Annotated in this window: 92 protein-coding genes and 6 tRNA genes (1 of these 98 cut by a window edge); 62 read left to right on the top strand and 36 right to left on the bottom strand. The window is 43.5% G+C overall.

Annotated elements, in window-relative coordinates; genetic code table 11:
- On the top strand, positions 1–4,235 hold the 3' portion of the coding sequence (locus tag FR741_RS20415; RefSeq protein ID WP_408646620.1) for a VCBS domain-containing protein. Its footprint begins 3,691 nt before the window's first position; the window shows 4,235 of its 7,926 coding nt (coding positions 3,692–7,926); its start codon lies off the left edge, out of view; it ends in the stop codon at positions 4,233–4,235.
- A gap of 156 nt (positions 4,236–4,391) precedes the next feature.
- On the opposite strand, the gene FR741_RS20410 is transcribed toward FR741_RS20415, so the two are convergent.
- Positions 4,392–6,053, bottom strand: coding sequence for an electron transfer flavoprotein-ubiquinone oxidoreductase (locus FR741_RS20410; protein ID WP_167427580.1), 1,662 nt, complete (start codon positions 6,051–6,053; stop codon positions 4,392–4,394).
- Between the two features lie 138 nt (positions 6,054–6,191).
- Here FR741_RS20410 and FR741_RS20405 point away from each other — a divergent pair, with 138 nt between their 5' ends.
- Complete coding sequence (locus FR741_RS20405) at positions 6,192–7,157, top strand: electron transfer flavoprotein subunit alpha/FixB family protein (protein WP_167427579.1); 966 nt, start codon at positions 6,192–6,194, stop codon at positions 7,155–7,157.
- Between the two features lie 66 nt (positions 7,158–7,223).
- Here the strand turns inward: FR741_RS20405 and FR741_RS20400 are convergent, their stop codons facing one another.
- The 3 genes from FR741_RS20400 to pdhA are packed head-to-tail and all read right to left on the bottom strand — an operon-like array spanning position 7,224 to position 10,439.
- Positions 7,224–8,372: a dihydrolipoamide acetyltransferase family protein gene (locus FR741_RS20400; protein ID WP_047009272.1), complete on the bottom strand. Its 1,149-nt coding sequence runs from the start codon at positions 8,370–8,372 to the stop codon at positions 7,224–7,226.
- Positions 8,369–9,352 carry an alpha-ketoacid dehydrogenase subunit beta gene (locus FR741_RS20395; protein WP_005395620.1) on the bottom strand — a complete coding sequence of 328 codons (984 nt, stop codon included), beginning with the start codon at positions 9,350–9,352 and terminating at the stop codon, positions 8,369–8,371. Before FR741_RS20395 ends, FR741_RS20400 begins: the two co-directional genes overlap by 4 nt.
- Positions 9,345–10,439, bottom strand: a complete 1,095-nt coding sequence (pdhA, locus tag FR741_RS20390; protein WP_167427578.1) for a pyruvate dehydrogenase (acetyl-transferring) E1 component subunit alpha — start codon at positions 10,437–10,439, stop codon at positions 9,345–9,347. The genes FR741_RS20395 and pdhA overlap by 8 nt, the downstream gene beginning before the upstream one ends.
- A gap of 657 nt (positions 10,440–11,096) precedes the next feature.
- On the opposite strand from pdhA, the gene FR741_RS20385 reads away from it, so the two are divergent.
- From FR741_RS20385 to yegD, 3 genes are all read left to right on the top strand, one after another.
- On the top strand, positions 11,097–11,417 hold the full coding sequence (locus FR741_RS20385; RefSeq protein ID WP_005375836.1) for a DOPA 4,5-dioxygenase family protein: 321 nt from the start codon (positions 11,097–11,099) through the stop codon (positions 11,415–11,417).
- Between the two features lie 325 nt (positions 11,418–11,742).
- Positions 11,743–12,360 (top strand): hypothetical protein, encoded by a 618-nt coding sequence (locus FR741_RS20380; protein WP_167427577.1) that lies wholly within the window; start codon positions 11,743–11,745, stop codon positions 12,358–12,360.
- Positions 12,361–12,479: 119 nt separating this feature from the next.
- Complete coding sequence (gene yegD, locus FR741_RS20375; RefSeq protein WP_167427576.1) at positions 12,480–13,832, top strand: molecular chaperone; 1,353 nt, start codon at positions 12,480–12,482, stop codon at positions 13,830–13,832.
- Positions 13,833–14,172: 340 nt separating this feature from the next.
- On the opposite strand, the gene FR741_RS20370 is transcribed toward yegD, so the two are convergent.
- Together FR741_RS20370 and FR741_RS20365 are read right to left on the bottom strand one after the other, a co-directional pair.
- Entirely contained in the window at positions 14,173–14,646 is a 474-nt protein-coding gene (locus FR741_RS20370) for a copper chaperone PCu(A)C (RefSeq protein ID WP_167427575.1), read from the bottom strand.
- A 93-nt stretch (positions 14,647–14,739) separates the two neighbouring features.
- The gene (locus FR741_RS20365; RefSeq protein WP_167427574.1) at positions 14,740–15,201 is read right to left on the bottom strand and encodes a hypothetical protein; all 462 of its coding nucleotides are present in this window, start codon (positions 15,199–15,201) and stop codon (positions 14,740–14,742) included.
- A gap of 485 nt (positions 15,202–15,686) precedes the next feature.
- On the opposite strand from FR741_RS20365, the gene FR741_RS20360 reads away from it, so the two are divergent.
- Positions 15,687–16,736: a hypothetical protein gene (locus FR741_RS20360; RefSeq protein WP_047009268.1), complete on the top strand. Its 1,050-nt coding sequence runs from the start codon at positions 15,687–15,689 to the stop codon at positions 16,734–16,736.
- A 157-nt stretch (positions 16,737–16,893) separates the two neighbouring features.
- Here the strand turns inward: FR741_RS20360 and FR741_RS20355 are convergent, their stop codons facing one another.
- Positions 16,894–18,093 (bottom strand): DUF5666 domain-containing protein, encoded by a 1,200-nt coding sequence (locus FR741_RS20355; protein ID WP_167427573.1) that lies wholly within the window; start codon positions 18,091–18,093, stop codon positions 16,894–16,896.
- Positions 18,094–18,183: 90 nt separating this feature from the next.
- Here FR741_RS20355 and FR741_RS20350 point away from each other — a divergent pair, with 90 nt between their 5' ends.
- The 3 genes from FR741_RS20350 to FR741_RS20340 all read left to right on the top strand — a co-directional run bounded on the left by FR741_RS20350 (position 18,184) and on the right by FR741_RS20340 (position 21,083).
- Complete coding sequence (locus FR741_RS20350) at positions 18,184–18,852, top strand: response regulator transcription factor (protein WP_005395631.1); 669 nt, start codon at positions 18,184–18,186, stop codon at positions 18,850–18,852.
- Positions 18,824–20,065: a sensor histidine kinase gene (locus FR741_RS20345; RefSeq protein ID WP_109169044.1), complete on the top strand. Its 1,242-nt coding sequence runs from the start codon at positions 18,824–18,826 to the stop codon at positions 20,063–20,065. Before FR741_RS20350 ends, FR741_RS20345 begins: the two co-directional genes overlap by 29 nt.
- An 88-nt stretch (positions 20,066–20,153) precedes the next feature.
- On the top strand, positions 20,154–21,083 hold the full coding sequence (locus tag FR741_RS20340) for an SRPBCC family protein (RefSeq protein WP_167427572.1): 930 nt from the start codon (positions 20,154–20,156) through the stop codon (positions 21,081–21,083).
- A gap of 147 nt (positions 21,084–21,230) precedes the next feature.
- On the opposite strand, the gene FR741_RS20335 is transcribed toward FR741_RS20340, so the two are convergent.
- From FR741_RS20335 to FR741_RS20315, 5 genes are all read right to left on the bottom strand, one after another.
- On the bottom strand, positions 21,231–21,686 hold the full coding sequence (locus FR741_RS20335) for a hypothetical protein (RefSeq protein ID WP_012842506.1): 456 nt from the start codon (positions 21,684–21,686) through the stop codon (positions 21,231–21,233).
- Positions 21,687–21,698: 12 nt separating this feature from the next.
- Positions 21,699–23,477 (bottom strand): S8 family peptidase, encoded by a 1,779-nt coding sequence (locus tag FR741_RS20330; protein ID WP_167427571.1) that lies wholly within the window; start codon positions 23,475–23,477, stop codon positions 21,699–21,701.
- A 249-nt stretch (positions 23,478–23,726) separates the two neighbouring features.
- Positions 23,727–24,068: a hypothetical protein gene (locus tag FR741_RS20325; RefSeq protein ID WP_012842508.1), complete on the bottom strand. Its 342-nt coding sequence runs from the start codon at positions 24,066–24,068 to the stop codon at positions 23,727–23,729.
- Between the two features lie 7 nt (positions 24,069–24,075).
- Positions 24,076–25,989 carry a tetratricopeptide repeat-containing diguanylate cyclase gene (locus tag FR741_RS20320; protein WP_084742268.1) on the bottom strand — a complete coding sequence of 638 codons (1,914 nt, stop codon included), beginning with the start codon at positions 25,987–25,989 and terminating at the stop codon, positions 24,076–24,078.
- Positions 25,990–26,605: 616 nt separating this feature from the next.
- Positions 26,606–27,862, bottom strand: coding sequence for an aromatic amino acid transport family protein (locus FR741_RS20315; protein ID WP_167427570.1), 1,257 nt, complete (start codon positions 27,860–27,862; stop codon positions 26,606–26,608).
- Positions 27,863–28,243: 381 nt separating this feature from the next.
- On the opposite strand from FR741_RS20315, the gene FR741_RS20310 reads away from it, so the two are divergent.
- From FR741_RS20310 to nirD, 11 genes are all read left to right on the top strand, one after another.
- Positions 28,244–28,678, top strand: a complete 435-nt coding sequence (locus FR741_RS20310) for a GNAT family N-acetyltransferase (protein WP_005395641.1) — start codon at positions 28,244–28,246, stop codon at positions 28,676–28,678.
- Between the two features lie 292 nt (positions 28,679–28,970).
- On the top strand, positions 28,971–31,616 hold the full coding sequence (locus tag FR741_RS20305) for a nitrate reductase (RefSeq protein ID WP_167427569.1): 2,646 nt from the start codon (positions 28,971–28,973) through the stop codon (positions 31,614–31,616).
- A 20-nt stretch (positions 31,617–31,636) separates the two neighbouring features.
- Positions 31,637–32,542, top strand: a complete 906-nt coding sequence (gene cobA / locus FR741_RS20300; protein ID WP_167427568.1) for a uroporphyrinogen-III C-methyltransferase — start codon at positions 31,637–31,639, stop codon at positions 32,540–32,542.
- A complete protein-coding gene (locus tag FR741_RS20295; RefSeq protein WP_161443086.1) occupies positions 32,539–33,492 on the top strand; it encodes a glycosyl transferase family protein in 954 nt (317 codons plus the stop codon). The genes cobA and FR741_RS20295 overlap by 4 nt, the downstream gene beginning before the upstream one ends.
- Before the next feature lie 170 nt (positions 33,493–33,662).
- Entirely contained in the window at positions 33,663–34,580 is a 918-nt protein-coding gene (locus FR741_RS20290) for a dienelactone hydrolase family protein (protein ID WP_167427567.1), read from the top strand.
- 73 nt (positions 34,581–34,653) lie between these two features.
- The gene (locus FR741_RS20285) at positions 34,654–35,235 is read left to right on the top strand and encodes an ANTAR domain-containing response regulator (RefSeq protein WP_164665686.1); all 582 of its coding nucleotides are present in this window, start codon (positions 34,654–34,656) and stop codon (positions 35,233–35,235) included.
- 265 nt (positions 35,236–35,500) lie between these two features.
- Complete coding sequence (locus FR741_RS20280; protein ID WP_124007997.1) at positions 35,501–36,865, top strand: CmpA/NrtA family ABC transporter substrate-binding protein; 1,365 nt, start codon at positions 35,501–35,503, stop codon at positions 36,863–36,865.
- A gap of 72 nt (positions 36,866–36,937) precedes the next feature.
- On the top strand, positions 36,938–37,903 hold the full coding sequence (locus tag FR741_RS20275) for an ABC transporter permease (protein WP_012842517.1): 966 nt from the start codon (positions 36,938–36,940) through the stop codon (positions 37,901–37,903).
- 11 nt (positions 37,904–37,914) lie between these two features.
- Positions 37,915–38,751: an ABC transporter ATP-binding protein gene (locus FR741_RS20270; protein ID WP_167427566.1), complete on the top strand. Its 837-nt coding sequence runs from the start codon at positions 37,915–37,917 to the stop codon at positions 38,749–38,751.
- Between the two features lie 10 nt (positions 38,752–38,761).
- A complete protein-coding gene (nirB, locus tag FR741_RS20265; RefSeq protein WP_167427565.1) occupies positions 38,762–41,281 on the top strand; it encodes a nitrite reductase large subunit NirB in 2,520 nt (839 codons plus the stop codon).
- A complete protein-coding gene (nirD, locus tag FR741_RS20260; protein ID WP_167427564.1) occupies positions 41,282–41,617 on the top strand; it encodes a nitrite reductase small subunit NirD in 336 nt (111 codons plus the stop codon).
- Positions 41,618–41,715: 98 nt separating this feature from the next.
- Here the strand turns inward: nirD and FR741_RS20255 are convergent, their stop codons facing one another.
- Positions 41,716–42,120, bottom strand: a complete 405-nt coding sequence (locus tag FR741_RS20255) for a PPC domain-containing DNA-binding protein (RefSeq protein ID WP_054868037.1) — start codon at positions 42,118–42,120, stop codon at positions 41,716–41,718.
- A 1-nt stretch (position 42,121) separates the two neighbouring features.
- Entirely contained in the window at positions 42,122–42,697 is a 576-nt protein-coding gene (locus tag FR741_RS20250) for a TetR/AcrR family transcriptional regulator (RefSeq protein WP_005395660.1), read from the bottom strand.
- Positions 42,698–42,841: 144 nt separating this feature from the next.
- On the opposite strand from FR741_RS20250, the gene FR741_RS20245 reads away from it, so the two are divergent.
- From FR741_RS20245 to FR741_RS20230, 4 genes are all read left to right on the top strand, one after another.
- Positions 42,842–43,456 carry a glutathione S-transferase gene (locus FR741_RS20245; protein ID WP_047009249.1) on the top strand — a complete coding sequence of 205 codons (615 nt, stop codon included), beginning with the start codon at positions 42,842–42,844 and terminating at the stop codon, positions 43,454–43,456.
- Between the two features lie 213 nt (positions 43,457–43,669).
- Positions 43,670–43,930, top strand: coding sequence for a hypothetical protein (locus FR741_RS20240; protein WP_005395662.1), 261 nt, complete (start codon positions 43,670–43,672; stop codon positions 43,928–43,930).
- Positions 43,931–43,959: 29 nt separating this feature from the next.
- On the top strand, positions 43,960–45,153 hold the full coding sequence (locus FR741_RS20235) for a PP2C family protein-serine/threonine phosphatase (protein WP_167427563.1): 1,194 nt from the start codon (positions 43,960–43,962) through the stop codon (positions 45,151–45,153).
- Between the two features lie 23 nt (positions 45,154–45,176).
- Positions 45,177–45,674, top strand: a complete 498-nt coding sequence (locus tag FR741_RS20230) for an ATP-binding protein (RefSeq protein ID WP_053808346.1) — start codon at positions 45,177–45,179, stop codon at positions 45,672–45,674.
- 32 nt (positions 45,675–45,706) lie between these two features.
- Here FR741_RS20230 and FR741_RS20225 read toward each other — a convergent pair whose 3' ends face one another.
- From FR741_RS20225 to FR741_RS20215, 3 genes are all read right to left on the bottom strand, one after another.
- On the bottom strand, positions 45,707–45,898 hold the full coding sequence (locus FR741_RS20225; RefSeq protein ID WP_054868056.1) for a hypothetical protein: 192 nt from the start codon (positions 45,896–45,898) through the stop codon (positions 45,707–45,709).
- A 34-nt stretch (positions 45,899–45,932) separates the two neighbouring features.
- On the bottom strand, positions 45,933–46,268 hold the full coding sequence (locus FR741_RS20220; protein ID WP_005395669.1) for an Hpt domain-containing protein: 336 nt from the start codon (positions 46,266–46,268) through the stop codon (positions 45,933–45,935).
- A gap of 429 nt (positions 46,269–46,697) precedes the next feature.
- Entirely contained in the window at positions 46,698–48,848 is a 2,151-nt protein-coding gene (locus tag FR741_RS20215) for a serine/threonine-protein kinase (protein WP_167427562.1), read from the bottom strand.
- Positions 48,849–49,160: 312 nt separating this feature from the next.
- On the opposite strand from FR741_RS20215, the gene tagH reads away from it, so the two are divergent.
- From tagH to FR741_RS20105, 22 genes are all read left to right on the top strand, one after another.
- Positions 49,161–50,354, top strand: a complete 1,194-nt coding sequence (gene tagH, locus FR741_RS20210) for a type VI secretion system-associated FHA domain protein TagH (RefSeq protein WP_005395675.1) — start codon at positions 49,161–49,163, stop codon at positions 50,352–50,354.
- 11 nt (positions 50,355–50,365) lie between these two features.
- Positions 50,366–50,821 (top strand): type VI secretion system lipoprotein TssJ, encoded by a 456-nt coding sequence (gene tssJ / locus FR741_RS20205; protein WP_005395676.1) that lies wholly within the window; start codon positions 50,366–50,368, stop codon positions 50,819–50,821.
- Between the two features lie 21 nt (positions 50,822–50,842).
- Complete coding sequence (tssK, locus tag FR741_RS20200; RefSeq protein WP_104972680.1) at positions 50,843–52,168, top strand: type VI secretion system baseplate subunit TssK; 1,326 nt, start codon at positions 50,843–50,845, stop codon at positions 52,166–52,168.
- Between the two features lie 11 nt (positions 52,169–52,179).
- Positions 52,180–53,472 (top strand): type VI secretion system protein TssL, long form, encoded by a 1,293-nt coding sequence (tssL, locus tag FR741_RS20195; RefSeq protein WP_046875354.1) that lies wholly within the window; start codon positions 52,180–52,182, stop codon positions 53,470–53,472.
- A 16-nt stretch (positions 53,473–53,488) separates the two neighbouring features.
- Positions 53,489–57,007 carry a type VI secretion system membrane subunit TssM gene (gene tssM / locus FR741_RS20190; protein WP_167427561.1) on the top strand — a complete coding sequence of 1,173 codons (3,519 nt, stop codon included), beginning with the start codon at positions 53,489–53,491 and terminating at the stop codon, positions 57,005–57,007.
- Positions 56,989–57,684, top strand: a complete 696-nt coding sequence (gene tagF, locus FR741_RS20185) for a type VI secretion system-associated protein TagF (RefSeq protein WP_167427560.1) — start codon at positions 56,989–56,991, stop codon at positions 57,682–57,684. Before tssM ends, tagF begins: the two co-directional genes overlap by 19 nt.
- A gap of 9 nt (positions 57,685–57,693) precedes the next feature.
- The gene (locus FR741_RS20180) at positions 57,694–58,488 is read left to right on the top strand and encodes a PP2C family protein-serine/threonine phosphatase (protein ID WP_005398381.1); all 795 of its coding nucleotides are present in this window, start codon (positions 57,694–57,696) and stop codon (positions 58,486–58,488) included.
- A complete protein-coding gene (gene tssA, locus FR741_RS20175) occupies positions 58,481–59,599 on the top strand; it encodes a type VI secretion system protein TssA (RefSeq protein ID WP_145535197.1) in 1,119 nt (372 codons plus the stop codon). The genes FR741_RS20180 and tssA overlap by 8 nt, the downstream gene beginning before the upstream one ends.
- Positions 59,600–59,614: 15 nt before the next feature.
- A complete protein-coding gene (tssB, locus tag FR741_RS20170; RefSeq protein WP_005396385.1) occupies positions 59,615–60,145 on the top strand; it encodes a type VI secretion system contractile sheath small subunit in 531 nt (176 codons plus the stop codon).
- Positions 60,145–61,638 carry a type VI secretion system contractile sheath large subunit gene (gene tssC, locus FR741_RS20165; protein ID WP_005396386.1) on the top strand — a complete coding sequence of 498 codons (1,494 nt, stop codon included), beginning with the start codon at positions 60,145–60,147 and terminating at the stop codon, positions 61,636–61,638. The genes tssB and tssC (FR741_RS20165) overlap by 1 nt, the downstream gene beginning before the upstream one ends.
- A gap of 52 nt (positions 61,639–61,690) precedes the next feature.
- Positions 61,691–63,202: a type VI secretion system contractile sheath large subunit gene (gene tssC / locus FR741_RS20160; RefSeq protein ID WP_167427559.1), complete on the top strand. Its 1,512-nt coding sequence runs from the start codon at positions 61,691–61,693 to the stop codon at positions 63,200–63,202.
- Between the two features lie 10 nt (positions 63,203–63,212).
- A complete protein-coding gene (locus FR741_RS20155) occupies positions 63,213–64,007 on the top strand; it encodes a type VI secretion system accessory protein TagJ (RefSeq protein WP_167427558.1) in 795 nt (264 codons plus the stop codon).
- Between the two features lie 7 nt (positions 64,008–64,014).
- A complete protein-coding gene (gene tssE / locus FR741_RS20150) occupies positions 64,015–64,479 on the top strand; it encodes a type VI secretion system baseplate subunit TssE (protein ID WP_012842186.1) in 465 nt (154 codons plus the stop codon).
- Positions 64,476–66,299: a type VI secretion system baseplate subunit TssF gene (gene tssF / locus FR741_RS20145; RefSeq protein WP_167427557.1), complete on the top strand. Its 1,824-nt coding sequence runs from the start codon at positions 64,476–64,478 to the stop codon at positions 66,297–66,299. Before tssE ends, tssF begins: the two co-directional genes overlap by 4 nt.
- Positions 66,296–67,261, top strand: coding sequence for a type VI secretion system baseplate subunit TssG (tssG, locus tag FR741_RS20140; protein ID WP_167427556.1), 966 nt, complete (start codon positions 66,296–66,298; stop codon positions 67,259–67,261). Before tssF ends, tssG begins: the two co-directional genes overlap by 4 nt.
- 10 nt (positions 67,262–67,271) lie before the next feature.
- Positions 67,272–69,839 (top strand): type VI secretion system ATPase TssH, encoded by a 2,568-nt coding sequence (gene tssH / locus FR741_RS20135; RefSeq protein ID WP_167427555.1) that lies wholly within the window; start codon positions 67,272–67,274, stop codon positions 69,837–69,839.
- Positions 69,840–70,047: 208 nt separating this feature from the next.
- Positions 70,048–70,527, top strand: coding sequence for an Hcp family type VI secretion system effector (locus FR741_RS20130; RefSeq protein ID WP_005375967.1), 480 nt, complete (start codon positions 70,048–70,050; stop codon positions 70,525–70,527).
- A 48-nt stretch (positions 70,528–70,575) separates the two neighbouring features.
- Complete coding sequence (gene tssI, locus FR741_RS20125) at positions 70,576–72,411, top strand: type VI secretion system tip protein TssI/VgrG (RefSeq protein ID WP_104970760.1); 1,836 nt, start codon at positions 70,576–70,578, stop codon at positions 72,409–72,411.
- Between the two features lie 11 nt (positions 72,412–72,422).
- Positions 72,423–72,713, top strand: coding sequence for a PAAR domain-containing protein (locus FR741_RS20120; protein ID WP_005375969.1), 291 nt, complete (start codon positions 72,423–72,425; stop codon positions 72,711–72,713).
- Positions 72,714–73,553: an NAD/NADP transhydrogenase subunit beta gene (locus FR741_RS20115; protein ID WP_167427554.1), complete on the top strand. Its 840-nt coding sequence runs from the start codon at positions 72,714–72,716 to the stop codon at positions 73,551–73,553.
- A 321-nt stretch (positions 73,554–73,874) separates the two neighbouring features.
- Positions 73,875–75,008 carry an exonuclease SbcCD subunit D gene (locus FR741_RS20110; RefSeq protein WP_167427553.1) on the top strand — a complete coding sequence of 378 codons (1,134 nt, stop codon included), beginning with the start codon at positions 73,875–73,877 and terminating at the stop codon, positions 75,006–75,008.
- 9 nt (positions 75,009–75,017) lie between these two features.
- Entirely contained in the window at positions 75,018–78,074 is a 3,057-nt protein-coding gene (locus FR741_RS20105; RefSeq protein WP_167427552.1) for an AAA family ATPase, read from the top strand.
- A 56-nt stretch (positions 78,075–78,130) separates the two neighbouring features.
- Here the strand turns inward: FR741_RS20105 and FR741_RS20100 are convergent, their stop codons facing one another.
- Entirely contained in the window at positions 78,131–78,511 is a 381-nt protein-coding gene (locus FR741_RS20100) for a cystatin family protein (protein WP_005396397.1), read from the bottom strand.
- Positions 78,512–78,825: 314 nt separating this feature from the next.
- Here FR741_RS20100 and FR741_RS20095 point away from each other — a divergent pair, with 314 nt between their 5' ends.
- Positions 78,826–79,359: a lipocalin family protein gene (locus tag FR741_RS20095; protein ID WP_167427551.1), complete on the top strand. Its 534-nt coding sequence runs from the start codon at positions 78,826–78,828 to the stop codon at positions 79,357–79,359.
- Positions 79,360–79,557: 198 nt separating this feature from the next.
- Here the strand turns inward: FR741_RS20095 and FR741_RS20090 are convergent, their stop codons facing one another.
- The 5 genes from FR741_RS20090 to FR741_RS20070 all read right to left on the bottom strand — a co-directional run bounded on the left by FR741_RS20090 (position 79,558) and on the right by FR741_RS20070 (position 84,340).
- Positions 79,558–80,553 carry a succinylglutamate desuccinylase/aspartoacylase family protein gene (locus FR741_RS20090; protein WP_124007977.1) on the bottom strand — a complete coding sequence of 332 codons (996 nt, stop codon included), beginning with the start codon at positions 80,551–80,553 and terminating at the stop codon, positions 79,558–79,560.
- A gap of 108 nt (positions 80,554–80,661) precedes the next feature.
- Positions 80,662–82,194 carry a putative basic amino acid antiporter YfcC gene (gene yfcC / locus FR741_RS20085; protein ID WP_152814349.1) on the bottom strand — a complete coding sequence of 511 codons (1,533 nt, stop codon included), beginning with the start codon at positions 82,192–82,194 and terminating at the stop codon, positions 80,662–80,664.
- A 203-nt stretch (positions 82,195–82,397) separates the two neighbouring features.
- Positions 82,398–82,718, bottom strand: coding sequence for a c-type cytochrome (locus FR741_RS20080; RefSeq protein ID WP_167427550.1), 321 nt, complete (start codon positions 82,716–82,718; stop codon positions 82,398–82,400).
- Between the two features lie 79 nt (positions 82,719–82,797).
- On the bottom strand, positions 82,798–83,802 hold the full coding sequence (gene ltaE / locus FR741_RS20075; RefSeq protein WP_167427549.1) for a low-specificity L-threonine aldolase: 1,005 nt from the start codon (positions 83,800–83,802) through the stop codon (positions 82,798–82,800).
- Between the two features lie 22 nt (positions 83,803–83,824).
- The gene (locus FR741_RS20070; RefSeq protein WP_047009230.1) at positions 83,825–84,340 is read right to left on the bottom strand and encodes an NUDIX hydrolase; all 516 of its coding nucleotides are present in this window, start codon (positions 84,338–84,340) and stop codon (positions 83,825–83,827) included.
- 268 nt (positions 84,341–84,608) lie between these two features.
- Between FR741_RS20070 and FR741_RS20065 the strand changes: the two genes are divergently transcribed.
- The 6 genes from FR741_RS20065 to dld all read left to right on the top strand — a co-directional run bounded on the left by FR741_RS20065 (position 84,609) and on the right by dld (position 91,355).
- Complete coding sequence (locus tag FR741_RS20065) at positions 84,609–86,270, top strand: ATPase RavA domain-containing protein (RefSeq protein WP_005396405.1); 1,662 nt, start codon at positions 84,609–84,611, stop codon at positions 86,268–86,270.
- A 9-nt stretch (positions 86,271–86,279) separates the two neighbouring features.
- On the top strand, positions 86,280–87,734 hold the full coding sequence (gene viaA, locus FR741_RS20060) for an ATPase RavA stimulator ViaA (RefSeq protein ID WP_012842207.1): 1,455 nt from the start codon (positions 86,280–86,282) through the stop codon (positions 87,732–87,734).
- 206 nt (positions 87,735–87,940) lie between these two features.
- Positions 87,941–88,014, top strand: a tRNA-Cys gene (locus FR741_RS20055).
- A gap of 36 nt (positions 88,015–88,050) precedes the next feature.
- A tRNA-Gly gene (locus tag FR741_RS20050) sits at positions 88,051–88,126 on the top strand.
- Between the two features lie 236 nt (positions 88,127–88,362).
- Positions 88,363–89,265 carry a LysR family transcriptional regulator gene (locus FR741_RS20045; protein ID WP_167427548.1) on the top strand — a complete coding sequence of 301 codons (903 nt, stop codon included), beginning with the start codon at positions 88,363–88,365 and terminating at the stop codon, positions 89,263–89,265.
- 383 nt (positions 89,266–89,648) lie between these two features.
- Positions 89,649–91,355 carry a D-lactate dehydrogenase gene (dld, locus tag FR741_RS20040; RefSeq protein WP_167427547.1) on the top strand — a complete coding sequence of 569 codons (1,707 nt, stop codon included), beginning with the start codon at positions 89,649–89,651 and terminating at the stop codon, positions 91,353–91,355.
- A gap of 60 nt (positions 91,356–91,415) precedes the next feature.
- Here dld and FR741_RS20035 read toward each other — a convergent pair whose 3' ends face one another.
- The 3 genes from FR741_RS20035 to FR741_RS20025 are packed head-to-tail and all read right to left on the bottom strand — an operon-like array spanning position 91,416 to position 93,959.
- Positions 91,416–91,889 (bottom strand): GNAT family N-acetyltransferase, encoded by a 474-nt coding sequence (locus FR741_RS20035; RefSeq protein ID WP_167427546.1) that lies wholly within the window; start codon positions 91,887–91,889, stop codon positions 91,416–91,418.
- Positions 91,882–92,805 carry an ornithine cyclodeaminase family protein gene (locus tag FR741_RS20030; RefSeq protein ID WP_167427545.1) on the bottom strand — a complete coding sequence of 308 codons (924 nt, stop codon included), beginning with the start codon at positions 92,803–92,805 and terminating at the stop codon, positions 91,882–91,884. Before FR741_RS20030 ends, FR741_RS20035 begins: the two co-directional genes overlap by 8 nt.
- A 2-nt stretch (positions 92,806–92,807) precedes the next feature.
- Positions 92,808–93,959, bottom strand: coding sequence for an alanine racemase (locus FR741_RS20025; RefSeq protein WP_167427544.1), 1,152 nt, complete (start codon positions 93,957–93,959; stop codon positions 92,808–92,810).
- A 112-nt stretch (positions 93,960–94,071) separates the two neighbouring features.
- On the opposite strand from FR741_RS20025, the gene FR741_RS20020 reads away from it, so the two are divergent.
- Positions 94,072–94,983, top strand: coding sequence for a LysR family transcriptional regulator (locus FR741_RS20020; RefSeq protein ID WP_167427543.1), 912 nt, complete (start codon positions 94,072–94,074; stop codon positions 94,981–94,983).
- 87 nt (positions 94,984–95,070) lie between these two features.
- Here the strand turns inward: FR741_RS20020 and FR741_RS20015 are convergent, their stop codons facing one another.
- From FR741_RS20015 to FR741_RS20000, 4 genes are all read right to left on the bottom strand, one after another.
- Positions 95,071–95,379: an AzlD family protein gene (locus tag FR741_RS20015; RefSeq protein ID WP_005396412.1), complete on the bottom strand. Its 309-nt coding sequence runs from the start codon at positions 95,377–95,379 to the stop codon at positions 95,071–95,073.
- Positions 95,376–96,107 (bottom strand): AzlC family ABC transporter permease, encoded by a 732-nt coding sequence (locus tag FR741_RS20010; RefSeq protein ID WP_167427542.1) that lies wholly within the window; start codon positions 96,105–96,107, stop codon positions 95,376–95,378. Before FR741_RS20010 ends, FR741_RS20015 begins: the two co-directional genes overlap by 4 nt.
- A 316-nt stretch (positions 96,108–96,423) precedes the next feature.
- Positions 96,424–97,653 (bottom strand): alanine racemase, encoded by a 1,230-nt coding sequence (gene alr / locus FR741_RS20005; RefSeq protein WP_167427541.1) that lies wholly within the window; start codon positions 97,651–97,653, stop codon positions 96,424–96,426.
- Between the two features lie 199 nt (positions 97,654–97,852).
- Positions 97,853–99,484: a methyl-accepting chemotaxis protein gene (locus tag FR741_RS20000; protein ID WP_167427540.1), complete on the bottom strand. Its 1,632-nt coding sequence runs from the start codon at positions 99,482–99,484 to the stop codon at positions 97,853–97,855.
- A 552-nt stretch (positions 99,485–100,036) separates the two neighbouring features.
- On the opposite strand from FR741_RS20000, the gene FR741_RS19995 reads away from it, so the two are divergent.
- The 4 genes from FR741_RS19995 to FR741_RS19980 all read left to right on the top strand — a co-directional run bounded on the left by FR741_RS19995 (position 100,037) and on the right by FR741_RS19980 (position 102,450).
- Positions 100,037–100,123, top strand: a tRNA-Leu gene (locus tag FR741_RS19995).
- Positions 100,124–100,159: 36 nt separating this feature from the next.
- Positions 100,160–100,233 (top strand) — tRNA-Cys (locus tag FR741_RS19990).
- 308 nt (positions 100,234–100,541) lie between these two features.
- On the top strand, positions 100,542–102,065 hold the full coding sequence (amyS, locus tag FR741_RS19985; RefSeq protein WP_053808368.1) for an alpha-amylase: 1,524 nt from the start codon (positions 100,542–100,544) through the stop codon (positions 102,063–102,065).
- A gap of 130 nt (positions 102,066–102,195) precedes the next feature.
- On the top strand, positions 102,196–102,450 hold the full coding sequence (locus FR741_RS19980) for a hypothetical protein (RefSeq protein WP_012842214.1): 255 nt from the start codon (positions 102,196–102,198) through the stop codon (positions 102,448–102,450).
- Between the two features lie 74 nt (positions 102,451–102,524).
- Here FR741_RS19980 and FR741_RS19975 read toward each other — a convergent pair whose 3' ends face one another.
- Both FR741_RS19975 and FR741_RS19970 read right to left on the bottom strand, forming a co-directional pair.
- Entirely contained in the window at positions 102,525–103,313 is a 789-nt protein-coding gene (locus FR741_RS19975) for a lipase family protein (protein WP_134645705.1), read from the bottom strand.
- Between the two features lie 68 nt (positions 103,314–103,381).
- Entirely contained in the window at positions 103,382–104,311 is a 930-nt protein-coding gene (locus FR741_RS19970) for a CHAD domain-containing protein (protein WP_167427539.1), read from the bottom strand.
- Between the two features lie 301 nt (positions 104,312–104,612).
- Between FR741_RS19970 and FR741_RS19965 the strand changes: the two genes are divergently transcribed.
- The 3 genes from FR741_RS19965 (at position 104,613) to FR741_RS19955 (ending at position 107,474) form a co-directional block, all read left to right on the top strand.
- A tRNA-Leu gene (locus tag FR741_RS19965) sits at positions 104,613–104,699 on the top strand.
- Positions 104,700–104,735: 36 nt separating this feature from the next.
- Positions 104,736–104,809: transfer RNA gene (locus tag FR741_RS19960), tRNA-Cys, on the top strand.
- A gap of 982 nt (positions 104,810–105,791) precedes the next feature.
- Positions 105,792–107,474: an Ig-like domain-containing protein gene (locus tag FR741_RS19955; protein ID WP_167427868.1), complete on the top strand. Its 1,683-nt coding sequence runs from the start codon at positions 105,792–105,794 to the stop codon at positions 107,472–107,474.
- Between the two features lie 72 nt (positions 107,475–107,546).
- On the opposite strand, the gene FR741_RS19950 is transcribed toward FR741_RS19955, so the two are convergent.
- On the bottom strand, positions 107,547–108,833 hold the full coding sequence (locus tag FR741_RS19950) for a DUF11 domain-containing protein (protein WP_225461124.1): 1,287 nt from the start codon (positions 108,831–108,833) through the stop codon (positions 107,547–107,549).
- 680 nt (positions 108,834–109,513) lie between these two features.
- Between FR741_RS19950 and FR741_RS19945 the strand changes: the two genes are divergently transcribed.
- Positions 109,514–111,109, top strand: coding sequence for a DUF11 domain-containing protein (locus FR741_RS19945; protein ID WP_167427538.1), 1,596 nt, complete (start codon positions 109,514–109,516; stop codon positions 111,107–111,109).
- 64 nt (positions 111,110–111,173) lie between these two features.
- On the opposite strand, the gene FR741_RS19940 is transcribed toward FR741_RS19945, so the two are convergent.
- From FR741_RS19940 to rnk, 3 genes are all read right to left on the bottom strand, one after another.
- Positions 111,174–112,958, bottom strand: coding sequence for an Ig-like domain-containing protein (locus FR741_RS19940; protein WP_167427537.1), 1,785 nt, complete (start codon positions 112,956–112,958; stop codon positions 111,174–111,176).
- Between the two features lie 479 nt (positions 112,959–113,437).
- A complete protein-coding gene (locus FR741_RS19935) occupies positions 113,438–114,391 on the bottom strand; it encodes a GGDEF domain-containing protein (RefSeq protein WP_046875474.1) in 954 nt (317 codons plus the stop codon).
- 238 nt (positions 114,392–114,629) lie between these two features.
- Complete coding sequence (gene rnk, locus FR741_RS19930; protein ID WP_005394604.1) at positions 114,630–115,037, bottom strand: nucleoside diphosphate kinase regulator; 408 nt, start codon at positions 115,035–115,037, stop codon at positions 114,630–114,632.
- Between the last annotated feature and the right edge of the window lie 306 nt (positions 115,038–115,343).

Genomic DNA, 115,343 nt, shown 5'->3' with positions numbered 1-115,343 from the left:
TTGGTGACGGCGACCACAAATATGGCGTTAGTTCTGCGCTAGACAGCGGCTCAGACCGGGTTCAAGATGGTCAGATTCGATATGATGATGCAACTGGACAAAGTGAAGCAATGCGCTTCTCCTTCGCTAATGGTCAGGTTGCCGATCATGCTGAAGTTGAAGTGAAAAACCTATGGACAGACACTTCGAACGGTAGCTGGGAGCCTGGTATTGAGCGCGGTGTTTGGAAGGCTTACTACAAAGGTGACTTGGTTGCGACAGGTGTGTTTGAAGGTACCCGTGGTGGTAATCAAGTAGTCAACATCAATGCAGATGGGCGTTTCTTCGATAGTATTGAAATGTCTACTACCAGCTATAAAGATGGTGTCATTGATCCTAAAGGCTCAGAGTACTTTATTACTCAGGTATCAGCGGACCTGACGACCTTTGATGACGCTTACCAGACCAACGGCTCAGGCACTTTAGAGCTGGATGTTCTAGCGAATGACAGCGACCCGGATGGTGACGCTCTGACTATTATCGACTATCCATCAGAAAGTTTCCTCAGTCTGCAAGATGGTAAATTGGTCTTTGATGCGGCCAAGTATCTAGAGTCACTGCCAGCTGATCAACAAACCCTGAAAACGGGTGAAGTGAAAGATTATACCTTCGAATATACCATCCGTGATGACGACGGTCTGACTGATAAAGCAGAAGTTACCGTTAGTGTGATGGGCGAGCCTATGTCGCTTAATGATACGCACGCAGCATTGGATGAATCTCAAGTTGGCACGGATACTGGCGTACATGCTGAAGGCAACTTTATCGCAAACCTCGGTTCTGCAACGGAGGCTGAATATCACTTCAACGCCGATCAAAACCTAGGTGGTTTCACCAGCGATGGTAAAGAGGTCGTGTTTGAAGTGAGTGCAGATCAGAGCACTCTAACTGGTTATACTGGAACAGGTGCCGACCGCATCAAAGTTGTTCAAGCCAACATAGATAGCAAAACGGGTCATTTCACAGTTGATCAACATATGCCTCTTGATCATGCGGAGCAGGGGGCGGACATGCTGGATATCCGCGCTAGCGTCGAGGTGGATGCCGGAGGTCAGTCTGAGAGTGCCACCTTGCATCTGAATGTAACGGATTCATTACCGTCATCGTCTTCAGCTCACTACGAAATAAATGATGTTGATTCACAAAGTAATAGTGTTGTGATTGCACTTGATGCGTCAGAATCAATGCTCGACTGGGTAACAGATGCAGACGGACAATATGTTACTCGCTGGCAACTTGCTCAAGACTCCATTAAGTCAATGTTTGAGCAATACCAAGATTTGGGTCCAGTAAGTTTTAGAATTGCAACTTACAGCGGACAACCATCTGGCCAGATTTCTGAGTGGCTAGATTCTGCCGAGGCCATTGATGCCTTTATCTCTGGTATACATCCCTATGCATCGACGCCATATAACCAGGCCGTTGACCAAATAAATGAAATACTTAGTGACCCAGAAGATGACGCATTGCTTAGTAATACCGATACCCAGCTTTACTTTATCTCAGATGGTCGACCTTCCGATTTTACCTATTGGACAAATCAAACGAACGTGGGAGAAATTCAAACCCGTGAAAACTTGATTAAGTGGTCAACATCAGATGATTTTGAAAGTGAACAGCGTTATCAGGACATAGTGAATGGTCGGGTTCAGCCTACTTCTGAAGAAGAGGGCATCATTCTGCAAAATGCGATGGAAAATGGCATCAGCAGCAGCGGTCAGGATGTTGAAAATATCTGGTCTGTCGGTATCGGTAATGGTGCGTCTCTGGAACATCTGGAGTCGATCGCTACAGATAAAGGCAGTGCTATTGTCGTTGTAGATGATTCTCAAATTGTGGATTTGCTTAGCAAAACGGTCTCAGGCCAGTTGCAAGGTAACCTTCTGGATGACAATGGCGGTGATTCTCAGTGGGTAGATCACATCACTATCGATGGCGAGATATATTACTACAACAAAATAAACGGTGATGTCACTACCAGCGATGGCACGAAAATATCGGATCATTCTCTGGCGCAAATTGATACCAACCACGGCAAGCTGACCATTAACTTTGAAAATGGTCACTACGACTATCAAGCGAGCAATGTTGTAGGTCATCAACAAGAGAGGCTTGACGTTACGGTTATCGATGCTGACGGTGATACTACAAATAGCGAAGTTACCATTGATATCCGAGATCGCGCACCAGAATTCATCAGTGTCGGTGATGCAGATCAAACCCACGGCACCGATGCTAACGGTATGCCAACAGAAGATACAGCAAGCTTTGACGTCGCTGAGCAAGAAGTTGGGGTATTAGTCGGCCAGGTGGAAGCGTTTGATCCGGATGGCAGTGACACCATAAAGTATGAATTGAGTGGTGGTGATGCTGATCTATTCCGTGTTGACTCGAATAGCGGTGAGATTTGGCTGAAAGATGGTGTAAAACTGGATCACTCGACTCAGCAAACGTATCAGTTGGAAGTGTCTGCAAGCGATGGTGTTGATACCGATACAACTCAGGTTATCCTGAATGTCACTGAGAACCATGCCCCAACCTCATCTCCAGTTCAGGGCTTTGCTCAGATGGAAGACTTACCGATCAATAAAGTGACGGTAGTGTTCGACCACTCGAACAGCATGACCCGTACCTTTGACGGTGAGAATACCGTGGGTCGTGATGCAACCGCACCGAAAACTGAATCGAGAGCTTACAAAGCAGCAGCAGCGTTACATTCCATGGTTGAAAACATGATTGCCGATGGAGGAGAATCAAACACCTATATCCGTCTGGTACGTTTCGACGGTGATACATCCACACATAGCTGGCTGACCTTGAGTGAAGTTGAGTTGATGACACGCCCACCAGAGATGAATGGCCGTGATCCAAACGATTTAAGTTTCCAAAATGAAGTTTCAGAATATGTGCGCAACTGGTGTGACGTAGAATACGGTACCAATACGGATTACGATAAAGCTTTAGAGGCTGTAATGGAGCCTGGTGAGGCAAGTAATGCCGTTTACCCTTGGCAGGATGGTTGGGACTATTTCGGTCCAGAAAAACCGTCAGAGAGTAAGGACACCATATTCTTTATCTCAGATGGCGAACCCAACCCTAGCGAGGGCGCTGTTACTTCTCCTGATCTAGACGAGCGCTGGGAGGATTACAAACAGACTCATGACGCCAAGGTATATGGGATTGGTATTGCTCTCTCTGATAATGTCAAAGCCGCAGAGGCTCTAGATGAGCTTAGCGACAAAGTGGTGTTTATCGACTCAGGTGAAGACTTGGGGCAGTACCTAAACCAGTTCTCTCCCGATCCAATTGCCGGTGAGTTACTGGCGGGAAGCCAGGACGCTGATGGTGATAGCATGACCGTTTCTTTGGCAGAAGGCGATTTCACTCTGTTGGGCGCAGATCTGCACGGTGTAACCGTAAATCAGCCGTTAGTTTCTTCAACCAGTGACGTAGATGGTCAGCTTCATATCCAGACAGCGTTCGGCACTTTGGAAGTGTCATCCAATGGCAGTTATAGCTTTACTCAAAGCGATGAGCTTACTCTACAGGGAGACCAGCAGGCGGATTTGCATTTCTTGTTTAAAGTGTCTGATGGTAAAGGTGGCATAAGTGAAAACGTCTTTACACTTACATTGAACGATTCTGGCACCGATATTGTGCAAACTGAGCGCCATGCGTCGGTGGGAGATGAGTTTGCGAATAGCATCACTGGTGGCGAAAGCATTGATATTTTGCTAGGTCAAGCAGGTGAAGATACGTTGAATGGTGGCGCAGGCGATGACATTCTGGTTGGTGGGCTTGGAAACGATATCCTGATGGGAGGCCTAGGCAGTGACATCTTGACAGGTGGAGAGGGTATTGACACCTTCACCTTTACTCAAGAATCACTGGACATGACGTCATCAAGAGATGTGATTAAAGACTTTAGGCTGGATGAAGACAAGTTGGATTTGAGTGACATTCTTGAGTTTGTCGGTGACGACACAACGGATATGGATAACTTGTTGGAACACGTAAGCGCAGACTACGATAGTGCCCAAGATACTCTGAACTTGACGATTACTGGAGAAGACAGCAACACAATGTCCGTGGCATTAGAGAACTTTGATTTATCAGGGTTGGAGCTAGGGTCGTCAGCGACATCTCATGAAATCGTTGATCAGCTGTTCCATCACCAAGTTTTTAGCGTGGATTAATATTACCTGAAGATAAAGTTATTTTAGTAAACAGCACCTGATTGAATCATCAGGTGCTGTTTTTCTTTTCTGTTGTTAGCTACCGACTTTTTGCTTAACCATTTTAAAAATTAGCAGTAGTAAATGCACTGCTTCGCACTTTAAGTGGTTCTTTGGTTACATGTTTTGATAGCTTGGTCCGCCGCCACCTTCTGGCGCTTTCCATGTGATGTTTTGTGAAGGATCTTTGATATCACAGGTTTTGCAATGCACGCAGTTGGCGGCATTTATCTGAAACTTCAACTTACTCTCAACTTCCACCACTTCGTAAACCCCTGCGGGGCAGTAGCGTTGACTCGGCTCGTCATACATACCCAAATTCACATCAATTGGAATGTGAGGATAAGTCAGAACAAGGTGGCAAGGTTGGTCCTCTTCGTGCTGTGTTCCCGATAAAAATACCGACGAAGGCTTATCAAAACTGATTTCACCATCTGGTTTTGGGTATGCAATTGGGTGGCACTCTTGTTTAGGTTTTAACTGCTCATGATCGTACGAATAGTCCTTGATAGACCAAGGTAACGGCTTCTTAACCAGTGGTTGCCATAGGTTATGCTCAAAGGTCGAAAGTGCACCGCCCAGTATGCTGCCAAACTTGTGGATGTTCGCGCCAAAGTTACGCGTTTCGGCGAGTTCGTCATACAACCATGATGATTCAAACAACGACTGGTAGTCTGGCTCAGAAGCTCTAGTTTGTCGGGCCGTATGTACCGCTTCTGCTGCAATGATTCCGGATTTCATCGCAGTATGGCTGCCTTTGATCTTAGCGACGTTCAAAGTCCCCGCATCACAACCAATCAATAAACCGCCGGGGAATTGCTGTTTCGGCAGAGAAGAAAGTCCACCTTTTGCAATGGCTCTTGCACCATATGCGATACGTTGGGCACCTTTTAGGTGTTGCTTGATAGCTGGATGATGCTTAAAGCGTTGAAACTCGTCAAACGGGCTTAAGTAAGGGTTGCTGTAGTTTAAATCTACGATCAAACCGACCGCGATTTGGTTGTTCTCCATGTGATAGAGAAAACCGCCGCCAGTGGTATTTGTCTCGCTCAAAGGCCAGCCAGCGGAGTGGATAACACTGCCAGATACATCCTTGCTGTCAGAGGGTAATTCCCATATCTCTTTTAAGCCAAGCGCGTAGTGCTGAGGTTGCTTGCCTGCGTCTAGGTCGAACCTTTGAATAAGTTCTTTACCCAGATGTCCGCGACAACCTTCAGCAAAAAGGGTGTATTTTGCCTTTAGCTCGATACCTGGCTCAAAGTTAGGTTTGGCTTGGCCGTTCTTATCTAGTCCCATATCGCTCGTATTAATGCCTGTCACGGCGCCACTCTGATCATAATTGATGTTTGCAGCGGCAAAGCCAGGAAAAACTTCCACCCCAAGACTTTCTGCTTGGTTAGCGAGCCAACGGCAAAGGTTGGCAAGGCTAATTACATAATTATTTTCGCCATTTATCATTGGACGTGGCGTAAGGAAATGAGGGACGCGAATATGGTTTTGCTCAGTAGTAAGATAAAGGAAATGGTCTTGCTGAACTGAGGCTGATAGCGGGGCATCCATTTCTTTCCAATCGGGGAAAAGTTCATCCAAGGCATTGGTTTCAAAAACAGCGCCAGATAAAATATGTGCGCCCACTTCTGAGCCTTTTTCTACAACGCAAATTGAAAGTGCGTCACCTTCACTATCTTGGTTGAGTTGAGCTAGGCGACAAGCGGCACTTAAGCCCGCAGGTCCGGCTCCCACGATCACGACATCAAACTCCATGCATTCTCGTTCCATCTATCTGCTTCCTTTCTATTATCGTCATCTGCGTGACAGGTTTTTGGTTTCTATACAGAAAACTATAGCTCAGTTGACGTTAACGTGAAGTGAACTAAGCTCAAGTAATGGATCTGACGTGTTATACGAGGCATGACCATGGACGACCGACCATTTGCAACACTTGTCATTGCGGAACATGACAACCAGTCGTTGGCTGTAGGGACGCTGTGTGCAATTAAAGCGGCATTTGATATCAAGGATGATGCTAAATCGCTTCCTATTTCTGTATTGCTTATTGGTTATCAGTGCCAATCGGTTTTGGATGAGTTGAAGTGCGTTAAGGGCGTTGCAGAAATTATCTGGGTTGACGCGAAGGAATACGAGCATGGGTTAGCGGAAAATATCGCGTCTTTGATCTCACAAGTAGCCAAAAATTACTCACACATTCTTTCTCCTGCTAGTACATTTGGTAAGAATGTGATGCCTCGCGTGGCGGCGTTACTCGATGTAGGGCAACTTTCGGACGTGATGACAATCGAGTCTATCGATACGGTGATTCGTCCCATTTATGCCGGGAATGCATTGGCGAGAGTCACGTCGAACGACCCCTTTAAAGTGATGACCATACGAAGTACGGCTTTTGATGCCGTAGAGCTGTCAGACACGCCAGTTGTCCCTAAGGTTACTCAAGTCGATACGGTGATTATCAACAAACTTAGTGAGTTTATTTCGCAGCAAACGCCAGAAAGTGAGCGACCAGAATTGCCAGCGGCTAGAGTGGTGGTATCGGGTGGTCGTGCATTCGGGAGTAAAGAGAAGTTTGCTTTAGTCGAACAATTGGCTGACAAGCTAGGTGGAGCGGTAGGAGCGTCCCGAGCGGCGGTTGATGCGGGGTATGTGTCTAATGACCATCAAGTCGGGCAAACTGGTAAAATTGTTGCACCTGAATTATACATTGCCGTCGGAATTTCTGGTGCTATTCAACATTTAGCGGGAATGAAAGACTCAAAGGTGATTGTCGCAATTAACAGCGATCCCGATGCGCCTATTTTTGACATCGCTGACTATGGGTTGGTCGGCGATTTATTTGAGGTGATGCCGGAGTTGCTAGAGAAGCTGTAGATATAATCAGCTTCCTCAAACAAAAGGCTTCCGAACTGGAAGCCTTTATCATTTGGTTTTTACCAGTTACTTTTCGCTCGGGCGTTGCAGGTGCTCTGCAAGTACTTTCGTAAACCTTGCAGCTTCACCACCAGTACAAGCGCGATGATCAAACGTTACTGATAGCGGCATTGCTTTCACCGAAATTGCTTGACCATTTCTTATCACCACTCGGTCGAGTATTCGACCAGCACCAACAATAGCGACTTGCGGAGGTGTGACGACAGGTGTCGCGTAAATGCCGGCAATCGCTCCAAAGTTGGAAAGCGTAATCGTCGCGTGCTGTAATTGCTCTCGACCGATTTTTCTCTCTCTGATCCCTTCAACGGTTTGATCGAGCCAACGACGAACATCTTGTGGCTCGTATTCATCTGCGTGGCGCAATACGGGTACGTACAAGCCATGACGGCTATCTACAGCAATACCAAGATTAACCGTATTGTGCACGCAACGCGTCATGGTTTCTGCATCAAACCAAGCATTTAAAGCGGGCTCTTCCTGACACGCATGAACAATCGCTTGAACCAGGCGGATACTGATGTCTTCGTTCGGCAGCCAGTCTTCCAGCAACGCTTCTTCTGTAATGGTCACGGCAGCAACGTGCTCGTGTGACTCAGTCATCGACGACACCATGGTGCGTCGAGCGCCTTTCAATACTTCGGTGCCCGGACGCTGTTTTCCGGCTTCGTCGTAAATATCGGCATCAACGATAAGACCGTTTGGACCACTGCCTGACACGAGATTAAGATCTACCCCAAGTTTTTGTGCCAATAGACGAGCCGAGGGTAGAGCAGTAACTAGATTACTCTCAGTCGTGTTGTGATTGCCTCCAATCCAGAAGTCATCGACGTTAACGTGATGTGCTTGATGAGAAACATTGCCGACAACGGTCGCGGCGTCAGCAGTCTCTTTTTTCTCTACCGTAGCCCCGCGCTCTGCGCCAGTTTCGTCAATTTCGAGTAGCAATGCGCCAATATTGACGATATCACCTTCTTCCCCATGGCGGCTGACTACACGGCCCGAGTAGGGGGCGGGAACGTCGACCGTCGCTTTTGCTGTCTCGACAGTTAAGATCACTTGATCCAACTTAACCATGTCACCGACATTAACGTGCCATTTTACAATTTCTGATTCAGCGAGGCCTTCGCCGAGATCGGGTAAGTTAAACGTCTTCATTTCCAATCCTCCACGAGTTCGCGCGCTGCGGTCACAATGTCTTCTTCCTGAACCATGAAATAATCTTCGTTACGGTAATAAGGCATAATGGTATCCATTCCAGTTACTCGTTTAGGTGGGGCTTTTAGTAAGCACATGGCGTGTTCGGCTGTTCGAGCTAAAAGCTCAGAGCCCACACCACAAGTTTTACTCGCTTCATGAACAACGAGTAAACGTCCGGTTTTTTCTAGTGAGCTGAAAATCGTTGCGGTATCAATTGGCTTAATGCTCGCCAAATCAATCACCTCGACTTCAATTCCTTGACTAGATAAGGTCTGTGCGGCTTGAAGTGACTCTACGACGCATGCGCCCCAAGTAACAAGCGTGATATCTCGCCCCTTACGTAAGGTGAAGCAGGTGTCGAGTGGAAGTGCTTCGCCATTATCAACGACTTCAGATTTTACGGTTCGATAAATGCGTTTCGGTTCGAAGAACATGACAGGATCATTACTTCGAATCGCGGCGAGAAGCAGGCCGTATGCGCGTTGAGGTGAAGAAGGAATCACTACTTTAAAGCCAGCAGTGTGCGCAAATAGCGCCTCTACACTTTCTGAGTGGTGCTCTGGAGCGTGAATACCGCCACCAAATGGCGCACGAAAAACCGCAGGGCAAGTGAGGCGACCGCGAGTTCGGTTACGCATGCGTGCCGCGTGGCACATTAAGTGCTCCATTGCCGGAAAAACAAAACCTTGAAATTGAAATTCGGCGACAGGTCGTAATCCTTGCGTTGCCATACCGACCGCAACACCGCCGATTAACGCTTCAGCGAGGGGCGTATCGATCACTCGTTTGAGACCAAACTCTTGTTTGAGCCCTACGGTGGCACGGAATACGCCACCATTATCACCTACGTCCTCACCTAACACGACAACATTTTGGTCTTGTTGCATTTCGTGGTGCAGAGCGAGATTTACTGCTTCAACTAACGTTAGCTCAGCCATGTTTGCCTCCCTGCATTCGCATTGCTTTGTTGATGAGTTCATCTCTTTGAGCGTGAAGCTCTTGGGGAAGCGATTCATACAAATAATCGAACCCAGTTTCAGGTGCTTGTGACGGTAAGCTGAGGTAGCGTTCAACTGCCAGTTCCACTTGTTCCTTGCAGTATTCTAGCCATTGTTGCTCTTGTTCATCGCTCCAAGCACCTTGATTAAGGAGATACGTTTTAAGACGTGCTATAGGTTCGTATTGCCATGCGGTTTGAACGTCGTCCTCTTTACGATAACGAGTCGCATCATCGGCCGTAGTGTGGTCACTTAATCGGTAACTGACCGCTTCGATGAGTGTTGCGCCTTTCCCTTTTCTCGCTCTCTCAAGTGCGGTCTTGGTTGCATCATAAACGGCGACGACATCGTTACCATCTACCGTAATGCCCGGTATACCAGCGCCTTGCGCTTTTTCTGATAAGAAATCGGCAGCACATTGAAGGCTACGCGGCACTGAAATTGCCCACTGGTTGTTATTCACAACGAAAACAAGTGGAATATTCCAAGCACCCGCACAGTTTATTGACTCTAGAAAATCCCCTTTGGATGTACCGCCATCGCCACACATGACTAGCGCAGCTTCATGGTTACCTTGAATTTTCAATGCGGAAGCCACCCCGACAGCGTGCGTACATTGCGTCGCAATGGGGACGCAGAATGGAAGATCTCGGCTAGGAACTGGGCTGCCCTCAGGAGCAAAATCACTACCGCGCTCATCACCGCCCCAGTATTGAAGATTCTTCTCCATGCCAATACCACGACACCACATTGCAGGCATATCGCGATAATAAGGGACAAATACATCATCGGCTTTCAGCGCTCTGCCGACCGCAATGCCGATGGCTTCAGCACCTAGGTGCGAAGGGTAGGTCCCTAACTTGCCGGTGCGTTGCAACGCAACGGCTTTGTTGTCGTAAGTGCGAGTTAATACCATGTCTCGGTAAAACCCGACCAAAGTTTCAGTGTCAGCCCAGTTGGGTAGTTGGCCGACTAGGTCCCCATGATGGTCGATAAACCGATGCATGGGTAATGCCTGAACGTTCATCTCAAGCTCCTTTTGACGCTGCGTGTCTTTTGGACTGCAGCTGTTCATATCAAACCAGAGTTTGTATGGGTACTCAAACTCTGATATCAGCGCAAAGGCCATACCTAAGGTTGCTTGTGTTTTCTATAGCTGTAGGCATCTGTACGTCCTTTAAACTATTTTCCGATAACACCGCTGCGGCTATTTCATCGCAAGACACAGAGAAACATTTTTTCTGCATCTAACCCTCTAACTAAATCGTGGTATAGCCAGATACAATAAGTGTAAACAAATTGTTAAATTGTGCTTCATTTTGACTTTTGATCAGTAGTAAAGTTTTGCTTACACCCTGATTTTGTAGAGTAATATGCTGATTTTTAATTGTTGGCATTTTTAAACTCGAATTTAATTGCTATTGAATGAAACATATTTGCAACAAAATTTGGCTGTAAAATTTGACAAAGTGAGTCATTATTAATGAATCAACTCAAGTAGTTGTTATGTGTTGTATTGAGATTTTTTGTTGTGCCCGAAACTCCGGCCTTATGAGAATACATAACTTCTTCCCAACAGAGTGGAATCAGGGTAGGGTGACGACATTACAAATGTATACCCTCGGCGGTCCTTGAGCTTATCAACAGTAGATGGTGCTCAAGTCGAAGTGATTATGGAGAAATTATGTATCACGCTCATGTTTATTTTCCTTTAAGAGAACAAGATAAAGCGCAAGCCTTGAACGAGATCATCCGTCAAGAGCGTCAAGATGTGCTGCGTGTGTTTCCTTTGGTTGGAAGATTGGTTGGCCCACATAAAATGCCGATGTTTGAAATTCACCTAGAGTCATTGAGTGAAGAGTTTTTGGCTTGGCTCGATACGATTCGAGGCGATTTTTCTGTGCTTATCCATCCTGTGAGTGAAGAAGAGTTGCTCGATCATACGGAACGCGCGATTTGGCTGGGTAGAGAGATTGGTGTATTTGAAGAGAAGCTAGAGAAATAGTTGTTCCTCCCGCATGTATGACCGCTTTGAATGCTTCTCCCCTCATCGCGGTCACCGTAGCAAGTTAGCGTTTTCATGTTCGTTAATAAGTCGCGATCTCCTTTTCTCCATTCTGCAGGCCCTGTTTTTGTGTGCTAAACCTACAAGTAGGTTTTTGAGCTTAAGCATCAAGTGAGACCATGTTTCTGTTTAGCATATCGTTAAATAAGTTTTGGCAGCAATAAAATAATAAGTTCAGATAAATGAAATAGGTATAGCAGGGAAGTGCAGTTTACGACCCCAACGCCATTGGTAGTGGAGCCGATAATTTCTGAGGGGGAAGGGTATGTTTTCGTTACTCTTGGTCATACTTTCACTGTATATATTTTGGTTGTTGTTTCGCAACGGACCTGCATTCGCCGAACGCGTCGCTCATCAAAAACGTAATTGGGTTGGACCTACAGCCAACAAAGAAGAATGGCGAGGATATTGTACGGATGTATTTCAGCCGTTCAGTTCTCAAACGACTTTTTACGCCATCGCTTATTTTGCGAATTATATTGCAGCAGCAAATGCGATATCTTGGTCAACAGTATATGAAGGGGATTCCCCGATCATCATAAGCCGATTTGGTAGCTACTTTATTTTAAATACTCACGATTCACTAGTGGTTGCAGGGTTTATTGCGCTTGCTTTCTTTATCATCAATTGGCAGCTTGCCATGCACTGTTCTGGTATTCTTAGTCAGTATCTAGTGCGGATTCTTATTATCAATCGAACTCGCTTTGTTGCGATTAGCTTAGTGTTTTGCAGTTACTTTGCGTATCTCTTGACTGTTGGTATTTTCTGGTTGTTCCATGACGGTTATTCGATCTGGCACGGGTTAACGCTTACTCCTGTATTCTTATTATTAGCGTTATTGGTTGCGGTTGTTTTGCCATCTATGAAAAAAAGAGAGCAATAAACCTTAGATAGACTTGCCACGTTAAATTACACACGATTTTAGGATAGTAATTCCTATGCCATTAAGTTAGCATTGCCGGCTTTTTAACGGTCTACAGGTCCTTATTAGTGGGAGGAATTATGTTTATCGGCTTTGACTATGGCACTGCAAACTGTTCAGTGGCAAAAATGGAATCGGGTGAGCCAGTAATGCTTAACCTAGAAGGGAGCAGTCCATTTATTCCTTCCACCCTTGCTGCACCGACTCGTGAATCGGTATCCGAGCACTTATTTCGCCATCGAGATATTAAACCATTAGATCAAGTTGGTGAGCAGGTTTTACGCCGGGCAATCAATTTAAACCGAGAAGAAAGTATTGATCTCGTATCTGACGACATTGCATTTGGTCAGGCGGCGCTTAATCTCTATTTGGAAGACCCTCGTGATATCTATTACGTAAAGTCGCCGAAGTCTTTTCTTGGCGCTTCTGGCTTGCGTGACGTGCAATTGGCTTTCTTCGAAGATCTTGTCTGCGCGATGATGGACAATATTAAGTCGCAAGCCGAAAACGATGCGCAGCAAAGTATTACCGATGCTGTTATCGGCCGGCCAATTAACTTCCATGGGCGTGGCGGTGAAACGGCTAACATTCAGGCTGAACGCATTTTGTTGCGGGCAGCGAAACGTGCGGGCTTCCAAAATGTGGAGTTTCAGTTTGAGCCTGTCGCGGCGGGCCTAGAGTATGAAGCGACACTCAGCGAAGACAAAACCATTCTAGTGGTCGATATTGGCGGTGGTACAACGGACTGCTCGTTGATTCAAATGGGGCCGTCTTGGCGTGGCAAAGCGGATAGGACCGCAAGCTTGTTAGCTCATAGTGGCCAGCGCGTCGGCGGGAATGATCTTGATATCGCGTTAGCATTTAAGCAGCTCATGTTCCCGTTTGGCATGGAAAGCAAAATGGAGTCAGGTATTGTGATGCCGACCACCCAATTCTGGAACCCGATAGCAATCAACAATGTAGAAGCGCAGAGTGATTTCTATTCGCGAGAGAACCTATCCGCGTTGAAGTTGCTTCAAAAGCAGGCTCAAGAGCCAGAAAAGCTTGCTCGTTTGCTAGAGGTGTATCATGAGTCTTTAGGCTACAACATTGTTCGCCGTGCCGAAGAAGCGAAAGTGGCGCTTTCAGAACAAGCTTCTTACCGAACTGGCATCAACTTACTGTCAGAACTGATTGAAGTCGATGTGCAACGAGACGAAATGATCGAAGCGATTCAGTCGCCGAAGAATAAAATGACGGCGTTGGTGACAGAAGCGGTAGAGCAAGCTGGGGGGAAACCCGATGCTATCTTTATGACTGGTGGTTCGGCACGCTCGCCAATTTTGCGCGATGCGGTGCAAACCGTACTGCCAAATATTCCGGTCGTCAGTGGAAATTATTTTGGCTCGGTAACTGCTGGCCTAGCTCGTTGGGCTGAGGTCTGTTTCAAGTAGAAAGAAAACTAATTGCGCTATGGGCATTGTTACCAAATTTATGACTTCGCTTAGGCTTATCAAATGATGGTTGGAAGACTTCGCTGAGAGATTGAGTTTCATGCGAGTAGGGAACCTTGTTAGGGTTCTTAAATCTTTCAATGTCATTCTGAACAATGAGGGACGAGCGTGATTCAGAATCTATTGTCCGAGCATGCTGTTATGTATATGACTGCGTCTCGCTAAGTGCTACTAGCTGCCATTATTCTGAAGAATCGGGTTATGATCTATCGGAATAATGATTTTTACTAAGCTGAAATAAAAATGCCCGCTAAATCAGCGGGCATTTTTGTTTACGTCATTAATGGTGCATGTGTTTTTCCATGTGTCCTTGTTTTTCAACCGCCATTTCTACTTCCACTTTACCCGCGTTTTTGAATGTTAACGTCATAGGGAAGCGGTCACCTTCTTTGAGCGCTTGTGTTGGATTGAAAATCATTAAATGGAAGCTGCCTGGCTTAAACAACACTGAGTCATTGGCTGGAACGTGCACTTCGTCAATCTTAATCATTTTCATCACACCATCTTCTTTCTTATGCGTGTGAATTTCGACATGTCCTGCGATTGGGCTTTCTGCTGCGATCAATGCATCTTCACTGTCACCGTGGTTGGTTAATTGAAAAAAACCACCGATAACAGGTGCGTTTGGTGGCGCTTCGCGGCTCCATGGATGGTCGATATGAATTTTTCCTGCTTCATAATCGTGCGCTAAACTCAGTGGGCTAGCGATGACAGCAATAAGCGCGATAGCGGCGGTTTTTAATGATTTAAGCATGTGTTTTTCCTTTTGAATGAATAGCTTCTCTGAATGGACAACAAACAGAGTCATCGTTATTTTTTAATAAAGTTGTCAATGATTAGATGCCTGTTAGGCAGGAAAAACACTCGGCGGAGAATGCTTAGGCGCGATATGTTTGTAAACGAGCTTATCGCATTTTGAAAATCGGTAAAGCGTCAGAACTTTCTTGACTCGGCGTAGCCAATGGATGGTAGTCAGGTATAGCCCAATCGCAACCAAAAGAAAGAATTGAACCGCTTGAAGAAGCGGACACTCAAACTGAAAGCCTTCATGTAAATTAAGATCTTGAATGAGCGTAGAAGAAGGTTGAGCGTTAGCTTCAATCAGCGTATTGATATCCACCCATTTGAAACCATCTGCGGTACACAGTAAGACCTTTTCACTTTGAACTTTGTTAAGCCAGGTTGTGCTGTGAACTTGTGTTGGGTTAAGAGTCGCTGTGGACGCTAAATACAACTGAAACAACACCGCGATAATAACCGCAATAGCGTGCAAGCGGTGGTGTTTATGCTGTATTAGAGTGTTTTCCATACAATTGAGTGCTTATCTTCTTCGGCGCGGGATACTAACAAATTAACCAAACAATGTAATTATCAGTTTACTAAAAGGTGATGCAAGTGTGCATTATTTGTTTTATTGCCTATTTTTAACGCTTTAATAGCTTGGCTCTTTACGATTTAAAGCAACGTGTTACGGCAGATGGCATGTCTTGATTAGGCTGGAATTCATAACCTCCAATTCAGTTTGTCTGTCTTGCCTAGTCGCTTTTGAAGATATTGAATAAATCTCTCTTATATGTCACTGAAGCTTCGGTTAGTGGGTGTCGTGGTGGTGTTTTTACGTGCTAGATTTGGCTGATATCGATTCAAAGTGCACACCGAATCTTCACTTGTTTTCCATTAACGGAATTATGACAGTAATTTAATAAAGGATACGGTATTCTGCGCTCCTTTGTACATGCCAGAACGTCCGTCCTACTTAGTCGGAGGGGCGATTAATCTTAAGAAATTTCTCAAATGAAATACGAACAACAGATTGGATATCGATACCCTAAAGGTCGATTTGCCATGGTGAGTGTATACGCATTCACTGGTGCTGCGATTTTAGCATCGACTATTTTTTCTCTATTGCTGTTTTTGTCGATCGACGAAAACCCGATGATGCAAACCTTATTTGGTGGTTTAGCGATTATTTTTGAAGCGGGTAAGTTCTACGCTTGGTATGAATACGGTGAGCGCCGAGCCCATCGCAACTATACAGGGGCGGCAACCGCTCTCGTGTTTTATTTAGTCTTAGCTGCGATCTCCATTGGCGGTAGTATTGGTGGCATTAACAGTGCAACAAACAGCGCACAAAGCCATATTTCGGTAGAGCAGGCGAAAGTGGAAGCGTTTAATCGCCAAATTGCGGCAATCGATAAACAGATTGAGCTCAACAATATGGCAGCGCAGAAATACATCGAGATGGAGCGTATCGCGACTGGTGTAACTCGCATTCAGGAGCAAAACAAAACCTTACGCGAAGAGCAGCAACGCTTGGCTATGGAACGTGATAGTTTGCCACCGGTCACGCAAGGCTCAGTTATTGGTTTGATTGATAGCCTGGCCAACGCATTTGGTACCACCTCTCAGCAAGCTCAGCTTGGCTTGGTTGTATTTCTTTCGATTCTGTTGGATTTCTTTGCTGCATTTTTTGTCGGCCTGATTGGTGAAGAGCAACGGTTCAGACATTTCTATCGCCGAAATGAGGGCATGATACTGAAAACGGTTCGCGATATCGATCCAGAGCCAGCGGGGTATCTTCCTCATATCAAAGAGGAAGAAGAGCAAGAAATACCAGTAACGCCGGAGCCTGAAGAGCCAAAAGAACCGAAAACTTTGTTAGAGCAAGTGAGCGATGCACTTAAAACGCATCAAATTACGTGCACTAAAAAAGCCGTTGCAAAACAATTTAGGCTATCTGCGGAAGAGGTAGACAAGGTGTTTGAGGAATTGGCAGAGCTCGGTTTAGTGGGTAAAAAAGCCAACCACCATTATCATTGGATAGGTCAGACAGAGGCCGCATAATTGGTTATCAATTAGAGATCGAAAAGAGCGTCAATCGGCGCTCTTTTTTTACTGTAAGGTTTCGCTACTAAAGTGAGCCAAAAGAAGAGAGAGGATTTAAAATAGAAAAACAAAAAAGTGCCACCGAAGTGACACTTTTTCTTTAGCGTAGAAGGTATCAGTTGTCGTAAACGTCCAACTCCACTTCACGGGCAATATTTTGGTCGTTGATGATTACACCATCGACTTCGACACGAGCACCATTTAGGTTAAGTTCTTCGATGCCTTGGAAGCGTGTTTGTACATCAATCACAACGGTAGTGTTGTTTAGCAATTGATCTGCGTCGTTTTCGCAACGCTCGATGTCAAATGTTCTTGCTTCAGCATCGTAGTTTGATACGTATCCTTCACATTCAAATTCTTTACCTTGCCATTGGTTGTTATCGTCAAAGTCTGGTTGCTCAAACTCAATAACGGTAGCGATGCGTTTGCCATTTTTCATGACAGACGTTACTTCCACTTCTTGACCTTGTTTTAGGTTCGCTTTGCTGCCATCTTCAAATCGTGTTGCGTTATCGATGAAGAATGCACCTCGGTAGTTTAATGAAAACTCACTGTAATCATTTGCAACCCAAGTCACGATGCCTTCCACATCGCTGTCATTGCTTATGACGTCGTAGCCTTCAACTTCTACCTCATTTGCCATGAAGACGCCGTTTTGCATTTCACCTTCTACTTCCACCCATTGGCCGATGCTAAGTTGGCTAATGTTGTCGTAAGATACGGTTATATTTGTACCAAGCTCAAACGTGCCAGCATTTTCATCGATACTTGTAATGCGACCTTCCAGTTCGTAGTAGCTTCCAAGGGCTGGGTAATCGTTATCTACGTCGATCTCGACCACAGACAACACTCGATAACCTGCATCAGCAGTCGGCAAGGATGACACCATCACCCAGTCGTTGATCTCTATATCATCACTTAAACCGTCAAACTGCAGATCTACGCCGTTTACCGTAAATGTTTTCTTCACATAATCAATTGCTGTAACACGTCCGGTAATGGTTGGCTCAAGTGTTACTAAGAAGCCATCGTCAGACGCTTTACGAACATCTGTTCCTACTTGAACCATCATTTTGGGTTCTACATCGGCCAATTGCATTGATGTATCGCTATAAACCACCCCAGACACATGGTATGTATATCCATTGACGGTTAACGTGTTTTCTTCAGCGTTGACCGCTTCAACAGAGCCAATCGCTACACTTGGTTTCACTACTGGTTGAGTTGGTGTGCTATCGCTATTGCTGCCACCACCTGAACCACCACAACCAGACAATGCCAAACCTACTACAGAAATAAGAGCGAGTTTTTTCATTGTATTAACCTCAATTTACGAGCTAGTTTAGGAAATTGCCTGTATCTTATTGGGCATATCGTGAAGAGATCGTGAAGAAATGTGATTTTTATGAAAATTTTAATTGTAGATGACAACCACAATGTCTCGGAGACGATTGCGGACTATCTTGAGCTTGAAGGCATGATTATCGATTGTGCGTATCATGGTGAGGCCGCACTGAAGCTAATCGAGGATAATCATTACGATGTAATCATCATGGATATCATGATGCCTAAGCTCGATGGCATTAGTACGGTACAGAAACTTCGACAAGATCAGCTCTGTGGAACGCCAATCCTCTTCCTAACCGCAAAAGATACGTTAGATGACAAAATCGCGGCATTTAAAGCGGGAGGCGATGACTATTTAATGAAGCCATTTGCGATGGAAGAGCTTAGTTTGCGTGTTCATGCTTTGGCTAATCGCGGTCCAAGGCAAGATATTGGCACGCTCAAGTTTGCGGACATTTGTTTAGATGCACGCACAGGCAAAGTGACGAGAAAAGACAAAGAAATTAAGCTGAGCCGAATTCAAACCAAGATTTTAAAGTTACTTCTCCAACGTGCTCCAGCATCGGTTTCGCGCACAGAAGTGATCGATAGTGTGTGGGGAGACGAACCACCCGGAAGTGATGCACTTCGTAGCCATATTTATGGTTTAAGAACCGCGTTAGACAAAGGTTTTGAAGAATCACGATTAGAGACTATTCATGGACAAGGTTACCGACTTAAAGCATAACGAATATCCAAGTATTTATCGCAAGATCCGTTGGGGTTTTGGGGTGATGACGCTTGTGATGTTTACTCTTTTTTGGTCGCTGATTTATGTGGCAGAAAACAAACTTGAAGTGCTGAGTTTACATCACTGGCTTGATACTGAAGCTGCGCTTTATAGTGAGAATTTCGAGAAACAGGGCTGGGATGCGCCATTGCCAAACGTATTGGAGTTCAACTCATATTGGAGTGAAGCACCGACACCGGATTGGTTGCTCTCTTTTACTTCGCCCGGTTTTTACGAATATCTGCTTGGTGAAGAAGACAAACACTTTGTCGTATTGAAACACCCCTCAGGGAAGGGGCTTATGTACATTGTGTTTCAAGATGACTCCGATGATTACCTCGACGAATACGAAAGCTCGCTGCATCAGTTTACGCTACTGCTCGGTGGCTTATTTTCATTTGTTATGGTCGGGTATGGCATTTATATGGTGCGAATATTGTCTCGACCACTAGCGCAAATCGAAGACAAAATCAGCCAAATGTCACCGGATCAACCCGCTTTCCAAGTTGAAACAAAGTTCAGCGAGACACGCCAGATAGAGCAAACTTTGCTGGATAATAAAAACGATATCGCGGGCTATTTCAAACGAGAACAAGAATTTAGTCGTTTTGCATCGCATGAGTTGAGAACGCCAATCATGGTGATCAAAGGCTCAACAGACATTCTAACGCGTATTCCAGAACAACCTCGAGTCGCGCAAAAAGCCATCGCGAGAATGCAGTCAGCTTGTGAAGACATGCGCGTACTGACAGAAGCGTTTCTCTTGCTCGGTAAAGAGAAAATAGAGCCTCAGCATTACGGAGAGCATCAGCTTCTTACTTGTCTACAAAAACAACTGGAAGAGCTGGCTCCTTTATTTGCAAAGCAAGATTCGAATTATTCTTTGCACGAACAACATAGTGGTGTCGTGAATGCACCAGAGAGTTTTGTGACCATTGTTATCAACAATCTGATTAAAAACGCCTTTAGCTATAGTGTGGGAGATATTGAGATTGAGTTGGATGGTCATGCTCTTAAGATCCTGAATCGTCACGATGGTAACGAGACGTACAACGCCGGCTACGGTTGTGGGCTTGTTATCGTACAACGCATATGTGAACGGATGGGATGGGCGTTAATACTGGACGATGATGGTGTTCGATTTAGTGCGAAAGTGGAATTCCGTTCCTAGCTTTGTGCGTCTAACCCACAGTCAAACAAGAAAAAACTGGAATTTGAATTAGACTGAAGTTAGTGACGCGGAAACTTGAGGAACCGTTATGCTTTCTTATCAGGTCAGCAGAAGTATTGAAATTAATAAGAATCAAAGCGAGATTATTGGCTATCTCAAGGATTTTAATAACTGGCCTGATTGGTCACCTTGGATCATTCTTGAACCAAGCTGCGAGCTGACATTCAGCGATAATCAAGGTCACGTTGGAGCTGGTTACCAATGGAATGGTCAGCGTATTGGGACTGGTGCCATTGTATTGGAAAGCACTCAAGAACATCGGTTAGATATGGAGCTTCATTTCTTTCGCCCAATCAAGAGTCACGGAAAGGTAACTCTAATTGTGACGCCGTCACAAGATGGTTGTTTAGTCGAATGGCAAATGCAATCACGCGTTCCTTGGTATCTGTTCTTTTTGAAAAGTATGTTTAAGTCGATGATAGAGATGGATTATCAACGTGGGCTACGCATGCTCAAAAGCAAACTTGAAACCGGACAAGTGCTCTCAGACTTGGTTGAAATTGGTAATCGAACCCAGCCTCAGGTTCATTACATCGGAATAAAAGGCGAGGCCAGCATTCCAGAATTAGGTCCGGTAATAGAAGAACAAGTTCACAAGTTAAAGCAGATAGTTGATGACAAGGGCTTATCTGTGAACGGCGAGTTATTTTGTTATTACCAGTCGATGGATATGCAGAAAGGTATGTTTGAGTTTATCACTTGCTTACCACTTGATAACGCGGTAAGTGCGCCAGAGGGGGCGGTTACTGGTACCATACCTGAGAGTGAAACATTTGTCGTCGAGCACCGTGGGGAATATCAGTTTTTGGGAAATGCATGGGCTTTAGCGATGAACTTGGTTCGCCAGAGTGGTATGAAAGCCAAAACCAGTCCATTAGGGATTGAGCGCTACTTAGATAACCCGCAAGAAACCACGCAGGATAAACTAAGAACCGAAGTTATTTTATTTAAGAAATGACAGGCGTTGCCGGACACGCTCCCCTAAATATCATGCTAGTTCCGTAGTAATCTACAAAAGAAAAAGAGGGTCTCTATACCCATCTATAAAAATGCCTCAGCAATCGCTGAGGCATGGTTTTATCAGCCAACTTCTCTTGCTAGAGAATTATTGTGCACGGTACTTACCGCTGTTTAGTTCAATTTTAGACGCTTTTACCCGGCTGTCTGCGTTTAGATAGTCGCTAATGCTCAGTAGATCTTGATCTTGAGATGCTTTTAACACCGCAGATTCTCCCTCTGCGAAGACAACTTCCAGCTTTAGCTCTTTGGCGACCGCTTTCGCTTCGTTAGGGTTGTTTACCGTGATGTAAACCAGTCCAGTGGCCTTGGATACATTGCTAAATGCATTCTTAAACACTTCATCACCGGCTTGAAGCTTTACTTCTTCGGATAGGCTCCTAGCTGTACCCGTTTGCACCTTGCGATAATCTTGGCCATTAATCTCAACCGCTTCTGAAGGCACGAACAGTTCAGGTGCGGGTTGTTGAGAGAGTTGTTGCTCAGCGTATGCGCTAGCCGTCATCATAGAAAGAGCCAGCATAGAAAATGATATGTATTTCATGTAATTGACTCCTTAGTGTCCAAAGATGCGCATCGACCAGTTCTTAATAACACCTGGCTGAGCGTTGTTTGCCATCGGAACGTCATAGATGGTTGAAGAGTTAAAATATGCAACGTAAGAAAAGACTTCGTCGCCATTCGTATCGATTGCTCGTAATGTCCATTCGCCTTTTGCATCTTCGCCATAGAACTGGTTAGACAACATTAGTTGGTCTTTGTAGCCAGTAATCGTTGGGTCAAGAGATTGACCAACAAGACCATTACGTGGTGTTTGCAAAACGGAACGAGTCCCTGATGGCGAAACGAGCTCGATAGCTAAGTCGGGCAGGCGAGAGTGGTCTAATGTCAATTTCACTTGAACGGATTCTACCTTCAGATCATCGGCAATGGCGATACTTGATGAACCGCCAGCCAAACTCGCATCGGGTACACTTACTTCTTTAGTATTGTTAACCCAAGGCGTAATAACTTGAGGCGGTAAAACACGATTCGTCATGCGAGCACGTTGCATTGCTTCATCCAAATCGACAGCTCCGAAGCCATAAAAAGTATGGAAATCTACGCCTGCAGCGTTTTTCTGCCAAGGAGAAATGGCCTCGTAGATAACCTGTTCACCTTTGTGGTTAGTAAATTCAAGTCGTACGCCTGGATGCGTTTTATCCGTTACTTTTGCTGTTTCCGCTAGTAAAGCACGTACATCACGAGCAGAAAGTGCATGATTCGTGGACATGATTGCCGCGATGGCACCGGACGTGTTTGGCGCAGCAGACGAGGTTCCGTTCATTGTACTGGTATAGTTACAGTTCGGGTCTAGCTCCGTTCCGCCGTGTAAGCCATTGATACCAAGTCCGTCGCTGGTATTTTGCCCTTCTTCACAACCCATCAAATCGGTGGTGACCATGGCAGGGAAGTCTTGCCCATATTCACCTGCTGGTGCGGCAACCCATACGTTAGATCCCACCGATGAGTAACTCGCTCGCGTGCCATCCGCACGTAGTGCACTGGTGATTAAATTAAAATAGTTGGCGTTGTCATAAGACTGATTGGAGTTGTGCATCGGCAAGCCTTGGTTGTCTCCACCAGCAAAGAAGTTACTTGGTAATACGAAGAATCTTCCCGCATTGAAATAGCGATAACCATTGCCGGCCGACTTAACAAATACAGCACCGCGTCCCCATGAGTTACTCTCACTGACATTTTTTATCACGTCCATTTCAAGTTTAAGTTGAGGATCGCTTTCATCAAAAGTTATTGGGTTGATCGGGCTGAAACCATAGCTTTGGTTAAATACACGAACATCGCGTGTGGCTGGGTCCATGCCGTGAGAGATTAGCCAGCCTTCTAATGTCTGGTTGGCTAACCAGTTAAAACCAATAAGAGAAGAGTGAGAAGCAACACCGCGTCCACCTTCACCATTGTTGCCGACTGCGCTGATCAAACCGGCTACAGCAGTGCCGTGACCATTGGTATCAACCGGATAACTTAATGGGAAAGAAGAGTCTTCGACGAAGTTTCTGCTACCTGTAACTATATTACCTGCAAGATCTGGGTGATCGATCTGCACTCCAGAATCAATGACCGCGACTTTTACACCGATACCCGCAATACCCATTGCTTGAGTGAGCTTGGTGTTTAGGTCGTTCCCAGCAACAGCTGGGTTAGCTGCAAAAGCAGTTTGCCCTGTGTTGTCTAAGTGCCATTGTTCAGAATAGAGTGGATCAAACGCCGAGACGGCAGGTGCAATGCCTACTGCCAACATAGCAGCAAATAGGCGGTTAATGCGTATTTCCATTTTTGACCTCATGTCTTTGTTTGGAATTTTTTAGCTCCTGTTTCATATTCCTCTAACAGGAATAAACAAAGCTAACGACAAAGAATAAGGACGAAAACCATTTACAACTTGTTTACATCAAAAGTTCGACGAACAACATGAGTCAGTGTTAATTCACTGAAATTATAGGGTTTTTTAATGTCGAATAGCGCACGCATGAAAAGTGAAAAGCAGAAAATACGGTCGTACTGTCTGCTTTGAGAGGAAGGATTATTTAGTTGAAGCGGGTTGAATTGTCGCCATTGGTTTCTTCGGTTTGGCCTTTTCTTTGGGTAACACGTTATCAATCCACTTTTTGATGTATAGCTTATTGAACTCACTATCACACCACTTCTTGTTTAAACCACGTCGGTTAAACTCAGCGCCAATCGCAACTTTGGTTTGGTTGGTTGCACGGTTGTAGTAGAGGGTCTCGCACAACTGAGTGTTACTCATTTGTTGGGCATATACGTTAACACTGCTGCTGCGCATTCCCAGTTGAGAGGCTTGATGGTTACTACACGCAGTGAGAAGTGCAGGCGCAAAAATAGCGATGGTTAGGATTTTTTTCATTTTGCTCTTATGACGTCGGGTGAATAACGAAGCGATTTCTTCCTGCTTGCTTTGCGTCATACAAAGCTTGATCTGCGAAGAAAAACCATTGATCCCATTCTTGTTGAATAGTTTTTACGGACAGTCTGTCGACAGCCCCGAGAGAAATTGTCGCGTTTAATGACTTAGAGTCAACCACTAGTGGCGTGTTTTCCACGATATATCTCAATCGATCCAAGAATTTAGCGCAATCTTCAGTTCTGTTTACTTCAAATAATAAGACAAACTCCTCTCCACCCCAACGGATGAGTAGGTCCCCAGAGCGAGTCGATTCATTAAATAACCTGGCAATATGAATTAACATCTTGTCGCCAATATCATGCCCATATTCATCGTTAAACGTTTTAAAATGATCGATATCTAATACGGCTAAGGCAAACGTTCTATCTGGGCTTCTACGAGCCATTTTATCCAGCCAAATGGGAAGGTAGCGACGGTTGTGCAATTGAGTTAATGGATCGGTAGTATTTTCTTGAGTGAGTGCCTTATTAATACGCCTAACGCGCAGTACGTAACGAAAGCCAACGACACCAATCGCTGCGATAGCGATAAAGTAGAACATTTCTCTATAGCGTTGTGAGCGCAGCTCTGAGGCTTGCAACGCATTTTTCGTTTCTAGTAGCTTGAGTTCTTTCTGAGCTAACTTAGCTTCGAGGTCAAACTTAATGTTAATCATCTCTTCGCCGTGAATATGATGAGAAAATTCAGCTTCTAGCTCTCTTAATTGAGTTAAGTAACGAAAAGCCGCTTCAAAATTATTAAGGGTTTGATTCGCGTTTACTAGGACCGACAGCATATCAATGCGCTGTCGTATTTCTAGCTCATCGGTTGATTTAGTTTGCTCAAGTACGTTGATAGCTGTCGAAATAGCTTTATCGTATTGTTCATCTGCGAGGTATGCTTCTGCATATGCTTCATAACAAGGCATTTTCTTCGCCTCTACGTTTCCCGTGATAGGGAGAGCTACGCAACGTTGTGCAACCATCAACGCTTCATCAATTTTCCCTATCGAACTTAACATTTGTGAGAAGCTGGATAATGAATAGTGTTTGATGACGTCTGACCCCGTTTGCATTGAGAGTCGGATTGCTTCATTAAAATAGTATTCTGCCTTTTCGCTATCTCCACTGCTTAAGTGAACAATACTTAAGTTTGCGTAGATAACCCCAATGAAAAGGCTGTTGTCATATTGATATTTGCTGTTTAAATAGGTATCGAGTGCTTGCGTAAGGTAGCTACTGGCGCGAGCCCAATCGGATGCATCGATATAGACGGTACCGATGTTATTCAGCGTCATGGCAACTTGCATTTCAAATACGGTTCTCTCTAACAACTCATAGGCGGTTCGGTAATACTTGAGTCCGCTACGTAGTTGATTCCGTGAAACCTCTAAGTTCCCTAGCCAGCGATATGCTCTTCCTTCTAGCGCTAAGTAGCCGAGATCGCGGGCTTCAGCGATGATGTCATGGAGTACAAGTTCTGCATTCCAATTATCGTCTAGTTCAATCATGGTTACCGCTTTATTAAGCTGTGCTTCAGCGACTACCCATGGTAAATGATGCTCTGTCCCAAACTCAATTAAATCAGGCATATCTTTGGGCAGCGGAACGCCTTCGTAGCGCTTTAGGTAAAGGCGCGCAAAGTAATAAAGGGCAAGAGATTCCGCTGACGCATTCTGTGGCGCAACTAATTCATCTTCTTCAATTGAGCGCGGCTTACCCATTGAACGAAAATAGAGATTGAGCATGGAGCTGCTTTGAGGAGAAATGTGTTCTTCCAGGTAGCTCTGTTTTTCTGTGTTGGCAAGTACATGGGTTGGATGGAAGAAGAATCCAAGTACTGAGAACAGCGCGCAAGTTAGCGTTTTAATCGGAAAGTGCATGAGCTTATTAATAAAATGTGATCTCGTTTAACCCTAATACTAGGTAAGTCTATCACTTCTTATTGGCTAAGTGCGGATGGATTCCGAGTTACAAACGGCTTGTGAAGAAAGTTTTGCGAAAGGTGAGGCTAATATTATGATTTATAATGATAAATCTGTTCAAAAGTGGAAAGATTGATTTAACGACAAGATAAACAGTGCGACGAATCTAGTGTGTCGAACATTGTTAGTGGTGTAAATTTCATCATTTAGTCGGTGCGATTCGCATCTCGAAAGATGGCTGGTTCGCTAAAAAATTATCTTTCTGTCATAAATATTTAATGTTTGTATGGGTTGTTAAAAAACTCGATATTAGACATAGTGTTATTAAGCCAATAAAAAATGGCTTTTATAATAAACAGGAGATTAACTATGCATAATGAAATGATTCAACCTTCACACTTCGGTATTATTGGCCGCACTTGTATCGCTTCAGTACTTATGATTGCGGGCGTTTTTGCTCTTATCTAAGAGTCAATGGTAACGATGGTTACCCGCTTAAAAGTAAGAAAATTCAGGGAATCACCTTAATCTCGTATAAGGTATTCCCCTGAAAATCCAACCTAATAACTACTTTTTAGCTGAAGAAGCTAAAAACCAATGCACTTACCGCTACAATGCCCGCAGTTAAAACAAAGTAAGTTGAGCCATTCCCACGATATTGTTTCAATGCATCGATTTTGTATACCGCTAACATTGGCATAATAAATAAGATCATCGCGATAACAGGCCCTGACAACGCTTCCATCATACCAAGAATGCTTGGGTTCATGATTGCTGCTGCCCAGATTGAAAAGAAAAGTACTGCAACGCTGATACGATCAACTCGCTTTTCAGACAGTTTAGAGTGTTTAGTAATTAAACCATTTAAGCTTTCGCGTGCACCTAAAAAGTGCCCAAGAAAAGAGGAAGTGATAGCAACAAAAGCCACCAAAGGACCAAGCGTTGCGATAAATGGGTTGTCTGTTGCATTGGCTAAATAAGACAGCACCGACACGTTTTGTTCTTTAGCTTGAGCCAATTGCTCTGGTGACAGTGCTAATACACACGAAAAGACAAAAATAAGCACAAACGCAATTAACATGATGCTAGTGCGTCGAAGAATTACTTCGGATTTCGCATCCGCTTGATCGCCATAATGGCGACGTTGCACATTTGCAAAGCTTGAAATCGCAGCCGCGTGACTAAACGAGAAAATAACCACAGGAACCGCTAACCACATAGTGCTAGCAAAAGCAGACGCTTCAGGGGCGTCCATGACTGGCATGGTCCAGTTTGGTATCAAGTAAAATGAAAGAAAGGCAAGAATAGCCACTAATGGGTAAACCATAATGGCAAAAGCCCGTAGCATGACTTTTTCGCCCGCCATCATAATGGCAATTAATGCAAACACTAGTGCACCTGAAAGCAGAGGGCGAGGCAAAGAAGCCATATCAGCTTGGTTAACCATAAAACTGTCTACGGTATTGGTAATACCGACGCCGTAAATTAACAGGATCGGGAAGATCGAAAGAAAATACAGCAGTGAAATAGAGCGACCCGCTTTTGCGCCAAAGTGCTCTTCCACTACATCAGTAAAGTCTGCATTTTTGATCTTAGAAGACAGTACAAAGCGAGCTAAACCACGGTGGGCAAGATAAGTCATTGGGAAAGCAAGCACAGCCATTGCGACTAACGGCCAAAACCCGCCAATACCAAGGTTGATCGGCAGAAATAGAATGCCTGCACCAACGGCTGTTCCAAACAGACTAAGGACCCAATGTGTATCGTGTTTTGACCAAGATGTTGTTGTGTTTAATTCACTGGAATTTAACGCATTTCGAGATTCTTTCACTTAAAACTCGCTTTTATAAAAATAATAATGCGGAGAATGGTATAGGTTTTGGTGTTTGTTATCACATCGGAAGTGTGGTGAATCATGCTGAATATAAGGGGTGGTTGTAACTTATCAAACTATGAATTTTTTTAAAAACTAGAATTTTAATCTAAAATTTAAGTAATAAATTGGTGTTATATTTCAAATTTTTACTAATGGGTGGTTTTTGATTTTGTGGTTAAAACTTAATCATGGATGTATATGCTAAAGAAGCTTGCTCTTACTTAATGTCCCATGGTGCATATTGGAGAGTTAGCAAGTGTCAGGTCTATGAGTCCTGCATTTAGATGAGTTTTAGGTATATACTGCCGCCACAAATGTTAAAGGAGGAATTATTGAATGGACATTCTGTCTGCACATAAAGACGACTTATTGGCTGTGTATACGCTTGAAAATACTTTATTTGGAGAACATGCCTATCCTCAATTTTTCTTTCGGCAAGCTTTTGATTGTTGGGGGGAAAGCTTACTAGTGGCGAAAGAGGGGGAGCAAGTCGCAGGGTATATTTTGCTGACGACAAGCACAAATGCACAGCAATATTGGATCATGTCACTGGCTGTCGATACTCAACATCGTGGTAAGGGTATTGCGCGTTCTCTGATTGAAAGTGCCATCGCGCCGTTGAAGTTGGGCTCAAGTGTGAAGTTGACGGTCGATCCGAATAATCAGCCTGCATTGTCTTTGTACCTGTCCCTTGGCTTCAAAGTCTTAAAAGAAGAAGCGCATTATTTCGGTGACGAAGAGTCTAGATTGGTCATGGAATTAGTAAAGTAACCCTGCACGATAATGAACGAAACTTGCACTCAATCAGTGCGCGGTATTACTTTGCAATAGTTGTTTACATTCTAACGTTTTGTAAATTAAAGATTTTCAATCTTGGCACCTCGTTTGCTTTGAGATAAATGTTCATCGTTAACTCGATGCGCCGCTCTCTATAGTAGGCGAGAGCGGGATAGGGTATTACTTTTGAAAATGTACTAACAGCGTTAAAGGCATTGCTGCCTCTCTCGATTCGGGAGAGGCTTTTTTTTGCCTGTAATTTAGGATTAGTCGCGCAGGAGGCGTTATGTCACAAGGGTGTAGAAAGACAACTTGTCCGTATTGCGGAGTAGGCTGCGGAATTGAAATCAGCAATAACAAGATTATTGGAGATGCGCTTCATCCGGCCAATTCCGGTTCACTGTGTGTAAAGGGTGTCGCATTAACAGAAAGCTTAAAAATGCCTTCAAGGTTGCTCTACCCCAAGCTAAGGGAAAAAGAAGTGTCATGGCAGTCGGTCACAGACTTAATTGCACAAGAGATCCATCAAGCGAAAGCGGAGTTTGGACCAGATTCTGTCGCGATGTATGTTTCAGGGCAGTTGCTTACTGAAGATTACTACGTCGCGAACAAACTCATGAAAGGTTACGTGGGTAGCGCGAACATCGATACCAATTCCCGTTTGTGTATGTCTTCGGCGGTTGCGGCTCATGTACGAGCATTTGGCGAAGATGTGGTTCCTGTTAATTACGACGACATTGATAATACCGAGTTGTTAGTCATCTGCGGTGCGAATACTGCTTGGACGCATCCTGTTTTATTTCGACGTATTCAACAAGCGAGAGAGAACAACCCTAATCTCAAACTGGTGGTCATTGACCCTCGTGAAACGGTCACAGCACAACAAGCGGATTTGCATTTACCGATTAAAAACGATGGTGATGTGTCACTTTTTAATGGGCTGATCAAGTTTCTTATCGAGCAGCAATGTATTGATTCTGAATACATAAATTCCCATACCGACGGGTTTGATGCGCTTGCAGAAGAAGTTTCTGATTTGCGTTACGATGTCACTAATTTAACGTCTTCCATTGGTATTTCAGAAGAAAAACTCACGACATTCTTCCAATGGTTTGCACAAAGCCCAAGCGCAATCACGCTGTTTTGCCAAGGGGTTAACCAAGCCGAAAATGGTGTTGATAAAGGCAATGCCATTATTAATGCACATTTGGCGTCAGGTAAAATTGCCAAGTCAGGTTGTGGGCCGTTTTCTATTACAGGTCAGCCGAATGCGATGGGTGGGCGAGAAGTCGGTGGTTTGGCAAACCAACTAGCGGTTCATCGCGCTTTTGACGCAGATTCTATCAAGCAAGTGCAGGCGTTTTGGGATTCACCAGAAATTGCCACTCAGCCCGGTTTAAAAGCCGTTGAACTGTTTGAGGCGGTAGAACGTGGGGAGATTAAAGTTCTGTGGATCATGGCAACCAATCCCGTGGTTTCTTTGCCTGATAATCAGATGGTTAAGCGCGCGTTAGAGGCTTGTCCTTTTGTGATTGTGTCTGATATTACTGCGGAGTCGGACGTTGCTAAATATGCAGATGTTCTACTGCCAGCAGCTGGTTGGGGTGAAAAGCAAGGGATGGTGACTAACTCTGAACGTAGAATGTCTCGTCAACGTCAGTTTCAAGTACCACCTGGTGAAGCAAAACCAGATTGGTGGGCGATAAGCCAAGTCGGGCAAGCTTTGTGTGAACTAGAGAAGGCCCAGAATGGTTTTGCATTTACCTCAGAACATGCGGTATTCAGGGAATATGCGGCGATGACAGGTATGAATGCAGATTCGCCATTGAAGCTCGACCTGTCTCAACACGCGAACTTAACCGAGCAAGAATACGAAGAGTGGGTGCCGACACAATGGGGAGGAGAGCGCCCTTTTGCTGATGGAATCTATTCACACCCAGATGGTAAAGCGCGTTTTGTCGTGACCAGTGAATTGCCTCAACGCTTAGAGAGAGCAAAAGGCTGGTGGCTCAATACGGGTAGACAACGCGACCAATGGCATACCATGACGCGTACAGGGCATATCGCACACCTTGCCGCCTCTGAGTTAGAGCCAACCGTGTACATGAACACACTCTCCGCCACTCAAAATCGCTTAAAAGCCGGACAGCTCATCAAGCTGTTCCAGCCTACTTCAAACACTGGTATTTATGCCAAAGTTGCCATTGATGAAGGTTTGGGGTTTCAGGAGCTGTTTATGTCAATGCACTGGGCTGGTCGATATGGAGGTGAAAGCAGTGTTAACGTGATAGTAAACAGCGTAAAAGACCCTATTTCTGGGCAGCCTGCGTTTAAGTCGTCTTATGTTGAAGTGCAAGACGCGGCGGTAAAAACCTACGGTATGTTTATCGGTACACAGTTTGATTCTGGCAAGTTTCTCTACAGCGCATTTCAAGCAGAAAGTAATTTGGGCATCTGGCGCTTTGCACACGATAAACGACCAAAAAAGCAGAGTTTTTGTCGAACGGAAAAGAGTCGCAGGATTACGATAGATATTGCCCTAGGTTGGCTAGCGGTGGATTACGACCTTGTTGGAGACGTTCGTATCATTCGTTCTGTTTTGGTGGTGTCTAGTGAACCGATTCAAACCGACTACACCAACTTTACCGGCTTGATTGGTAAGCCGATGGAGCTATCGCAACTGCTTACCATCACTCAATCGCAAAGCAGTGCCAAACTGGTCTGTAGTTGTTTCCGTGTCACCGATAAACAAATACATGACGCGATGGAGAAACAAGACTGCACTTCACTGACCCAACTTCAAAACAAACTCAAATGCGGTACCAACTGTGGCTCATGCGTCTCTCAAATCAAACAAATGGTCGACAGCCATCAGCATCAAAAGGGCAAACCGCAAGCGAGCCAGCAAAGTCTGGCGATGCAAATAAAGTAAATCATAAAGAGGATAAGCACATGGAAGCGCCTTATCAAAAGTCTTGGTTTAAGAAAGGACAAGCGAGTCAGAATCAAGAACGCTCGTCTCGCTTTTCTAAGCATGACCAAGCAAGCAAACTGAACCAACTTTTAGAAAATCACTCCGCAGATCTAGATGCGAACCACAAAGGTTTTGTCTCGATTGTCGGAGCAGGACCGCACGATCCAGACTTGTTAACTGTGAAGGCAGTGAAAGCGATTATGTCGGCAGAGGTACTGTTGTACGACCGTCTGGTTAACAAAGATATTTTGGAGTTGACTTCGCCACAAGCCGATTGGATTTACGTGGGCAAACGATGCGGACAACCTAGTATTGGTCAGGAGGAAATCTGTGATTTGATGGTGTTGCTCGCTCAGCAAGGAAAGCGAGTTGTGCGCTTAAAAGGGGGAGATCCTTTTGTATTTGGTCGTGGAGGCGAAGAGGCGTTAGCGCTCGTCAAGCACTCTATCGCTTACGAAGTCATCCCCGGTATTACTGCTGCGATTGGATGTTCAGCAAACAGCTTGATTCCGCTGACTCATCGTGGCGTTGCTCGCAGCGTTACCTTTGTCACAGGGCAAGTGGTAACAGGCGCATTTGAAGCGTGGAGCCAACTGATGCAAAGCGGACAAACATTGGTGTTCTACATGGGATTAGAAAAATCGGCAGACATACAAATCGGTTTAGTCGGCGCTGGTTTGAACCAAGATTTCCCTGTTGCGGTCGTCACTCATGGTTGCAGCCCTCAGCAACAAGTTCATGTTACCCAACTCAATCAGCTCAATGAGTTATCGATTACACTTAAAGGCATCAGCCCAGCATTGATTGTGATGGGAGAAGTTGTCAAACTGCGCGAACAACTAATAGAAACCGTACAGTCAGTGACGGAATACGAGGGAATATGAGCAGCATTTTGGAGTGTATCAGAACAGTCGGTCGTGGCGAACGTGGTAGAAAACCACTGAACTTTGACCAAGCGTTTCGAGTTATGGATGAATACCTAAACGGAGAGTGCGATGATGATCAAATGGCAATGCTGCTGATGCTGATCCGCGTACAAAACGAGACTCAACAAGAAATCGCTGGCTTTGTGAAAGCATTCCAATCCCGCATGCCTGCTATTGGGGCAGACATCGACTGGCCATGTTACGCAGGCAAACGTGAAGCGGCAGGTCAGCCTTGGCACCTGTTGGCAGCGAAGATCCTTGCCGATAATGGTCATAAAGTGCTGATGCATGGTTATCACGACCGTCAATCTGGACGTTTACACGCCGAAGATTACCTCGACAAGTTTGCTATCGAGAAAGCGGAATCAGCAGAAGACGCAAAGCGTGTGTTAGAAACACAAAACATCGTTTATCTACCGCTGAGTGCGTTTGCTCCACAAGCAGAAACCATGATCGGTTGGAAGAATCGTTATGGGCTTAGAACGCCGATTAATACCGTGGTTCGTGCATTGAATCCGGGGCAGGCGACGGTTGGTATTCGTGGTAGCTTCCATCCTGGATTCCAACAACTTCATGCTGAAGTTGAATATGAAATCGGTCAAACCGCTCACGCCGTTGTGTCATTCAAAGGACAATCGGGTGAGTCAGAATACAACCCGAAAGTAAGTCAAACTGTTTGGCTAAGCCAAACAAGCGGCGTGACATCGCACTACTGGACGGAGCAAATGCTGTCTGAGGTGCCAATGCCTACGAACTGTCCGTTTGGGACGTCAGAAGATGACATGAATCAAATGGCGAATACGGTTTTGGCAACGATGACAGTTGTGCTCTTTGCTCAAGTGCACGATAGGGAACGGGCCTTTGAACGTGCGTTTGCTTATTGGGAAAACTATTGTTGTGGCAGTTAATCCTGTGACGAGCTAACCGCGAAACGTTGTTGGATCGGAATCCTTTATCTATTGTTTGTGTAAGCTTGTCAGTGATGTATTTATCACTTGAAGTGTCTCACAGCTGGTTGGGGCAAACATCAGTGAGGCCTGATGAGTTTACTTTTCGATAAGAAATGAGGACAAGGATAATGGTTCTAAAGCACTCAAATTCTAACAACAAGGCGTCACATCCCATTCCACAAGAAGCTTTCGATTGGTATGACGAATACGCACATGGCAAAATCTCTCGCCGAGAGTTTCTCAACCGTCTTGGTGGCCTCGCTGTTTTAGGTTTTAGTATGACGGCCCTGGTTGATGCTCTGACTCCAAACTATGCACTCGCAGAGCAAGTTTCCTTTAATGATCCTGAGATCAAAGCAACCTATGAAACCTTTGCCTCGCCCAATGGACATGGGGAAGGTAGCGGCTATTTGGTTGTGCCACAAAAGAAGACCTTAAAATCGCCGACAGTGTTGGTGATTCATGAAAATCGAGGTCTAAACCCATACATCAAAGATGTCGCCAGGCGACTCGCGAAAGATGGCTTTATTGCTTTTGCTCCTGACGCGCTTTATCCACTCGGTGGCTATCCGGGGAACGACGATGAAGGTCGCGCCATGCAGAAAGAGATGGACAGAGCCAAGATCGAACAAGATTTTATTGCTGCTGCTAATTTCATTAAACACTACGAGGGTGGGAACGGTAAATTGGGCGCAGTTGGGTTCTGCTTCGGTGGATACATCGTCAATATGCTTGCAGCGGTAATGCCAGAAGAGCTGGATGCAGGTGTGCCTTTCTACGGAACACCAGCGGCGCAAGAGATTCAAAAGCAGGTCAAAGGGCCGTTGATGATTCACTTCGCAGGGCTCGATAAGCGCGTCAACGACACATGGCCTGCCTATGAGCAGCAATTAATCGCGAACGATGCGCAATATCAGGCGTTAATGTATGAAAACGTCAATCATGGCTTCCACAACGACTCAACGGCACGCTACGCACCAGAAGAAGCGGCGCTCGCGTGGGAACGCACACTAGGCTTCTTCAAAGAACATCTTACCTCTAGTTAAAATGCTTCAACTTTAATTGGCACAGTCCTTGTTATGTCTCTCTTAGTGAGTGAGATATAAACAAGGAATGTGCATGACTCGATCAACGTCAAAAACACCCATCATAGTGTGCTGTGATAGCCTTCAAGAGCAGGCTCGACTGTCCGGCTTGTTGAGCAAAGATTACGACAACATCGTTGGCTGCCAATTGGCACAGCTAGAAACTTTGATGCAGCGAGAACCATCGGCACGCGTTGTTGTTGGATGGCAGCAGCCGACGGCGGAACTGCGTTTAATTGTGGATTTCTGCCGCAGAAAATCGGCACCACTTCTTATCGTCTTAAAGCAGTTATCATCGAATGACATCAATCGGTTATCAGAAAAAATGGACTATGTTCTCATGCCGAACGATAGCGAGTTTGCACTTCAACCCTGGATTGAACATGCGACATTAGTGAGAGCGAAATTTGAAAGTATGCAATCGGAAATTGAATCGCTGACCCATAAGATTGAAGAGCGCAAGCTGGTGGAAAAAGCCAAAGGTCTGCTGATGAAGATGCACAGTGTTGATGAAGATCAGGCTTATAAAGCGCTTAGAAATTCAGCCATGCAATCGAGCCAAACGCTCTCACAAGTGGCGAAGAATCTGATTACGGCATTGCAGTTAATGGATTAACTTCTCTACTACTTTGGGGTTATGGCAGAAATTCTACCGTGGTGCGTGTTGCACTAACAGCAAGCAAAAACAGTTGCTTGGTTACGAGGGTAGGCTCTAATGTGCTGTATTTAAAGTAGAAAATAAGTTGGCACAGTACTTGGATTAGTTAAAACGGGTTTATTGTTGAATCGCTTATCTCAATTATCAACGGCGGTAATTGTAGACTTAGCAACGGCGCTACTGCTCTTCGGAGTAGTGGCGCTTTTTTTATGGGAGCAAACCAATGAAATGGAGTTCGATGCTGAAAGTGTCAGCAATTTCGTTATCGGTATTCACCGCGGTCAGCGTAAAGGCAGAGTTGGGTGAGCCAGAAATTGAAGACCTGAAGTTTGGTTTTATTAAGTTAACCGATATGGCACCGCTGGCGGTTGCTTATGAGAAAGGCTTTTTTGAAGACGAAGGCTTGTATGTAACTTTAGAGGCGCAAGCAAACTGGAAGGTGCTTTTAGACCGAGTTATCGATGGTGAGCTTGCTGGTGCGCACATGCTTGCTGGTCAGCCATTGGGCGCAACGATTGGTGTCGGCACAAAAGCGGAAGTGATTACCGCGTTCAGTATGGATTTGAACGGCAACGCAATCACGGTTTCCAAGGATACTTGGGAGCAGATGAAGCAATACATTCCAAAACAACCAGATGGCAAACCTGTTCACCCAATCAAAGCGGATGCCTTAAAACCAGTTGTGGACAGCTATCTGGATAAAGGTAAACCGTTCAACATGGGTATGGTGTTCCCTGTATCGACGCACAACTATGAGTTGCGATACTGGTTAGCGGCAGGTGGGATTCATCCAGGCTTTTATGCTCCAGAATCCGGTGACAACAGTGGCCAGTTGGATGCTGACGTTCTTTTGAGTGTTACACCGCCACCACAAATGCCAGCGACAATGGAAGCGGGCACGATCAAAGGGTACTGCGTAGGCGAACCATGGAACCAACAAGCCGTATTCAAAGGCATTGGTACGCCCGTCGTGACCGACTACGAAATCTGGAAGAACAACCCAGAGAAAGTATTTGGTGTTTCCAAAGCTTGGGCTGAGAAGTATCCAAACACGCACATTCGCGTAGTGAAAGCCTTGATTCGAGCTGCACATTGGTTGGATGAAAACGACAATGCCAACCGCCAAGAAGCAGTGAAGATGCTATCAAAAAGCGAGTATGTGGGAGCCGATGCCGAAGTTATCGCTAACTCAATGACCGGCACATTTGAATACGAGAAAGGTGATAAACGCGACGTGCCAGACTTCAACGTGTTCTTCCGTCATAACGCCACTTATCCGTATTACAGCGATGCGATTTGGTACCTGACCCAAATGCGTCGCTGGGGACAGATCTCAAGCGAGAAATCCGATGATTGGTACATGGATGTGGCAAAAGAGGTTTACCGTCCAGATATCTACCAACAAGCGGCTCAAGCGCTAATTGAAGATGGTGTGTTGAGCAAAAAAGACTTCCCAGATTTCAGTGCTGAAGATGGTTTCCGTGCGCCACAAACACACTTTATCGACAACATCGTTTATGACGGTCGCGAGCCAAATAAATATCTAGAGAAGTTCTCTATCGGGCTTAAAGGAAAAGACAAGGTTTAACCATAACGATAAACGCCACAGGCGAGGAGATTCGCTTGTGGCAACAAGGATGTAAATTTCTTAGGAGTGAGTATGTCTAGTAATGTCATTTCCCTATTTCCTGCTAAGCAGGTAGTGAACCGAAGTCGGTTGGTGCTTTTGCCCGTCATTGGCTTGCTGATCTTTTTGGCAATGTGGCACTTAGCAGCGAGAGAAGTGCAAACCTCATTAGGTACGCTACCGGGACCTGTGCAAACTTTTCAGCAGTTCAGCAACCTTGTCGATGACCATTGGCAAGAGCGAGAAAAGGAACAAGCGTTTATCGAGCGTCAGGAAAAGCGCAATGCTGCGAAGTTAGCCAAGAATCCGGACGCCGAAGTGAAGATTCGTCCTTACACAGGTAAGCCTACGTTCTTCGACCAAATTGTGACGAGCTTAGTGACTGTGACAGCGGGCTTTTTGCTGGCGACGGTTATCGCGATTCCACTTGGCATCGTGCTTGGTCTTAATCAAGGGCTGTATCAAGCCTTTAACCCAATCATTCAACTGCTCAAGCCCGTATCACCTTTAGCTTGGCTACCCATCGTTACCATGGTGGTGAGTGCCACTTATGTGAGTGATGACCCGATGTTTGCTAAGTCGTTCATTAACTCTCTGATCACAGTGGCGCTGTGTAGCTTATGGCCGACGCTGATTAACACTGCTGTGGGTGTAACAAGCGTTGATAAAGACTTAATCAACGTGAGCAAAGTGCTCCAACTTTCGTGGTGGCAGCACATACGCACCATCGTTTTACCTTCTGCCATTCCAATGATCTTCACAGGTTTACGTCTCTCTTTAGGTATCGCTTGGATGGTATTGATTGCGGCAGAGATGCTCGCGCAGAACCCAGGGTTAGGCAAGTTCGTTTGGGATGAGTTCCAGAACGGCAGTTCAGCATCATTGGGGCGCATCATGGTGGCAGTCATCACCATTGGTTTTATCGGTTTGATGCTCGATAGAGGCATGCTGCAACTTCAAAAGTGGCTGTCTTGGAATAAACAACAAGCGTTGAGATAAGGGAAACGATCATGGAAAAAGCATTATTAGATCTAACGCGTTTAGGGATGCGATTCCCAACGCCAGATAGCGAGTTCATCGCGCTTAAGAACGTCGATTTACAAATCAATAAAGGTGAGTTTGTATCGCTGATTGGTCACTCTGGTTGCGGTAAATCAACGGTATTGAACTTAGTCGCAGGGCTACACATGCCAACAGACGGTGGCGTGATCGTCGATGGACGAGAAGTAGCTGGACCGGGACCAGACCGCGCAGTGGTGTTCCAAAACCATTCATTATTGCCTTGGCTCACCGTGTATCAAAACGTTGAGCTCGCAGTAAAACAAATTGCCGGCAAAAAGGGCAAAGCGTGGATTCAGGAACAAGTGAATAACTACTTGGAGTTGATTCAAATGCAGCATGCCGCGCACAAAAAGCCGGATGAAATATCGGGTGGTATGAAACAGCGAGTCGGCATCGCCAGAGCACTGGCACTTCAACCAAAGGTTTTGCTGATGGATGAACCATTTGGCGCGTTGGATGCGTTAACACGTGCGCACTTACAGGATGCATTGATGAAGATCCAAGCCGAGCTAAACAACACCGTCATCATGATTACCCATGACGTGGATGAAGCGGTGTTGCTATCCGACAAAATCGTGATGATGACTAACGGACCGGCAGCAACCATTGGAGAAGTGTTAGAAGTGAATCTACCGCGCCCTCGTGAGCGTGTGGCACTGGCGGATGATGTGCAGTATCAGAAGTGTCGACAAGCGGTGCTGAAGTTCCTTTACGAGAAGCAATCCAAAGTCGAGATTCCTGCTTCGAAAGAAGACAAGCCCAAAACCGCAGCGCAAACGGCATAAGGAGGCAGCGATGAACAGTCCTTTAACGATTCCAGTAAAGAACGCATTGAGCCACATCGTTGTGGTAGGCAACGGTATGGTCGGGCAACACCTCGTCGAGCAATTAGTGCAGAAAAACGCGCATTTGGAGCACCGAATTACCGTTATTGGTGCGGAGCGTTTTATCGCGTATGACCGTGTACAACTCTCTTCTTTATTTGCGGGTAAGTCCCATGATGATTTGATGCTGAGTAACCAAGAATGGTACGACATGCATGGCATCCAACTCGTACTTGGCAGCCAAGTAACAGGCATCGACAGAGAGCAAAAGCGTATTCTGCTTGATGGTGAAGATGTGCTGGGTTACGACCAACTTGTGCTCGCGACCGGTTCCTACCCATTTGTGCCGCCAATTGAAGGTAAAGATCGCGACAACGTGTTTGTCTACCGTACGCTTGATGATCTTTCACAAATCAAAAAAGCATGTGAAGGCGCAAAAACAGGCGCAGTAATTGGCGGTGGCTTATTGGGTTTAGAGGCGGCAAATGCACTCAAACTATTGGGGCTAGAAACTCACGTTATTGAATTTGCTCCCCGCCTGATGCCCGTGCAGTTAGATGATGGTGCTGGCTTGGTGCTAAAAGAGAAGATTGAAGCGCTAGGGCTAACCGTGCATACCTCAACGGGGACGGAGCGAATCTGCGGTGGTGAAACGGCTAAGCATCGTATGGTGTTTAAAGACAAAGATCCTCTCGAAGTGGATGTGATTGTCTTTTCCGCAGGGATTCGCCCTCAAGATGAGTTGGCAAGACTGGCAGAGCTAGAAGTAGGCGAGCGAGGCGGCATTGTGATCAACAACCAATGCCAAACCAGCGATGAGAATATTTACGCGATTGGCGAATGTGCTCTTTGGGAGCAGAAGATCTTTGGTTTAGTCGCACCCGGTTACACCATGGCGAGAACCACTGCCGATGTCTTGACTGGGATGCCAAGCGAAGGTTTTAAAGGTGCAGACATGAGTACCAAACTCAAGCTGCTTGGGGTGGATGTGGCGTCTATCGGCGATGCACAAATGCAAACCGAAGGCGCACAAGAAATGGTCTTGCAAGATGCGGTCGCAGGCATCTACAAAAAGCTGGTAGTTGATGCGAGTGGTACCCAATTACTTGGTGCGATTCTCGTCGGTGACAACAGCGACTACGATGCGCTCCTACAGTGTTATTTGAACAAAACGGTCCTGCCAGACCACGCGGCGAACCTGCTGTTTGATACCGGAATGCTTGATGGAGAGATGCCAGACAGCGCCATTATCTGTTCTTGTCACAACGTCACAAAAGGTGACTTAGTTGCCGAGATACAAGCTGGCACCACCAACCTGACGGACCTTAAAGCAAACACCAAAGCCGGTACTGGCTGTGGTGGGTGTAGCAATATGGTGAAGTCGGTATTGGATACTCAATTGGCAGCCATGGGGGTAGAGGTTAACAACCACCTTTGTGAGCACTTTGAGTTAAGTCGCCAAGAGATGTTCCATATTTGCCAAGTGGAACAAATCAAAGACTTCGACACCTTAATTGCACTGCATGGTAAAGGGCATGGGTGTGATATCTGTAAGCCGACAGCAGCATCTGTATTTGCTTCTTTGTGGAATGAACACATCATGGAGCCACAGCATCAATCTCTGCAAGATTCTAACGATGCCTTTATGGCGAACCTGCAAAAAGATGGTTCTTACTCTATTGTACCTCGTGTTCCGGGCGGCGAAATCACACCAGACAAACTTATCGTACTAGGTGAAGTCGCTCAGCAGTACGATCTGTACACCAAGATCACTGGCGGTCAGCGCGTGGATTTATTTGGTGCGCAGTTAGAACAGCTTCCTGAAATCTGGCAAACCTTAATTGATGCTGGTTTTGAAACAGGGCACGCCTACGGCAAATCGGTGCGCACCGTGAAATCGTGCGTGGGTTCTACTTGGTGTCGTTATGGTGTTGATGACTCGGTCGGATTAGCCATTGAGTTAGAGAACCGCTACAAAGGATTGCGAGCGCCCCATAAGCTTAAGTTTGCCGTATCGGGCTGTACTCGCGAGTGTGCAGAAGCGCAAAGTAAAGACATTGGGGTGATCGCCACTGAAAACGGCTGGAATCTATACGTTTGCGGTAATGGCGGCATGAGACCAAGACACGCTGATTTGTTTGCATCTGACTTATCCAAATCTGAGTTGATCACCATGATCGACCGAGTATTGATGTTCTACGTCAGCACCGCTGATCGCTTGCAGCGTACGTCAGTGTGGATGGAGAACATGGAAGGGGGCTTAAATTACCTTAAACAAGTTATTCTGGATGACTCTCTGAACCTATGTGATTCTTTGGATGAACAAATGGCACGAGTCGTAGATACCTATCAATGTGAGTGGAAGAGCACTCTGGGTAATCCTCAGAAACTGCAACGCTTCCGTCCTTTCTTGAACAGTACGTCGGGCAGCAAAGTCTTACCGTACCAGCGTGTGCGCGGTCAGCGTATTCCAGTGAAACAGGAGGTGTAAATGGCAGCTGTAACCAAAGTGAAACTGTGTCAGCTTGATGACTTAATGCCGTTCATTGGTGCCACTGTGTTAATCGAAGGCGAGCATGTCGCGTTATTCTGCATTCCTGATAGCGGTGTTTACGCCGTTCAAGATTGGGACCCAATAGGCAAGGCTTACGTGATGAGTCGAGGGATTGTCGGCGATATTGATGGTGAGATGTGTGTTGCATCACCACTATATAAACAGCACTTCAGCTTAAAGAGTGGGCAGTGTTTGGAAGACGATGCGCACTGTCTAAAAACGTGGCAAGTAACGGTCGACGATAATCAGGTTTGTTATTTAGTCGAAGAATGATCCTCGAAATTAGCTTGCTCGATATGAATAAATTATTGGCGTAAGAGACAAGCGAATAAGGCTCCAGAGACAGCACAGTGTGGCTCTGGAGCTTTTGACTATTTGCAAGAATTCACTTGTAGCTCGGTATAGCCAGTCGAGTCGTCCATCGCTCTGGTAAACTCAAGTTCTGGATAAGAATGGATGATCAATTCTGCGGTGGTGTCTATAACCGTGCCTTCCATTAAATGCCCGCCCCAGACTCGTCCATCACGATCAGACACCGAGATATGAACGTGCTGATGTTCAGGCGTCAGTGTTCCCATCACAGAGACGATTTCAAATGGCTCTTGTTTGGTTAACGTACACTCTGCACCTGCCAAACGAAGATTGAGGTCAGAGACACAGCCAACGCATGAGGCAATCGAGCCTGCTTTGATACCGTGCTTCTCGACCAATTTCGCTAGGCTCAGCTTTAAGTCCATGCCTTTGGTAAGACGAACTGCTATCACTTCAATCGACATATTACTTCCTAATTAAAACCAGCAAGCAGGAAAGCGCCGTATCCAAGTCTGCATAACGTTTGGCTTTGCCAAGTACGCGCATACCTTGCATGTTGTTGAGAACAAAACGAGCGAGCTCTTCTGGCTTAAGCGTTTTGGGCACTAAGGTTTCTTTCTGCGCATTAGTCAGCGCATCCGCAATGATGTCGATAAGATGGTCAAATAAGAAATGCCCTTTGCGCAGTACGTCATCGTCTTCGCCAGCGTGCTCAATCAACGCATTTTGAATAAAACACCCACAGTTGCGTTTGCGTTGCAGCTCAGCAAAAGATTTAAGGAACGATTCCAACTCGGGTAAAGACGCGTCGTCTTTTTCCAAATCATTCAGTGACGGTAGCGAGACCTTTTTCAAGTAAGTATCGAGCGCTTCGTAGTAGAGCTGTTGCTTGTCACCGTAGGTGTTGTAAAGACTGAAGCGGTTGATGTTCAACTCGTCGGTGAGATCAGAAATGGATGTATTAGCGAAACCTTTGCGCCAAAAAACGTCCATAGCGACTAATAGTTTTTCTTCTCGATCGAAGTTGGCTTTTCTTGCCATATGCGTACCTACCTGAGCGGTTTTTCTCAAACCACTCCTAAACTTATTGATCAACTTTTGGGAAATGAAGTTCTTGACTGATCGTTTATAAACTGGCTACAGTATATCCTAACCAATCGGTTAGAAAAAGAAAAAGGATATAAAATGAAGCTCTACGAAACCGCGATAACTCCAAGTTGTAAGCGAGTTAGCATTTTTTTAAAGGAAATTGGTGGCGATGTTGAACGCATCGCTTTAAATGTGCGTGACGGCGAAAATCTAGCGGAAGATTTCAAGCAAAAAAGCGTCAATGGAAAAGTGCCATTGCTTGAGCTTGAAGATGGCACGACGATTTGTGAGAGCGTCGCAATTTGTCGTTATCTGGATGAAGCGTTTGAAAATAATTTAGCTCTGTTTGGGGCAAACCAACTTGAGCGCGCGCAAGTGGAAATGTGGCATCGCGTGGTGGAGTTTCAAGGTCTGTATGCTGCGTTTCAAGCATTTAGAAACATCACAGCTATCTATGAAGATAGAGAGCGTTGTGTTAAAGAGTGGGGCGAAGAGTCCAAGCAACGCGTGCAAGAGTTTTTACCGTTGTTAGATAAGCGACTTGGTGAAAGCGAGTTCATTGCCGCTGACCATTTTACTATCGTCGATATTACAGGCTTTATTTTGATTGGTTTTGCAATTAAAGGCCTAGAAATCGATGTGTTTACTACTGCACCAAACATTGCGCGTTGGTATGAGCAAGTTTCAGCTCGGCCTGCATTTCTAAGTTGATGTACCAGCAGCGAGTAGATCATTGCTCGCTGCTATTGCCTTTCGAATTCACAAGGATATTCAAATTCTTCAGCTTTTTTCTTATTTTGTCTCCTATCGCCTATAATTGGAAAAACAACCTCAATGGGCTTCAATGCGTTTTAGAGCCTAGCGCTCTTAGTCTGTAGACGTTCTTTTCATAGTGGGAAGTCTATTAATAGACAAGGAAAGGTCATGCGTATTCAAGTTAAAACTATCAATAATGTTCTTATTGCTCTTTTAATGGTTTCGGTCTTTGGTCTCGTCGCGCTGTACCTCAATAACACACAGCAGAATGAACAGATTGAAAAACTGCAAAGTCAGTTAATAGAGAAAGAGCATCAGATATTAATCTCCAATGAGGCGCTGTCTTACACTCGATATCAACACCAGTTATTAGCTGAAGATTATAGTCGTTTTAGAAATGAGCAATCAGTGACTAGTGTTCTACGTTAGCGTGCCCGACTACCGTCTTAAGGAGGCGAATGAAATCCATTCTTTTGGTCGATGACAGTAAAACAGTACTACTTTATATCAGCAGTGCATTAGAAAAGCAGGGATATGAAGTTATTGCTGTTGAAGACGGACAATCCGCACTTGAAGTGCTGACTTATCGCAAAGATATTCAGTTTGTACTTAGTGACTTAATGATGCCTGGCATTAATGGTATTGAGCTGTGTCGGCAATTAAAATCACAAGTTAGCGAACGTTACATTTTCTTTGTTTTATTGTCCTCTAGAAATGACCAAAGCTCGATCGTGAAAGGCATCGATGCTGGCGCAGATGACTTTGTGGATAAGAAGACGTCTGTAGAGGAACTTCAGGCCAGAATCCGCGCGGGGTTTCGTACTTTAGAACTGCATAACAAACTCGTTGAGAGAAATAAAGAGTTAGATGCAGCCTATCGAATGATCCATCAAGATTTACAGTCTGCTAGTCACCTGATGGAGCAACTACTCCCAGCGGAGTCGTCGATCCAGAACATGCAATTTAGTTACGCCTACAAACCGTGCTCCCAGATTGGTGGTGACATGTTGGGGTATTTTGAGCTTGATGAACAACATGTCGCATTTTATGTTTTCGATGTTTCAGGTCATGGTGTTTCGTCTGCTTTGATGGCTTTTTCTATCCAACAGACGTTATCTCAAAATCTGGGACCTGATTCGATAACCATGGAGCTAAGAGATGGCGACTACTGTATCAGTGAACCAGCAGCCGTTATTGATCGGCTAAACCGACGGTATCAGCAAACTAGAAACAGTCAGCTTTATTTCACTATGGTTTATGCCATTCTTAATACAGAATCAGGACAACTTCGCTATTGTACTGCTGGTCATCCTAAATTCCTTGTTTGGCGAGCGAGCACCGAAACTACAGAGCTGGCGGGTGAAGACAACTTTATGATTGGCGCTTTGCAGCCGATGGAGTACGTTGATAATCAAATTATTCTGAGTGAGGGGGATGTAGTATGGCTTTATTCGGATGGTTTGGTAGAAGCGAGGAGAGGCGAGGCGATGTATTCAGTACAAAGGTTGGCATCAAGTATAAAAGCTGTTTGTACTTCGCAATTAGAAGCAGAAGTGCAGGCTAGATGTGTCTTTGAACAAGTACAATCTTGGCAGAACAAAGATGAGTTTGATGATGATGCGAGTCTTTTACAAGTAAGGTGGCGTGGCTGATAGCCTAGGGATAAAGGAAAAGAATGTTCCAGAGCGAGTTTAAACGAACTTACGGCGGATCCCTTACTCGCTCTCGAAGTGCGAGCAAAGAGGTTGCTAAGTTTTTAATGGATAATCAAGTATCGTTAAGTACGGCTCAGTCGTTGGAGCTTTGTGTTGTTGAGCTTATGAACAATGCTTACATCCATTCTTACAGTGAAATTGAAGGCAAGCCGATAGACGTGGAGTGTAGGATTAGATGTGACCAAATGTCAGATTTCATTGAACTTAGGGTTTCTGACTACGGAGCGTCAATCAATGAAATGACATTCAACCAACATAAAAATAAACAGATTGAGGCTCCTAACTTAATGGATGATGATAGTTGGTCTGCTTCAGGTCGTGGACTGATGTTAGTCGCTCAATTATCTGACCAGTTCAAGTTAGAAAAAGAGATTGGAAAAAACACGTTTGTTTTAGTGAAGAAGAACGGAGAAAAACTAACAACCAAGCAAGATCTATTCACCCCACCTGGTCCCTAGCGTTAATCTGACGGTTACGTTGTATATTATTGTTATTTTGTATTTGTGGTTGGTGAAGGCGACAATAATGCTTCCAACTCTTCTGGTGTCAGGATATCACTGATGTTTAGCATATTGCTCTCATCATCTAACGCCATCTTTGTACGACTAAGCAAGTACCTCTTTTGAGTTGGCGTTAAGTCTTTGAGAGACTCAATCAGCTCCTTGAAATTGCTATTGTTCATTGCCATATTTCCCCCAGTTAAGCCTTAATTTGTTTTATTGCATATTCTTCAAGTAAGCAAAGATTTGTTGATTAATGGCAGCTAGCTCTTTAGTAACTATAGCTATATCTGAGCTATCTGGCTCGTTATCGTTTCTTGTTTCTGCTTCTATTTTTGTGAAAACAATGACAGCGGTTTCTTCACCAAAGCTCTCTAGAATGCCCTTTAGACTGTGAGCCAATAAGTAGAGTTCCGGCCAACATTTGTTTGCGTACAACTCATTGATACGCTGTATGTCATTGGCGTGGTCTTCTAAGTATGTGGAAAAAACGGTGACGATAAGATCTACGTCGTTCTCCATGTATTTATTGAGAACATCAAAATTAATCATGTTTACCTCTGACTAACCGCGAGGTAGAAAAATGTATCGGATAGGAATGTTGAAGTGGGGGGAGTTGAGCGCTGAACAGTGTGCTTATCACTTGAGCTAGACTCATAAAAACAAAGTTATTGTTCGGTACACTTTGCCTTATATACAAGTGTCTATGATCTAATCTTTTGTGCAAAGCATTTTGCACTCGTGTCGTGGCAACACAAGTTACGTGATAGTGGGTTCCAAATAAAATGCTGGGTTGGGAACAGTCTTGTCTACCTAGTTTAAAGCAATCATCAAACAAGTAAGCCAAGCGCTCGCCAACTTTGACTATTCCTTCAGTCAAGGTCAACTCTCCTAATCGAGTACAAATACAAGCTAGCAACCTAGTTGCATAATGGCAAGTAGCTTGACGCAAAAAAGGGGCCTTGCGCCCCTTTTGTACAATTAGCTTTGCTTGGAGTCCTGTTCTACCTGCCTCATTAACTCGTTCGCTTTCTTCATTGCGCGCCTTGCGCTTGTGGTCCTTCTCTTATTGAGCAGTATGTCGGAGAAGCGCAGGTATTTATCTGCAGTTTTGAATCTCAAATCGTTAATATCTTGAAAACCGATAGGAAAGTTCTTCGAAAACTGATCAACATCTTTCACTAAGTTATCGAGGTGAGTTGTTGTTCTTGCCTTTTCTAGGCGGTAATAGAAGTTTTCAAATTCCTCTTGGAACAAAATTCGAGCAGCCTCGTCCGGAAATGGTAGAGGATCGTTAGAGTCTAGCGCGGTCTCATACAGTTTCATCTCGAGGACTGCATCTTTCATCGCGTTGCTTATTTTTAAGTTGTTTTGATGCTCTTCAACGTTTGAGAAGAAAGTATTCCCAACCTTAATTAGCGCAACAAGTGCTGCAGCATCTTTATTTTTGAGTGCTTCAGTTAGGTGTTTACCAAAAACATCGCTAGATAATGAGCTTGGTGTAAATGGGTAATCCTGATGAATTTGATTTAACTCATCTTTCAGTTCATAGATGGACTTACTGTCTTCTTCTTTACTGTATCGAGACTTTTCCAGTTGGCTATTGATTTGTCTGGCTATCGAAAGCAATGTTGAGTGCTTGCTTGATTGAATATCTAACGCCAGAACTTCAATTTTATGTGAGTCAGGGTAGTAGGCTTTTGCTTTGTTTAGTACAGACTCGATTTCATCATAATTTGGATAGTTGTTAGCATCAGAATTCAGAACCTGATCAATCTCAGATTCAAACTCACTTAGAAGGTAGCTCTTGTGCTGTCGTAGTAAGCCAGCTTTAATCACCGGGTGTAAGTTTTTCTCACTATTAATCAGTGACAAGCTTTTTTCTGGCGGTGTATCAAGCAACCATTCCTGCCCATTAATCTGATCATTTTGCTTGTTAATCGCTATTTCTAAATCAGAGATGGTTTCTTGTTGTTGTTGATAGCCAAATACGATTCCGGTAACCAATAGTACGCTTGCAGCTACACCGCTAACGATAGGCCAATATCGCATGTTCAACTTTTGTTTTAACTGATCTGGGGTAAGGTCTTTGGGGATGATGCCAGTTGAAAACACGCGTGCAAAGATAGGCCACTTAGATGCTGGCATATTAGCAGGTTTCGAGACCTTCATTTTCTTTTTGAGAGCTTCATTAACAGGAGTTCTTGAATAAGGATGCTTGCAACTCAATAACTCGTAAGCAATACAAAATAGCGCAAACATATCGTCGCTTAAGTTTGGTTCTTTACCCGACAACAAGTTGAGCGATGCGTAGTTTGGAGTATAGCCAAGAGTCTCCACATTTTCGGATTTACGTTTAGCTGCGTATTGATCTTGCTTTAATTGATGAGTTTTAGATACACCAAAGTCGAGTAATTTAACATTACCTTCAGACGTTAAAATGACGTTAGCGGGCTTTAAATCGGCATGCACGACACCAAGTGAATGGGCGTAAGACAGCGCGTCAAGTACCTGATTTAGAATCGATAAAGTTGCGTTAAACTTCAGCCCATGTGGCCTAGATCGTTGTATTAAATTCTCTAATGTTTCCCCGTTAATATATTCCATCACTAAGAAATATATTTCGCCATCGACACCAAAATCAAAAACCCTAATAATATTAGGGTGGCTTAATCTTTGTGTTTGCTGAGCTTCACGTATCAACATGCGTGCAGTCTCTGGTTGAGATGCAAACTCTTTTTGTAAAATCTTTAATGCTACGTAAGGGGCTTCTGAACCTGAAGATTCTAATATCTTATCTTTTGCCAAATAAACATCACAAAGTCCGCCATGGCCAAGAACCGACTCGATTTCATATCGATTTTTGACAGTTTTGCCTATTAAATTTTCTTTAATAACATCTTTGTCATTATTTGATGTGTTATTTTTATTGTTTACTTTCTTATTAACTAACGGAGTGTTTTCTTTTTGAGACAGTTTTGTATTTGTTTCATTTTTATTTTGAACGGAGCCTTCATTGCTAGCAACTTTATTTGATTGAATTGCATTGTCTCGTTTTTGAGTCTTTACAATTTTAGTTTTGTCTCCGCTATCATTATTATTTATAGAATTGTTTTTATTGCTGTCTTCCATCACAAGAACTCCGTATAAATGATGGGGGAATATATACCTTTCTGCTCAATGAAAAGTCATTATGTTAGAATTTCGCGGCCAAACTAACATTCGTTTTTTTATTGATGAAAGTCTAAGTGTCAAAAATTTGAACTTGGTTGGATAATTAAAATTGTTGAACAATACGTGATTGCTTTGATAAAAAAATGATTCATTATTCCGTGCATGATTTTCAATGGCAGATTTAAGATTTTTATTAATCTTACTGTTAATAAGAAAGTGACTAATAATAAAATTAAAAATAATATTTAGCAGGTCTTTGGCGAGGTTTACATGAAGTTGGTTTTAACCATAACAAGTTTTCACAAATTTACTCCAGAGATAGAGAGTGAGTTTGTGTTTGAATCAAGTGATGAGCATGCCAAGGTTACATTTGGTCGGTCTGAACAATGTGATTGGACACTGCCAGACCCTGAAAGAGTAGTATCTGGAACTCACGGAGAGCTCATCAAGTTTGGTGATAAATACTTGATAAAAGACTTATCAACTAATGGCACGTTTGTTAATAACGCTGTGACACCTGTGGGCCAAGGAAATGAGATTGCACTAAGCGACGACGATACGGTTAGTTTAGGGGATTACCAAATTTCAGTAAGTATTCAAACGAGCACTGAGGCATTCAATAATCAGGAAAGTAACTTTCGTTCCAGTTCAGAACCTGAAGCATTCTCGAGTTCATCTGAAGCAGAGTTTGTAGACCTCGGCCTTAGTGCCAGTGAGCTTTTGAATGAGAGTGTTCCTTCTGACTTTCAATTAGATATTGGCTTAGTCGATGATTTTATTGATATCCCCAAACCAGAAAAACAGAGTGTAGATCCTACACCTGTACCGGAAACCCCACGACAGCTAGAACGTCAACCAACTCCCAAATTTGATAGTAAAGGGAGCGAGCTTGCGGCGTTCATTAAAGGAGCGGGTATTGATCCAACGATGATTCCCAGCGATAACAGAGAGCAATGGTTTGAACAACTGGGGGAATCATTTTCTTTGATGTTAGTTGGTTTAATGGAAACGCTGCACAATCGAGCGGTATTTAAACAAACAAATCGACTTAGTCATACTGCGTTTCGGAAGTCAGAAAATAATCCTCTGAAGTTCTCTGCGAATTTAGAGGATGCAATTCATAACTTATATAACCGTCAAACTGCAAGTTTCCTAAAGCCAAGTGCAGCCATTAAAGAAGCGTTTAGTGATATAGAAAGTCATGAACAAGCGTTAATGAAAGGTGTTGAGGGTACGGTTTCAAGTGTTATGTCGCTTGTTGAACCTACGTCGATATACTCAGAAGCTTTAGCTAAAGACACGGTTATTAATAAGGTTATTCCAGCAAGGAAATATGCTCAAAGTTGGAAGCGGTTTGAGGATATTCATGAAAAGCTATCCGATGACATTATCAATAAAGAATCTCCATTTTATTTAGAAGATTTCGCTAAACACTATGAGTTAGCATTAAAAAATAAAAGCTAGGAAATAGGGTGATGAAAAGAGTTTATCAGTACATTTTGTTATTAATTTCAATGGTTTTATTTGGATGCTCAGCAGCCAATTTAGTTGTTGACCCATATTCAGATTTAGAAATAACAGCAAATCACAATATTAACCCTGACTCCAATGGTAGGCCATCCCCTGTAGTCGTGTATGTTTTTGAATTAACATCAAATACCCTTTTTGAAAGTCAGGATTTTTTTTCAATTTATGAAGAAAGTGAAAAAGTATTAGGCCCTGATTTAGTGAATAAATATGAAATATCATTAACTCCAGGTCAGAAAGAAACATATCAGGCAAGTATGTCTCCAAAGACTGAATACTTAGGCATTGTCGCAGCGTTTCGAGATATTGAAAATTCAAATTGGCGACAAGTCATTGAAGTGGATAAGACCGGTTACAACACCTATCAAATTCTGTTAGAAGATCTGTCTTTGGTCGTAAAATAACGTTTAGTTGGCTAATTATAAATGACGCAATACTCCAAGACGGCTTGGTGCGAAGGGATGTTTTTACGTCCCCAGCACTTTCAACAACATGAACGCGCAACCTCTCAAGAATTCAAAGGCTTACATCAGTTTGGTGGGGCTTATAATTGGGGGGTTTGGAAATGTCGAGTAAAAGAACATGCATTAAAAGATGGTCTGATTGAATTAGATCACTTTGAGGCAGTTTTGCCAGATATGACTCTGGTTAATACCTTAACAGCCAGCGATTCGGTTGTGCCTTTATTTATTGATAAAGACGTAGAAAATACGTTAGTAAAAATCACTCTTCCCCTTTCAAATATCAAAGGTAAAAATGTTTCTGATGTAAGTGAGGCGATCGTTTCTCGTTATGTACTTAAAGACGTTGACGTTATAGATAATCTCACTGGGCAGGATGAAGAAACGATTCAAGTCGCAGCCCTAAACCTGGAACTGAAAGCCAGCAATGACAAATTAGCGGGTTATGTTGAGTTACCGATTTTGAAAATAAAAGAGGTAACGGCAGAAGGCGAAGTAATACTAGACGATTCGTATGTTCCACCGCTTATCAATTTACTTAGCGACAAAGTTATGTCGGCTTACTTGCGTAACGTTATTGCGATGACAAAGATGCGTGCCGACGTTATTGCGCAGCGATTGATTAAGGGCAAAGCCGCCTCTGCATCTGCTGTTGATTTCATCATGCTACAAATGTTGAACAGGTATGAGGCGATGTTAAAGCACTTTAGTGACCTAGACAGGCTACATCCATTGGAATTAGCTACGACCCTGAAAGGTTATATTGGTGAATTAGCTACGTTTTCTGACAAAACCAAGAGGATGCCAAGCTTACTTACATACGATCACTTAGATGTATCAAGTGTTTATAGCGAATTGAATCAAGTTCTGAGTCAATATCTGAGCGTTGTCCTTGATCAAACAGCAAGCAAACTTCCTTTGGAGCCACGACAATATGGAATTCAAGTGACGCCACTTCCAGATAAGCGTTTACTTGAATCATGCCAGTTTGTGCTTGCGGTCAAAGCTGATACGACAACAGATGAAATCAGACGTTTAGTCCCGGCGCAGCTCAAGTTTGGACCAGCGGAGCAGATTCGTGATCTGATCAACAATCAGATTAATGGCATAAACGTAGCGCCATTGAGTGTAGTACCGAGGCAGATCCCTTACCAAACGGGTTATGTCTACTTCGAAGTAGTCAAGAAAGGCCCGTTTTGGATGAGGCTGAAAGACAGTGGTGGTATTGCGCTGCATTTATCGGGGCATTTTCCGAATGCTGACCTTGAGCTGTGGAGTATTAGTCAATAGGTGTGCTCAGTATGGAACAAACGATCGTAAAACCAACACCGGGTGGAAGAGCGCCCGCACCGAAACCACAATCAGAAAAGTCAGCAGATAATACGGTAGTTATCTCAAAAAGTCCTGAATTGGTGAATAACGATTCAGTGGTTGCTTATGGGAACAACCCTTTATTGGCAGAAGCAAATGGTCTTTTATCTATTATTGGTCAAATTCGAGCGACAGCAACTCATTCTGACCCGTTGTTTCTAAAAGAGACGTTGGCACAAAAACTTAGAGATTATGAGAACCGACTACGCCACCACGACGTTGATTTGGACACTATTGATACGGCTCGTTACTGTTTGTGTTGCTCGTTAGATGAAGCGGTGCTCAATACTAATTGGGGGGGGCATTCATTTTGGAGCCATGACTCATTGCTTAGTTCTTTCTATGCCAGCAGCCAAGGTGGGGAGGCGTTCTTTAAGTACCTTGATAAGTGCATGGCGCAACCAGATACAAATTTAGATTTGCTTGAATTGATGTACGTGTGCTTATCGCTTGGGTTTCTCGGCCAATATCGTTTGGAAAAAAACGGACTGGAGTCTCACCGAAAACTGAGAAGGCAGATTATCGCTATTCTTAAGTCTTACGGAAGAGGGATACCTCAAGAGCTAAGCAATAGTATCGAACAACACATTTTGAATGGCTCTAAGGCTTCCGACAGAGCTCCTCTCTGGGTTGTGTGCTCCGTAACGGCTGCATTATTGGTTTGTATATTTATGTATTTTAGCTATGAGCTAAACAAGGCTTCCAACCGCACCTTTTCTCAATTAGTCAATTTGGTTCAACCGCAACAGCTTAACCAAGATACAACGTCAGAATCAAAATCAGCGCCAATTGCAGAAAGGATCTCTATGTATCTGGCAACTGAGATCGGGAAGGGGCTAATCAACGTCGAGCCGTTGCAAGACAGGGTAAGAATTTCGTTAAAGTCGCAAGATCTATTTGAATCAGGTAGTGCTGATGTTGTCGCGTATATCCAACCCGTAATTTCTAAACTCGCTAGAACGTTGGAGTCTACCCAAGGCAAGATCATTGTGACAGGTCATACCGATGATAGGCCAATTTTCACGAGTAAATATCCTTCGAACTGGCATCTATCATTAGCTCGAGCTACTGCTATGTCTGAACAACTTATCTCGAATAGCGCACTAGAAGGTCGAGTCATACCAGAAGGGCTGGGTGATGCAAGACCATTGGTTGAAAACAATAGTGACGAAAACCGAGCTATTAACCGTCGAATTGAAATCGACCTCCTTGTCGCGAATTAATAACAGGTAGATAGAGATGCGTATTAAAGAAATTGGCAGAATATTTACTCAAAGGTGGTTTCTCGGTCTTATCGGTGTCGCTGCTTGTTCAATTTTTATTTGGGTTGTTGGTCCACTTATCACGATAGCGGGATATGAGCCACTAAAGAGCGACTTCCAACGACTCGTCACGATTTTGGTGCTGGTGTTTGTGTGGGCTTTATTCAACGTGACTAAGCAGCACAAGCAAAAAGTTAAAGAAGACGAAAGTATTCAAACGTTACTTGAGGTTGATAGTCAGTCAGATAAAGAAGCGGCGAGTGAAATTGACTTAATGCGCGAGCGTATTGAGCAAGCTGTCAAAGTAGTAACGAAAACACATAAAGGAAAGCGAAGCTTATATGACTTGCCTTGGTATGTGTTGATCGGCCCTCCAGGGACAGGGAAGACAACAGTGTTAAAGCAGTCAGGGCTGGAGTTTCCGTTAGCGGATAGCCTTGGTTCTGACTCTATTGCTGGTGTCGGTGGAACTCGTCATTGTGATTGGTGGTTTGCAAATAAAGCAGTTCTGATTGATACGGCCGGTCGATACACGACACAAGACAGTCAAGAAAAAGTCGACTCTAAAGCATGGCACGGCTTCTTGGGGCTGTTGAAAAAATATAGAACGCAAAGGCCAATTAATGGTGCAATTGTCACAATTAGTTTAGCCAGTGTGATGTCGCAGACAAGAACCGAGCGAAGCCTTCATGCTCGAGCTATCAAGTCGCGCCTTCAAGAACTGAAGAATCAGTTAGGGATGCAATTTCCTATTTACGTACTACTGACCAAAATGGATTTAGTTGCGGGTTTCAATGAGTTCTTCTCTGATCTAAGCAAGGAAGATCGTGAGGAATTGTTCGGTTTCATGTTTCCGCGTGAAGTGGCTGATGAAAGAGGGGTTATTTCTTTATTCAATAAAGAATTTCATGGCATGCTGGAGCGCCTTGATGCGCGAATGCTGAGAATCCTTGAAACTGAAGATGATTTAGAGAAGCGAGCACTTATTTTTGAATTTCCTAAACAGCTAAGGGTATTACAAGCTAACCTTGATGAATTTTTAGCGGAAATATTTGCACAAAATAGTTTTGAAGAGCCAGCCTTGATTCGTGGTGTGTTTATGTTGAGCTCGGTCCAAGAAGGCTTACCAGTCGATAAGTTAATGAATGAATCGACCAATGGACTTGGACTAAATCGCCTCGCTCTAGCAAAAAGCCCAACAGGATCTCATAGTTATTTCGTGAAGAACTTGTTTGATAAGGTTATTTTCAAGGAACAACTGTTAGGAACGGTTAATCGTCACTATCAAAAGCAGTCAGGGTGGATGCGCCGAGGTGTGTACATTGGCTGTGCTTCTCTACTGCTAGGTGCGTCTGCACTTTGGCTTATGAGCTACAAGTGGAATTCTCAGTTGATTGTCGATACCAATGAGCAAGCCGGCCATATTGAAGCAATGATTGGTGCTGAGAGCCTAGATTTTGAGGCGGATATTATCTCAGCCGTAGAGACATTAGACCGATTGATGACGCTTCCTCTAGGAAAGCAAAGCAACTACGGCGATGCTGATTCCGTAAAAAGGTTTGGTCTCTATCAAGGAGATAAAGTCTCACAGGCGGCGAACAATGCATATTCTGATGCGTTGACCCAATATTACGCTCCCTTGCTTCTTGATAGCTTGGTGACGGAAATGGAAAGTAATCAACAGCATCGAGAGTATTTGTATGAAACGTTGAAAACTTATTTGATGTTATTTAATCCAGACAAATACCAACAAGATGAAGTGTTGGCTTGGTTTAACTTCTATTTTGAACGTCAATATCCGGGTGAACTAAATCTAGACTTAAGAAAAGGTCTGTTACAGCACACTCAAAATTTATTAGAGAATAATGGACAAGGCTTTTCTTATAATACTGCTGCCGTGACTAATGCTCGCGAGGTTTTGACACAAATGTCTCTACCAGAACGTGCTTATCAGCGAATGAAGATACAATTTTCGAAGAGTCATGTTCCTTCATTTCGTTTGACTGATGTTTTGGGGCCTAAAGGGCTTGAGCAGTTTGAACGAGCGAGTGGAAAGCCGTTATCACAAGGCATTTCGGGCTTTTATACGTACAATGGCTTTCATAGCATTTTTCAGATTCAGATCAACCGTACAGTAAAAAGCCTAATGGAAGAGAACTGGGTTTACGGTGACGATCTTAAGGCTCATGAAATTGATCAAGATAGCGCTATTCAAGGAGTCCAATCTCGATACTATCAAGATTATGTGAATGAATGGAAAACTCTGATCGAAGATATTCAACTTAAGCAGGCTCCGAGCCTAGAGCTTGCAACAGAACAAGCTAGAGTTCTATCTGGAGTTGAAAGACCAATCGAATCGTTGTTGAGGGCAATCCAAAAAGAAGTTGGTTTGTCGAAAGTATCATTGTCAGAAAATCAGAAGGCCGCTTCTGAAGTTGCTGGTAAGGTTGCCAAAGTTAAATTTTCGAATACGGCAGATAGACTAGACATGTACTTGCCTGAAGAAAATGGTTTCAATGTTGCACTGCCAGGTAAAGAAGTCGAATCTCATTTTTCGGAGATCTTACGTCTCGGCGAACAAGACTTTGATGATATTCAACAAGCTATGGTTAACTTGCGCTCGTACTTAAGCGATTTATCAAGCTCAGGTAATAATCAGAAAATTGCTTACAAAAGTATTTTAGATGGGACCGTTACACAAGATGTGGCTGCTTCCTTTGCTCGCGCTAAAGAACTTTTGCCTAGGCCATTTAATCAATGGCTAGGTGAACTTTCTCAAGAGTCAGTTAAGTTTGCGGAGAGAGGGTCGAAAGATCATCTAAATCAGCTTTGGGTTACGCAAGTGGTGCGCCCTTATCAGCGGACGATTGCGGGCAGATACCCATTCGAGCCAAATGCGAGCAGAGAAGTAAGGCTGAAGGACTTCAAACGTTTCTTTGGTTATGGAGGTACGCTTGACTCATTCTTCCAAGAGTATCTTGAACCGTTTGTCGATACGTCGAACAGTCGTTGGCGATTAGAAAAGGAAATTGGAGTTCGTCCAGAAACGCTGATGGTCTTTCAAAGAGCGAAGCGTATCAGGCAGTCTTTCTTTGAATCTGATAATTCATTGCGCGTAGAGTTCGGTATGAAACCAGTGTATCTGGATCAGCACATTACTCGGTTTGTTCTAGAGTTAGGTAAGCAAGATTTGGTTTATAAGCATGGACCAGCACGAGCTAAATCCTTGACCTGGCCTGCGGGTCAAGACCAGACTCGAATAGTGTTCACACCACCTGAATCTAAACGTGAGATTGCCCATACTTATGAAGGTGAGTGGGGCATATTCAAACTGCTAGATCAATCACTTAAAGCAAGACCAGAATCACGTAAAGACAACATAGTTATGATTGATTTAAAGGGAAATAAGGTGCAACTAGAGCTTATTCCGTCTAGTGCTATTAATCCGTTTTGGTCAAATGAAATGGAGAGGTTCAGATGTCCACGAACCTTGTAACATCAGCCTGGGGTTATATCGGTAAAATGCCTGCAAAAGGCGACTTTGTGAAAGATGGCTTATCACAAGACTTTTCAGAGCGCTGGCATGACTGGCTGCAGGCTGTTATTGCAGTCAGCAGAGAACAATTGGGTGAAAGTTGGAATGAGCACTTTTTAACCGCGCCTGTGTGGCACTTTGCTCTGGATGTTAGTTACTTAGAAGACTCGACATACATTGGTAGCATGATTCCTAGTGTAGATGCATGCGGTAGATACTTTTTCTTTACTATAGCTCGTGCCGTAAAAGGTGAAGCTGCGCAATATTGGGAGGACAAAGCTTGGACCGAGGACAGTGCATCTCTTGCCCTAGCAGTACTTGAGGACGACTTTGTATTTGATGTTTGGCATAAGAGCATGCAAGAAAAAAACGATTTAGTGGCGAATGTAAAAAGTGAAGTGCGGCCTCTTAAGTTTCTTTATCAAAGCCAAATATCTACGATTTTTCATGATCAAGGTGGAGCAGATCAAAGAGCACTTTTGAATTACCTCATTAAAGAAAAATTGAGTAAGCCATGCTTTTGGTGGACTGAAGGCTCTACTCTAGTTGAACCATGTATGTTTATGACCAGCGGTTTCCCTTCTATTGGTCAATTTTCTGCCATGCTTGATGGCGGTTGGAAAAAGTGGAATTGGTAGGATAGAAGAATGAATTGGAACTATTTTACCTTTGCTAAATCGCACGCAGGAAAAGTACGCCCTTATAACGAGGATGCTCTTTTAGATATGACAGAGCAGCATATTTGGGTTGTAGCCGATGGAATGGGTGGGCATAGTGCTGGCGACATAGCAAGCCAGATGCTAGTGGATAGAATCGCGCGCCATATGCAGGATGTCCCAAATACCAATATCGATGATATCCGGAGTGTGGTTCAAGCCGCGAATTTAGAAATTTATCAATACGCACAAAATCACTTAGACGGTAAAACGATGGGAACAACTCTCGTTTTGTTGTTTATCCAGGACGGGTATTACCACTGTCTTTGGGTCGGTGATAGCCGAATTTACCAGCTTAGAAATGGTCATTTTTCTCAAAAAACACGCGATCATAGTCAAGTTATGGATTTAGTCGATCAAGGGTTATTGGCATTTGAAGATGCTGAGTCACATCCTCTCGCAAATGTTATTACCAGAGCTGTTGGGGTAGATGAGAGTATCACTATTGATCAAGTTTCGGGGCAGTTGGCTGACGGAGATCAATTTCTTCTGTGTAGTGATGGGCTTTCTAAAGAATTAACGAGTGATGAAATTCACCGGACATTGTATGCGGACTCAGTAAATCAAGCAGGATTAGCGCTCATGCATTCGGCGTTAGTGAGAGGTGCAAGTGATAACGTTACTTGTGCGTTAGTCAAAGTTCGCCAAGCGCAGACAGAATTTGAAGCAGTAACGAGAGAAGACGCGACGATCCCCGTTTTTCTTAGAGGGAGGTCTTATGAATAGTGAGATGTTCGATTGGTATGAACAAGCGTTGGCTCCTATATCTCAAGAGAATCCCACAGGTGTTGATCCTAGAGAAGATGTCTCGCCACAGTCCGCTTATTACCGATTAAAAGATCAGCGTATGGCTGCGCGAAATGCAGAGCGCAATGCGCTTATAGAAGAAGAAAGCATTTATACCCACAGTAACTTATGGCGTGTATTTATTGAGGAAGTACCAGAGATACTTACGAATCAGTCTAAAGATTTGGAATTTGTTGCTTGGCTTATAGAAGCCCTAACTCGATTGCATGGTTTTCGTGGTATGGGCGTTGGGTACAAACTCGCAACCGAGTTCATCGAGAAGTTTTGGGATGCTCTCTATCCAATGCCTGATGAGGATGGCATTGAAACAAGAATATCGGCGATTACTGGCCTCAATGGTATCGATAGCGAAGGAACACTTATTTTCCCTATTGCTTGTATCCCGCTTACTGACGTAGGCGTTGAGCAAGCGTATGCCTACTGGGAATATCAGCAAGCTATTGAGTTGGAGCGTTTAGATGAAGATAAGCGCCGAAATCGAGTCGATCTTGGCGCTACAGAGCTATCTGATATTACAACTACAGTTAAATCTACCTCTGATGCCTTTTATCGTGAGCTAATCGCTGATCTGGAGTTCGCCACAGAGTCATTTAATGAATTCAGTCAGCGATTAGATGAAGCGGTAGGTGATGTTACTCCTAGCTCTTATATATCAAAAAGGCTTGAATCAATACACTCGGCATTAAAGCATCTCCTTGGAGAGCGTTTTAATCAACCACAAGCTGTGTTTGAAGAACTGGAGGAGGTGGATGAATCTTCTTCTTCGGAACAACAAGTGAGTTCACAAAGTTCTGATGCACTATTAGCGACAAACATGAAATCACGAGAGCAGGCGATTAGACAATTGCAGCAAGTGGCTGATTTCTTCAGAGAGAGTGAGCCTCACTCACCAGTTTCTTACTCCATCGAACAGATCATTCGTTGGTGTGGAATGCCTCTGCCGGAGTTACTGGCGGAACTTATCTCCGACGGAGATGCAAAGAAAAGCTACTTCCGTTTGGTTGGCATAGCAGAACAAAATGAAAATTAATAAAGGGAGAATGGTATGACGAGTATCCACTCGAAACTGTCACGAGTACGGAAGCCTCGTGTCCACATTACCTATGATGTTGAAACTGAAGGTACAACTCTTAAGAAAGAGCTACCTTTTGTTGTAGGTGTAATGGGTGACTTCGCTGGTCAAAACACTGAAGCGTTGAAGCCTTTGAAAGACCGCCGTTTTATTCAGATCGATCGAGACAACTTCGATGATGTGCTCAAAAAGATGAACCCATCGGTTAAGTTCAAAGTTGCGAACAAGCTTGCGAACGACGATTCACAGTTTGAGGTGGATTTGAACTTTAAATCAATGCAAGACTTTGAGCCCGCTGCGATCGTAAATCAAGTTGATCCGCTGCGCCAACTGATGGAAACGCGTAATAAACTGCGTGATTTGATGACAAAAGTTGACCGTTCTGAAGAGCTTGAAAACATCTTAGAGGATGTTTTGAACAACACAGACAATCTGGCAAAACTTGCGGGCGAGTTAGATCTTGGCAAGAAAGCGAAGTCAGACAGTACTGAAGGAGCGGAATAATGACGACTGAAGCTGAAAAGCAGTTAGATCCAACTGTTAATGAACAAACAACTTCATTTTTAGATCAAGCTATTGGTGCAACTAAGCAGACAGAAGCCTCTCGTGCTGAAGAGCTAATTAAAACGCTCACTGAAGAAGCGATGAAAGGGACGGTTACTTGGAACAAAAACCTAACGGTAACTTTTCGTGAAGCGATTAATTTACTTGATAAACAGATTTCTGATCAGTTGTCTGAAGTAATGCATCATCCTGAATTACAGAAACTTGAAGGTTCTTGGCGTGGTTTAAATTATCTAGTGATGAACTCAGAGACGAGCTCTACTCTGAAAATTCGCATGATGAGTATGACTAAGAAAGAGTTACATAAAGACTTGAGTAAAGCGGTTGAATTTGACCAAAGCCAGATCTTTAAGAAAGTTTACGAGTCTGAGTTTGGCAGTGCAGGTGGTGAACCTTATGGTGCATTAATTGGTGACTATGAGTTTACCAACCACCCAGAGGATATTGAGTCGCTGCGCCTAATGTCAAATGTAGCCGCTTCAGGCTTCTCCCCATTCTTGTCCGCGGCCTCACCAGCACTATTTGGTTTTGATGAGTGGACTGAACTGTCAAAACCACGCGATCTAGACAAGGTCTTTGAGTCGTTAGAATACGCTCAATGGCGTTCGTTCCGTGAGAGTGCTGATTCACGTTTTGTTAGCCTGACTATGCCGAAAGTTCTGGCTCGTTTGCCATACGGACAAGCCACTGCTCCAGTTGAGGAATTTGGATTTGAAGAGTTCGAAGTAGACCCAGTGTCAGGTATTGCTGTCAATGCTGAGCATAATGACTACTGTTGGATGAACTCTTCGTATGTTCTTGGTGTTAAGTTAACAGACGCCTTCTCAAAATATGGATTCTGTACAGCTATCCGTGGTGCAGAAGGTGGTGGTCGAGTGGATAATTTGCCAACACATTTCTTCATGAGTGATGATGGCGATCCTGATATGAAGTGTCCAACAGAGATTGGTATTACCGACCGACGTGAGGCAGAGCTGGGTAAACTTGGTTTCTTACCGCTTTGTCACTACAAAAACACCAACTATGCGGTTTTCTTTGGTGCGCAAACCTGTCAAAAACCGGCGAACCACGAATCTCCAGAAGCAACGGCTAATGCGGCGATTTCAGCACGTCTACCTTACATGATGGCGACATCTCGTTTTGCGCATTATTTGAAGGTAATGGCTCGAGATAAAATCGGTAGCTTTATGGAAGCAGAAGACGTTGAGTCTTGGTTGAACCGCTGGATTCTAGGCTATGTAAATGCTTCAGAGGGTGGTGGTCAAGAGATCCGAGCGAAATACCCTCTAGCAGATGCTCGTGTCCAGGTTAAGGAAATCCCTGGCGCACCAGGTTCTTACAATGCTGTAGCATGGCTTAAGCCTTGGCTGCAAATGGAAGAATTGACGACATCTTTGCGACTTGTTGCAAAGATCCCTCAGTCGGGTGGATAAGAAATGAATTGGCTGGTCGTAAGGCCAGCCATACCAAATCGTTATGTTCTAGATGGAAATAGCAGTGTCACTTAACTTTCGCGATCCCAGTAAGCTAAAGCATGAATTCAGCACAGGAGGCCATGCTGAGCTTGATAGCCCGTGGTTGACTCGATTCAATGAATCTTCTGATCTTGTAGAGGCAGCTCGAATTTGGCTAGAAGGTACGCGTTCAAGAGATTTGGACAGTTTTCGTCATAGTGTGATGAACACGATAAACCGAATTGATGAGCTATTAGAATCTCAATTAAACGAAATAATACATCATCCTGAGTTTCAACAACTCGAAAGAGGTTGGATCGGCGTGAGGTATTTATGCGAACAGGTCGACACTCGATCATCAGACTCCGTCAAAGTCAAGGTGTTGGCGGCAACATGGAATGAAGTCAGTAAAGATGCACTAAAAGCCATCGAGTTTGACCAATCAGCACTATTTAAGCTGCTCTATCAAAATGAATATGGCATGGCCGGGGGAGAACCCTTTGGCGTGGTAGTTGGCGATTATCAACTTCGTTGTGATGCGAGTAAAAATTATTTTGATAGAGATCTGTCTGTGCTCAGCAAGATCTCTCAGTCTGCAGCGGCAGCATTCAGCCCGTTCATTATGTCAGCATCGCCGGAGATGTTTGGTGTTGACAGTTTTTCACAGCTCTCTGCGATAAGAGATATTGCGGCCCAATTTGAACAGGCAGATTACGCAAAATGGCGCAGTCTGAGAGACAACGATGATACCAAATTTATTGGCCTGACTGCGCCGAATGTTTTATTCCGTCAGCCATATAAAAGTGATGGTTCGCGCAACGATCAGTTCGACTTTCAAGAGCATGTCTACGACTCTAATCGTGATTTGCTATGGGGGAGTAGCGCGTATTGTTTTGCGGCCGTATCAATTAGAGCGTTTCAGGAGCATGGGTGGTTTACGCACATGCGAGGCATTAAGCAAGGGGATTATAGCCAGGGTATTATCGTCGCTCCTACTAGGAACAAAATGCGCGTTAATGGCAAGAATGACCGTGAAAGATGCCCTTTAAACTTAAAGATCTCTGAGAGAAAAGAACAAGAGTTGTCTGAATGCGGTTTCATTTCTATTTCTCCTGTACCTGAAACCGATATGGTAGGGATGACCTCGAATGTATCTCTCTACAAGCCTAAGCAATATGCAGAAAAACACATTTCAACGAATGCAAAGCTCACGTCGATGTTGCAATACACGTTGTGTGTGTCGCGAGTCGCACATTATCTCAAGGTTATGGGGCGTGACAAGATTGGTGGATATCAAGATTCAGAAAGCCTAGAGCGAGACTTTCAACGATGGTTGCACCAGTACACTACCGCGTCGGATGAAGCATCTGATGAACTTAGGGCGAAGTACCCCTTAAATGAAGCGAAAATTACGGTTCGAGAGAAAAGAGAAACTCCAGGACACTATTACTCTGTTATCCATTTGCGACCGCACTTCCAGCTCGATCAAATGGTATCTAGCATTAAATTAATTACTGAATTATCACCAGAGCACTTGGTGTAAGGAAATAACAATGACCCAATGGAAAAATGCTTTGTCCCAAGGCCAATTGCAACAAGCTCTAGAGCTATTAATTGATGAAATTAAAGCGGCGCCTAAAGATGCAAGCTTGAGAAGCTCGTTCATTGAGCTGCTTTGCATTGATGGAGACTTCGAGCGTGCGGATGAGCAACTTATGCAATCGATCAAATTGTTTCCTGAGTATCTACCTGGTGCAAGTCAGTTGCGACATTTAGTGAAAGCGGCCCAGGCTAGAAAAGATTTTATCGACGGTGCGGCTAGTGCCAAGGTATTAGGTGACGAGGAATTCACTAAAAAGCTTGTTCGCTTTAACCTCGCTCTCAAAAATCAAGACTATGCAGAAGCGTCACACCTAGCGCATAGCATTGAAGAACAGCGTACTATTAAAGGCTTTAACATAAACGGTACAAACTATGAAGATGCTAGGGATATTGATGATCGTTTAGGTGGTTACATTGAACTGTTTTCCACCGCGGGTAACTATTTTCTTGTTCCAATTTCTAGCATTCAAGCGCTAGAAATAAAAGCGTCCACCTCTTTATTAGAAAGTATTTGGCGACCTGTAGAGTTTGATATTGACGGACTTGGCGAAGGAGAAGGCCATATGCCATTGACCTATGTTGACTCAGAAACTGACGCACAAAAGCTAGGTCGAGAAACAGATTGGAAACAGCTTGGTGAGCAAGAATCCTTCGTGGGTTTAGGCCAAAAATGTTGGCTAGTTGGTGATTCAGCCCTCCCAATCTGTGACTTGACTACATTGTTAGAGTCGAAACAAATAGCGTAACAATAACATGTCTTTAACCGTTTCTCTGCTCGACAAATTGATGGATAGTGATCCTTCAACTAGAGATGAAAAAGACTTCCCTACGAGCCAACAACAGATGTTGAACAGCTTGCTTAGAGATCTGGAGTCTATGTTAAATAGTCGTATCGGATGGAAAAACATTCCTGATGACCTTTTAGAGGTTCGCTATTCAATATTGAATTATGGTCTGCCAGATTTTTCCTCGATGCCTTATAGCAGCCAAGAGGGGCAGAATCAGCTTTGTGACATTGTTCATGATGCAATTAAAGAGTTCGAGCCTAGGTTAAGGAATCCTTATGTCCAGATTTCGGACGAGAAAAACGCTATTGATAGGGTGTTGAGGTTACAAATTAGCGCCACTTGCTTAATCGATAACAGCATTCATGAAGTGCGATTCAATTCTGAAGTAGAGCCGGTAAATTTAGGTATGAAACTGAGTAGAGCGAAATGAGTGAAGAGTTTCTCAAATACTATAATCGCGAGTTAGCTTATTTACGTCACAAAGGACAAGAGTTTGGGGAGCAGTATCCTAAGATCGCTGCGAGACTCCGTATCAGTGAGGAGCAGGTTGACGATCCACATGTAGAAAGATTGCTAGAAGGCTGTGCATTTCTAACGGCAAGGATTAGACAAAGTTTAGACAATAGTTATCCTCAGTTCACTGAATCTTTGATGGGGCAGTTATATCCGGATTTTCACGCACCAATTCCATCAATGTCCGTCATTAAGATGAACTGCTCTAGCTCCACTTCCTCTTTTTTTGACGTAGAAGAAGGTGAGCGAGTCGTTATCGGTGCTCCTGGATACCACGAATGCGAGTTTAGAACCTGTTATCCGGTCAGAATGTACCCTGTTGATGTGACCTCTGGCGCTTTCAAAAACGCACCGCTTAAATCGGTGGGCTCCCAATGGGAAAGCCATGCTCATTCAGCTCTGAAAATCCAGCTCACCGCCCAAGATGAAGAGACATCTCTGAGTGAAATGGGATTAGAACGGTTGCGCTTTTATTTAAACGGGCAATCTCAGTTGACGTTTAAACTTTACCAAATGCTATTTCAAAATCTAATTGGTTTATCTGTCGTTGCGGGTGGCAAAGAAGTCCGTTCTTTAACGAAAAGGCATCTTATTGAAGTGGGATTTTCAGAAGATGAGAAGGTTGTTCCATACAGTAAGAGAAGCTTTTCGGGAGCAAGATTACTTGTTGAGTATCTGCACTTTCCTGAGAAGTTCATGTTCTTTGATATCACTGAACTCGGATTATCAGAACTAGCTCTTGGAGAGCAAGTTGAGCTGTATTTTTACTTTGATACCAATGATGATTGGCTTCCTAAGCAAGTGGATGAAGAGAGCTTGATGGTTGGTTGTGTGCCAGTCGTAAACTTATTTAAAAGTGTTATGGAGCCAAAGCGTATTCTACCAACCGAGTACGATTACCACTTATCACCGCAATACCAGGAAGCCGAGAGTAACGAGGTTGTCTCTATTTCTGACGTAACATTGAGAAACTGGAACAAAACGTATCACAACCTGCCATGTTATCACGCTGGTGAGCACACGCATTATATGAACGCCAGTGAAATTTATTGGTTGATGAGACGTGAGGATAAAAACTGGGCTGGTGGATACGATGAGCCGGGTAGGGAAACGTACATTTCTTTTGTTGATAAAAGGCATCAATTGTTCAGTCCAGAGAGCCGAGAAAACTGGTTAATGTACGTTGAAGCTGAGTGCTGCAATCGTAATTTAGCGCAGAAGCTTCCATTTGGAGGCGGTCTTCCAAAAGTCTCTTTGCCGGAAGTAAATGACAACTTCGAGTCAGTTCGTTGTTTAGTTTCTATATCAGAAACCCTCCGGCCAGAAATGGATGAAAGTACACGATGGCAGCTAACTAAGCTTCTAACTTTAAACCACTTTACCGAAGAAGATGGATTAACAACTTTGAAGCAAACCCTGAATCTCTACGCATTTTCTGGGACAGCAGAAACGAAAGCGGTAATTGATGCTTTAGCGAAGCTAGAGTTCGAGCCGACTACAGGTAGAGTCAGTCAGAAAGGTAAAGTTGGTTTTGCGCACGGTATAAAAATCATTTTGACAGTTTCTGATCAAATTTTACCTAAAGAGCAAATCTTCCTCCTAGGTAGTGTGCTATCCGTTTACTTTGCACAATATGCTGAAATTAACATTTTTACGCAGCTAGAAATAAGACTTAAGTCAACGGGAAAGCCCTTCCACTTATGGCCTGCATTAACTGGCGATAAGGTGTTGCTATGAGCGCGGAGCAATTTTATCGAGATCTAAAGCAACATCCGTTGTTTGAAGCAATTCACCTTATCGAACACGAGATCTTGCAAGCCGAGGCACAAATAGGGACAGATGCTCTACCGAAGCATGAAAAACTAAACTTAAAGGTCAATCCATCGTTAGGTTTTGAAAATGCGCAGCTTTGCGATCTAAAACATATTGATAGCCACAAGCTAGCACTTGAAACCAATTTAATAGGCCTAACGGGTGAGCAGGGGGTGCTTCCTCAGCACTACAGCGAGTTAGCTTTACATCGTCAAAAAGAAGGCGATACGGCAATGGTGGACTTCTACGATATTTTTAACCATCGTTTACTGTCTCTTTACTATCGATGCTGGCAACTAAGTCAATTGACCGTTCAGTCTCGTGCTCATGCACAGGGATTACGTTCACCTTTAGAAGATTGTAAGTCGGCATTAACTGGCCAGGGTAGTTCGTTGTCCCTGCATTATGGTGGTGTTTTTGCTTCACCGACGAGAAGCAAAGCTGGACTAAAAAGTGTTCTTGAATGTTTATCTGGATGCCAAGTAAAGATTCATGAGTTTCAAGGGCAGTGGCTACATCTTGCAAAAGAAGAGCAAACACGTCTTTCATCTCGAACTATGCCTGAAGGGCAGTTTGCTCAACTTGGTTCCGGAGCATCCTTAGGCTCGAAAGCTTGGAATATAAACGCAGGAACAACGATCGAGTTTCTGCCAAAGCACAAAGATCTGGTTAGTAAATTACTGCCTAACCATCCAAATGTAGAAATTATTAAACGTGCGGCTTATGAATTTATTGGTAAGCATAAGCAATTGAAATGGCAGCTCACCACCAAACATAGTTTATTACCTCAAGTTTGTTTATCAAAAAAACATGGTCAGTTAGGTGTTGGTTCTGTACTTAAAAAACATAAACGCACAAAAGATCGAACCATAACAATTACTATTTAAAGGAAACATAATGGCTTCACTCTCACTTTCAGCGTTGGTCGAAAGATTGTCTCCTCAGGCTAAGGAAACACTTGAACAAGCAGCTGCGATGGCAAGCTCTCGAACCCATCACAGTATTGAAATGTCTCACTGGTTAATGACGATTATTCAACATCCTGCCGATATTTATTCAGAAGTTTTCGACGAATTTGATGTCGATAAAATCAAGGTTGAAACTGATCTTCAAAAGACACTTGAAAAATACAAAACGGGATGTCAATCGGTCCCAGGTCTTTCAGCTCACACAGTGACTGTGATGCAAAATGCTTTGCTATCGGCAACGATTGAGTTCAATCAGGAGCAGTTGGATTGCATTCATCTTTTATTTGCCTACTTGTCTGATGATACGTTAGTCAACATGGCTGGTTCGATTAGCCCTGAGTTAAACAAGATAGAACCATCTCGGTTATTGAACTTTAAAGAAAGTAATACGCGTCAATCAGGATCGAATGACCTAGGGAAATCAAACGCGAATTCTGCGCTGAATCAATTTACAACAGATCTTACTGAGCAGGCTAGGGAAGGTAAGATAGATCCGGTTATTGGTAGAGACAATGAAATCCGTTTAATGATCGACATCTTATTAAGACGTCGACAAAACAACCCGATTCTAACTGGTGAAGCTGGCGTTGGAAAAACAGCCGTTGTTGAAGGTTTGGCGCAAAAGATTATTGATGGCGATGTACCTCCTGCTCTACAAAATGTAGCGATTAAGTCTTTGGATCTGGCGTTATTGCAAGCTGGTGCTGGCATGAAAGGTGAGTTTGAAAACAGACTTAAAAACCTTGTGAAAGAAGTTAACGACGCACCACAACCCATTATTTTGTTTATCGATGAAGCACATGGTCTGATTGGTGGTGGGGGACAAGCAGGACAAGGTGATGCAGCGAATATTCTAAAGCCAGCGTTAGCGAGAGGTGAACTTAGAACGATCGCAGCAACAACTTGGGCAGAATATAAAAAGTATTTTGAAAAAGACGCGGCTCTTACCAGGCGCTTTCAAGTAGTGAAGGTCGACGAGCCAGCGCCGGAGCTAGCGATCGAGATGTTACGTGGTTTACTTGACGTAATGGCACAACACCATGACGTCCACATCACTAGCCAGGCCCTCAATGCTGCCGTTCAACTCTCAGCTCGATACATTAATGGCCGACAACTGCCAGATAAGGCTGTGTCTGTTTTAGACACAGCCTGCTCGCGAGTCGCGTTAAGTCAATCGTCTACACCGGGAGGTCTAGATGCGAAAAGGAATAAACTAAAAGCCAAGCAAGCTGAATATGAGCACCTAAGCCAAGAAAGTCAGCTAGGTGCACCTCTTGATATGCAGTTGCAAGATGTCAGAAAAGAGATTGATGTTCTATCTAGTGAAATAGTTGAACTAGAGACGCTGTGGGAGAAAGAAAAAGAGTGGGTAAGTGAAGCTAAGTCACTTAGAGCTCAAATAATCAAGGAGGGTTCTGAGACTGCTAGGGACAAGTTACAGGAGCTCGAAAGTAGCCTCTCCGCTAACTCGCAGCCATTAGTATTTTCGCATGTCAATGAAGCGCTTATTGCAGAAGTAATTTCAGATTGGACCGGGATACCACTGGGCAAACTCCAGGATGATGAAATCCAAGCAGTACTGAGTTTGAAAGAGAGTTTGTGTAAACGAGTTGTCGGACAGGAGCACGCTTTGGAAGCCATGTCTGAAGTGATAAAAACTGCCAGTGCACAGCTCACGGATGAGACACGACCAAATGGTGTATTTCTTCTCACGGGACCAAGTGGAGTGGGTAAAACTGAATCTGCTTTAGCTATTGCAGAGAAAGTGTACGGCAGTGAAGAGAATGTCACAACTATCAATATGTCCGAGTTTAAAGAAGAGCACAAAGTTTCCTTATTATTAGGCTCGCCTCCAGGTTATGTTGGGTATGGCGAAGGTGGTGTACTTACTGAAGCCGTCAGACGCAAACCTTATAGTGTGATTCTCTTGGATGAAATGGAAAAAGCACACCCTGGAGTTCAAGATATTTTTTATCAGGTATTCGATAAAGGCTCAATTAAAGATGGTGAAGGTCGCGATATAGATTTTAAAAACACTATTATTATTATGACCGCGAATACAGGGACCGAAACGACGATGTCGTTGTATTCTGATCCTGATTTATCTCCAGAACCTTCAGCACTAAAAGATGCTTTGCGTGACGATTTGTTGGTTGACTTTAAACCTGCATTTTTAGGACGTGTTAATGTATTACCTTATTTGCCTCTATCAAGAGAAGTATTGATAGAAATAACAAAATTAAAATTAGCCAAAGTTACGAATCGCATTCGTAAAAATTACGGCGCTGACCTATTTTTTGATGAAGAACTAATTAATGATATTGTAGACAATAGTAATGAGTCGGGGAGCGGTGCACGTGTGGTACAGACAACCATAGAAAACACATTACTTCCTAGGATTTCTCATGAAATATTGCATGCAATTCTTAATGATAAGACGTTTGATGAAATTATTGTTAAAGGTACAACTAGTGGACTTGATGTCTCAATAGTTTAACATCCTTTACACTCTCAATAATAATTGGGAGTTGGTTCATATTAACTATTATTTTTTATAAAAAATGCTTAAATTAAGTCTTATTTAAAGATATAACAGGGCGTATTTAAAATGAAGTTTTTGATACATTAATCACTAATTATCATCAAACGTCAGATAATTAAATTACTACGATATATGTCAATTAATAATGCTATAGGAGATTAGCATGCAGTCTAATACGTATCTTAAATACGCAGATATTAAGGGTGAGGCAACTGCCGAGCAATATAAAGATTTGATTACACTACTATCTGTAGATTGGAGTGTAGGTCGTGAGATCTCATCATACACTGGTACAGCGATGGACCGTGAAGCGAGCGCTACTCGTCTATATGATTTGACTATCACTAAACTTCAAGACCGTTCTTCTCCTGACTTATTTAAAGAAGCGACAATTGGTAAAGGTAAACCTGCGGTTTTCCATATTACTAAGCAGGGTGAGAAAGTTGAAGAAATCATGAAGATCGAACTGACTGATGCGATGATTTCTAACTACTCAGTTTCTATCCAGGATGATCGTCCAGTTGAAACCATCACTATTTCTTACACTGAAATGATGATGACAGTGACTCCTACTGACGATAAAAACAACACTTCTGCGCCATTGGTATACGGCTACAGCGGTGTTAAAGGTCAACAAATGTAATTTTTATGCGGGGGAATATTCCCCCGCATTTTTTGAAAGAAGTATTTAATGAAAAGAGCAACTCAAGATAACAATTTCATCCGAATTTCCTCTCCATTCGGAAAAGATGCCATCATACTAAACTCATTTGAGTATAGAGAAGAGATCTCAGAACTTTTTTCATTGCGTGCTAAAGCTTACTTTAATGATCAACGAAGTGAGTTAAACGAAATAATTGGTAAAGAAGTAACAATTACCCTTGAAAATAGTGAGGATGTTTCTTCAAAACCTCGTTATATACATGGTTATGTATCTGCTGCAAGATTAGAAGGGCAACGAGTTTCTAATACTCATAATGGTGAGAATTATAAAAATATAGAGTTATTAATAGAGCCTAAATTACGTTTCGCCGATTACAGAAAAAATTGCAGAATATTTCAGCATAAAGATATAAAAGAAATTATCTCCGAAGTACTCTCGGAGCATAGTGTCGCCTTTAGTTTTGAGTTAACTAAGTCGTACCCTAAATACACATACAAAGTGCAATATGAAGAGTCAGACCTTGAATTTGTCCGACGCTTATTGTCAGAAGAAGGGCTATCGTTCTGTTTCACACACACTAAGTCTGTCCACACGCTTAAGATTTTTGACGACATCAGTTTCTATAAGCCGGGTACAGAGTTTTTAGTCGATTTTGATACAGGTACAGCTAAGTCTAGCCATATTTCTTCTTGGCATGAAACCCAAGTTTTGACGACTAAAGCAAGCCAAAAGTCTGGCTATAACATGCTTAAGCCTTCGTCTAATCCTAAAAATACTGCCAAGGGTGAAAGTGATTTTTTTACCGTGCCTGAAAGCGAGTATTTTGAATACATGGGTGAAACGGAAAGTGATGACCAATACGCACTTAGAAACACGCACGCTATAGAAGCACTACAGCAAAACGCATATCTGTGCCGTGGCGAGGCAACGTGTCGAACGTTCAGTGTGGGAAAGTGCTTTAAGTTTAAAAAGCATGAAGATAAGTCTCGAGTCGGCAAAGAATACGTACTGTCCTCCGTTTTTTTATCTGCGGCTGTTTATAATCAGACTGGTCAAGGTGGCACTGCTGCGCAAGGTGTTAAAGTATCATTTAGTTGTGTTGACTCAAAAACAATCCTTCGCCCTTCAGTGAACTATCCGAAACCTCAGATGAAAGGTTTGCAAACCGCAGTGGTAACGGGAAACAAAGATGGCGAAATTTACATAGACAAACACGGTCGTATTAAAGTTCAGTTTCACTGGGATCGTGTTGGTAAATACGATGTAAACAGCTCATGTTGGATTCGTGTTGCGCAAAATATCGCGGGTAACGGATGGGGCTCGGTGTTTCATCCTAGAGTAGGACAAGAGGTCATCGTCGAGTTTGTCAATGGCGATCCTGACCAGCCAATTGTTACGGGGTCACTGTACAATGGTAGTCAACTCCCTCCCTACACGTTACCAGAGCAAAGCTCTCAAAGTGGTTATAAATCGCGTTCTGTACAAAAAGGCACATCTAATTTTAATGAGTTGCGCTTTGATGACAAACCCGGTGAAGAACACATCTATCTTCATGCCGAAAAACTTTTCCAAATGCTAGTTGAAGACTGTGTTGATATTGCCGTTGAAAACAGTAAAACCGAAAAAGTGACGAATGATGTCAATCAAGAGATTGGCAAGAATGCGACCTTGAAAGTAGGTAAAAACTTTTCTAATGAAACGGGTGAAGTGTTGTCTTTTAATGCAGGAAAGAGTATCGAGATCAAAGTCGGTGGCGCTTCGATTCAGATGTCTAGTTCCGGAGAAATCAACATCAAAGGCAATAAAATATCTATTAACGGCTCTGCTATCGCTCTTAAAGCAGGGCAAATTTCATTGAACTAAGGTGATTTAAAGTGGGTAAACCAGCCGCAATATTGGGCAGCTTTCATCTTTGTCCTAAAAAAACAGGAAAAATTCCTCATGTAGGTGGCCCGGTCGTAGTTGGCTCGCCAAACGTGACAATTGGCGGCATTCCAGCGGCTAGGCAGGGAGATAAGCTTATCTGTATAGGTCCTCCGGATAGCATCTCAGCAGGCTCTTCTAGCGTTACAATCAACGGTAAGCCAGCGGCAAGGGTCGGGGATTCAACGTCTCATGGTGGTAAAATTCTGTCTGGCATGCCTACGGTTTTAATCGGAGGCTAGATGCCACTCGCATTTCAAACTCATCTTCTTGCCATTAATGGCAGGCCATACACTGTTCGTGATATAGCTAACGAATGTTTTAGATTGCCCGCAGAAACACCAAGATCCTATCCTGATCAATCACTGTATGAGCAGATATTAAATCTTGTGCGCTCTAAGCGCGAGATACTGGAGCAAAGTGATATCAAAGGGAATATCTGTGTTCTTTTACCGTCTTCGGTAGATAAAAGCTTGCTTAAGGCATTGATAAACGAGTTTTCTCTTATCCTTGGTAACTCTGCTAATAGAGAAATTTATTTTTATCCTTATGGTCAAGCGGCGTTCTTGATGGCGCTAAATCGGATAAACCGTGAAGTTAACGAAACACAAGCAACTTGGATACTGGCTATAGAAATTGCTCGCGATGCAGAAGAGCATGCCAAATCTCAAAACTCGATCATTTTGACGAAGTGCTTTTTTCAACAGTCCGGCCTTGTTACTGATGATGTTCGAATTGATTTAGATACCAAACAACAAAGCATTGCTGTCGATAAAGTGTTCAAACAACTTGGAGTAGGGTGTGATCACTCACTTAGTGAGTTGCATTTATCCATTGATGGAGATGAGCCGCGATGGTTAAATGCTATGCAACTCTTGTCTCCCTGGGTGACTGATCAAACTCAGTATCAATTTATTGATGTTAAACTAGGAGGGCTGGGCGCATGCGGAGGTGTTTTAAAAGTGTTAATGATTGAGGAGCATCAAAGAAGTAGCCTCAACTCAGACTTCCACGTTTTGCAAGCTGATATCGAGCCAGATGGTTATACGGTGGGAGTTCTATACAATTGGCATAACGAGTAGTTCTTGAGCTAGTTTGTCCCTTCTAAACGTTGGTTTTTAATGGTTTAAATGTGACGGTTTTTTATTCGAGACCATCGCTTAATGTTGCTTAAAGGTGTTTATACAACGTTCTTCTCGCTTTCCGGTGAAATAGTGAACCATAGAACATAAACTACATGAAAAGCTGTTCGACTCAAGATATCCTAACCCAAATTAAATATATTGAGCTTTGGTTTGTGCCAGATTCAGCCAGTCGCGTAATACTCTGATGTTTACACGGCTGAAATTAGGATTCTTGCAGGAGCAAACCTAGCTTAAAGATTTGGCGGAAAGTGAATTCGAATGAAGTTTATCCACACCTCAGATTGGCATCTTGGTCGACAATTCCACAATGTATCACTACTCGAAGATCAACAAGCAGTACTCGAACAACTGATTAACTATATTGAACGCAATCCCGTCGATGCCGTTGTAGTGGCGGGAGATATTTATGACCGTTCGGTGCCACCAACGGTTGCAATAGAACTGCTAAATCGAGTCGTGAAGCGTATTTGTACTGAACTGAAAACACCGATGATATTGATATCTGGCAACCATGATGGTGCAGAACGATTAGGTTTTGGCTCAGAGCAAATGAAAAATGCAGGCCTTCATATTGTTAGTAACTTTGAAGATATGCTAACTCCCATCATCATAAAAACGGACTCTGCGGGTGAGGTAGCGTTTTATGGCATGCCTTATAACGACCCTGAACAGGTCAGATTTGCCTACAAAACCTCGGTATCAACTCATGATGAGGCACATCAACTGCTCGTAGAGCAAATAAGAGAGCATTTCATTTCAGAGCAAAGGCGTGTTCTCGTTAGCCACTGTTTTGTTGATGGTGCTATTGAGTCTGACTCTGAACGACCACTATCTATTGGTGGCTCTGATCGCGTAAGTCATGAGCATTTCTTAGATTTCGACTACGTCGCACTTGGTCATTTACATCAGCCTCAAAAGAAAGGCGCAGAGCATATCCGTTATTCTGGTTCACTTATGAAGTACAGTTTTGGTGAACAGAACCAGAAGAAAGGCTTCACGTTAGTCGAACTAGACAAGAAAGGATTTGTCTCTGCTAAACATATTGAGCTAATTGCCCCTCATGAAATGCGCATTGTTGAGGGAGAGCTAGATAAAGTCATAGAGCAGGGCAAGACTGACCCTAAAAATGAAGATTATTTGTTAGTTCGTTTGATGGATAAACATGCGATTTTAAATCCAATGGAAAAGCTTCGTTCGGTGTATCCAAACGTTTTACATCTTGAGAAACCGGGTATGTTAATTGGGGTAGAGCAGGAAATGGCGCAAGCAAAGTTGGCCCGAAGCGAAATTGATATGTTCCGAGACTTTTTTATTGAGGCACAAGATAGTCAATTATCCCAAGAGCAAGAACAAGCCGTTACTGACATTATTAAGCAATTATCACAGCAATAGGGACCAAAGATGAAACCAATTAAACTTACCATGCAAGCCTTTGGTCCGTTTGCAAAAACCGAAGTCATTGACTTTGAAAAGCTTGGCCGTAACCCTCTGTTTTTGATTAATGGTCCTACAGGCTCAGGTAAAACGTCGATCTTAGATGCCATTTGCTTTGCCCTTTACGGTGAAACTACCGGTAATGAGCGGCAAGGCATCCAGATGCGATGTGACTTATCGGCGCAAGACTTACCAACCGAAGTCGTTCTAGAATTTTCGTTACATGGCAAACAATACCGAGTTGTGCGATCTCCAGAGCAGGAAGCGCCCAAAGCGCGTGGTGAAGGGATGACGGTAAAAAAGCACACTGCGGCTCTTTATGAACTCGGCGAGACCGAAAAGCTCATCACTAGCAAGACGACTCAAGTTAAAACAGAAGTGAGCAATATTATTGGTTTGAATGAAACGCAATTTCGCCAAGTAATGGTATTGCCTCAAGGAAAATTCCGGGAGCTGTTGCTTGCTAGTTCTAAAGAGCGCGAAGAAATTTTTGGTCAGCTCTTTCAAACGGACATATATAAAAAAATTGAGTACGCGCTCAAGGATAAAGCGAGCGCAATCAGTAAAGCGAAAGATGAATTTGATAATCAAATTCGAGGCGCTTTACAAGTTGCAGGAGTGAGTTCAGAGCAGGAATTATTACACCAGCTTGAACAAGCAACTGAGCAGCTAGAGGTCGATAGAAAGAAAGAACAAGCTTCGTTAGATAAGCTAAATGTTGCTAAATCTGAATTGCAAAAAGCGGAAACTATTAATGGAGAGTTTTCGAAACGAGAGCAAGCAGAAAACGCACTCAAGCTGCATCTAGAACACTCAGACTCGATAAAAGTTCGTCAACAGCAATTAGAAAATGCTAAAAATGCCAATAAGATAGAATTACCCTACGTCTCATTACAAAATGCAAAAACTCAAACTCAAGAGCTCAGACAAAAAATCGTAGCTTTGAAAGAGAGCCTTGATAAAGCCAATGCTGTTACGAAAGAAAAAGAAAACTTGCAGCAAAGTGCAAAAGAAGCCGCGGCAAAAGTCCCACAGTTAACGCAACTGCAGTATCAACTTGAAAGCATGAAAGACAAGTTGGTTGAAAAAGCCAACTTGGAAAGAAAAATAACGGCAGGTCATCAACAAAAGCAACAATTTGAAGCAACGTTAAAACAGTACATAGAGCTGAAAGACAAGTTGGCGTTTCAGGCGCAACAGGGCCAGAAAGATCTAGAGCAAGCCCGAGTAGATGTTGCGCTTGTTGGAAGCATCGATGCGGAAATAAAACAAAAACAACGACTACTACAGGATCTACAAAAGCTGCATGGTCTTACTTTGGAGCTCTCTAAACTCACGGCGTTAACCGTAAGCAAGCAGCAGTCATTACAGGAAGCTAGTCAGCGCTATATGCAGTGTCAACACGCAGCTGATACCATAGAGCTCAAGTGGCACAATGCTCAAGCGGCAGTATTAGCGCAGCGACTAAAGGCAGGTGAAGCATGTCCGGTATGTGGCAGCCAAGCGCATCCTAACCCTGCAACGTTTGTTGAAGAAATCGTTACAAAAGAGCAAGTTCAGGCGGCTAGAGCGAAAGAAAGAGAAGCTCAAGCATCATTGAACCAGCTAAGTAATCAGCTAGAACAACATAACGTTGTCATTAGTCAGTATCAGAATCAATGTAACCAGTTGAAAGAAGAGCTTGGTGAGCATGCAGCATCTGAGATCTCGACGGTTCAAACTGAGTTGCAGGCGCTTAATGATCAACTTCTACGTCTACAATCTATTGATATTGAAAAGCTAGAAAAGAACGTTGAACAGCTTAATCAACGCTGCTTAGTGGGTGAAAATAAAATTCATGAGCTGCAGAATCAAATGGCGGCAAATGAATCAACCGTTCAAGCAAACCAAGAACAATTGACTCAATTACAAGCTTCCATTGATCCGAAATACAGTTCCGTTGATGCGCTTGAGCGTGACATTTCGCTCACAAAAGAGCAAATTCTGACCTTGAATACAGGTTTAGAAAAGGCGCAAAACGCTTTGCAGCAAGCGGTATTAGCGCAATCGAATGCTGAAAGTCAGTTAGTGACGAACAAGCAGTGGCTATCTGAGTCAGAACAAAAGCTTAGCCAAGCAGAATTAGCGTGGAATGAGGCATTACAGGCGAGTAAATTTGAGGATGAAAGCAGTTATCTAAATAGCAGAGTGACAGATGATGAGCTTCAAGCGTGGCAGAAAGAAATAGACAACTTCAAACAGGCACAAACCAAGCTTGAACAAACACTACATGATTTAAACCATGCATTGAAAGAGCTTGAAAGACCGGACTTGGATTCGCTTAACGACAGCTTAACCACTCTGCAGGCGCAGTATATTGAAGTAAGGAATCAGCTCGATACCACGCGCTCAACCTTTGAGCGAATTGAAAAAGTTCGTAAAGATATTGCTACGCTGCATGAGAAAAATAGCAAGTTAGAAGAAGAGTACAAAGTGTTTGGTACGTTATACGACGTTGCCAGCGGTAAAACAGGCAGCAGGGTTAGCCTGCATCGCTTTGTTCTTGGTGTACTGTTGGATGATGTATTGATTCAGGCCTCTCAACGTTTAAGCCTCATGAGTAAAGGGCGCTATATCCTTGCTCGAAAAACAGAGGGCTTCAAAGGCGCTGCGGGTCGCGGCTTAGATTTAATGGTTGAAGATGGCTACACAGGAAAAACACGTGATGTTGCGACACTTTCCGGTGGTGAATCGTTTATGGCAGCGCTCGCTTTGGCGCTTGGCTTGTCGGATGTTGTGCAATCCTATAGTGGTGGTATCCGTTTAGACACTTTATTCATTGATGAGGGGTTCGGTAGTTTAGACCCAGAATCTTTGGATCTCGCGATTCAAACGCTAGTGGATTTACAACAGACTGGACGCATGATCGGTGTTATTTCTCACGTTTCTGAGTTAAAAGAACAAATGGCGCAGAGGATTGATGTTGAACCATCAAGAGTCGGTTCGACAGTATCGGTCAAATCTCAATGTAGCTTCGCTGTCTAATTCAGTTGCTATCACAAAACCCAAAGCCCCTATCTAGGGGCTTTCTTACTTAATTGCTACTGTTCGCAAAAGTGGCCTTCTTTTGGCGACTGGGTAATCGCATACTCACCATCTAGGTTGCGATAAACAACTGTATTCCAAATAGAGCCATCATCCAATTCAAACTCAATGGCATAGTTGACGCCGCTAACGATTTGCGCGTGAACGTTCAGTATTTGTTTGAACGACGCTATTGTGTCCATTCTTTTCAAAACAAAAGCCATTGCCTTTTGTGCATCAGGGGTAGCATTAAACTCATTCCACCCACCTGGCATGTTTCCTTGTGTATTACATACATCTGCCGAGGTTGTTAATTGTGTCGCTTGGCTTGGGTTTTCCTGCTGGCAACCTGCAAGCAATACCAAAAGTGCACAAACTGACACTGTTTTTAATTTCATAACAATAACCTCTGTCTATATCGCGACGTATTATAGGAGGGGGATATGACAGCGTATGTCTATATTGTGCAAAGTTTCTATATGCATACGGTTAAATGCTGACAAAATATACAAGTATGACCAACTTGTAAGTAAAACATAGAACAATATTGTTAGGGAATTGTTGACATAACGAGGTTTTGGTGTTCAGCATGCTATTGATAATGAAGAACTGTGATGTGTAGCTACGTACCTTTGGGACAGTAGTGCGACTTAGTGATCGATTTGCTACCTTCTACAGTAAAATCAATCACTAAATCAAATTTAGGTGTTGTATGAAATCGCTAGAAACATTATTACTTTTATCACTTGTTACTTTATTTGGCTGTACCTCTAAACCTGATGGGGTGGAGCCAGTTAACAATTTTGATTTAGAGCCTTATCTAGGCAAGTGGTACGAAATCGCACGGCTCGATCATTCGTTTGAGCGTGGTCTATCCAACGTTACGGCCGATTATCGGCTTCGCGAGGATGGTGGGGTTAAGGTGACAAACCGCGGATATTCAGAAGAAGATCAACAGTGGTCCGAAGCTGAAGGTAAAGCTTATTTTGTTGAAGACGAAACGGTTGCGCACTTAAAAGTCTCCTTTTTTGGGCCAATCTATTCTTCTTACATTGTGTTTGAGCTAGGTGAAAACTATGACTATGCGTTTGTCTCTGGTTACAACCACGATTACTTGTGGCTATTGTCTAGAACACCCAACGTTGATGAGAAAATCCTGGAGCGTTTTAAGCAGGTTGCTAAAGAGAAAGGTTTCGCGTTAGATGAGCTAATTCTCGTTGATCAAGAGAGTGGACGACAGTTTTAAGTTCATCAATGTGACTTCTAAAATCAACAGAAGCGAAGTTTCTGTCTCGCGGTTTTGAGTTTTGCTTGGAATATTTTTGTTACCTTGTAACCTCATGTGGTCAAAAATATAGCCCCATCATTTGTGATTACTCGTGATGGGGCTTATATAAATTTGAGTGAGCGTCGAAAGGTAGATCTATCGACAAACGGTTATGGTTTACTTAATCAAACGAACGATCAGAGAGCCAGGCGCCCGAATAGATTCCACATTGTGGCTGAGCACTGTACCACTTGTAGGGGCGGTGTAGCGCTCAACTTCAGTGCCAAAGCTGTCGTATTGAATCGCAACCAGTTGGCCTTGCTCGACAAAATCCATCAAACCGACATGAGGTAGTACAAACCCGCCATGTGTCGCTTTCACACTGACGATCTCGTTTCCTTCCAAGCATGAAGTGATAGGCTCTATCTCACCTTCTACGACGTTATGCTGCTTCAACACATTTAAAATGCCTGATACGGTTCGACTAATGAGTTTTTGCTCTGTGTAGCGCCCCATACCCACTTCAACCGTAATGCTTGGGACACCATGGTTATTCCAAACGGTTTCAAGGACGCCAGCATCTCCGGGATCATTTAAAATCGCATCAGGATTAATGAGACGAGCCATTTCTAATGATTGCTCAATTCGGAAGTCTGCAAACACGTATAGTGGGTAGGCCGCACCACTGGTTTGAGTGTGAAGGTCAATGGCTAAATCAGCATTTGGCTTGAGCAGATCATTCCACAATGCATATAAGTAGCGTTGTGCCTCATTGCCGTTTTGGTCACCAGGGAAAAAGCGGTTTAAGTTTGCAGGAGACGCATCCGGGTCTGCGGAATAGAAATCGCGGCTGTGGTTTAGCATACCTGGCATGTTAATGGTTGGAACAATCGTGACAGTACCAGCGACTTCAGTGCCAATGAGTTCTCTAGCGGTCTTCTGCGCTGCTAACACACCATTATATTCATCACCATGAACCCCTGCGGTGATCATGATTTTCTTGCCAGGTTTTTCACCTTTGAATACTAAAACAGGAAGATGTTGCCACTGAGAGAGCGCGTTGGTTGCGATGCGGAACCAAAACTTATGCTCACCCGGACCTAGGTCTGCTACATTGAGAGATTGAATCACTTGATGACCTTGAATCATGTCATCGAGAAGTTGTGTTGCCATTAAAGTTACCACTCCAAAACCATAAGCCAATCTAAAACCTTAACGTCGCCATACGAAGAGTATTAATAAGGCGAGAACGTGTCTCGCCTTGTGCCAATTGATTTCGTTTTACGCAAACCCCATTATGTGAGCTGCGATAACGACGACACTCGACAGGGTAAAGAGTAATAGGATAAATCGCCAGCAGAATTTTGCCCAGTCACCCCAGTCGATGCGGCAGACACCAAGTGTTGCCATCAAGGATGCTGAAGTAGGGACGATAACGTTGGTAAAACCATCTCCAAGTTGGAATGACAAAACGGCAACTTGGCGTGTGACACCTGCAATATCCGCCAATGGCGCTAATAAAGGCATCGTCAGTGCCGCTTGTCCAGATCCGGAAGTAACGAAGAAGTTGAAGATAGATTGGAATACATACATTAACCATGCCGCAGCTACGTCAGGAAGCCCACTGATCACGCCGCCAGCACTGTTCAGAATAGAATTCAGTACACTCGCTTCATCGGTCGTACCGCCACCTAGGATAAGTAACACACCTTTCGCACAACCAACCAATAGAGCAGGAGCAAGCATAATAGCCGCCCCCTCTTTAAACGCATCGGCTGCGCAGTTGAGCGTCATACCGTTTAAGCGAAAAATCGTACCGATGATCGCGACAACAAAGCCCATAGTGAAAAATTGAGAAGCGATTTCTGGGATGTACCATGCGTTAGCGACTACGCCCCAAACAACCCATACTGTGGTCGCGATGACCGTAAGAATGACGAGTGTATCGCCGATATTCCAACGAGAATCTTGATTGCCAAGCTCTTGCTGACGGAAGTATTTGTCTGTGCGGTGACTGTAAGAAAGTTCTGGGTTTGACTTCACTCGAGCGGCGTAGAGCATTGTGAAAGCGATACCGATTAACGTAAAGCCAACCCATAACCCCATGCGCACAGTCATGCCGGATAAAACAGGTACACCCGCAATGCCTTGTGCAATAGCGACGGAGAAAGGGTTCATCCAAGAAGTAGCGAAGCCAATTTGAGTCGCAACATAGGTCACCATTACCGTAGTGATACCATCATAACCAAGGCGAACCATAAGCGGAGCGATAATAATCGCAAATGCTACGGCTTCTTCACCCATACCAAATACCGCACCGCCCAGAGAGAACAGCAAAAATAGCACTGGAATGAATAGCGCTTCGTTACCTTTGGTCTTATCGATAAGGCGCAAGATACCGTTGTCGATGGTGCCTGTTCGCATTACAACGCCGAAAGCACCACCGATAACCAACATGAACATAATCACGCCGATCGCGCTGCCCCATTTAGAGCCTGAAACTAGCCCTTCGAAAGGGAAGTTCATGAGACCAATGCCACCACCAGAAGCAAACAGGCCAACCTTGTTGTAAACCAATTCACCGTTTTCGTCGGTTGCATAAGAGAAAGAAGATGGATCGATAACCGTGCGAGTTTTTTCTGCACCATCGACCATATAAGTCACTTGCTGACTGTCAAAATGGCCAGCAGGAATTAAGTAGGTAAGAATCGCAGCGAGAATACCAACAATGAAGATCAAAATGAGGGTATCTGGCATCTGCCATGATTTGGGTGTAGCAACCGAGTCCGTTGGTTGCGCATGTGTGTGAGACATAACTTACTTCACGTTAAATTCAATGAAGCATGAAATATCAATAAACCAGAATAAAAAGTCAATATTAATGGAAATATTGAACTATAAATTCATCAAATATTTGAAGTGAAGTCATTGTGATTATTTTACAAGCAAAGTTTGGTTAAATGTTTTGGCTCGGGTCGAGGGCTCACAAGCTCTTGTTGTGAGCCGAGATAAATAAATCATTTGTCTTGCGTCTGTTCTGCATAAAATGCAGCGACATCACGAAGATCCTCATCATTTAACATTCTTAATTGTGCGCCCATCATTTCGGCAAGCGGCCCTTTACGTTCGCCTGCTTGGTAAGACTTCATCGCATCGTATAGATACTGGGCATTTTGACCTGCAAGATTTGGATAGGCATCATTACCTGCGACGCCTGTTGCACCATGACAATAGACGCAGCTAGGGGATTTGATTTTACCTTTATCAGCATCACCAAAAGGCGCGGCATGGCTAGCGGAAGAGAAAATAAGAGAGGTTAGAATTACAAATCTGAACATGAAGATTGTCTATTCGCTAAAAAGTCATATCGATACAATAAAGCTTCCCCTTAGGGGAAGCGCAATGATCAAAATCAAACTAAAGCAGAGATTTAATGCTTGATAAGAAATTGTCGATATCTTGCGCTGAAATGTCTTTATGAGTCACGAAACGAATGGGGTTTCCAGGTGTTATTGTAATATTTTGTTCCTTCAGTTTTGCAGCGATACTTACTATGTCCACTTGAGGATCAAGCTTCGCGAACACGATGTTCGTTTGAACAAAATCAGGGTTGACTGAAAAGCCAGGCAGTTCTGCTAAACCTTCTGCTAAATTTTTTGCGTTGACATGATCTTGTTTTAGCTGTTCCACTTGTTCGGTAAGGGCAAGTTTGCCAGCTGCGGCAAGAATACCCGCTTGACGCATACCACCGCCGACCATCTTTCTTAAGCGACGTGCTTTTGCGATGTACTCTTTGCTACCAAGCAGTAACGAACCAACAGGGGCAGCCAAACCTTTCGACAGACAAATCGTCATTGAATCAAAATACTGACCGATTTCTTTTACCGGAACATCTAAAGCAACCGCTGCATTGAATACTCTTGCGCCGTCGAGATGCATCTGCAAGTTATGTTTATTCACGAAGTCACGAGCTTCTGCTAAGTAAGACAGGGGCAGCACTTTGCCATTAATCGTGTTTTCTAAGCTGAGCAGCTTGGTACGAGCAAAGTGACAATCATCTGGCTTAATCGCCGCTGCCAGTTTATCAAATGGGAGTGTGCCATCTGGGTTATTTTCGACTGGTTGAGGTTGAATTGACCCAAGTACTGCTGCGCCGCCAGCTTCGTACTTGTAGTTATGTGCTTGCTGCCCACACAGATATTCATCTCCGCGTTCACAATGCGCCATTAGGCCGAGCAGATTGGCTTGCGTGCCTGAAGTGGTAAACAAAGCCGCTTCGAATCCTGCAAGCTTTGCGGCAAACTCCTCAAGCTCATTGACCGTAGGGTCATCACCATAAACATCATCCCCAACGGGGGCCTTAAACATGGCCTCTCGCATGGCTTGGGTAGGCTGTGTAACGGTATCTGATCGAAAATCCATGAATGTCTCCTTGGTCAAAGTCCTAAATATATCCGCAAAGGCGCGCTTTGCTTAAACAAGCGATCGTTTTGGCATCGGTAATTGTGCCATCAATAATCTTGTCTTCGAGTTGTTGGAGTGACAAGGTAACAACCTCAATCACTTCATCTTCATCACATTCGTAACGGTTGGTTTGGCTGAGCTTCTCAGCAACAAATAGGTACTGTATCTCATCACAAAATCCGGCAAGGGGAGTGACTTGGCCGAGAGAAGTGAATTTTTCTGCACTATAGCCCGTTTCTTCTTCTAGCTCTCTTTTCGCGCAGCAGAGAGGGTCTTCATTGCCTTCTCTTGTACCAGCAGGAAGCTCCAAAAGCCATTTATTAAGTGAAGGGCGAAATTGATGGACAAGGACTACCTCACCTTCCGTTGTAATAGGGAGAATCACCGCAGCGCCCGGATGATGGATTGTGGTGTGCGTAATTGCCTGTCCTGTAGGAAGCATAACCTCTTCTTCAATCAGAGAAATTTGCTTCCATTTATGAATTATTTTGCTCATGCAGTTATTAACCCTAGCTGTTACCGCATTTTGACGTTTTTCGACATTAACCACAAATGGTGGGAAACAAAAGCAAAAAATGTTGCAACACGACGAAAGCGTTTGCACTTTCAGTGAGCTGTATCTCATAAATGGAAACTTTGATTGCTGGCTAAAGAAGGGGGTAAGCATCTGCTATAAGGGGAATTCAACAAAATACATTTGTAACAAAGTTATAACAAGTGTATAAAAATGTTAACGCAATACCAGTTCAGCAGCCGGAGAACGTATGACACAAACCTTATTTGCCTCAAATGCCGAAAAAGCGCTTCTCTCAGAACGCATCAACAAGTTGGCTAAAGCGTTAACGGATGGCGTTTATGAACGCGAACATACCATCAAGCTCTGCCTCCTTGCGGCACTTGCTGGTGAAAGTGTTTTTCTTTTAGGCCCACCTGGCATTGCAAAAAGCTTAATTGCCAAGCGACTTATCCAAGCGTTCGATAATAGCAGTTACTTTGAATACCTGATGACTCGATTCTCAACACCTGAAGAAGTTTTTGGGCCACTGAGTATTCAAGAACTCAAAGATAACGGTCGTTATGTTCGCTTAACTAAAGGGTATTTGCCAACCGCACAAGTCGTATTTTTAGATGAAATCTGGAAGGCGGGCCCCGCCATTCTGAATACATTGCTGACAGTGGTCAATGAGAAAACGTTCAAAAATGGCAGCGATATTGAGCGTGTGCCAATGCGTTTGTTGGTATCGGCGTCCAATGAACTGCCAGATGAAGACAGTGGTTTGGATGCACTCTATGACCGCATGTTGGTGCGCGTGTTTGTGAATCGAATTCAGAATAAACAAAACTTTAAGTCGATGTTGACGGTAGGCACGTCACAAGAGGCACAAGTGCCAGAAGGGCTAGCAATAACAGATGAAGAATATCATCAATGGCAACAGCAGCTCGACAAGCTGACGTTAACCGATAATGCATTCGAGAAGCTTTTCCAGCTTAAAACGATGTTAGAAAGCAAAGTCGAAGCTCAGTTTGGCGATGTCGCTAATACCGACATGTATGTGTCTGACCGCCGCTGGAAGAAAGCCGTGAAATTGCTAAAAGCGAGCGCGTTTTTTAATGGACGCGATGAAATCAACCCACTTGATCTACTGTTGCTGCAAGATTGTTTATGGAACAGCCCTGAATCGCGAGACGTGGTACGCGAAGTGGTCCAAGAGTTCGCCCTAAAACATGCATTTGACCAACAAGACGCCGAACAGGAAATTGAATACTGTCGCGAGTCTTTGGTCGATGTTCAGCATGAGCTTGAAGATGCCTACCGCATGACGTTAACGTCTGAAGCGGCAACGGGTATTCTGCGCAAAGAAACCATGCGTTTTGATACCTCTAAAGCTAAGACCTACAAAGTTGGCGCAGCCGTTAACTTAGTTAAACTGGTTATTTTGCAAAGCAACATGTCGGTTTCAGAGTCAGAGAAAGGCGATAGCCGCTGGGTTTACGTGCCAAAAGATGAGCTAGACCGAGTCATCAAAGAAGGACACGGTGATGTGTATGGCTACGTCAATCAAAACACCAACATGTGTCGTTTACGATTTGATGTTGATGCCGCAAATAACCTAGTTATCCGTGATATCGCAAACCGAGGCATTCTGGTGAGCTTAGTGACTCAAGAGGGCTTGGATGTAGAGCTTTACCAAAAGTGGTTAACGCAGAGTGAAAAAGCCGTAAATCAACTCAGTGAAGCAGAGCACCATATGCGCAAGGTAAAAGCGAATTTCCATGATGCGCTTCCGCATAGCTTTGTTGATCCGGAACTACCACGCCTAATGGAGTCGAGTCTTCAGCAGGTCAGTCAGAGACTTGAGTCTATCCAAGCTGAAAGCGAGAAAGTTATCCAACGCTTTAAAAACTTACATCAGTTTTTCTCATAAGGAGACGACATGCTAGGTGCAGACGGACTTAACCTCGCGCTGATGGTAGCCGACTCTGGCATCATCGATAGCGCAGTTAATGATTTAATGGCGCGTTCACAAGTCATGATGATGGCGGAAAACCGAGGCGTTAAATCTTCAGTCAAAGGCCACTTATTAAAGTGGCGAGGCAGTGTTAAAAAACGGATTACCAAGGTATGTGAGACAGAGCGTTTCCAACAAGAGCTGTCTTTATATCAAGAGGTCATTCACTGGGATGAAGAGGCGTTTTTCGAAAACATCGAAGATGTGATTAAAAAGCTTGAGTGGCACTCCGCTTTTTATATGCAGGCTCGCCGAATGATGGAGAAGAACAAGGGGATGAATAATCCCATGTTCCCACATTACTTCTGTGATCAATGGTACCAAAGCCTAGCCGATGCGATTAAGCAAGCGCAAGTAAGCGAGCTTGAGGCCAATAAAGAGAAAGTGCTGAATGACCTGTATCAGCGTATGGAGACCATGCGTAATATGGATAAGGTCACGGAGTCGGGTGATGCTGAAAGTGTCGGGCGCTTATGGGATATGGCATCTGCCAAGTTGAGCAAAACTGACTTAACAGTGATGAAACGCCATGCGGAGTTTCTGAAGAAGCACCAAGGCTTGCAAGAAATAGCCGAGCAACTTGGTCGTATGGCGGGGCAAGTGAATGATCCCGAACTTAACCGCGCGCCTACCGAAGAGCTACAAATGATCGAAGAGAAGAGTGATGAAGCGACAGATGATATTGTCGGCATTCACGAAAGCGATGATTTAAATAAGCTACTTCCCAACGAAACGATGTTTTTGGCGTATCCTGAACTCGAGGTCGTGTTCTATAAACACTTAGTCGATAAACGACTTATGAACTACCGTACACAGGGCAAATCGCGCACGTTACGTAAAGTTAAAGCTCACCGACCTGACAACAAAGCGGTAGATATCGAAAAAGGACCGTTTATTGTGTGTGTGGACGCGTCCGGCTCAATGAGCGGGTTTCCTGAGCAATGCGCCAAAGCCATGGCTTATGCGCTGATGCAAATTGCATTAGCGGAGCAACGTGATTGCTATGTCATAATTTTTTCGACGGAACACATTACGTACGAGCTAACCAAACAAGATGGTCTGCGCGAGGCGGCGGACTTTTTAACTTATAGCTTCCATGGTGGTACAGACTTAGAGCCAACTTTGATCAAATCTATCGACTTGATGAGCGGTGATAAGTACAAAAATGCCGATATGGTGGTCATTTCCGACTTTATCGCGCCAAAACAACAAGACGAGTTGCTTGCCAAAGTGGATGCGCTTAAAGCGAAGAAAAACCGTTTTCACGCGATCAGCCTATCTAAATACGGAAACCCGGCATTGATGTCGATGTTTGATCACACGTGGTCTTATCATCCTAATGTTGTGGGCAGGTTGCTTAAACGGGTCGGTAATTACTAAGTGACATTGAAATTCTATTGAGTAAAACGTACAGAAAGCTAGATTTATATTGCTTCGTTTTAAGCCGATAAGATCGAACTTTGGTCTAATTGGCTTAAAAGAAATCAAACAAACAGAAAATGAAAGATTTTTGTTTGACTATCTTCTCTCAATCCGTAAAGTAGCCACCAACGCAACGGGGAAGAGCCCTGAAGCGAAGTAAAAAAGGCGCCTTGGCAGAGTGGCTATGCAGCGGATTGCAAATCCGTGGACCTCGGTTCGACTCCGGGAGGCGCCTCCATTATTCTTTGAGAGTGAATGGCTTTCGAGAATCAATGCGACACTAGCTCAGTTGGTAGAGCGCAACCTTGCCAAGGTTGAGGCCACGAGTTCGAACCTCGTGTGTCGCTCCAAATTATTCAGATATGGCAATTGCGGTATCTCGATGCCAAGTGCATCAACTTAAAACCAGCGAAAGCTGGTTTTTTTGTATCTGAATATTGATAAATTTACGCCATCCCAATTTCTTGAACTGTGGGTATAACACTTGTTTTTGTCACCAGTTATGCTGTTAAGTGTGACCCGATATTTCGCAGATTGACCAATATCAGTTTAAAATGTCGGTCTCCAAAGGATTTGACGAAGACGCATGAGAAATACCGACGATTACATCATTTTCTATCACCTGATCGAGCAAGGCTCATTCAGTGCTGCAGCAAGACACATGTCATTGACCAAATCGGTTGTCAGTAAACGCATCGCGAAGCTTGAGCAAGAGCTTGGTGTACAGCTTCTTTACCGAACAACGCGAACGTTAACGTTGACGGAGGCAGGGCGAGCGTTCTTTACTCATGCAAAAGCCGTTTATCAAGCGGTGGCAACGGCAGAAGAATCCATTGTGGGGTTAGGTAAGAATTTATCTGGAAACATTAAAGTTTCTGTACCCACTATCTCTGGTGAGTTAATTCTTCCTCAAGTGATCAGTGAGTTTAATCAGAAATACCCTGACATCAATATCGACATGGATCTTGATAATCGTTTTGTCGATATTGTGAATGAACGCTTTGATTTGGCCATTCGAACGGGAGTGTTGCCAGATTCTAGCCTGATCGCAAGAAAGCTGGTGGATGCCAATTGGATTGTTTGTGCGTCACCTCAATACCTTGCTAAACATGGCATTCCTAAGCAACCTCAAGCCTTGGATAAGCACAATTGTTTGGTTTATTCCTACCAAGAAACCGGGGCGCGTGAGTGGGCGTTTAAAGAGGGAGACGAGGTGTATCAAATTACAGTCGACGGTAACCTCTGTACCAACAACTCTTCGGTATTGAGAAACGTCGCACTGTTGGGGCAGGGAATCATCTATGTGCCACGTGTCTTAGTTTATGAAGACTTAAAGCAAGGCCGCCTGATTCAATTGTTCAAAGACGAAACCGCCAAATGTTTGGGTATTTATGCGGTGTATCCTTACACTCGTCAACAACCAGAAAAAATTAAGATCTTCATTGATCATCTATACACCAGCTTTCAAAGTCAAAATCATCGATTTTAAGACAATAACTCACACCAATCGTTATGTTGGTGTTGAGTTATTGTTTCCATCTTCATTTCTAATAATTCTTATAAATTTAGAAGCTTAAGCTTTCTCCTTGTTTTATCACTAATATTGATAACAAGATGCTGCGCACAACTGTTAACAAATGGTTTTGCTATTGTTTCTTTTAAGAAACGGTCTGTTTCTTGCGTTAAATTTTCCGAATGTGAAAGATAAGTGACAGAAAAATAAAAGAATTATTTTGTTTGTTGTCTATTGGTTAAGTGTTGCTCGCCTGCCTGACATAGACGCCGAGAAATGGACTGCTTATAGTGGCTCAAACGCCCATTACCGTCACTAAACGGTGATGTGAGCGAAGTACAATAACTAGAGATACGGATATGAAACAAAAGCAGCTGATTGACGAATTTAAAACTATCGTTGGGGAAGAAAATGTCCTAACCGACGAGGTTAAAACAAAATACTACCGCTCGGGTTTTCGCTCAGGTAGTGGCACTGCGCTTGCTATCGTGTTTCCTAATACTCTTGTAGAACAATGGAAGATCATTAAACAGTGCGTTGAAGCAAACTGCATTATTATTATGCAGGCTGCCAAAACAGGTTTAACAGAAGGCTCAGCTCCAAGTGGTAATGATTATGACCGTGATGTGGTTGTGATCAATATTACCAAAATCAAGAAGATTCACTTATTAGATGGCGGTAAGCAGGCGGTATGCTTGCCTGGTGCAAGTTTGCACTCATTGGAAAAAGAATTGAAGGCGGTGAACCGAGCGCCGCACTCTATCATCGGTTCTTCATCATTAGGTGCCACTGTGGTTGGTGGTATCGCCAATAACTCAGGCGGTGCGTTAGTCAAGCGTGGTCCTGCTTACACGGAGTTGGCGATTTATGCGCAGGTCGATAAGCAAGGCCAGTTACACCTGGTTAATCACCTTGGTATTGAAGGTTTAGGTGAAACGCCAGAAGAAATTCTGACAAACCTGCAAGAAGGAAACTTTGGCCCAGCGAAGATCATTCATGACGAGCGAATGGCATCAGACAAAGAATACGATGAACGTGTTCGAGACGTGACTTCTGACATTCCTTCTCGCTTTAATGCCGATGAACGTCGTTTATTTGAAGCCAGTGGCTGCGCTGGTAAATTGGGTGTTTTCGCCGTTCGAGTTGATAGCTACCCAGTACCCGAAAAAGAGCAGGTTTTTTACCTTGGCACCAATGATCCTGCGAAACTGACGAAGCTGCGAAAAGATTTCTTATCTACGTTTGAGAACTTGCCTGAGATGGGAGAATACTTGCATCGAGATATCTTCAACATGGCAGAGAAGTACGGCAAAGACGTCTTTTTATCCATCGACTTGCTAGGCACAGATAAGCTGCCAAAAATGTTTGCACTTAAAGCTAAAGTAGAAAATGTCTTAGAGCGCGTCCCGTTTGTTAGTAAATACCTGCCAGACACCATTTTGTACTACGCGAGTAAGTTGTTCCCACAACATTTACCAGAACGAATGCTGGATTTCCGCGACAAGTATGAGCATCACCTGGTATTAAAAATGAGTGATAGTGGTATTGCTGAGGCACAAAAATACCTCAAAGAAGTTTGGGCTGTTGAAGATGACTGTGATTTCTTCGAGTGTACGCCGGAAGAGGGTAAAAAAGCTTATTTACATCGCTTTGCAGCAGCAGGTGCAGCAATTCGTTACGAGACGATTCACCGAAAAGACGTAGAAGACATCGTTGCACTTGATATCGCTTTGCGACGTAATGATGAAGAGTGGCTAGAAACTTTACCGGAAGCGGTGAGTAAGAACCTTGTTCAAGCGCTCTATTATGGTCACTTTATGTGTTATGTATTCCATCAAGATTACATTTTCAAAAAAGGGACCGACACGAAGTTGATGAAAAAGCTGATGTTAGAACACCTCAATAGCCGTGGTGCTAAATACCCAGCAGAACATAATGTGGGTCACTTGTACGAAGCTGAAAATTCGCTGCAGAAGTTTTACCACGAGCTAGATCCAACCAACACCTTTAACCCTGGTATTGGCAAAATGGACAAATATAAGCGCAATTGTAACTGCTGTGCATAAGCATTGAATATTCATCAAGTCAACCTGGTGGAACACTATATGGCCGACCAGGTTGGCTTTTTACTCTTTGACGCTAAAAATCAACTCAATTTCATCATCAAGTCTTCTTCCTGTTGGGGTAAAACCAAGCTTTTGGTAAATATGGAGAGCATTCCCTTCCTCTTTATCCATTGTGGTCAGGGACACGCCTCGTAAACCGATAATGGAAGCGTATCGCTTACTAAAGCTAATCGCTTGATTTCCCAATCCCTTTCCTTGAAAACGATGGTCAATCATGACGCGCCACACGTACAAATGATCCTTTTGAAAGTGATCATCGAACTTGTCGAGTAGTCTTGGATCGATAAGAGAGATGAGCCCTGCTGGCTTGTCGTCTAAATAAATGCCGTAACTGACGCTATCGTCGTTGAAACTCGCCTCTGCAAGCCATTCTGCGTTATTAGCAATGAGGTGTTTTTGGGACACTTCCACGGAGAGGTCGATAATGTCATCGATGGTGTTACCGTTTATTTTTAAAAAGCTAACGTTATTCATGGTAATCTTCCTTGGATAGGTATTTATCTAAAACCATTTGCGCAACATAAAGATCTTGATAGGCAATTCCTGAGCTATCAAAAATAGTAATGTCGTTTTTGTTCCTTTCTTTTAATTGAAGCTTGTCACCGATCTGATAGATCTCTTTATCTGGCGCATGCTGGAACTCACCAATCGTTTTGGACTGAGATAAATAATCACAGTAGAGGGTGGTGTTCTCAAATAGCGATGGTGGAAGTTCCTGTTTTCCTATTTTATCTGCTCCCATTGCAGAAATATGAGTTCCAGGTTTTACCCATGAAGATTCAAACAAAGGAGCGGTGGACGCTGTAACGGTAACAATAATATCTGCGCTTTCACAGGCTTCTTGAGCGGATTTGATGTCTGTTGTTAACCCTTCTTTGCTTAGCTCTTGCGCTAGTTGGTTGGCGTTAGTCTGATTTCTACCAACAATCAGGACTTTAGATAGATTCCTAACTTTTGCAATGGCAAGCGCTTCGTATTTAGCTTGATGACCTGTGCCAAATAACGCAAGTACAGATGAATCTTGTCTCGCCAGTAGATCAACAGCGATGGCATCAGCTGCTGCAGTTCGGTAGGCATTGACCAAACTTGCTGACAAAATGGCTTTCATTTCCCCCGTATCCGGTGAAAGAAGAAAGATATGAGTGCCATGGTTTGGTCGCCCAAACTGGTTGTTGTTTGGCCAATAGCTTCCCATTTTCCAACCAAGTAATTGGTTTGTGCATGCTGATTTGAGTGAAAACATTGAGCCTTCGACCGGGCCTGATGCGTTAACGACCGGAAATATTGATGAGTGCTGATCTTGTACTGAAGAAAATGCAGCTTTGACCGCTTTGTATGCCAGTTCGTGAGAAATTAACGCTGCTGTCGTTTTTTCATCTAGATAAATCATGTTTACCACCCTGAAATACGTTGCCATTGCTCAATTTGACCCTCTACCAAGTCAAAGACATGGTATTTACTGTGCATCGCGCTTGTAGAGCATGCATGATTTGGGACGATGTGTACTCTAGAACCAATGGGAAAACATTCGAAGTCGATCTCGCTCCCAGAAGCCGCTTCGAGTATGCCGTGCTCTTGATTTACCTGCACGACTTTCAGTAGTTGATTCTCTTGGCCATTCGGTTGGAGAACCACGCCATAACATTGTTCGTCATGGCCTTTATCTAAAGAAAGAGCCATCCAACCAGCATCAACAAATATTTGCCCCCTCGATTTGTTGTGTCCAATAACACTACTTACTACTGAGATTGCGATATCGTTTAAGGTACACACTCCAAGTCGATGCATCACTAAGTCAAACAATGAATAGACGCCAGCTCTGACTTCTGTGATTCCACTTGTGTTTGTGTATGAACATGCCGTCGGGGTAGACCCCACGCTGACTATTTCGCAGTAAATCCCAACCGACTCGAGGCGTTTCGCTGCAAGTTGTGCAGTCGCTACTTCATTACTGGCGGATTGGTTTAATGCTTCTCGAGACTTACTGTGGTAAGACTCACCTGCGTGGAGCATCACCCCTTTAAAATCGGCCAAACCCTTATCTAAGCTCTTAGACATTGCGATTAGGGCTTCGGAATCTGCACTTACACCACCTCGGTGTCCGTCGCAATCAATCTCTATCAGGCAGCTAATGACACACCCACGTTCTTGACAGTAGGTGTTAACGAAATCGACTTGTTCCATGCTATCAAGTAAAACCACAATACTCATACCGCGTTTCAGTAGCAGTTCGACTCGCAATAGCTTTTCTTTTGATATGCCAACAGCATAGAGAATGTTTTTACAACCATAACTGGCAAGCTGTTCTGCTTCTTCAAGGGTGGATACAGTGATTGGGTCCTCTATAGAGTCAATTAAGTAAGGAAGCGCATCTAACGATTTTACTGTCTTAAAGTGGGGCCTTAGTGGTGTGCCTAGTTTCGACATATGGCTGCGCATTTGAGTAAGGTTGCTCAAAAATTTTTGTTTGTCCAAATAGAGAAATGGTGTGCCAATAGCATTGTATTGTTTTTCTAAATTAGGGTGTTCTGTATGCTTAATCATTTCTTTTACCTAAGCTTGCAAAGTGAAATTAACTATTGATGAAATGATTATGAAGTAGGAAGAAGTTGAATTATATTAACAAAAATCTACTTATACATTAGGTTGGAAGTTAATGTTAACGACAGAAGATATTCGATTTCTTGTGGTAGTTTCTAACCATAGAACATTGGCAGATGCGGCTCGTGCGCTCAATATAACGCCTCCATCAGTCACTCAGCGTATTCAACATATCGAAAAGAAGCTATCGCTTAAGTTACTTCAACGGCCTTCGCGCATAGTTAGCTTAACAGAAGAAGGGCGCGTTTTAGTCGATACAGGTAGTTCTATCCTTGAGGATTTGGATGAACTCACCGATAAACTCAATGAAAGCAGAGGGGATGTCAGTGGTCGTCTAAGAGTATTGGCGCCCCTTGGCTTTGGCAACGATGTGATAGCCCCTTTATTAGGTGAGTATAAAAAAGCTCATCCGCGCCTAGAAGTGGAGCTAGAGTTATCAGATAAGCCAAACTGGGCCAACCATCATAAATGGGACATTATCATCTACATTGGTCACCTGGCGGATTCCAGCCTTAAGATGGTGAGTTTAGCCCCAAACAAGCGCTTTGTTTGCGCTTCGCCGGAGTATTTATCACGTTATGGACAGCCTGAAACTCCGCAAGATCTTAAGAATCATCAATGTATTGCGTTGAGAGAAAATAATGAAGATGTCACGTTGTGGAGCTTTACTCATACAGTCTCAGGAGCCATAGAAAATGTTCGAATTCGTCCTTCACTTGCAAGTAATGAGGGCAGAGTGATTAAAGACTGGGCCTTAAGAGACTTAGGGATCATCATGCGATCTGAATGGGATATTCAGTCACAGGTTGATAGTGGTAAATTAGTGCGATTATTACCAGATTACGAGCTTCCAAATGCCGATATTGTTGCCCTCGTGAGTTCTGCTGCGCATGAGAGGTCAGCGCGAGTCACTGGCTTTTTATCTCTACTAAAAGAGCAATGCCAAAAAGCACCGTGGTTAAGTTGAGACTAAGTTGTTATGGTTAGTTTATAAGGCTCGGTTAAGCTCACAATCGAAGAATGTGAGCTTAAGTAATTATCTAGCTGAGGACGGTTAAATAGCGCGTACCGCGGCGGCTGCGATGATGCCAGCTGCAATTGCGGGCAGAGGCTTTTTCACGATGAACATGACGACAGCAGTAGAAAAAAGTGCTGCTCTAGCACCGTAATCACCTTCAACCGCTAGTGGGGCTAAAAGGGCAACTAATACGGAACCTGACATCGCAGTGATGAAACGTTGAACCCGTTCGCTAATTGGAATAAATGACATAACATACACTCCGCCCCAGCGGGTTATGAGCGTGACTAACGCCATAGCGATGATGATAAGCAGTGTGCCACCTACGCTCGTTTCGATGTTCATGCTTTTTTCTCCTTCCAACAAGCACCTAAGACTCCACCAGTAATGGCGCCAACCACTACGTGGCTATTCTCTGGTAAATACCAATACGCCAACATAGAAGAGGCTGCTGCTGTGGCCCAAATCGCAAAGATCCTTAAGTCTTTCGGCCCTGCCACCACCATAGACAGCAGGAAGCACCCCATAACCATATCGAGTCCGAGGCTCACCGGATCTTTGATTGCGTTACCAAAATAAATGCCGATCCAGGTGCCAACAATCCAAAACGACCACATCGCTAAGCCGCCACCAACAAGCAAACCAAAACCTGGTTCTTTTCTACCAAATGCATTGAGTGCCATTGCCCAGTTTGCGTCTGATGCTACCAGCATTACGCCGTAACGTTTTGTCGGTGGGAGTTGTCGTAACCATGGATAAAGCGTAGCGCCCATCAAGAGGTGACGAGCATTAATAGCAAATACAGTAATAAGCACTGGAATCAGAGGTACTTCTGCTCCCCACATTTCTAGCGTGGCAAATTGTGAAGCACCGGCGAAGACCAGTGTGCTCATCAACATAGTGGGAAATACATCTAGTCCAGTTTGTACGGCGGCAACACCGAATGCGAGGCCAAATATGACCACAAACATGGACAGAGGTAAAAGTTGGGTGAAACCGTTCCACACGTCGATCCGAGTAAATTCGTGCAACTCAGATGAGGAACGCTGAAGATGTTGAGTATTTTCTGTCATAGAGATACCTAGCCAGCAGGCAAAAAGGGCAGTGCCATATGAATGCGTTTGTTATTCTTTTGTAAACTTCATGTTTAACATCAATTGAAAGGGCTTTCAAACACTAAGTGCTATATAAAAAACAAGTATACCTGAACGATTTTAAGATGAAGGGTTTAGAGGGTTTGTCATTTGCTAGGGCTCAAGGAAAGTAACGCAACGCAAATAGCAAGCTCTGTTCAATTGAGAAGAGCACGGATTGTTACAGATTAGTATATGAGTAGGAAAGCGAGCACGAGGCTCGCTTTTTCGTTCTGTTACGAACAACTGAAAGGGTTTATTTTACGTAGACACGAGGGTTCGCAGCACCCCAAACCGTGTATAGTTCTGGGAAGATGACCTCTGCATGTTTTTCCATTTCTGCTGCCGAAATCGTTTTGCCTTGCTGAGAGCCAAACAGTACAACTTCAGAACCAGGCTCAACATCTTTGATACCTGTAATATCAACCATAGTGGTGTTCATTGAAGCAACACCTGCCACTTTTGCTCGTTGGCCATTGATCAGTACTTCTGCCGTATTGCCCATTTTTCGTGGGTAGCCATCAGAGTAACCAACAGGAATGTTCGCCATTAGGCTTTCTTTGCTCGTTTTGTAGCTGCTGTCGTAACCGACAGTGCTATTTTTTGGCAGATGGTGAACGGATGCCACGCGTGTTTTGAAAGACACGATAGAAGGGTACTCAGGGTTGGTTGGCAGATCACCGTATAAAACGCCACCAGGACGAACCATATCAAGCTGTGCTTCAGGGACATTAAGTGCAGTGTAAGAGTTGGCCACGTGCAGCAAAATATCTTCGCGTTTTAGGCCCGCTTCTTTAATCAGCCATGCAGAGCTGTCTTTGAACGAAGATAACTTTTGACGAACTTCGTCTGCATTGTAGTTAGGGAAATGAGTCATGATGCCAACAATATTAACGCCAGCTTGTTGAGCGATTTCTAGCGCTTCTTGCTTGCCCGCTTTTGTTGTCATATCAACGCCATTACGTCCCATACCACCGTCGTTAAGAGCAAGGTGAACTTTGATTTCTTTATCCGCTTTCTCTGCTAGCTTAGACAGTGCTTTGGCTTGCTCTGCAGTGCCAATCAGCTCTTCAATATTTAAGTCGATTGCGGCTTCGATCTCGCCAATATCCGCCGAGCGTACACGCATAAGTTGACCTTTAAAGCCACTGTCGCGAACGGTCTGTGCTTCGGCGTTACTTGCAACGGCAACGCAAGGGATTTGTTGTTCGATAATAGTTGGCATCAGGCCCGCGATGCCATTACCGTATGCGTCGGCTTTCATCACGGCGCAGATTTTCGTTTTGCCATCCATGTGCGACTTGAACTGCTCAATATTATCGCGGAATTGACCTAAGTTTATTTCCAGCCAAGCGTTAGCGCCTTGAACTTGCTCTGCTTTTACTACAGTGTTGCTAATTTGAAGGGGGGCAGCAGTAGCTTGCATCGCAGGAGCAACGGTTGCAGCAGCGATAGTCAGTGATAGTAAGGTTTTATTTAAGCGCATAAAGTCTCCGTACGCGTTTTTTGTATTGGTTATGTTATTGAGTACTTGGGGAAAGTACCTGACGAAGTAAAACGCTCCAAGTAGTGCTTTGGAGCGTTTTTGAAGATCATGATTCAATATACCTAAATATATCTCAGTGATTGCACTCAATTTGCGCAAATCGAGGTTGATTCAATATCAACTAAGGTATCCACTGAGTTTAACTCAGTTTAAAGCGGCTCATTACATCTTTAAGAGAAATTGACAGCTGGCTTAGCTCACGACAAGCCTGTGCGGTTTGCTCTGAGCCCTGTGATACTTCTTGAGATGCCAAGTGTATGTTTTCAATGCTGCGGTTAAGCTCTTCTGCAACAGAGTCTTGCTGGTTACAAGCCGTGGCGATTTGGGTGCCCATGTCTGAGATATCAGAAATCGAGTGTTCTATGTCGCTCATCAGCTGTTTTGATTGAATGCCTTGCTCTGCACATTCTGAGATACTGGTTCTAGAAAGTTCTGTTGCAGATTTCGCGTCTTTTGCAAGCGATTGTAGCTGCTCAATGATCGACGTAATTTCGCTGGTTGAATCTTGCGTACGGCCTGCAAGCGTTCGAACCTCGTCCGCAACCACGGCAAAACCGCGACCAGACTCACCAGCACGCGCAGCTTCAATGGCTGCATTAAGAGCAAGTAGGTTGGTTTGATCGGCAATGTCACGGATAACATCAACAATAACGTTAATTTTATTCGATTGCTGTTCAAGCTCTGCCACAGTATCGCCCGCAGCACCAATTACGTTTGAAACTTCATGAATCGCGCCAACCATGCCTTGCGTTTCACGAACACCGTGTTGTGTACGACGGTTTGCTTCGTTAGCTTGGTTCGCTGAATCTTCAGTATTACGTGCAACATCGGCTACTGCTGCTTTCATTTCTGTCATTGCCGTAGCAATGTGTGTAATTTGCAGTTGTTGATCTTTCATACCAGATGCAGAAATATCGGAGATTTGATTCATCTCTTCTACTGCACTGCTTAACTGTGTGACCGCAGCAATCACGTTGTCGATAACTTGGCGCAAGTCATCTTGCATCTTAGTGGTCGCATCTGCCAGCTCACCTAGCTCGTCATTGCCGATGGCTTTACGATCGATGTCGTTTGATAGGTCACCTGTTGCGATGGCATTTGCTTGCTCGACAACAAGTTTTAGTGGGCCACAAATAAGGCGTGTCAGCACGTACGTCATGCCTACCATGATAAGCAGAATAATCACGTTGCTTGCAATTGACGAGTTACTCAATCCATTTACAGAAGAAAGAATATGAGTTTTGTTACTGTCCATAGCATTTTTAAGTAGACGGATCAGTTCACCGAGCTCAGAGTCAACCGCTTCGAAAGCAGGTAAAGAGTTCGCCAAAATAGGGTGGGCTTTGCTTTTGTCGTTGGCTCGCATCGCTTCGTTGTACTGATCCATAGTAACCAAGTACTTTTTCCACTGACGCATAAGGCGCTGGTAAGTTTGTTGCTCTTCACCTGGCCAAATCGTTTCACCGTAAGAATCGAGCTCTTTGCTGATCTTTTCACGTTCGCGAATGTTGCTGGCAATTTTGTTTCTGATTTGGTCTGCGTCTTCATAAGTGTATGTCGCAAACTGAGCACGGCGCCAGCGAGACAAGTGATCTCGGATCGAATCTACTCTTTCCATAGCAGGAAGCGTATCATCGGTATAGTTTAAAAGCTCAGATTTAATGCTTTTGAGCTCTGTAGATAAAAACACGCCAAACGCAATGTTGACGATGGCAATGAGTAAAAACGATAGCGATATCTTTTTCGCTATAGAAAGATTCTTGATAGACATTAGTGATATACCTTGTTTTTCTTATGGTGTGTCGCCAAAGTAAACCACGTCCTTATATGTGATATATGTCCATTAAATTACTGCAACGAGTGTAAGCTATCATTATTTATTGATATTTTCGATAATGAATTGAGCTTTTTTTGAAAATAAAAAATGTCAATGATTTTATAAAGGTACGACCACATTCGATGAAAAGTTATCGGTAACAAAATATGATATTTCGTGTGAAACAGTGCCAAGAGTAGGGGCTCCAATTGTTACAGATGTTACAGAGCTGAAGAGAGTGGTGACTACGATCCGCGTTAGTCAGGCGTTTACAAGCTAAGCAGTTACGGGCATCAACATGTGTGTGACTTAGAGTTGATGAAAGCTAACGAGTGTTTCTTGGCCTAATTGAATGCCAATTGTACCGTCTGGATCGCTTTTTAAGCACTTAAATCAAAAAGATAAAATTTATTGTTGACCAGATAAATTAATCCGTTAAAGTACGCCTCGTTCTCACGGCAAAGGTCGCTGAGACAGATGGTGTCTAACCCATCGCATGATTGCGTTGCCCTGGTGGTGGAATTGGTAGACACAAGGGATTTAAAATCCCTCGGCGTTCGCGCTGTGCCGGTTCAAGTCCGGCCCGGGGCACCATCAAAATCTTTGGTAACAGAGATACAAAATCAGAAAGGCGCCTTGGCAGAGTGGCTATGCAGCGGATTGCAAATCCGTGGACCTCGGTTCGACTCCGGGAGGCGCCTCCACTATTTCGAAAGCCAGTCTTAAATGACTGGCTTTCTTCGTTTTAAATCCATCAATCTATACTCGTTCACGCTTCTCTAAATTCCTCCCATGTTTTGATCACCATTCAATATTTTCAATGCACTAGCCATTGATTTTATAAATGTTAAATAACTCAATAATTGTATAGGGTGATTGGTGCTAATTTCTCTTCGATTGTAATCCGAACTTTTTGTATCACAGGCAGCAACTTGGCTAGCGTGACCGTTGGCAATGCTTGGTGTGTATGAGCAGAAAGGAGGATTTTAGTCCTTAACGTGAGAGAAAAATAATGAAAACATTTAAATTAAAACGCACTATTTTACCTTTAACCTTGTTGCTAAGTTCATCTGCATTGGCTGCTGAGAATGGCACAATGATGCAGTATTTCCATTGGTATGTGCCTAACGATGGCACACTGTGGACTCAAGTGGAAAATAACGCTCCAACGCTAGCAGAAAACGGATTCACAGCGCTCTGGCTACCACCTGCATACAAAGGAGCGGGTGGCAGTAATGATGTCGGCTACGGCGTTTATGACATGTACGACTTGGGGGAGTTTGATCAAAAAGGATCAGTGCGCACCAAATACGGCACGAAAGATCAGTACCTTAGTGCTATCAATGCCGCTCACAATAACAATATCCAGGTTTATGGTGACGTGGTGTTTAACCACCGTGGTGGTGCGGATGGGAAATCTTGGGTTGATACTAAGCGGGTAGATTGGAACAACCGCAACATTGAACTTGGCGATAAATGGATTGAAGCGTGGGTGGAGTTTGATTTCCCTGGACGCAACGACAAGTACTCTAACTTCCATTGGACTTGGTACCATTTTGATGGCGTGGACTGGGACGATGCAGGTAAAGAAAAAGCCATTTTTAAATTCAAAGGTGAAGGTAAGGCATGGGATTGGGAAGTCAGTTCTGAAAAGGGGAATTACGACTACCTTATGTATGCTGACTTAGACATGGATCATCCTGAAGTTAAACAAGAACTGAAAGATTGGGGTGAGTGGTACATCAACATGACTGGTGTTGATGGCTTTAGAATGGATGCGGTGAAGCACATCAAATACCAATATCTTCAAGAATGGATTGATCACCTACGTTGGAAAACAGGGAAAGAGCTATTCACGGTCGGAGAGTACTGGAACTACGATGTGAATCAGCTGCATAACTTTATCACCAAAACTTCTGGCAGCATGTCTCTATTCGACGCACCGTTACATATGAACTTCTACAATGCGTCTAAATCGGGTGGTAGCTACGATATGCGTCAAATCATGGATGGTACGCTGATGAAGGACAATCCAGTCAAAGCGGTAACCTTAGTAGAAAACCATGATACTCAACCTTTGCAGGCGTTGGAGTCGACGGTTGATTGGTGGTTTAAGCCGCTCGCTTACGCGTTTATCTTATTGCGTGAAGAAGGTTATCCATCTGTGTTTTATGCAGATTACTACGGCGCGCAGTACAGTGATAAAGGGCATGACATCAATATGGTCAAAGTGCCTTACATCGAAGAGCTCGTAACACTGCGTAAAGACTATGCGTATGGTAAACAACATTCTTATCTCGACCATTGGGATGTAATTGGCTGGACTCGCGAGGGCGATGCAGAACATCCACATTCAATGGCAGTGATCATGAGCGATGGACCAGGTGGCTCGAAGTGGATGTATACGGGCAAGCCAAGTACACGCTATGTCGACAAGTTGGGCATCCGAACTGAAGACATTTGGACAGATGCGAACGGGTGGGCTGAGTTCCCTGTAAATGGTGGATCTGTCTCGGTTTGGGTTAGCGTTGAGTAAGTCATTCTTGTGATTTTGATACAGAACAGGCAAATTTTGATGAAACTTTGCAGTGAATCAATACGTTATTTGATATTCATATAACAAATGAGTAACTTATATTTGAGCATTATCTAGAGGAAGATGAAGAATGGAATCTATTGCTGATGTATTGGTTGTGGCTATTGTGTTCGGTGCCATATTTGGGGGCGGGATAATTAAGTTAATCTTGAATCATCGTAAAGAAGTAAGAGCTTTGGAGATATCTGAACGTAATACGATGAGCCAAGAAGAACAAGATAACCTTAACAAGCAAATTGGTGATTTGAAGCGACGCGTTGAAGTGTTAGAGCGCATAGTCACAGATAGCAAATATCAACTTGAAAAAGAAATTGCCTCTCTGTAATTCACCACAAAAACGTAAAGCCGGCTGAGTCCGGCTTTTTAGTGCCTGTACATCATAGTTTTAGGGTACTTAGCTCAGCGTTCGTCAAAGAAGTCTTTATCGCGGATGTACTTACTCATAAAGTGATAAGAGAATGGTCGCATCAACCAACTAAATAGAGAACGTCCAAGTCGAATGAACGTTGGCGTATTCTCGTATATTTTCCCATTATACAACCATAGCATTTTGCCTACATGCCAATAGAGAAAAGGCACTGGCGGCATGAATGTCACGATGTCGATATCGCAACAAATCCGGTAAGTTTTGTGCCCCAAACGATAGCGTTTTTTGAAGGTCCAATCTCCAACTGCGGGCTGACCGAAAGTCACAACGCGTTTAATGCTCTTTGGGTATTTTTTCTCTATATAATCGGCAAAAACACTGCCAATCGCGCCACCTGAAGAGTGACCAGTAATGGTGATTCTTTTTCCCTTAAGAATGAGCGGTACAACGATACCTTCGAGGCGCTCGATCACGGTCAACCCCAACCGATCTTCATTTCGGCTCGGTAAACTTTCTTGAAACAGAAGATGATAGAAACCCGCGTGAATGCGGTAATTCAGTCCCAACCTTCGACAGCTTCTCGTCCACATCGCGAAGTTTAACAACCAATCACTGATACTGTGTGAGCCTTTAATCACTACGACCACTTCACTCTGTTTTTTACTCCAGAGCACACGAATCATAATCTTACCGTGTTCATTTCTAATGACTCGTTGCCCATTAGGATCGAATCCGTATTGAGTTTGTCTGAAGACGCGAGGATAGGCGAGATTACAGAGTACGGCATAGCGCTCATATTGGTATCGTTTTAATGGTTTCACGTTATCTTTCTTTATGGAGCCTAACGACTGACTGTAATTAATGAATATTAAAAATACGTGAACCTAGGTTAGTGCTGGTAGAGACTTTGTGTGTTGGTATCGTGGATGAAAGCCTCAAATTGGTCTAAGTGCGTTAAGATGGTCTGGCGCGAAGTATCGTGATGTTCATTAAGCACGTTAAGCAGCTTTTTCAGGGTCTTACGATCTTGTTTATTGAGGTTTACTGCCTCTTTGATCTGTGTGAAAAATTCAATTTGACTTGAAGTGTCGTTAAAATCACCGAGCTTGTCTTGCAATAATTTTAATTGTTTCACGTTGTTTTTGTGCTGTGGGGAAGGGTAGAGTGCGGAAAACCCTTCTAGCAAATAACGCAGCGCTTTGCACTTTATCCTCATCGAGTGAATCACGCTGTCACGACTTTTGTCCGAGATCTTGCGCCGTGCTTTGTCGACCTTTTTAAATTGTTCGGAGACTTTTTGGCTTGCGAAGAGTAACGCAGGTACGTTGTTATCCACTCGTGCGTGCTTTGTACTTCGCAGCAGACTATTCCTGACCAAAGTGCAGTGCATAGTGTATTCTTGTGTCGCTAGCCAACGCGCAACTTTTGCCTGTTCGTAAGCACGTTCGGATTCTATAAAGCCAAAAAGCTGCTCAAGAGAGGGTTTGTGGTTTGGGAGCATTTCAATGTATTGGCTTTTGTCCAAGATAAATACGTCCAAATCACGCAGCTTATTTGTTTTCTTCATCATTATTTTTAAATGAGGTTTCAAAATACGCTGTTCAAAAGGAGGTATCAGTTCGCGAAGTAGCACGCATAGTGAGCGTATGCGCCTTAGTGTGACGCGATACTGGTGTGTATATTCAGGGTCCAAGTCATGGACGATCCCCTGTTCCAGAGAGCGTGCATAATCAAATTCAGTAAGTAAGAAGTAGGGCACTACGAAGTCGAGTTCGGAATCAGTATGTAGCGGTAATTGAAATGATGACTTTCGAAACATGATGAGCGCTTATTTGTCCCCTGCAGTACGAATTAAGTTTATACCCATACTGTCAATTTGTGCGACTTGTCGATTCCTCGTTGACATTAAGTGATGAAGCAAAGTAAACGAGAGCAAAACAAGCTGATGTTCTTGTGAGCAAAATGATCGCCCTTTGTTCGTTTGAGTTGGCTTTTTAACCATTTGAATAAAAAAGACTAATTTTTTGTTGACCAGATAAATTAATCCGTTAAAGTACGCCTCGTTCTCACGGCAAAGGCCGCTGAGACAGATGGTGTCTAACCCATCGCATGATTGCGTTGCCCTGGTGGTGGAATTGGTAGACACAAGGGATTTAAAATCCCTCGGCGTTCGCGCTGTGCCGGTTCAAGTCCGGCCCGGGGCACCATCAAAATCTTTGGTGACAGAGATACAAAATCAGAAAGGCGCCTTGGCAGAGTGGCTATGCAGCGGATTGCAAATCCGTGGACCTCGGTTCGACTCCGGGAGGCGCCTCCACTATTTCTAAAAACCGGCCTAGTGTCGGTTTTTTAGTATCTGGTATTGTCAAACTATTCTAATACACACTTTTTAATTGAATAATTAATTTTTGTACAAATACCAACCTCAATTATCAGTTAATCATTCTTTAACTAGTTTTCCCGAATTGCTATCTATAGCGTCATATTGTCACGTGATTTTAGTTCAATACTGAAAATAAAGTTGCACATATATCCTGCTTGTTTCTCTATATGTCTCTAGTTGATATTGCACTGTATCGCTCAGTCTGTCTTTTAATCGAGTATAAAACTAGGTGAGCAAAAAACTTTTCACTACTTTAATTTAACGTAAATTTAACAATTAAAGATGGATAATATTACTCAAGAGTTGTTGAGGTATATTATTCGAATGACTCGTTATTAAGTTAATGAATTTAAAGGTTATAATTTCATGCGATGAAATTGAGGTTGTTTTAGTTCAATTTCTACTTGTTTGATTTTTAATGATTTAAATTGGCTGTAGTGCAAGTGATTTATTAAAGTCATTGTTGAATACAAAGTTTGTTCATATAAAACAATCATAAGGTTATTTTAAGTAACTGACAAAAATGGACAAATTTATTATTACACAAACTTAACCTAAATTACTTATCGCTCTGGTTGAATTTTGACCGGTTGCTTTGCTATGATTCCGGCTCTTATATTTTTGGTGGTTATCCTTTTATAACCATGTTGATGTATATAGGAACATATTTGGCTTTATAGGCTAGGGCATTTTATTGCCTAAAATTTATATTATTTTACCCTACCATTTCTGCTTATATTGGCGGGAAGGTGAACTAGTTATTAATTTAAAATTAGGTGAAGCAGTGATAAAAAATATTAAAATAAATAGAACAATCCTAAATAAAGGGTTGTCATTTTTATTAGTAATATTCGCTTGTTTACAGAGCATCCATTACGCCAGTGCAGCAGGAAGTACGACGGGACAGCAAAATACATTGGTTATCCTGCTGAACTTCAAAGAAAACCCAAATGAGCAGCCATTAACTTTGTCAGAGGCAAATAATCTAATCTTTGGCACAGTAAATGACTTCTACCGTGAAAGCTCTTTTGAGCAAATGTGGCTATCTGGGAAAGTCGTGGGTTGGTTTAATTTGCCGTTGTCTAATCAGGTTTGTGATTTTACCGCTGTTCAAGATGCAGCGGATCAAGAAGCCATCGCAGCGGGAGTGAAGCTTGAAGAGTACGATCGTATTGTTTACTTGATGACAAAAACGGCATGTGGTGTCGCTGGATCGGCAACTATTGATGGCATGCCTTCACGCGCGCACATCAATGGTGATTTTTCTCCGATGAACATCGCTCATGAGCTTGGACATAACTTTGGTTTGCATCACTCTCGTGCTCTTGATTGTGGCGAGCATACGCTTTCAGACAACTGTACGTTGCGTGAGTACGGTGATACCTATGATGTAATGGGTGGTCCAGACATCGGCTATTTGAATACTTTCCAGCGCGAGCGACTAGGATGGCTAGAGGGAGAGCACGCTTCAAAGACACTGGAAGTTACTCAAAATGGTACTTACTCCATCGCGAATTACGAGACGACTAGTGATCAGCCAGTTACGATAAAAGTACCTCGTGGTACTGATCCTTCTACAGGTGCAAAAAAATGGTTTTACATTGAATACCGCCAGTCTATTGGGTTTGACGACTTTTTAGATGCTCGTTCTTACTCGTTCTATCGTGGGGACGTTACGGATGGCATCATCATTCGAAGCGCTGTAGAAGGCGATGGGCGCAGCAGTAATCTGCTTCACTTTAAAACTGATTCTGAATATCGTGCGGTTTTTGGCCGAAATGACTGGTTTGACCCATCTATGCCGGTCGGTGGTAGCTATACTGACCCAGACTCAGGTGTAACATTGAGTTTGGTGAGTGCAGCGAACGGCATCGCCGAAGTAAGCGTTGTCTTTGACGGCTCTGACAACGGTAATATCGGGACTTGTACTGTTAATGCTCCATCAGTAACTGCGAAAGCTGCAACAAACAACTCGGTTGCAGCCGGCGATGAGGTTCAATATCAGGTCACTATTACTAACAAAGATAGTGCAGATTGTTCTGCGAGCAGTTTTTCTGTAAACGCGTCAGTGCCAACTGGTTGGAAAGCAAGCAGCAATGCAATCACGCTAGCAGCAGGTGAAACCGGACAAGTAATGATATCAGTCGTATCTTCGGTGGACGCTAGTGATAAAGACTATGCTTTGAATATGATCGTGACGCACGGCGAGGACTCAAGTCTGCAAACCGCAGCATCCGTAAATTACTCTGTAACCACTGAAATCTCGCCATCACCAGAGCTCGTTGCTGTTGATGATCAGGTGACTATGTCTTCGAAACAGTCGGTGATTATCGATGTGATGGCAAACGATGTTGTTGGAGAGCAAAACTCTGCAAGCGTGGTTTCTTTTACTAGACCAAGTAAGGGGCGACTAGAGCTGTTATCAGATGGCACCCTGCGTTACACACCTGAGAAGAAATTCAAAAATAACGACAGCTTTACCTATACCATAGGTGATGGTCAAAGCAGCTCGACCGCTCAGGTCTCAGTGAAGTTAGAGTCCTCATCTGGTGGCGATTCTGGCAACTCTGGTAACAATGGGAAAGGTAAGAATAAATAGAACGATATAGTTCGAAAGAAAACGCCTGACGAGTTAACGTCAGGCGTTGTTTTATTAAGTTGTAAGTAGACCTTATTCAGGGCAGTTAACAGGCTCTGGACAAGTTGGACATAGCGTACATTCTGCAGACGCTGTTATCGCTTCTACGACAACATTACCGAAGATAGTTTCACCACTCGCATCCACAGTATCTGTAAACGCTCTGACTTCTTCACCCGGTAATGGAAGGCCTTCACCATCTCCTGGGATTGGCTCGTAGTTACCAGTAAAGTCGTAACACTCAGCAGGCGCAAGCATACCAACCTGGATTGGATTCGAGTCTTTGTTGTCGATTACGACAATGCCGTCAATGGTGACATTGGAGGTATTACATACACTACCACTGTAATTGACTTGAAGACCGTATTCATTAATACCAGTATCTTCAAATCGATTCACGACGACGACACTACAGTCTTTCTCTAGAGACAATGAACCAGGGATGTTTTGGCTTGGGCATTCCCAATCTGCGTTGTCAGAAACCGCAACACCACCACCAGTTTCAAGTGCTGCGCTTACTTCTGCGTAGTTAGTGATACCGTTTTGGTCAATAATAAACGAACCATTAAACTCTTGCGTTTGTCCAACGGCGAGCATCGCTAAATTGAACACATGGTCACCAGCAGCCATATCGTTGTCAACGGCTGTAGTGTCTGTTGCCACAACATCATACAATGCAAAGTCACCGGTGTTTTCTACAGTGAGTTTATAGTTGTATTTCAAAGTGTTACCATTGACAACATCACCAAATGTACAAGTTTTAGTGATTTTAATGTCTGGTACGCCTGGTGTGTAACAGAATGAAATATGACTTAAGCCATAGTATCTACCATTGTTACCCACAGGTGCATGTAGTAAGGCATCATCTTGATACAATAATCCATCTGTAAAGTAGTTATATAGGTTTCCGTCAGGACCACCTTTTACGAAGATAGCTTGCATAATCACAGGGCTATCACCTTGATCCCAACTGAAGGTTTTTGCCCCAGGTTGTTGATCAATAACCACTTCAAGCATGCCATCACCGAAAGTGCCGTCTGTAACTGGCTCAAGCTTGTATTCTATCAAACCATCGATCCCTGGAAGTAATTGTTGACAGGTGTTATTCCCTTCAACAAATATTGGTTGCACGCCTCGGCTTGAAGGGTCGCCAGCGGATGCGTAAACAATTTGAGAGCTCAGCACTAAGCTAACCGCTATGACCCAAGTAAACAGCTTAAACATGCTGCTGATATTGATCGCTGTAAGTATATTCTGGCTACATAAAGTGGAACAACGGTAACTCTTATTGCCCCACCAAGAGTTAAATATGGTTTTCATAAAACCTCCTTGTGTAAGTGGGCTCGCTACGTCCTTGAGCCCACATACGTGATAGTTTTCTCACAGAGTTAAACTGCGCCAGTTGACTAGCATAGAGTGTTCCATATTTAACCTTTTGTATTTGTTGATTATTTTTTATTTTTGTACAGAGGGGTGAACAGTTTGTTTATATTTTCATAAATGGTTGAGCTAAAACTTATTCGCTAAACGACTGAATATGTTTTAGTTAAATGAGTATTCAATTAGATGTGTAAAGGATGTAACACTATGCAAACAGGTGTTACACATCACCTTCACATTATTGGGAGTAGGTGAGTAAGCGTCTATTTCATATTCATAGTGGACAGTTTCAATACCGTCGCTTTTGCGCATCTGTCACAGGTGTAAACAATAAAGTGTCAATCTGTAACATTATCCTAGAACACGTATATATCTTTGTTATCGTAGGTTTTTTTGTCTCTTTTGTTTTCTTTCTCTTTCTTTAAAATTGAACACTCTGTTCATTCTCTTCGCTGTTGAAAATATTTAGTTTAATAAAATCATAACCTTAAGTAGTGGCATGCTCTATGCGTTATACGAGCTCGAAACGAAAGTTGTATCTCGCTTTCACTCTTTCTTAAAAGGCAATTAATGACATAGGGACCTTCGTCTAGCTTTAGAAGCGTTCTAAGGAGTAGGTTATGAATTCTTGTAAGTCAGGTATCTGGCATACGATGAAGAGCTTTCTTTATGCAATATTTACAAGTTTGCTAATAGGTAGCTCTGCATTTGCAACACCAACAGATGGCGTATTTGAGTTAGAAGCAAATGCTAATGCGATAGATGACTCTGGAGTAGGTGCTCCAGATGACTGGTCAACGCCGCCAAACAGTGGTGGAGCATTAGTATTTAGCTTTGAGAATGACACGGCAACACCGGATACAATATTTACTGGTGGTAATAAAGACATCAAAGACATACCGGAACTTGGTTGGAAGACTGGTACGGTACTTGATAAAGGGGACATTCTTCATGCGTATGCAGCGGCATACAACATTAATAATGACCTTGTACTCACCTTTGGTGCAGACCGTTTTGGTAACAGCGGTGATGCCTTCTTAGGTTTTTGGTTTTATCAAGACTCGGTCAGTACAAACCCAGACGGTACATTCACTGGTCAACATATTGCTGGCGACCTTTTGATTCAGGTGAATTATTTGCAAGGGGCAAATGAGGGGCCAGAAATTTTGGTTCTTGAATGGGACACAACTTGTGCGAAAGCTGATAACAATAATCCACAAGATGGTCAGTGTGCTGCGACAAACTTACGTTTGAAAGTTAAGACAAATGCACTGTGTTCACCAGGCGCGCAAGATGTGTGTGCTTCAACCAATACAACTGACTCACCTGCACCATGGGCGTATACGCCAAAAAGTGGTGTCGAAAATGTCTTCCCTCCAGAAACCTTCTTTGAAGGTGGTGTAAACCTTACTGAACTTCTACAAACAGACACCTGTTTTAGCTCATTTGCAGCCGAAACAAGAGCATCAAGCAGTATTACCGCTCAGTTGAAAGACTTCGTGGTTGGTGACTTTGAGTTGTGTAGTGTTGATATCACCAAAACATGTAATCAAGCGGTCGTGAATGATACAGAAGATGGTTACGTTTACTCATACAGCGGCGACGTGATTAATGATGGTGTTGGTACGCTATACGATGTTGTTGTAGAGGATTTAGAAGCAGGTACTACACATAGCTTAGGTGCCATTGCTTCAGGTGATAGTGCTTCATACAGCGGCAGTTTTGAAAGTACAAGCAATGGTCTAACTAATACGGTGAAAGTCACAGCAGCTGCGACTCCGGGTGGCCAAGCGACCATTACTGATACCGCAAGTGATCCATGTGAGTCATTGAGCTTGTCTCCAATGATTAGTGTAACGAAGTCATGTGAAAGCGGCTTCAAGCTTACTGAAAATGGTATCATTGCTGAAGTGAGCTTCTCGGGAATGGTATGTAACACAACGCCTGGACTTACTTTAGTGAATGTTTCTGTTGTGGATGACTCAGGTACGCCTGAGGATGCTTCTGATGACGTGACAGTAGTGGATAATATCGAACTCGCTTCGGATCAATGTCAGTCTTATACTGGTAGTTATATCCCAACGGCATTTAGCAATGCAGAAACACAATCTTTCCGTGATACTGTGACGGCGGTTGGTTTCTTGAAAATCGATAATACTCAAGCGACGAATACAGCTTCTGCAGACTGTGATATTTGTCCTGCACCAAGCAACTAATTGACGTCTTGTGAATAAAAAGCCTGGAGTATTCTCCAGGCTTTTTCATATTGAATTGCTTGATTTAGTTCGGTTTCCCTTTACCGTTTCCACCACCATTCCCACCAGAAGTCGATTGTAAGGTGATACTAATCGTCGCGGTTGAAGAAGATTGACCGTCACTGATCGTATAAGTAAATGAATCATTATTCTTAAACTTCTTCGAAGGTGTGTATTCAATGGAGCCATCACTCAGTACACGGGCGCTGCCTTTGTTTGGCTTAGCGACCGTAATCGCAAGAGAGGTCGATTGTTCAAACGAGTCATTATTTAACTGCTCGATGCGAACGACGGATTTATCACTGATCGTTACGCTATCATTCACCGCCTCAAGTGGTGACGTCGACTCAGACAACACTGTGTAAGATAGCTCGGTTTCGGCTGATTGTTCATTTTCAGCATCTATAACGTCAACGGTTATGCTGTAAGAGTTCGGCTGAGCATCGCTGTTTGACGTAACCATGACCGTCGTTTCTGCACTCATGCCGGAAGGAACCGTCAAGGCGCTTGCGTCATAATTCCATCCGTCAGGAACGCTTAAAGCCGTTGTATAGGTCGCGTCTGCACATTCTGTATTATTCTGGTTCGTCACTTTAAGATTATACGCTAACGTTTCTCCAGCATTTGCATCAGAACCTGATAGTGGGGTTAGAGAGAGTAGAGGCGATGTCGCAACGCATTGCCCGGATTCACCACCAAATATGACACTGACCTGTGCGTTTTGACCATTAGCACTTTCCAAAGTAATCGACACGCCTGTTTTTGGATCGGTGAACGTTCCACCAATTGGAAGAGCAGGGTCTTCCCAGTCATTACTCCCAAATAATTGTTTGAAAGTGGAGTCAGGCTTCATGTGTAGCAAGCGGCTACTTTTAAGATCACCGTCTGTCGCTAGGCGCACAACCACACCTTCTGTCACATCTTGGCGGTATACGATGTACGAACGGTCACGTAAAAAGCTGTCGTAGCCAAGAGCTTGTCGATATTCAACGTAAAACCATTGGCGCTGACCTGTAATTGGATCGGTACCTCTTGGGATTTTTAAAACTTTTGATGAAGTACTTTCAAAGTCTTCATAGGCATCAATAGAGTAAACACCATCACTAGAAATGATTTGAGCAGGGGAGGTCTGCCACCCTAAGTTTTCCAATTGGAAGGCGCTAAAGTAACCCATGTCGTAGTTACCCATTGTATCGTAGCTATCACCGTACTCTATGACACGGCAATCACCAGCTAACGTACCGTCTTTACAGTCGAGTGCGGAAGCGTGATGCAATCCAAAATTATGTCCTAATTCATGGGCGATAACTCGAGGCTCGAAAACCGCATTTATTGACGCTCTAGAGGGAGTTACTCCTTGGCTACCAGAGCCTTCTGATGCACATCCAGTTTTGGTTGTTAAGTAGATAAAACGGTCATAGTTTGATAGTTGATATCCCGCAGTTTCAGCCATTTTGTTGGCTTCCGCTGCTACAGCATCATCATCGCAAATTTGGTTTGATATCGGTAAGGTGAATGTTCCAGCAACATCACCAGATAGCCAAAGTTGCCCCTGGGACATTTGCGAATAGAAGTCGCTAACGGTATTAAAAACAACATGATGGGCGTCTTCTTTAGAGATCGGGATCTCTTGAGGGTTTTCTTGGAAATTGACGAGTACAACTAATGTTTTTTGTTCACCACTAGCCACTTGCTCAGCATAAGCCTCTGATGAAAAAGAATATGCTGACACGAGGGTTACAAAGCCAAGAGCTAGCAAGCGTAAATTTGACGCAACAAAGCCCAATTGAGGGAGGATGACCTTCTTCAATTTATATACCTACTTAATATTTTGATATTAAATGAAATTACAAATTCATAATGTTTTAAATAAAATAAATACCGAGCTCTACCCAAATAGAACCAGTAATTATCAAGTGTGCATTATGTTTTATAAAGTTTGTTTTATATTTGTGTGTGTTTATTACTTTTAAACACGAGGCGAGATATTAGCAGAAGGGGTGGTTAAAATTCAACCATGTATTTCGGTTTTTATAACTTCATGAATTATAATGTTTAACTACTTTTTACTGGTGGTTTTTATAAAAATAATAAGAAATAATATTGTATGCAACAAAAGTAGTTACAAAGACAGTAGTAATATTACACCGTGTAGTATGCAACACTCTTAATTGTTTGTTATTTCTTTTGTTTCCTATATAAATTACTTATTAAAAATAAGACGCTATCAATCCCATGGAGAAAATTGTCAAATTAAAGAAATATTAATTTCAAAAAACAAGAGACTTATTATATCTGGATATAGGCAACGCCATTTTTGCCATTTTTCTTTATCTCATACATTGCATGATCGGCTTTTTGATAAACTTCATTAAACTGTTGTTTTCCTTTATCAAATAGACAAACACCGATGCTCATTCCAATCGTTACTTTATTTAAGTCCTGATTTATCGCAGGAATGATGGAACTTAAGAGTCGATCACAAAGTTGAGATATTTCTTCTTGATTTGAATAAGAGCTTAAAACGACAAACTCATCTCCTCCTATGCGTCCGACTTGAGACTTGCTTGGCGCAAGCTCTGTTAAGCTATTGGCGATATTAATGAGGAGAGTATCACCAGTATGATGGCCTAGCTGGTCGTTAACTGCTTTAAAATTATCTATATCAACAAACACTAAGGCAGACTGCTGAGACGGCTTGGTTTGAGGTTGATGATTAAAGTTTTCCTCAATTGCTTTTCTATTTAACAGTCCGGTCAATGGATCACTCGAAGCTAACTTAGCCAGTTGCTGCTCATATCGCTTTTCTTTTGTAATATCGATATGAGTGCCCATCATGCGTAGTGGTTCGCCATCAGAACCATACTCGACGATGCGCCCTCGATCGTAGACCCAACTATCACTGCCGTCTTTATGAATCATGCGATGAACTACCTCATAAAGGTCGGTTTTGCCAGCTAGGTGATCTTCAAATGCACCCACCGCAAGATCATAATCTTCAGGGTGGAGATTGTTTTTCCACGTTTCAACCGTCGCGGTTAACTCATGGGGCTGATAACCTAGCATTTTGCCCCACTGCATATTGAATATCGTCAAAGTACCTGAAGGAATATGCTGCTCCCACAAACACAGTCCATTACTGTCGAGTGCAGCATTCAACTTTTCTTGTAGTCGCGCATTCTTCCGCTTCAGCTCTTCATTTTCTTTTTCTAAGCAGGCAATTCGAGTTAGATATTCTTCCATTTTGCGCATAATTTACGTCGTTTTCGGAGCGACAATATACGAAAAATACTTTGCAATTTCTATGATTGAGCTTGGAGATATAAGTATTGAATATGCGGTAAATAATAAAGAATCGGTGATGTTACTTAAGAGCAGCAAAGTAAATGCTTGGAAAAACAAAGAAGGAAATAGGGGATAAGCGAGGGGCTCTCCTGGTGCAAAGTCATAAATGAGGCCTTTGCACCGGGACTACTGAGGGTTAGCGGTTTAGTGCACCACAACGCTCAGGCTGGTAGGTGATATCGACAATTTCAATTGTCTTCACTTGATTATTTGGCATTGGCCATTCAAGTTTTTGACCAACAGACAAACCGATCAGTGCGCTGCCTACGGGCGCAAAAATGGAAATATCATCACTGCTTTTCAGCTCAGATGGATAAACCAGTGTCTTTGTCATGGTTCTATCTTCACCTGCAAATTTAAACTCTACAGTTGAGTTCATCGTGACCACATTATCTGGCATTTGTTCTGGCTCAAGAACCGTCGCACGGTCTAGCTCTGCTTCTAGCTCAACAAGCTCCGCCGCGATGTTTGGCATTTTATCCAACAAAGCCGTGATTCGGTTCATATCTAAGCTTGAAATGTAGATAGAATTGTTTTCTGACATTTTATGACTCCCAAATAAAAGGCCGCCTCACAAACATGGGACGGCACTCTATATGTCAATTACGGTATCAATCATATGGATTTTATTCCATATGAACTAAATCAGATTCTAGTCTTTATAGTGCGACTTAGCTAGTAAAAGATTTTTGTTGTGAGACTTGATTTTTCTAAAACTTTCAGTCACTTCAGTTGTTCATCTTTAATAGCCTTGAAACGGCTAGGTTAAAACGAATGCTTTGTTTTTAAACAAAGCTGGGTTTATCGTTAGCGTGGTTTAACTCGACAATCATTGCCATTCTGTAAAAGC

This window comes from Vibrio diabolicus, from assembly GCF_011801455.1.
Taxonomy (GTDB): Bacteria; Pseudomonadota; Gammaproteobacteria; order Enterobacterales; family Vibrionaceae; genus Vibrio; species Vibrio diabolicus.
The sequence above is the reverse complement of the archived record's forward strand: the minus strand, read 5'-3'. Positions and strand labels throughout refer to the sequence as shown.

Bases quoted from the DNA above. Each gene is read 5' to 3' on its own strand.
- FR741_RS20410 (WP_167427580.1), bottom strand. From the start codon at position 6,053: ATGGAACGAGAATGCATGGAGTTTGATGTCGTGATCGTGGGAGCCGGA.
- FR741_RS20405 (WP_167427579.1), top strand. From the start codon at position 6,192: ATGGACGACCGACCATTTGCAACACTTGTCATTGCGGAACATGACAAC.
- FR741_RS20400 (WP_047009272.1), bottom strand. From the start codon at position 8,372: ATGAAGACGTTTAACTTACCCGATCTCGGCGAAGGCCTCGCTGAATCA.
- FR741_RS20395 (WP_005395620.1), bottom strand. From the start codon at position 9,352: ATGGCTGAGCTAACGTTAGTTGAAGCAGTAAATCTCGCTCTGCACCAC.
- pdhA (WP_167427578.1), bottom strand. From the start codon at position 10,439: ATGAACGTTCAGGCATTACCCATGCATCGGTTTATCGACCATCATGGG.
- FR741_RS20385 (WP_005375836.1), top strand. From the start codon at position 11,097: ATGTATCACGCTCATGTTTATTTTCCTTTAAGAGAACAAGATAAAGCG.
- FR741_RS20380 (WP_167427577.1), top strand. From the start codon at position 11,743: ATGTTTTCGTTACTCTTGGTCATACTTTCACTGTATATATTTTGGTTG.
- yegD (WP_167427576.1), top strand. From the start codon at position 12,480: ATGTTTATCGGCTTTGACTATGGCACTGCAAACTGTTCAGTGGCAAAA.
- FR741_RS20370 (WP_167427575.1), bottom strand. From the start codon at position 14,646: ATGCTTAAATCATTAAAAACCGCCGCTATCGCGCTTATTGCTGTCATC.
- FR741_RS20365 (WP_167427574.1), bottom strand. From the start codon at position 15,201: ATGGAAAACACTCTAATACAGCATAAACACCACCGCTTGCACGCTATT.
- FR741_RS20360 (WP_047009268.1), top strand. From the start codon at position 15,687: ATGAAATACGAACAACAGATTGGATATCGATACCCTAAAGGTCGATTT.
- FR741_RS20355 (WP_167427573.1), bottom strand. From the start codon at position 18,093: ATGAAAAAACTCGCTCTTATTTCTGTAGTAGGTTTGGCATTGTCTGGT.
- FR741_RS20350 (WP_005395631.1), top strand. From the start codon at position 18,184: ATGAAAATTTTAATTGTAGATGACAACCACAATGTCTCGGAGACGATT.
- FR741_RS20345 (WP_109169044.1), top strand. From the start codon at position 18,824: ATGGACAAGGTTACCGACTTAAAGCATAACGAATATCCAAGTATTTAT.
- FR741_RS20340 (WP_167427572.1), top strand. From the start codon at position 20,154: ATGCTTTCTTATCAGGTCAGCAGAAGTATTGAAATTAATAAGAATCAA.
- FR741_RS20335 (WP_012842506.1), bottom strand. From the start codon at position 21,686: ATGAAATACATATCATTTTCTATGCTGGCTCTTTCTATGATGACGGCT.
- FR741_RS20330 (WP_167427571.1), bottom strand. From the start codon at position 23,477: ATGGAAATACGCATTAACCGCCTATTTGCTGCTATGTTGGCAGTAGGC.
- FR741_RS20325 (WP_012842508.1), bottom strand. From the start codon at position 24,068: ATGAAAAAAATCCTAACCATCGCTATTTTTGCGCCTGCACTTCTCACT.
- FR741_RS20320 (WP_084742268.1), bottom strand. From the start codon at position 25,989: ATGCACTTTCCGATTAAAACGCTAACTTGCGCGCTGTTCTCAGTACTT.
- FR741_RS20310 (WP_005395641.1), top strand. From the start codon at position 28,244: ATGGACATTCTGTCTGCACATAAAGACGACTTATTGGCTGTGTATACG.
- FR741_RS20305 (WP_167427569.1), top strand. From the start codon at position 28,971: ATGTCACAAGGGTGTAGAAAGACAACTTGTCCGTATTGCGGAGTAGGC.
- cobA (WP_167427568.1), top strand. From the start codon at position 31,637: ATGGAAGCGCCTTATCAAAAGTCTTGGTTTAAGAAAGGACAAGCGAGT.
- FR741_RS20295 (WP_161443086.1), top strand. From the start codon at position 32,539: ATGAGCAGCATTTTGGAGTGTATCAGAACAGTCGGTCGTGGCGAACGT.
- FR741_RS20290 (WP_167427567.1), top strand. From the start codon at position 33,663: ATGGTTCTAAAGCACTCAAATTCTAACAACAAGGCGTCACATCCCATT.
- FR741_RS20285 (WP_164665686.1), top strand. From the start codon at position 34,654: ATGACTCGATCAACGTCAAAAACACCCATCATAGTGTGCTGTGATAGC.
- FR741_RS20280 (WP_124007997.1), top strand. From the start codon at position 35,501: ATGAAATGGAGTTCGATGCTGAAAGTGTCAGCAATTTCGTTATCGGTA.
- FR741_RS20275 (WP_012842517.1), top strand. From the start codon at position 36,938: ATGTCTAGTAATGTCATTTCCCTATTTCCTGCTAAGCAGGTAGTGAAC.
- FR741_RS20270 (WP_167427566.1), top strand. From the start codon at position 37,915: ATGGAAAAAGCATTATTAGATCTAACGCGTTTAGGGATGCGATTCCCA.
- nirB (WP_167427565.1), top strand. From the start codon at position 38,762: ATGAACAGTCCTTTAACGATTCCAGTAAAGAACGCATTGAGCCACATC.
- nirD (WP_167427564.1), top strand. From the start codon at position 41,282: ATGGCAGCTGTAACCAAAGTGAAACTGTGTCAGCTTGATGACTTAATG.
- FR741_RS20255 (WP_054868037.1), bottom strand. From the start codon at position 42,120: ATGTCGATTGAAGTGATAGCAGTTCGTCTTACCAAAGGCATGGACTTA.
- FR741_RS20250 (WP_005395660.1), bottom strand. From the start codon at position 42,697: ATGGCAAGAAAAGCCAACTTCGATCGAGAAGAAAAACTATTAGTCGCT.
- FR741_RS20245 (WP_047009249.1), top strand. From the start codon at position 42,842: ATGAAGCTCTACGAAACCGCGATAACTCCAAGTTGTAAGCGAGTTAGC.
- FR741_RS20240 (WP_005395662.1), top strand. From the start codon at position 43,670: ATGCGTATTCAAGTTAAAACTATCAATAATGTTCTTATTGCTCTTTTA.
- FR741_RS20235 (WP_167427563.1), top strand. From the start codon at position 43,960: ATGAAATCCATTCTTTTGGTCGATGACAGTAAAACAGTACTACTTTAT.
- FR741_RS20230 (WP_053808346.1), top strand. From the start codon at position 45,177: ATGTTCCAGAGCGAGTTTAAACGAACTTACGGCGGATCCCTTACTCGC.
- FR741_RS20225 (WP_054868056.1), bottom strand. From the start codon at position 45,898: ATGAACAATAGCAATTTCAAGGAGCTGATTGAGTCTCTCAAAGACTTA.
- FR741_RS20220 (WP_005395669.1), bottom strand. From the start codon at position 46,268: ATGATTAATTTTGATGTTCTCAATAAATACATGGAGAACGACGTAGAT.
- FR741_RS20215 (WP_167427562.1), bottom strand. From the start codon at position 48,848: ATGGAAGACAGCAATAAAAACAATTCTATAAATAATAATGATAGCGGA.
- tagH (WP_005395675.1), top strand. From the start codon at position 49,161: ATGAAGTTGGTTTTAACCATAACAAGTTTTCACAAATTTACTCCAGAG.
- tssJ (WP_005395676.1), top strand. From the start codon at position 50,366: ATGAAAAGAGTTTATCAGTACATTTTGTTATTAATTTCAATGGTTTTA.
- tssK (WP_104972680.1), top strand. From the start codon at position 50,843: ATGACGCAATACTCCAAGACGGCTTGGTGCGAAGGGATGTTTTTACGT.
- tssL (WP_046875354.1), top strand. From the start codon at position 52,180: ATGGAACAAACGATCGTAAAACCAACACCGGGTGGAAGAGCGCCCGCA.
- tssM (WP_167427561.1), top strand. From the start codon at position 53,489: ATGCGTATTAAAGAAATTGGCAGAATATTTACTCAAAGGTGGTTTCTC.
- tagF (WP_167427560.1), top strand. From the start codon at position 56,989: ATGTCCACGAACCTTGTAACATCAGCCTGGGGTTATATCGGTAAAATG.
- FR741_RS20180 (WP_005398381.1), top strand. From the start codon at position 57,694: ATGAATTGGAACTATTTTACCTTTGCTAAATCGCACGCAGGAAAAGTA.
- tssA (WP_145535197.1), top strand. From the start codon at position 58,481: ATGAATAGTGAGATGTTCGATTGGTATGAACAAGCGTTGGCTCCTATA.
- tssB (WP_005396385.1), top strand. From the start codon at position 59,615: ATGACGAGTATCCACTCGAAACTGTCACGAGTACGGAAGCCTCGTGTC.
- tssC (WP_005396386.1), top strand. From the start codon at position 60,145: ATGACGACTGAAGCTGAAAAGCAGTTAGATCCAACTGTTAATGAACAA.
- tssC (WP_167427559.1), top strand. From the start codon at position 61,691: ATGGAAATAGCAGTGTCACTTAACTTTCGCGATCCCAGTAAGCTAAAG.
- FR741_RS20155 (WP_167427558.1), top strand. From the start codon at position 63,213: ATGACCCAATGGAAAAATGCTTTGTCCCAAGGCCAATTGCAACAAGCT.
- tssE (WP_012842186.1), top strand. From the start codon at position 64,015: ATGTCTTTAACCGTTTCTCTGCTCGACAAATTGATGGATAGTGATCCT.
- tssF (WP_167427557.1), top strand. From the start codon at position 64,476: ATGAGTGAAGAGTTTCTCAAATACTATAATCGCGAGTTAGCTTATTTA.
- tssG (WP_167427556.1), top strand. From the start codon at position 66,296: ATGAGCGCGGAGCAATTTTATCGAGATCTAAAGCAACATCCGTTGTTT.
- tssH (WP_167427555.1), top strand. From the start codon at position 67,272: ATGGCTTCACTCTCACTTTCAGCGTTGGTCGAAAGATTGTCTCCTCAG.
- FR741_RS20130 (WP_005375967.1), top strand. From the start codon at position 70,048: ATGCAGTCTAATACGTATCTTAAATACGCAGATATTAAGGGTGAGGCA.
- tssI (WP_104970760.1), top strand. From the start codon at position 70,576: ATGAAAAGAGCAACTCAAGATAACAATTTCATCCGAATTTCCTCTCCA.
- FR741_RS20115 (WP_167427554.1), top strand. From the start codon at position 72,714: ATGCCACTCGCATTTCAAACTCATCTTCTTGCCATTAATGGCAGGCCA.
- FR741_RS20110 (WP_167427553.1), top strand. From the start codon at position 73,875: ATGAAGTTTATCCACACCTCAGATTGGCATCTTGGTCGACAATTCCAC.
- FR741_RS20105 (WP_167427552.1), top strand. From the start codon at position 75,018: ATGAAACCAATTAAACTTACCATGCAAGCCTTTGGTCCGTTTGCAAAA.
- FR741_RS20100 (WP_005396397.1), bottom strand. From the start codon at position 78,511: ATGAAATTAAAAACAGTGTCAGTTTGTGCACTTTTGGTATTGCTTGCA.
- FR741_RS20095 (WP_167427551.1), top strand. From the start codon at position 78,826: ATGAAATCGCTAGAAACATTATTACTTTTATCACTTGTTACTTTATTT.
- FR741_RS20090 (WP_124007977.1), bottom strand. From the start codon at position 80,553: ATGGCAACACAACTTCTCGATGACATGATTCAAGGTCATCAAGTGATT.
- yfcC (WP_152814349.1), bottom strand. From the start codon at position 82,194: ATGTCTCACACACATGCGCAACCAACGGACTCGGTTGCTACACCCAAA.
- FR741_RS20080 (WP_167427550.1), bottom strand. From the start codon at position 82,718: ATGTTCAGATTTGTAATTCTAACCTCTCTTATTTTCTCTTCCGCTAGC.
- ltaE (WP_167427549.1), bottom strand. From the start codon at position 83,802: ATGGATTTTCGATCAGATACCGTTACACAGCCTACCCAAGCCATGCGA.
- FR741_RS20070 (WP_047009230.1), bottom strand. From the start codon at position 84,340: ATGAGCAAAATAATTCATAAATGGAAGCAAATTTCTCTGATTGAAGAA.
- FR741_RS20065 (WP_005396405.1), top strand. From the start codon at position 84,609: ATGACACAAACCTTATTTGCCTCAAATGCCGAAAAAGCGCTTCTCTCA.
- viaA (WP_012842207.1), top strand. From the start codon at position 86,280: ATGCTAGGTGCAGACGGACTTAACCTCGCGCTGATGGTAGCCGACTCT.
- FR741_RS20045 (WP_167427548.1), top strand. From the start codon at position 88,363: ATGAGAAATACCGACGATTACATCATTTTCTATCACCTGATCGAGCAA.
- dld (WP_167427547.1), top strand. From the start codon at position 89,649: ATGAAACAAAAGCAGCTGATTGACGAATTTAAAACTATCGTTGGGGAA.
- FR741_RS20035 (WP_167427546.1), bottom strand. From the start codon at position 91,889: ATGAATAACGTTAGCTTTTTAAAAATAAACGGTAACACCATCGATGAC.
- FR741_RS20030 (WP_167427545.1), bottom strand. From the start codon at position 92,805: ATGATTTATCTAGATGAAAAAACGACAGCAGCGTTAATTTCTCACGAA.
- FR741_RS20025 (WP_167427544.1), bottom strand. From the start codon at position 93,959: ATGATTAAGCATACAGAACACCCTAATTTAGAAAAACAATACAATGCT.
- FR741_RS20020 (WP_167427543.1), top strand. From the start codon at position 94,072: ATGTTAACGACAGAAGATATTCGATTTCTTGTGGTAGTTTCTAACCAT.
- FR741_RS20015 (WP_005396412.1), bottom strand. From the start codon at position 95,379: ATGAACATCGAAACGAGCGTAGGTGGCACACTGCTTATCATCATCGCT.
- FR741_RS20010 (WP_167427542.1), bottom strand. From the start codon at position 96,107: ATGACAGAAAATACTCAACATCTTCAGCGTTCCTCATCTGAGTTGCAC.
- alr (WP_167427541.1), bottom strand. From the start codon at position 97,653: ATGCGCTTAAATAAAACCTTACTATCACTGACTATCGCTGCTGCAACC.
- FR741_RS20000 (WP_167427540.1), bottom strand. From the start codon at position 99,484: ATGTCTATCAAGAATCTTTCTATAGCGAAAAAGATATCGCTATCGTTT.
- amyS (WP_053808368.1), top strand. From the start codon at position 100,542: ATGAAAACATTTAAATTAAAACGCACTATTTTACCTTTAACCTTGTTG.
- FR741_RS19980 (WP_012842214.1), top strand. From the start codon at position 102,196: ATGGAATCTATTGCTGATGTATTGGTTGTGGCTATTGTGTTCGGTGCC.
- FR741_RS19970 (WP_167427539.1), bottom strand. From the start codon at position 104,311: ATGTTTCGAAAGTCATCATTTCAATTACCGCTACATACTGATTCCGAA.
- FR741_RS19950 (WP_225461124.1), bottom strand. From the start codon at position 108,833: ATGAAAACCATATTTAACTCTTGGTGGGGCAATAAGAGTTACCGTTGT.
- FR741_RS19945 (WP_167427538.1), top strand. From the start codon at position 109,514: ATGAATTCTTGTAAGTCAGGTATCTGGCATACGATGAAGAGCTTTCTT.
- FR741_RS19935 (WP_046875474.1), bottom strand. From the start codon at position 114,391: ATGGAAGAATATCTAACTCGAATTGCCTGCTTAGAAAAAGAAAATGAA.
- rnk (WP_005394604.1), bottom strand. From the start codon at position 115,037: ATGTCAGAAAACAATTCTATCTACATTTCAAGCTTAGATATGAACCGA.